Origin of the sequence: Paraburkholderia sp. CI3, from assembly GCF_050436505.1 — a bacterium.
Taxonomy (GTDB): Bacteria; Pseudomonadota; Gammaproteobacteria; order Burkholderiales; family Burkholderiaceae; genus Paraburkholderia; species Paraburkholderia tuberum.
Genome location: NZ_JBNDMI010000004.1, coordinates 4,022,025 through 4,137,367 on the forward strand (window position 1 = coordinate 4,022,025; position 115,343 = coordinate 4,137,367).

99 protein-coding genes, 1 tRNA gene and 5 pseudogenes (2 of these 105 cut by a window edge) are annotated in these 115,343 nt (G+C 59.6%); 50 read left to right on the forward strand and 55 right to left on the reverse strand.

The window, feature by feature from the left end; translation table 11 throughout:
• On the reverse strand, nt 1-1,336 hold the 5' portion of the coding sequence (locus tag OKW29_RS39950; RefSeq protein ID WP_429294751.1) for a CoA-acylating methylmalonate-semialdehyde dehydrogenase. 188 nt of this gene lie to the left of the window's left edge; 1,336 of the gene's 1,524 nt are visible here — the first part of the coding sequence; its start codon is at nt 1,334-1,336; its stop codon lies beyond the left edge, outside the window.
• 48 nt (nt 1,337-1,384) lie between these two features.
• The gene (locus OKW29_RS39955; protein ID WP_429294752.1) at nt 1,385-2,686 is read right to left on the reverse strand and encodes an aspartate aminotransferase family protein; all 1,302 of its coding nucleotides are present in this window, start codon (nt 2,684-2,686) and stop codon (nt 1,385-1,387) included.
• 142 nt (nt 2,687-2,828) lie between these two features.
• Between OKW29_RS39955 and OKW29_RS39960 the strand changes: the two genes are divergently transcribed.
• Complete coding sequence (locus OKW29_RS39960) at nt 2,829-4,241, forward strand: PLP-dependent aminotransferase family protein (RefSeq protein ID WP_429294753.1); 1,413 nt, start codon at nt 2,829-2,831, stop codon at nt 4,239-4,241.
• A gap of 43 nt (nt 4,242-4,284) precedes the next feature.
• On the opposite strand, the gene OKW29_RS39965 is transcribed toward OKW29_RS39960, so the two are convergent.
• The 10 genes from OKW29_RS39965 to OKW29_RS40010 all read right to left on the reverse strand — a co-directional run bounded on the left by OKW29_RS39965 (nt 4,285) and on the right by OKW29_RS40010 (nt 14,479).
• Nucleotides 4,285-4,992 (reverse strand): GntR family transcriptional regulator, encoded by a 708-nt coding sequence (locus OKW29_RS39965; RefSeq protein WP_429294754.1) that lies wholly within the window; start codon nt 4,990-4,992, stop codon nt 4,285-4,287.
• Nucleotides 4,993-5,064: 72 nt separating this feature from the next.
• Nucleotides 5,065-6,096 carry a proline racemase family protein gene (locus OKW29_RS39970; protein ID WP_429294755.1) on the reverse strand — a complete coding sequence of 344 codons (1,032 nt, stop codon included), beginning with the start codon at nt 6,094-6,096 and terminating at the stop codon, nt 5,065-5,067.
• A gap of 12 nt (nt 6,097-6,108) precedes the next feature.
• Nucleotides 6,109-7,590, reverse strand: coding sequence for an aldehyde dehydrogenase family protein (locus tag OKW29_RS39975; protein ID WP_429294756.1), 1,482 nt, complete (start codon nt 7,588-7,590; stop codon nt 6,109-6,111).
• 11 nt (nt 7,591-7,601) lie between these two features.
• Nucleotides 7,602-8,894: an NAD(P)/FAD-dependent oxidoreductase gene (locus OKW29_RS39980; protein WP_429294757.1), complete on the reverse strand. Its 1,293-nt coding sequence runs from the start codon at nt 8,892-8,894 to the stop codon at nt 7,602-7,604.
• Nucleotides 8,891-9,949, reverse strand: a complete 1,059-nt coding sequence (locus OKW29_RS39985) for a 4-hydroxyproline epimerase (RefSeq protein WP_429294758.1) — start codon at nt 9,947-9,949, stop codon at nt 8,891-8,893. The genes OKW29_RS39980 and OKW29_RS39985 overlap by 4 nt, the downstream gene beginning before the upstream one ends.
• A 10-nt stretch (nt 9,950-9,959) precedes the next feature.
• Nucleotides 9,960-10,832: a dihydrodipicolinate synthase family protein gene (locus OKW29_RS39990; RefSeq protein WP_429294759.1), complete on the reverse strand. Its 873-nt coding sequence runs from the start codon at nt 10,830-10,832 to the stop codon at nt 9,960-9,962.
• Nucleotides 10,833-10,869: 37 nt separating this feature from the next.
• Nucleotides 10,870-11,535, reverse strand: a complete 666-nt coding sequence (locus OKW29_RS39995) for an amino acid ABC transporter permease (RefSeq protein WP_429294760.1) — start codon at nt 11,533-11,535, stop codon at nt 10,870-10,872.
• 10 nt (nt 11,536-11,545) lie between these two features.
• Complete coding sequence (locus tag OKW29_RS40000; protein WP_187614087.1) at nt 11,546-12,217, reverse strand: amino acid ABC transporter permease; 672 nt, start codon at nt 12,215-12,217, stop codon at nt 11,546-11,548.
• A gap of 8 nt (nt 12,218-12,225) precedes the next feature.
• The gene (locus OKW29_RS40005; RefSeq protein ID WP_429294761.1) at nt 12,226-13,059 is read right to left on the reverse strand and encodes an amino acid ABC transporter ATP-binding protein; all 834 of its coding nucleotides are present in this window, start codon (nt 13,057-13,059) and stop codon (nt 12,226-12,228) included.
• Nucleotides 13,060-13,645: 586 nt separating this feature from the next.
• Complete coding sequence (locus tag OKW29_RS40010; protein ID WP_429294762.1) at nt 13,646-14,479, reverse strand: transporter substrate-binding domain-containing protein; 834 nt, start codon at nt 14,477-14,479, stop codon at nt 13,646-13,648.
• A gap of 356 nt (nt 14,480-14,835) precedes the next feature.
• Here OKW29_RS40010 and OKW29_RS40015 point away from each other — a divergent pair, with 356 nt between their 5' ends.
• Nucleotides 14,836-16,128 (forward strand): D-amino acid dehydrogenase, encoded by a 1,293-nt coding sequence (locus tag OKW29_RS40015; RefSeq protein ID WP_429294763.1) that lies wholly within the window; start codon nt 14,836-14,838, stop codon nt 16,126-16,128.
• A gap of 268 nt (nt 16,129-16,396) precedes the next feature.
• Here OKW29_RS40015 and OKW29_RS40020 read toward each other — a convergent pair whose 3' ends face one another.
• A complete protein-coding gene (locus OKW29_RS40020) occupies nt 16,397-16,585 on the reverse strand; it encodes a hypothetical protein (protein ID WP_429295017.1) in 189 nt (62 codons plus the stop codon).
• Nucleotides 16,586-16,772: 187 nt separating this feature from the next.
• Between OKW29_RS40020 and OKW29_RS40025 the strand changes: the two are divergent.
• Nucleotides 16,773-16,970 (forward strand): annotated as a pseudogene (locus OKW29_RS40025) (hypothetical protein); the annotation flags it as partial.
• 86 nt (nt 16,971-17,056) lie between these two features.
• On the opposite strand, the gene OKW29_RS40030 reads toward OKW29_RS40025, so the two are convergent.
• The gene (locus OKW29_RS40030) at nt 17,057-17,446 is read right to left on the reverse strand and encodes a response regulator (RefSeq protein ID WP_429294764.1); all 390 of its coding nucleotides are present in this window, start codon (nt 17,444-17,446) and stop codon (nt 17,057-17,059) included.
• 142 nt (nt 17,447-17,588) lie between these two features.
• On the opposite strand from OKW29_RS40030, the gene OKW29_RS40035 reads away from it, so the two are divergent.
• The 3 genes from OKW29_RS40035 (at nt 17,589) to OKW29_RS40045 (ending at nt 20,871) form a co-directional block, all read left to right on the forward strand.
• Complete coding sequence (locus OKW29_RS40035; protein ID WP_429294765.1) at nt 17,589-18,581, forward strand: SOS response-associated peptidase family protein; 993 nt, start codon at nt 17,589-17,591, stop codon at nt 18,579-18,581.
• Nucleotides 18,582-18,651: 70 nt separating this feature from the next.
• The gene (locus OKW29_RS40040; RefSeq protein WP_429290576.1) at nt 18,652-19,917 is read left to right on the forward strand and encodes an IS256 family transposase; all 1,266 of its coding nucleotides are present in this window, start codon (nt 18,652-18,654) and stop codon (nt 19,915-19,917) included.
• 372 nt (nt 19,918-20,289) lie between these two features.
• Complete coding sequence (locus OKW29_RS40045; protein ID WP_429294766.1) at nt 20,290-20,871, forward strand: hypothetical protein; 582 nt, start codon at nt 20,290-20,292, stop codon at nt 20,869-20,871.
• Nucleotides 20,872-21,402: 531 nt separating this feature from the next.
• On the opposite strand, the pseudogene OKW29_RS40050 reads toward OKW29_RS40045, so the two are convergent.
• Nucleotides 21,403-22,047, reverse strand: a pseudogene (locus tag OKW29_RS40050) (class I SAM-dependent methyltransferase); the annotation flags it as partial.
• Between the two features lie 439 nt (nt 22,048-22,486).
• Here OKW29_RS40050 and OKW29_RS40055 point away from each other — a divergent pair.
• The 3 genes and pseudogenes from OKW29_RS40055 (at nt 22,487) to OKW29_RS40065 (ending at nt 23,790) form a co-directional block, all read left to right on the forward strand.
• Nucleotides 22,487-23,007 (forward strand): annotated as a pseudogene (locus OKW29_RS40055) (lipid II flippase family protein).
• A gap of 80 nt (nt 23,008-23,087) precedes the next feature.
• Nucleotides 23,088-23,636 (forward strand): AAA family ATPase, encoded by a 549-nt coding sequence (locus OKW29_RS40060; RefSeq protein WP_429294767.1) that lies wholly within the window; start codon nt 23,088-23,090, stop codon nt 23,634-23,636.
• Nucleotides 23,626-23,790, forward strand: a complete 165-nt coding sequence (locus tag OKW29_RS40065) for a hypothetical protein (protein WP_429294768.1) — start codon at nt 23,626-23,628, stop codon at nt 23,788-23,790. Before OKW29_RS40060 ends, OKW29_RS40065 begins: the two co-directional genes overlap by 11 nt.
• A gap of 187 nt (nt 23,791-23,977) precedes the next feature.
• Here OKW29_RS40065 and OKW29_RS40070 read toward each other — a convergent pair whose 3' ends face one another.
• Complete coding sequence (locus OKW29_RS40070) at nt 23,978-24,451, reverse strand: HU family DNA-binding protein (RefSeq protein ID WP_429294769.1); 474 nt, start codon at nt 24,449-24,451, stop codon at nt 23,978-23,980.
• Between the two features lie 495 nt (nt 24,452-24,946).
• On the opposite strand from OKW29_RS40070, the gene OKW29_RS40075 reads away from it, so the two are divergent.
• Nucleotides 24,947-25,666 (forward strand): H-NS family nucleoid-associated regulatory protein, encoded by a 720-nt coding sequence (locus OKW29_RS40075; RefSeq protein WP_429294770.1) that lies wholly within the window; start codon nt 24,947-24,949, stop codon nt 25,664-25,666.
• 63 nt (nt 25,667-25,729) lie between these two features.
• Here the strand turns inward: OKW29_RS40075 and OKW29_RS40080 are convergent, their stop codons facing one another.
• Nucleotides 25,730-26,368, reverse strand: coding sequence for a sel1 repeat family protein (locus tag OKW29_RS40080; RefSeq protein WP_429294771.1), 639 nt, complete (start codon nt 26,366-26,368; stop codon nt 25,730-25,732).
• A 602-nt stretch (nt 26,369-26,970) separates the two neighbouring features.
• Here OKW29_RS40080 and OKW29_RS40085 point away from each other — a divergent pair.
• Nucleotides 26,971-31,083, forward strand: coding sequence for a hypothetical protein (locus tag OKW29_RS40085; protein ID WP_429294772.1), 4,113 nt, complete (start codon nt 26,971-26,973; stop codon nt 31,081-31,083).
• A gap of 167 nt (nt 31,084-31,250) precedes the next feature.
• On the opposite strand, the gene OKW29_RS40090 is transcribed toward OKW29_RS40085, so the two are convergent.
• The 6 genes from OKW29_RS40090 to OKW29_RS40115 form a co-directional block, all read right to left on the reverse strand.
• Nucleotides 31,251-32,147 carry a DUF2971 domain-containing protein gene (locus OKW29_RS40090; RefSeq protein WP_429294773.1) on the reverse strand — a complete coding sequence of 299 codons (897 nt, stop codon included), beginning with the start codon at nt 32,145-32,147 and terminating at the stop codon, nt 31,251-31,253.
• A 217-nt stretch (nt 32,148-32,364) separates the two neighbouring features.
• Nucleotides 32,365-33,609 (reverse strand): hypothetical protein, encoded by a 1,245-nt coding sequence (locus OKW29_RS40095; RefSeq protein ID WP_429294774.1) that lies wholly within the window; start codon nt 33,607-33,609, stop codon nt 32,365-32,367.
• Nucleotides 33,606-35,105 (reverse strand): J domain-containing protein, encoded by a 1,500-nt coding sequence (locus tag OKW29_RS40100; RefSeq protein ID WP_429294775.1) that lies wholly within the window; start codon nt 35,103-35,105, stop codon nt 33,606-33,608. The genes OKW29_RS40095 and OKW29_RS40100 overlap by 4 nt, the downstream gene beginning before the upstream one ends.
• A gap of 191 nt (nt 35,106-35,296) precedes the next feature.
• Nucleotides 35,297-37,240, reverse strand: a complete 1,944-nt coding sequence (locus tag OKW29_RS40105) for a helix-hairpin-helix domain-containing protein (protein WP_429294776.1) — start codon at nt 37,238-37,240, stop codon at nt 35,297-35,299.
• Nucleotides 37,241-38,005 carry a PP2C family serine/threonine-protein phosphatase gene (locus OKW29_RS40110; RefSeq protein WP_429294777.1) on the reverse strand — a complete coding sequence of 255 codons (765 nt, stop codon included), beginning with the start codon at nt 38,003-38,005 and terminating at the stop codon, nt 37,241-37,243.
• Nucleotides 38,002-38,676 carry a vWA domain-containing protein gene (locus OKW29_RS40115; RefSeq protein WP_429294778.1) on the reverse strand — a complete coding sequence of 225 codons (675 nt, stop codon included), beginning with the start codon at nt 38,674-38,676 and terminating at the stop codon, nt 38,002-38,004. The genes OKW29_RS40110 and OKW29_RS40115 overlap by 4 nt, the downstream gene beginning before the upstream one ends.
• Nucleotides 38,677-39,548: 872 nt before the next feature.
• Here OKW29_RS40115 and OKW29_RS40120 point away from each other — a divergent pair.
• The 8 genes and pseudogenes from OKW29_RS40120 to OKW29_RS40155 form a co-directional block, all read left to right on the forward strand.
• A pseudogene (locus OKW29_RS40120) lies at nt 39,549-39,751 on the forward strand (SOS response-associated peptidase family protein); the annotation flags it as partial.
• Between the two features lie 327 nt (nt 39,752-40,078).
• A complete protein-coding gene (locus tag OKW29_RS40125) occupies nt 40,079-46,705 on the forward strand; it encodes a DUF3320 domain-containing protein (protein WP_429294779.1) in 6,627 nt (2,208 codons plus the stop codon).
• Between the two features lie 111 nt (nt 46,706-46,816).
• Nucleotides 46,817-48,541 (forward strand): DUF4236 domain-containing protein, encoded by a 1,725-nt coding sequence (locus OKW29_RS40130; protein WP_429294780.1) that lies wholly within the window; start codon nt 46,817-46,819, stop codon nt 48,539-48,541.
• A gap of 274 nt (nt 48,542-48,815) precedes the next feature.
• Nucleotides 48,816-49,019, forward strand: coding sequence for a hypothetical protein (locus OKW29_RS40135; RefSeq protein WP_175151234.1), 204 nt, complete (start codon nt 48,816-48,818; stop codon nt 49,017-49,019).
• A 529-nt stretch (nt 49,020-49,548) separates the two neighbouring features.
• Nucleotides 49,549-49,755: a hypothetical protein gene (locus OKW29_RS40140; RefSeq protein WP_429294781.1), complete on the forward strand. Its 207-nt coding sequence runs from the start codon at nt 49,549-49,551 to the stop codon at nt 49,753-49,755.
• Between the two features lie 11 nt (nt 49,756-49,766).
• Nucleotides 49,767-50,348 (forward strand): hypothetical protein, encoded by a 582-nt coding sequence (locus tag OKW29_RS40145; RefSeq protein WP_429294782.1) that lies wholly within the window; start codon nt 49,767-49,769, stop codon nt 50,346-50,348.
• A 256-nt stretch (nt 50,349-50,604) separates the two neighbouring features.
• Nucleotides 50,605-50,949 (forward strand): hypothetical protein, encoded by a 345-nt coding sequence (locus tag OKW29_RS40150; RefSeq protein WP_429294783.1) that lies wholly within the window; start codon nt 50,605-50,607, stop codon nt 50,947-50,949.
• Nucleotides 50,950-51,123: 174 nt separating this feature from the next.
• Nucleotides 51,124-52,257, forward strand: coding sequence for a GNAT family N-acetyltransferase (locus OKW29_RS40155; RefSeq protein WP_429294784.1), 1,134 nt, complete (start codon nt 51,124-51,126; stop codon nt 52,255-52,257).
• A 66-nt stretch (nt 52,258-52,323) separates the two neighbouring features.
• On the opposite strand, the gene OKW29_RS40160 is transcribed toward OKW29_RS40155, so the two are convergent.
• Genes OKW29_RS40160 through OKW29_RS40180 form a run of 5 tightly spaced genes read right to left on the reverse strand, consistent with a single transcriptional unit; the run spans nt 52,324 to nt 59,130 of the window.
• Nucleotides 52,324-53,646 carry a hypothetical protein gene (locus OKW29_RS40160; RefSeq protein ID WP_429294785.1) on the reverse strand — a complete coding sequence of 441 codons (1,323 nt, stop codon included), beginning with the start codon at nt 53,644-53,646 and terminating at the stop codon, nt 52,324-52,326.
• Entirely contained in the window at nt 53,643-55,682 is a 2,040-nt protein-coding gene (locus OKW29_RS40165) for a hypothetical protein (RefSeq protein ID WP_429294786.1), read from the reverse strand. Before OKW29_RS40165 ends, OKW29_RS40160 begins: the two co-directional genes overlap by 4 nt.
• Nucleotides 55,683-55,688: 6 nt before the next feature.
• Nucleotides 55,689-56,084 carry a hypothetical protein gene (locus OKW29_RS40170; RefSeq protein WP_429294787.1) on the reverse strand — a complete coding sequence of 132 codons (396 nt, stop codon included), beginning with the start codon at nt 56,082-56,084 and terminating at the stop codon, nt 55,689-55,691.
• The gene (locus tag OKW29_RS40175) at nt 56,081-56,743 is read right to left on the reverse strand and encodes a hypothetical protein (RefSeq protein ID WP_429294788.1); all 663 of its coding nucleotides are present in this window, start codon (nt 56,741-56,743) and stop codon (nt 56,081-56,083) included. Before OKW29_RS40175 ends, OKW29_RS40170 begins: the two co-directional genes overlap by 4 nt.
• Nucleotides 56,740-59,130 carry a hypothetical protein gene (locus OKW29_RS40180; protein WP_429294789.1) on the reverse strand — a complete coding sequence of 797 codons (2,391 nt, stop codon included), beginning with the start codon at nt 59,128-59,130 and terminating at the stop codon, nt 56,740-56,742. Before OKW29_RS40180 ends, OKW29_RS40175 begins: the two co-directional genes overlap by 4 nt.
• Before the next feature lie 185 nt (nt 59,131-59,315).
• Here OKW29_RS40180 and OKW29_RS40185 point away from each other — a divergent pair, with 185 nt between their 5' ends.
• Nucleotides 59,316-60,308, forward strand: a complete 993-nt coding sequence (locus tag OKW29_RS40185) for an IS5 family transposase (protein ID WP_429294790.1) — start codon at nt 59,316-59,318, stop codon at nt 60,306-60,308.
• Nucleotides 60,309-60,426: 118 nt separating this feature from the next.
• Here the strand turns inward: OKW29_RS40185 and OKW29_RS40190 are convergent, their stop codons facing one another.
• Together OKW29_RS40190 and OKW29_RS40195 are read right to left on the reverse strand one after the other, a co-directional pair.
• On the reverse strand, nt 60,427-60,759 hold the full coding sequence (locus OKW29_RS40190; protein ID WP_429294791.1) for a hypothetical protein: 333 nt from the start codon (nt 60,757-60,759) through the stop codon (nt 60,427-60,429).
• 179 nt (nt 60,760-60,938) lie between these two features.
• Nucleotides 60,939-61,205: pseudogene (locus OKW29_RS40195) on the reverse strand (peptidogalycan biosysnthesis protein); the annotation flags it as partial.
• Between the two features lie 150 nt (nt 61,206-61,355).
• Here OKW29_RS40195 and OKW29_RS40200 point away from each other — a divergent pair.
• Together OKW29_RS40200 and glnK are read left to right on the forward strand one after the other, a co-directional pair.
• On the forward strand, nt 61,356-63,068 hold the full coding sequence (locus OKW29_RS40200) for an NAD+ synthase (protein WP_429294792.1): 1,713 nt from the start codon (nt 61,356-61,358) through the stop codon (nt 63,066-63,068).
• Between the two features lie 102 nt (nt 63,069-63,170).
• The gene (glnK, locus tag OKW29_RS40205; RefSeq protein WP_013088783.1) at nt 63,171-63,509 is read left to right on the forward strand and encodes a P-II family nitrogen regulator; all 339 of its coding nucleotides are present in this window, start codon (nt 63,171-63,173) and stop codon (nt 63,507-63,509) included.
• Between the two features lie 183 nt (nt 63,510-63,692).
• On the opposite strand, the gene OKW29_RS40210 is transcribed toward glnK, so the two are convergent.
• The 5 genes from OKW29_RS40210 to OKW29_RS40230 form a co-directional block, all read right to left on the reverse strand.
• Complete coding sequence (locus OKW29_RS40210; protein WP_429294793.1) at nt 63,693-64,850, reverse strand: porin; 1,158 nt, start codon at nt 64,848-64,850, stop codon at nt 63,693-63,695.
• 616 nt (nt 64,851-65,466) lie between these two features.
• Nucleotides 65,467-66,246 carry an ABC transporter ATP-binding protein gene (locus OKW29_RS40215; protein ID WP_429294794.1) on the reverse strand — a complete coding sequence of 260 codons (780 nt, stop codon included), beginning with the start codon at nt 66,244-66,246 and terminating at the stop codon, nt 65,467-65,469.
• Nucleotides 66,247-66,285: 39 nt separating this feature from the next.
• Nucleotides 66,286-66,999: an ABC transporter permease gene (locus OKW29_RS40220; protein ID WP_018419774.1), complete on the reverse strand. Its 714-nt coding sequence runs from the start codon at nt 66,997-66,999 to the stop codon at nt 66,286-66,288.
• Complete coding sequence (locus tag OKW29_RS40225; protein WP_184007926.1) at nt 66,996-67,685, reverse strand: ABC transporter permease; 690 nt, start codon at nt 67,683-67,685, stop codon at nt 66,996-66,998. Before OKW29_RS40225 ends, OKW29_RS40220 begins: the two co-directional genes overlap by 4 nt.
• Nucleotides 67,686-67,973: 288 nt before the next feature.
• On the reverse strand, nt 67,974-68,750 hold the full coding sequence (locus OKW29_RS40230) for an ABC transporter substrate-binding protein (RefSeq protein WP_429294795.1): 777 nt from the start codon (nt 68,748-68,750) through the stop codon (nt 67,974-67,976).
• Nucleotides 68,751-69,329: 579 nt separating this feature from the next.
• Here OKW29_RS40230 and OKW29_RS40235 point away from each other — a divergent pair.
• Nucleotides 69,330-70,040 (forward strand): pirin family protein, encoded by a 711-nt coding sequence (locus OKW29_RS40235; RefSeq protein ID WP_018419778.1) that lies wholly within the window; start codon nt 69,330-69,332, stop codon nt 70,038-70,040.
• A 134-nt stretch (nt 70,041-70,174) separates the two neighbouring features.
• On the opposite strand, the gene OKW29_RS40240 is transcribed toward OKW29_RS40235, so the two are convergent.
• Nucleotides 70,175-70,708: a periplasmic heavy metal sensor gene (locus tag OKW29_RS40240; RefSeq protein WP_018419779.1), complete on the reverse strand. Its 534-nt coding sequence runs from the start codon at nt 70,706-70,708 to the stop codon at nt 70,175-70,177.
• Between the two features lie 218 nt (nt 70,709-70,926).
• On the opposite strand from OKW29_RS40240, the gene OKW29_RS40245 reads away from it, so the two are divergent.
• Together OKW29_RS40245 and OKW29_RS40250 are read left to right on the forward strand one after the other, a co-directional pair.
• Nucleotides 70,927-71,652: a response regulator gene (locus tag OKW29_RS40245; RefSeq protein ID WP_090803560.1), complete on the forward strand. Its 726-nt coding sequence runs from the start codon at nt 70,927-70,929 to the stop codon at nt 71,650-71,652.
• A complete protein-coding gene (locus tag OKW29_RS40250) occupies nt 71,636-72,952 on the forward strand; it encodes an ATP-binding protein (protein ID WP_090803562.1) in 1,317 nt (438 codons plus the stop codon). The genes OKW29_RS40245 and OKW29_RS40250 overlap by 17 nt, the downstream gene beginning before the upstream one ends.
• Before the next feature lie 60 nt (nt 72,953-73,012).
• On the opposite strand, the gene OKW29_RS40255 is transcribed toward OKW29_RS40250, so the two are convergent.
• Nucleotides 73,013-73,279 carry a hypothetical protein gene (locus tag OKW29_RS40255; protein ID WP_018419782.1) on the reverse strand — a complete coding sequence of 89 codons (267 nt, stop codon included), beginning with the start codon at nt 73,277-73,279 and terminating at the stop codon, nt 73,013-73,015.
• Between the two features lie 172 nt (nt 73,280-73,451).
• Nucleotides 73,452-75,143, reverse strand: coding sequence for a sensor domain-containing diguanylate cyclase (locus tag OKW29_RS40260; protein WP_429294796.1), 1,692 nt, complete (start codon nt 75,141-75,143; stop codon nt 73,452-73,454).
• Between the two features lie 782 nt (nt 75,144-75,925).
• Between OKW29_RS40260 and OKW29_RS40265 the strand changes: the two genes are divergently transcribed.
• Complete coding sequence (locus OKW29_RS40265; RefSeq protein WP_429294797.1) at nt 75,926-77,677, forward strand: ABC transporter permease; 1,752 nt, start codon at nt 75,926-75,928, stop codon at nt 77,675-77,677.
• Between the two features lie 19 nt (nt 77,678-77,696).
• Entirely contained in the window at nt 77,697-79,043 is a 1,347-nt protein-coding gene (locus OKW29_RS40270; protein WP_026225663.1) for an AAA-associated domain-containing protein, read from the forward strand.
• A 67-nt stretch (nt 79,044-79,110) separates the two neighbouring features.
• Here OKW29_RS40270 and OKW29_RS40275 read toward each other — a convergent pair whose 3' ends face one another.
• The 4 genes from OKW29_RS40275 to OKW29_RS40290 are packed head-to-tail and all read right to left on the reverse strand — an operon-like array spanning nt 79,111 to nt 81,620.
• Nucleotides 79,111-79,647, reverse strand: a complete 537-nt coding sequence (locus OKW29_RS40275) for a hypothetical protein (protein ID WP_187627081.1) — start codon at nt 79,645-79,647, stop codon at nt 79,111-79,113.
• The gene (locus OKW29_RS40280; protein WP_429294798.1) at nt 79,644-80,222 is read right to left on the reverse strand and encodes a hypothetical protein; all 579 of its coding nucleotides are present in this window, start codon (nt 80,220-80,222) and stop codon (nt 79,644-79,646) included. Before OKW29_RS40280 ends, OKW29_RS40275 begins: the two co-directional genes overlap by 4 nt.
• A gap of 33 nt (nt 80,223-80,255) precedes the next feature.
• On the reverse strand, nt 80,256-80,534 hold the full coding sequence (locus OKW29_RS40285) for a hypothetical protein (protein WP_429294799.1): 279 nt from the start codon (nt 80,532-80,534) through the stop codon (nt 80,256-80,258).
• Between the two features lie 27 nt (nt 80,535-80,561).
• Nucleotides 80,562-81,620 (reverse strand): sigma-54 interaction domain-containing protein, encoded by a 1,059-nt coding sequence (locus tag OKW29_RS40290; RefSeq protein WP_184065530.1) that lies wholly within the window; start codon nt 81,618-81,620, stop codon nt 80,562-80,564.
• 397 nt (nt 81,621-82,017) lie between these two features.
• Here OKW29_RS40290 and OKW29_RS40295 point away from each other — a divergent pair, with 397 nt between their 5' ends.
• From OKW29_RS40295 to otsA, 6 genes are all read left to right on the forward strand, one after another.
• Complete coding sequence (locus OKW29_RS40295; protein WP_184045720.1) at nt 82,018-82,335, forward strand: DUF883 family protein; 318 nt, start codon at nt 82,018-82,020, stop codon at nt 82,333-82,335.
• Between the two features lie 99 nt (nt 82,336-82,434).
• Entirely contained in the window at nt 82,435-82,686 is a 252-nt protein-coding gene (locus tag OKW29_RS40300) for a hypothetical protein (protein ID WP_429294800.1), read from the forward strand.
• Nucleotides 82,687-82,955: 269 nt separating this feature from the next.
• Nucleotides 82,956-84,356 (forward strand): sigma-54-dependent transcriptional regulator, encoded by a 1,401-nt coding sequence (locus OKW29_RS40305; RefSeq protein WP_429294801.1) that lies wholly within the window; start codon nt 82,956-82,958, stop codon nt 84,354-84,356.
• 121 nt (nt 84,357-84,477) lie between these two features.
• On the forward strand, nt 84,478-84,747 hold the full coding sequence (locus tag OKW29_RS40310) for a hypothetical protein (RefSeq protein ID WP_429294802.1): 270 nt from the start codon (nt 84,478-84,480) through the stop codon (nt 84,745-84,747).
• Between the two features lie 200 nt (nt 84,748-84,947).
• Nucleotides 84,948-85,160 (forward strand): hypothetical protein, encoded by a 213-nt coding sequence (locus tag OKW29_RS40315; RefSeq protein WP_026225665.1) that lies wholly within the window; start codon nt 84,948-84,950, stop codon nt 85,158-85,160.
• Nucleotides 85,161-85,393: 233 nt separating this feature from the next.
• Complete coding sequence (gene otsA / locus OKW29_RS40320) at nt 85,394-86,821, forward strand: alpha,alpha-trehalose-phosphate synthase (UDP-forming) (RefSeq protein ID WP_184065538.1); 1,428 nt, start codon at nt 85,394-85,396, stop codon at nt 86,819-86,821.
• 151 nt (nt 86,822-86,972) lie between these two features.
• Here otsA and OKW29_RS40325 read toward each other — a convergent pair whose 3' ends face one another.
• The 5 genes from OKW29_RS40325 to OKW29_RS40345 all read right to left on the reverse strand — a co-directional run bounded on the left by OKW29_RS40325 (nt 86,973) and on the right by OKW29_RS40345 (nt 91,656).
• On the reverse strand, nt 86,973-88,391 hold the full coding sequence (locus OKW29_RS40325) for an MFS transporter (protein ID WP_429294803.1): 1,419 nt from the start codon (nt 88,389-88,391) through the stop codon (nt 86,973-86,975).
• A gap of 117 nt (nt 88,392-88,508) precedes the next feature.
• On the reverse strand, nt 88,509-89,012 hold the full coding sequence (locus OKW29_RS40330) for a YbhB/YbcL family Raf kinase inhibitor-like protein (protein WP_018419796.1): 504 nt from the start codon (nt 89,010-89,012) through the stop codon (nt 88,509-88,511).
• 241 nt (nt 89,013-89,253) lie between these two features.
• Nucleotides 89,254-89,700: a very short patch repair endonuclease gene (locus tag OKW29_RS40335; RefSeq protein ID WP_429294804.1), complete on the reverse strand. Its 447-nt coding sequence runs from the start codon at nt 89,698-89,700 to the stop codon at nt 89,254-89,256.
• A 30-nt stretch (nt 89,701-89,730) separates the two neighbouring features.
• Nucleotides 89,731-91,023, reverse strand: a complete 1,293-nt coding sequence (gene dcm, locus OKW29_RS40340; RefSeq protein WP_429294805.1) for a DNA (cytosine-5-)-methyltransferase — start codon at nt 91,021-91,023, stop codon at nt 89,731-89,733.
• Nucleotides 91,024-91,329: 306 nt separating this feature from the next.
• The gene (locus OKW29_RS40345; protein ID WP_429294806.1) at nt 91,330-91,656 is read right to left on the reverse strand and encodes a hypothetical protein; all 327 of its coding nucleotides are present in this window, start codon (nt 91,654-91,656) and stop codon (nt 91,330-91,332) included.
• Between the two features lie 203 nt (nt 91,657-91,859).
• Between OKW29_RS40345 and OKW29_RS40350 the strand changes: the two genes are divergently transcribed.
• The 5 genes from OKW29_RS40350 to OKW29_RS40370 all read left to right on the forward strand — a co-directional run bounded on the left by OKW29_RS40350 (nt 91,860) and on the right by OKW29_RS40370 (nt 94,671).
• Entirely contained in the window at nt 91,860-92,051 is a 192-nt protein-coding gene (locus tag OKW29_RS40350; protein WP_184065553.1) for a CsbD family protein, read from the forward strand.
• Nucleotides 92,052-92,280: 229 nt separating this feature from the next.
• Nucleotides 92,281-92,502, forward strand: coding sequence for a hypothetical protein (locus OKW29_RS40355; protein WP_184021431.1), 222 nt, complete (start codon nt 92,281-92,283; stop codon nt 92,500-92,502).
• 129 nt (nt 92,503-92,631) lie between these two features.
• Nucleotides 92,632-93,339 carry a glutathione binding-like protein gene (locus OKW29_RS40360; RefSeq protein WP_184009513.1) on the forward strand — a complete coding sequence of 236 codons (708 nt, stop codon included), beginning with the start codon at nt 92,632-92,634 and terminating at the stop codon, nt 93,337-93,339.
• Nucleotides 93,340-93,346: 7 nt separating this feature from the next.
• On the forward strand, nt 93,347-93,751 hold the full coding sequence (locus OKW29_RS40365; protein WP_429294807.1) for an acyltransferase family protein: 405 nt from the start codon (nt 93,347-93,349) through the stop codon (nt 93,749-93,751).
• 80 nt (nt 93,752-93,831) lie between these two features.
• Complete coding sequence (locus tag OKW29_RS40370) at nt 93,832-94,671, forward strand: hypothetical protein (protein ID WP_429294808.1); 840 nt, start codon at nt 93,832-93,834, stop codon at nt 94,669-94,671.
• Nucleotides 94,672-94,695: 24 nt separating this feature from the next.
• Here the strand turns inward: OKW29_RS40370 and OKW29_RS40375 are convergent, their stop codons facing one another.
• The gene (locus OKW29_RS40375) at nt 94,696-95,634 is read right to left on the reverse strand and encodes a class I SAM-dependent methyltransferase (RefSeq protein WP_429294809.1); all 939 of its coding nucleotides are present in this window, start codon (nt 95,632-95,634) and stop codon (nt 94,696-94,698) included.
• A gap of 421 nt (nt 95,635-96,055) precedes the next feature.
• On the opposite strand from OKW29_RS40375, the gene OKW29_RS40380 reads away from it, so the two are divergent.
• The 8 genes from OKW29_RS40380 to OKW29_RS40415 all read left to right on the forward strand — a co-directional run bounded on the left by OKW29_RS40380 (nt 96,056) and on the right by OKW29_RS40415 (nt 103,261).
• Entirely contained in the window at nt 96,056-96,823 is a 768-nt protein-coding gene (locus OKW29_RS40380) for a hypothetical protein (protein ID WP_184065567.1), read from the forward strand.
• Nucleotides 96,816-97,298 carry a hypothetical protein gene (locus OKW29_RS40385; RefSeq protein WP_184065570.1) on the forward strand — a complete coding sequence of 161 codons (483 nt, stop codon included), beginning with the start codon at nt 96,816-96,818 and terminating at the stop codon, nt 97,296-97,298. The genes OKW29_RS40380 and OKW29_RS40385 overlap by 8 nt, the downstream gene beginning before the upstream one ends.
• Nucleotides 97,295-97,495, forward strand: a complete 201-nt coding sequence (locus OKW29_RS40390) for a hypothetical protein (RefSeq protein WP_187611044.1) — start codon at nt 97,295-97,297, stop codon at nt 97,493-97,495. Before OKW29_RS40385 ends, OKW29_RS40390 begins: the two co-directional genes overlap by 4 nt.
• Before the next feature lie 311 nt (nt 97,496-97,806).
• Entirely contained in the window at nt 97,807-99,054 is a 1,248-nt protein-coding gene (locus tag OKW29_RS40395) for a tyrosine-type recombinase/integrase (protein WP_429295018.1), read from the forward strand.
• A 255-nt stretch (nt 99,055-99,309) separates the two neighbouring features.
• Nucleotides 99,310-99,522, forward strand: a complete 213-nt coding sequence (locus OKW29_RS40400) for a helix-turn-helix transcriptional regulator (RefSeq protein WP_429294810.1) — start codon at nt 99,310-99,312, stop codon at nt 99,520-99,522.
• Nucleotides 99,523-99,874: 352 nt separating this feature from the next.
• Nucleotides 99,875-100,918, forward strand: coding sequence for a hypothetical protein (locus OKW29_RS40405; protein ID WP_429294811.1), 1,044 nt, complete (start codon nt 99,875-99,877; stop codon nt 100,916-100,918).
• A gap of 69 nt (nt 100,919-100,987) precedes the next feature.
• A complete protein-coding gene (locus OKW29_RS40410) occupies nt 100,988-101,500 on the forward strand; it encodes a hypothetical protein (RefSeq protein WP_429294812.1) in 513 nt (170 codons plus the stop codon).
• A 687-nt stretch (nt 101,501-102,187) separates the two neighbouring features.
• Nucleotides 102,188-103,261 (forward strand): hypothetical protein, encoded by a 1,074-nt coding sequence (locus OKW29_RS40415; protein WP_429294813.1) that lies wholly within the window; start codon nt 102,188-102,190, stop codon nt 103,259-103,261.
• 662 nt (nt 103,262-103,923) lie between these two features.
• Here the strand turns inward: OKW29_RS40415 and OKW29_RS40420 are convergent.
• The 7 genes from OKW29_RS40420 to OKW29_RS40450 form a co-directional block, all read right to left on the reverse strand.
• Nucleotides 103,924-104,502 (reverse strand): recombinase family protein, encoded by a 579-nt coding sequence (locus tag OKW29_RS40420; protein ID WP_429294814.1) that lies wholly within the window; start codon nt 104,500-104,502, stop codon nt 103,924-103,926.
• Nucleotides 104,503-104,782: 280 nt separating this feature from the next.
• A complete protein-coding gene (locus OKW29_RS40425; protein ID WP_429294815.1) occupies nt 104,783-105,265 on the reverse strand; it encodes a hypothetical protein in 483 nt (160 codons plus the stop codon).
• A 150-nt stretch (nt 105,266-105,415) separates the two neighbouring features.
• Complete coding sequence (locus OKW29_RS40430) at nt 105,416-107,020, reverse strand: trypsin-like peptidase domain-containing protein (RefSeq protein WP_429294816.1); 1,605 nt, start codon at nt 107,018-107,020, stop codon at nt 105,416-105,418.
• A 15-nt stretch (nt 107,021-107,035) separates the two neighbouring features.
• The gene (locus OKW29_RS40435) at nt 107,036-107,629 is read right to left on the reverse strand and encodes a trypco2 family protein (protein ID WP_429294817.1); all 594 of its coding nucleotides are present in this window, start codon (nt 107,627-107,629) and stop codon (nt 107,036-107,038) included.
• Between the two features lie 412 nt (nt 107,630-108,041).
• On the reverse strand, nt 108,042-108,179 hold the full coding sequence (locus tag OKW29_RS40440; protein ID WP_429294818.1) for a hypothetical protein: 138 nt from the start codon (nt 108,177-108,179) through the stop codon (nt 108,042-108,044).
• Nucleotides 108,179-108,253: transfer RNA gene (locus tag OKW29_RS40445), tRNA-Arg, on the reverse strand. Before OKW29_RS40445 ends, OKW29_RS40440 begins: the two co-directional genes overlap by 1 nt.
• A gap of 235 nt (nt 108,254-108,488) precedes the next feature.
• Entirely contained in the window at nt 108,489-108,680 is a 192-nt protein-coding gene (locus OKW29_RS40450; RefSeq protein WP_184009557.1) for a rubredoxin, read from the reverse strand.
• Between the two features lie 307 nt (nt 108,681-108,987).
• Between OKW29_RS40450 and OKW29_RS40455 the strand changes: the two genes are divergently transcribed.
• The 4 genes from OKW29_RS40455 to parC form a co-directional block, all read left to right on the forward strand.
• Nucleotides 108,988-109,389, forward strand: coding sequence for a DUF4399 domain-containing protein (locus OKW29_RS40455; RefSeq protein ID WP_429294819.1), 402 nt, complete (start codon nt 108,988-108,990; stop codon nt 109,387-109,389).
• 169 nt (nt 109,390-109,558) lie between these two features.
• Nucleotides 109,559-111,493 carry an ATP-binding cassette domain-containing protein gene (locus OKW29_RS40460; RefSeq protein ID WP_429295019.1) on the forward strand — a complete coding sequence of 645 codons (1,935 nt, stop codon included), beginning with the start codon at nt 109,559-109,561 and terminating at the stop codon, nt 111,491-111,493.
• Nucleotides 111,494-111,927: 434 nt separating this feature from the next.
• Nucleotides 111,928-113,913, forward strand: a complete 1,986-nt coding sequence (locus OKW29_RS40465; protein ID WP_184021455.1) for a DNA topoisomerase IV subunit B — start codon at nt 111,928-111,930, stop codon at nt 113,911-113,913.
• Between the two features lie 60 nt (nt 113,914-113,973).
• Nucleotides 113,974-115,343, forward strand: the 5' portion of a protein-coding gene (parC, locus tag OKW29_RS40470) for a DNA topoisomerase IV subunit A (protein WP_429294820.1). Its footprint extends 952 nt past the window's final position; 1,370 of the gene's 2,322 nt are visible here — the first part of the coding sequence; its start codon is at nt 113,974-113,976; the stop codon falls past the right edge of the window.

Genomic DNA, 115,343 nt, shown 5'->3' on the forward strand with positions numbered 1-115,343 from the left:
CGCCGACCATGCCGACTTGAATCTGGCGCGCGAAAGCCCGAGCTACTCCGCCATCCGACGTGTAAAGCGAGACGCCATTGCCGAACTCGTGTGCGTTAATCAGCTTCACCGCGCTGGCGAAGTCCGGCACACGGACAACAGCGAGGACAGGGCCGAAAATCTCTTCCTTGTAGATTTTCATATCCGTTCGCACGTGGTCAAACAGCGTGCCGCCGATGAAGAAGCCGTTCTCCGAGGAGACCGGATGGTTCCGGCCGTCCACGATGAGCTTCGCACCTTCGGCCTCGCCAGACTCGATGTAGCCGGAGACCTTCGTCTTGTGTTCCGCCGTGACGAGCGGCCCCATCTCGGCGTCGAGATTCTCGCCGTTCTTGATGACAAGGGACTTCACACGGGGAATAAGCTTCTCGATGAGCTGGTCGCCCGTGTTGCCGACTGCAACTGCCACGGAGATGGCCATGCAGCGTTCGCCGGCCGAACCGTAGGCCGCGCCAATCAGCGCATTGACCGCCTGGTCGAGGTCGGCGTCGGGCATCACGACAAGGTGATTCTTGGCGCCACCGAGCGCCTGCACCCGCTTGCCACGCTTCGAAGCTTCCGTGTGAATATACTCCGCAATCGGCGTCGAGCCAACGAAGGAGATTGCCGCCACGTCGGGATGCTCGATGAGCGCATCGACCGCAACCTTGTCACCATTCACGACATTGAAGACACCGTCGGGAAGCCCTGCTTCCTTCAGCAACTCGGCAAGACGCAGCGACGCGGACGGGTCGCGCTCCGAGGGTTTCAGGATGAAAGTGTTCCCGCACGCGAGGGCGACCGGGAACATCCACATCGGGACCATCACCGGGAAGTTGAACGGCGTGATGCCTGCCACGACACCCAGCGGTTGACGCAGATTCCAGTTGTCGATGCCGCCACCAATCTGGTCGGTGAAGTCCGTCTTCAGCAGATTCGGAATGCCGCAAGCGAATTCGACGACTTCGATGCCGCGAATGACTTCGCCCTGCGCGTCAGTGAAGACCTTTCCATGCTCGCGCGTGATGAGCATCGCCAGTTCGTCGTGATGCTTGTTCAGCAGCTCCTTGAACTTGAACAGGATTCGTGCGCGCTTGAGCGGCGCCATCTCGCTCCAGTTAGGGAACGCCGCGTTTGCAGCTTCCACCGCCCGGTTGACTTCCTCGACCGAGGCAAGTGCGACAGAGCCCGCCACGTCGCCAGTCGCGGGGTTGAAAACGTCCTTGAACCGGTCGCTCGACGGTGCAACCACCTGACCGTTGATGAAGTGGCTGACCTGCTTCACAGAAAGACTCGCCTTCTCGCTTGCAACATTCATTTCAGAACTCCGGATTCGTGCCCGGCCATCTCGGCTGGGCGATTAAAGTCAAGCCACGTCGCGCAAGGCGTCACGCGCCGTCGAGAAAATCTGGTCAATCTGCTGCTCGTCCACGATGAGCGGCGGCGAGAAGGCCAGGATGTCACCGGTATAGCGAACCAGAACACCTGCCTCGAAACACTTGAGGAAGACCTCGTATGCGCGGGCGCCGACAGCGCCGGGACGCGATTCGAGTTCTATACCCGCAACCAGACCCAGATTGCGAATGTCTTTCACATGCCGTGAGTTCTGGAGCTCATGTGCCGCGTCCTCGAAAACGCCAGACAGCTCCTTCGCCCGTTCGAACAACCGGTCGCGCTTGTAGATGTCGAGCGTGGCGACGGCCGCCGCCGCCGCCGCCGGGTGCGCCGTGTAGGTGTAGCCGTGGAAGAACTCGATGGCGTTTTCGGCGCCAGCGTTCACAACCGTGTCGTGTACGGTGCGGCTAGCAGCCACCGCACCCATCGGGATTGCTGCGTTGTTGATGGCTTTGGCCATCGTGATAATGTCCGGCACGACGTTGAAATACTCACTTGCGGTAGGCGCGCCAAGGCGACCGAATGCAGTAATCACTTCATCGAAAATCAGCAGGATGCCGTGCTTTGTGCACAGTTCGCGCAGGCGCTGGAGGTAGCCCGTCGGCGGTACCAGCACACCCGTGGAACCGGCGAGCGGTTCGACGATGACGGCGGCGATGGTCGACGCATCGTGCAGCGTGACGAGTCGTTCAAGTTCATCGGCCAAATGCGCACCCCAGGTCGGCTGGCCTCGCGTGAACGCCGACTCTGCGAGGTTATGCGTGTGTGGGAGATGGTCCACATGCGGCATCAGGTTGCCGGAGAACATCTTGCGGTTGGGCAGGATGCCGCCGACGGAAATACCGCCGAAGCCGACACCGTGATAGCCACGCTCGCGCCCGATGAAGCGAGTCCGTTGCCCTTCGCCGCGAGCACGGTGATAGGCGAGCGCCATTTTCAGCGCCGTGTCGACAGACTCGGAACCGGAATTGGTGAAGAAGATGCGGTCGACACCTGCCGGCATGAAATCGGCGACCTTGGTGGCTGCTTCGAACGCAAGCGGATGGCCCAACTGAAACGTCGGCGCATAGTCCATCGTTTCGAGCTGCTGGCTCACCGCCTGTGTGATTTCTGAGCGACCATGGCCCGCGTTCACACACCAAAGACCCGCCGTCGCATCGAGCACGGTGCGGTTGTCCACCGTCGTGTAGTGCATGCCTTTGGCAGACTTGAACAGTCGAGGTGCTGCCTTGAACTGACGGTTTGCCGTGAAAGGCATCCAGAAGTTCGACATGTTCAGATTGATTTGATTCGAGCTCATGTGTTGACTCCGGGAATGTGAAGTCAACTTTAATGAGTTTGCCGGCTACAATCACTGGACAGTCTGCAACCAGCAGTCAGACCGTGCTGATTTTCTTCTCCGAACTGTATTGGAAATGTTCAAGCTGAACCTGTCACGCTCGCGCAAGAACGAAGGCACGTTGGTCGACCAGATTGTGTCGTCAATCGAGCAGGAACTGAGGCAGGGAACGTACCCGGCTGGCACGACGTTGCCCTCCGTCCGAGGCCTTGCGAAGACTCACAACCTCAGCACATACACGGTATCTGAAGCCTATCAACGGCTCGTTTCGCTGGGTCTCGTAGTGGCACGCGCGGGAGCAGGCTATCGCGTCGCGACGCCAGCAGCCAAAGCGCCCGCGGCACCGTCATTCAATGCGCCGAGTCTTAATAGAGCGTGGCTACTTTCCGATGTGTTCGCCGACAAGACAGTACCCATCAAAGCGGGCTGTGGCTGGATACCAAACGACTGGATAAACGAGAGCGGCGTGCAACACGCTCTGCGCGTTGTCAGCCGAGTACCTGGGTCGCGCATCGGCGGGTATGGCCACCCGTACGGCCTTTCGACTTTGCGCGAGCACGTGGCGAGCTCACTGCGCAGATACTCACTTCCCGTTGGCAGCGACGATGTCCTGCTTACGCAGGGAGTGACGCAGGCGCTGGACCTTGTTGTCCGCACGTTGCTCAGGCCTGGCGACACGGTCGTTGTCGAAGACCCGTGCTACTGCAATCTGCTCGAAATCCTCAAGGTAGCGTTCGTGAACGTCGTCAGCGTTGCGCGCACGCCTGATGGCATCGACACTGCGCAGCTCGCAGAGGTCGTGAAGACGCATCGTCCAAAGGTCATGTTCGTCAACACGGTGCTACAGAATCCGTCTGGTACGTCGCTCAGCGCTTCGTCGGCATTCCGCCTGCTGCAGATTGCGGACAGGGAAGGCATGTACGTTGTGGAGGACGACATCTCCCGAGAACTCGCGCCTCCCGGGATGCCGTGTCTGGCCGCAATGGAGGGGCTTCAACGCGTCATCTATCTCTCGGGATTCTCGAAGACCATCACGCCAGCGATGCGCGTTGGCTACATTGCTGCGAAGCGCGAGCTGTTGTCACGTTTTGCTCTCACGAAGATGGCCGTTGGCCTGACCTCATCTGAAGTCACGGAGCGCGCCGTGGCGAGCGTGCTCATTGACGGACACTATGACCGACACATTGCGCACATACGCGAACGACTGTTCAACGCCCACGCGAAGGTGACTCAGTCCATGTCCGAGGCCGGCCTGGAGATTTTTCATACACCGAATGCAGGGCTGTTCCTGTGGGCAAAGCTGCCCATTCAGCCGGAAGACAGCATCGCCATTACAAACGATGCCTTGAGCAAGGGAATCTGGTTGGCGCCTGGTTCCTACTTCCGGCCGAGCGAACACGCTTCGGAGTGGTTCAGGTTTAATGCCGCAACATCCGATATACCGGAACTGTGGGCGTTTCTCCGCAAACTGAGACGCAGCCGGACCTGAAGGAGGAGCGGGCACCGAAGTCTCGGTGACCCAATGTGAGCCATTAAGAAACCGCCATCGATTCGGTCATGTTCTGACGCATGTAGTCCAGGAACCGCTGCTGAAACAACATCGTATGCTCATGCGCGAGTTTTTCCGCCATATTGGCATCCTTGCGCTCAATTGCGTCGATAAGGTCGGCGTGGTCACGTCCTAGCTTCGTTGCCGTCGGTGACGTGACAGTGAAATCGAAGTGAAGGTGTGAGAGGCGCTGTCCTTCACCAAGCAGCCGCTCGTAGTACCCGATGAAGTAGGGATTGTTCGCTGCATGTGCGATGGCAACGTGCAACGCCTTGTTCGTCTCGGTCATTGACTGATAGTCGCCGCTCTCAACCGCTTGCATATACTCGTCATCCGCCTTACGGATTCGCACAAGGTCCGCCTGCGTGCGGTGCAGCGCTGCCAGACGGGTCACTGCGCGTTGAATAAGGTCAAGAGCGGAGATGTACTTCGGGAATTCTTCAATTTCGAAGGGCGTGACGAGCGTCGTCCGGTTCGGAAGAATCGTAACGAGACCCTCGCTGATAAGGCGGGCGAGCGCGTCGCGAACGGGCGAACGGGAAAGGCCAAACTGCGCGGCGAGCGACACCTCGTCGAGCGGCGAGCCTGGCTTGAGTTGCAGTGTCAGAATCTGCTTTCGCAGCTCCTCATAGATATACCGTCCGCCGTGGCGGCGGCCGCCTGCCTCTGTCTCCGTCGTAGCTTTGCTCATGGTTCCACCGCTGTCATCGTAAGCCCGGAAAGACGGGCGCGCATTCAAGTTTATCATCGTGCGCGCTCCGCCTCAGACCGCCGGAAAACCGGAGCCCCAGGTGTCGCTCAGCATGAATCCGGCGGACAATGGGTCATCGGGGTCAACCCCAATCTGCTGGATTCCATAAAGCCAGGCTCTCCCCTGAATGCGCGGAAGAATTGCCGCGCGACCTCCAACTTCGGTCTTGCCGAGCAGTTCCACATTAAACTCGCCACCGATTGTCGAGCGCGACTTCAACCGGCTTCCGATGTCGGCCAATCCTCTGGCCGCCAGTGTCGCCAGATTGGCGGAGCTGCCCGTACCGCACGGGGACCGGTCGACTCGCCCGGGCGGCAACGTCGTGCAGGTCTGATAGAGCTCGGGGCTGACGCGATTTCGGAACATGACGTACGCGACCTCGTTTATCTCCAGGAAAAGCGGATGTTGAATCCGAATCTGGCCGTTGATGATGTCTTTGAGACGGATGCCAAGCTCAGCAAGTGCTCGAGCATTCTCCGGCGCAATAGTCAGCCTCACCTGGTCAACATCGACGAGCGCGTAGTACACCCCGCCGAAAGCTACGTCCGCTTTGATTCTCCCGAGTTGTGGAACTTCGAACTCGAAATCCAGTAGTTCGACAAAGGAAGGCACCATGTCGAGCGAGACGCCCGTGCAGCGTCCATCCTCGCAGGTCGCGCGCGCAGTCACCAGTCCCGCAGGCGTATCGAGAACAACGGTCGTCTCCGGCTCCTGCATCTCGACCAGGCCGAGCTCGAGCAACGCCGTGACCACGCAAATTGCATTGCTGCCGGACATCGGATGGGCTTTGTCCGCCTGCAGGACGATAAACCCGGCATGCGCCTCCGGGCGCGTCGGCGGCAGCAGCAAATTGACTGACATCTGAAGGCAACCGCGCGGCTCGAGCACAACCAGTCGGCGCAGACTATCGTCGACCTCGTTGATGTAGTTCATCTTGTCGAGCATCGTCGCACCGGGGATTCCCAAAACTCCCCCGGTGATAACTTTGCCAACCTCGCCTTCGCAGTGCACATCCACGAGTTGAAGCGTCTTTTTCCAGCGCATGATGGACCCGCCTTACTTGATGTACCAGCCCCAGGGCTTATCGCCGTCATACCGCGTGATTTGCTTCGTTTCCAGATAATTGTTCAAGCCCCACACGCCGAGCTCTCGCCCGATGCCGCTCTGCTTGTACCCGCCCCAAGGCGCTTCAGTGAACGTGGGCTGCGAGCAGTTAATCCAGACGATGCCGGCGCGCAGCGCCCGTGCGACTCGCTCACAGCGTTCGCTGTCGCGCGACATGACGGCGGCAGCTAGCCCGAAACGGGAGTTGTTAGCAGAGCGCACCGCTTCGTTTTCTTCGTCGAACGGCCGGATGCAGACGACCGGTCCAAAAATCTCTTCGTTCCAGACCCAGCTCTCTTCAGGAACGTCGGCAAAGACGACGGGCTCCATGAAGTAACCTTTGTCGAGGTGTGCAGGACGGTCACCACCCGTCACCAATCGCGCCCCGTCTTCCTCGCCACGCGCAACCGCCGCGAGCACTTTCTCGTACTGTCCCTTGCTGACAATCGGGCCGAGCAGGACGCCGTCTTCAAGGCCGTTACCGATTTTGATTTTGCGCGTTTCCTCTTTCAGCCGCTGAAGGAGACGGTCGTAGATGCCACGCTGAACGAGTACCCGCGACGTAGCCGAGCAGACTTCTCCCTGATTCCAGAAGATGCCGAACATTATCCATTCGACGGCAGCGTCGATGTCGCTATCATCAAATACGATGAAGGGGGACTTGCCACCCAGCTCGAGGCTGATGTTCTTGATGTCGCGCGCAGCGGCCTGCATGATGCGGCTGCCAGTCGGCACGCTTCCCGTGAACGCCAGCTTGTCGATGCCCGGATGCTCGCTCATTGGCGCGCCCACATCACTTCCAGGGCCAGTCAGAATGTTCAGCACACCGGGCGGAAGGTCCGCCTCGGCCGCGATACTGCCCAGCTCAAGGGCCGTCAGGGACGTCATCTCTGACGGCTTCAAAATCATCGTACATCCGGCGGCCAGCGCGGGGGCGACTTTCCATGCTGCCATCAGCATCGGGAAGTTCCACGGAATAATAGCGCCGGCAACGCCGACCGGCTCCTTGCGCGCCACTGAACTGAAACGGTCGTCAGAGAGCGTTACGGGCGTCTCAGCGTTCTCGTCAAGCTTCTCTGCGAGCCCAGCGTAGAACTCGAAGCAGCCTGCTGCGTCACCCAGGTCCCAGAGCGCTTCGGGAAGCGGCTTACCGTTGTCGCGGACTTCGATTTCGGCAAGTTCCTGGATTCGGTCGCGGATACCCTTGCCGATGCGTCGAAGCACGGCGCCACGTTCTGCTCCGCTCATCCTCGGCCACGGACCCTCATCGAATGCTTTTCGGGCCGCCTTGACGGCGAGGTCGACGTCTTCCGCAGTTGCGGAGGCGACTTTGGCAATCACCTGCTCGGTACTGGGGTCGACAGTTTCGAAGGTTCCGTTGTTGACAGGCGCCACCCAACGACCGTCGATGAAAAGCTGTTCGTACGATTTCATAATAAGTCTCGTCAAGAAAAACGATAGGCACTGAATGGCGTAAGGCTTTGCTTGGTCGGGCGACCAGCAACCATGTCGGCAATCAGTCGACCTGTGGTAGCGCCAAGCGTCAGACCGAGCTGCCCGTGGCCGAACGCCATGAAGACGTTTCCAAGCCTGCGAGAACGGTCGATGATGGGCTTCGTGTCAGGCAGGAAGGGTCGATAGCCAACACCGTATTCCACGTCGGCGGTTTTAAGTTCCGGCAGAACCCGTTTGGCTTTTTCGAGGATGATTTCCGCGCGCCCAAAGTTCGGTTTCGCGCCGTCGCCCGCGAATTCGATAGTGCCGCCAATCTGCAGGCCGCGAGTCATGGGAGTGAAGCAGAAACCGCCATCCGCGTAGATGGTCGAGTGACGAAATTCCACCCCCGGGTTTTTGACGACAGCCTGGTAGCCCGCGATGCCCTTGAGCGGCACGCTTACCCCCAGCGAATTGAAGAACCGCCGCGCACCCGTACCAGCGGCAACAACGACGTGCTGCACCGCAACACTCTGGCCGTTTGCAAGCTCGACGCCGACAGCGCGGCCGTTCGATTCGACAATACGATTGGCCTCAGTCTGGATTCGGCGTCCGCCGTGAGCGATGAAGCTGCCGGTGAGCGCGGCAATGAAGCCTTCCGTGTCGCTGACAGCGCGCCAGTCAGGGAAAATCAGTCCGTGGGCGAACTTGCCAGCAAGCGCCGGCTCGAGGTCGCCGATTTCCTTGGCGTTCAGACGCTGTGCCCTGAAGCCAAGCGATTCGCGCAGCTCCAGATGTGGCAGCTCGCGCGCAAGCCCACCTGGATTGTCGAAGACTTCCAGAATAGGACGTTCGCCCATCAGAGCTTTGTCCTCGCAGGCCTCGAGCAACGGAGCGTAGTCTGCATAGACGTCATGCGTGAGGGTCGCCATTGACTCGGCGATGTCCACAATCTTCGAGTGCCTTGCGCACATGAGAAAGCGGAAGAACCACGGTATGATTCCAGGCAGAGCGCTTGGACGCAGCGCGAGTGGACCCTTCTGGTCCATGAGCCAGCCCGGGATTTTCATGAGGATACCGGGCTTGGATAGCGGGATGATTTCGCTCACCGCCATCTGGCCACAACTCCACTTCGCCGTACTATTGCCCGGACTTTCCGGGTCAATGAGCGTAACCGCGTAGCCGTCGCGCTGAAGATAAAGCGCGCAGCACACGCCCACGATGCCGCCGCCTATGACGACAGCAGATTCCTGGGCAGAGGCAAGCGGGTCAAGCGAAGCATTCTCGCGAGGAACGGCGTTCAATTCACAAACTCCTGCAAGCTGAAGCCATGAGCATAGGGCTGGGAGGTGTCGACATAATATTCTGCCCGTCCCGTAATCCAGGCGCGTCCTTCGACACTCGGCAACACCGCGTCCAACCCGCTCTTCAGTCTTGTTGTTGATTCCACTCGACCAGTGAAACAGCTGCCAATCAGGCTCTGGTGCCGGAAAGCTTGCCCCTCCGAGAGTAGGCCGCGCGCGTACCGCTGGGCGACGCGAGCGGACGTGCCGGTGCCGCACGGTGAGCGGTCAATCAGCGTGTCGCCGGCGATGACGACCGCTCGAGCGTCGGCGTCATAGGAGACAGGCGCGCCCGTCCACATGGCATGCTTCACGCTGCGGATGCCTGGGTTATCAGGATGAATGACGTCGATTGTCGAGTTCACCGCGGTTTGCAGCTGGCGGCCCCAGTTCAGCAGTTGGTCTGGAGAGAAGTGCTCGCATCCCGGGAAGTTCGGTTGCACCTCCACGATAGGATAGAAATTGCCGCCATACGCGATGTCGACGGCAAGACGTCCGAAGTGCGGATGCTCGATTTCAATATCGCGATGAAGCAGAAAGCTGGGCACGTTCGTGAATCGAACCGACGCGACACGGTCGCCGTCCATCACGTACCTGGCGTGCAGTTTGCCAGCAGGAACGTCGACGACGACCGTACCAGCCGACTTCGGTTGAATCAGACCTGCTTCGAGCGCGAACGAAATGGAGCCGATTGATGCATGTCCACACATCGGCAGGCAGCCGGATGTTTCGATGAAGACGAGACTCATATCCGCATCTGCAGACAGGGGCCGATAAAGAATGGTCCCGGACATATGCGAGTGGCCGCGCGGTTCCAGCATCAACGCGCGTCGAATCCAGTCGTGGTCTCGCACAAATAGGCCGCGGCGTTCATCCATTGTCGTACCGCTGAGCGCCGGCGCGCCGGCGACCACCATGCGCACGGGCATGCCTTCGGCATGCCCTTCGATACTCTTAAAGCTGTGCTTGCTCATCCGAATACCCTGCAAGAGTGCATTGCCGGCGGATTTCTCCACCGGCTTCCTGTCATGCCTGAGCTGCTTCGAAGACGGCGCGGAAGTCCGCCTTTTCTGCGTCGGTCAGCGGCTGCAGCGGCATGCGAGCTGAGCCGACCTTGAATCCCGCCAGTTCACAGCCGTACTTCACCTTCTGCACGAACTTGCCCGCTTCCATCGTCGCCATGACGGGGAAGAGCGAGCGCATTACGTCCTGGGCACCGCGGATGTCGCCAGCGGTGAACTTGTTGTAGAAGTCCACCACTGGCTTCACGAAGCAGTTCGCCGGGCCGCAAATCCAGCTGCTCGCGCCCCATAGGAAGAAGTCGAGCGCCTGGTCATCGGAGCCGCACGACAGCTGGTAATGGTCTTTGTACTTTTCGCCGATTTCGATGGCGCGCAGCAGGTTGCCGCTGCTCTCCTTGATGCCGACGACGCGCGGGTTATCCTTGAACGCGTCCAACACGCCGAAGCCCACTTCGACGTTCGTGCGAACCGGATAGTTGTAAAGCACGACATCGACGTCGGGAACCGCTTTGAGGATGGCCTCGTAGTGGCCAATCAGCTCTTCCTGCGAGGGCAGCGCATAGTACGGCGGAGCGATGAGGACGTTCTTGTAGCCCGCATCGCGGACCAGCTGAACCTGCTCGATGACTTCACGGGTGCACGAACCGTTCGCGCCACCGATGAGTGTGCCGCGGTCGCCTACGACCTCGCGAACGGTCTTCAGGATGGCGCGGCGCTCGTCGTGCGTCAGCGCGTAGTACTCACCGGTCGAGCCGAGCGGCACGAAGCCGGTTACACCCGCCTTGAGCTGGAATTCGAGAATGTTCGCCAGCACGTCGTGGTCGACAGCGCCGGCAGCATTGAACGGCGTGACGAGTGCGGGCAGGATGCCTTTCATCTGCATGTGTTTCTCCCTTTATGAAGGACGGGTTGGGTTAGTAGGCAAAGCGTTTAAGGAATCGCGACTCGACCACGCCAACGAGGCGCGTGAGGGGAAAAGCGACGACGAAGTAAATAATCGCGACCGTCGTCAGGAACTCGACCGGCTTTGCTGTGCTGCTCGAGATGTTCTGTCCGACGAACATGAGGTCCGCGACGCCAACCGACGAGATGAGCGCACTTTCCTTGAACAGACTGACGACGTTCGAGAGCAGCGGCGGAATCGCGCGCAGCAGTGCTTGGGGGAAAATAACGTAGAGAATTTTTGCTTGCGGCGAAAGGCTCAATGCGATACAGGCGTCGTGCTGTTCACTGGAGATAGACTTCAACGCGCCGCGGAACGTCTCGCTAGTGATAGCTGCCATGTACAGCGTCAGGGAAATCACAACCGAAACATACGGCGGTATCGGAAGGCGGAAAACGACCGGGAAGCAAAAGAAGACCCAGAACAGCTGGATGAGCAGCGGCGTGCCTCGGAAAAACTCCACGTACAGCGTTGTCGCGCCCTTAATGAATCGGTTGGGCGACATACGAAGCAGGCTTAGCACGAAGCCGGCGAGGCTTCCGATAACCGCGCAGCTGCTCGTAAATGCAAGGGTGAGCCCCAGTCCTTTGAGCAAGACAAGCCAATAAGGAAGAACCGCTGAAAAATCGAGATGCATGGTCTTCTCCTCAACGCTTGACCGCAAGGTCCTGACGACGCTCAATCACATGCACAAATTTTGCGATGGGCAGGGACAGAGCGAAGTAGATGAGAGCAACAACCGTGTAGGTTTCGAGCGGCCGGTAGGCTTCGGTCGCAAGGCTCTTGGCGACGTACATAAGGTCGGCGACCGCAACGATGGCAACGAGCGCACTCTGCTGCAGACTGCCAATGCCGTTTGTCATGAGAACCGGCATCGAGCTGCGAAGTGCTTGAGGCAACACCACATACATGGTGCGCTGCCACGGCTTGAGGCCCAAAGCGACAGATGCGTCAAGATGCTCCTTAGGGACCGCCTGAACGCCTGCACGGTAGGCTTCAGCGTTGAAAGCGGTCAAATTGAGACCAAGCGCGAGCACGCCCATGAGGATGGGGTCGATGAACACGTCGACCATCATCGGGATGCAGTAAAAGAACCAGACGATTTGTAGAAGCGCAGGCGTGCAGCGGAAAAACTCGATAAAAAGCTGCGCTGGCCAGCGTACGGCGACCCATCTGCTCATGGCCATGAGGCAGAGCAGGAAGCCAAGCACGAGACCCATGATGTTCGAGGCTACGGCGAGCTCGATGGTGACCTTGAGGCCTTCGAGCAAGGCGCCGAAACTGCCTTCAAGGAAGCGGAAGTCGAAGTGATAGTTCATGTCGGACCTCAGTCGAGATGCAGCACTTTCTCGAGGAATTCGCGGGTGCGAGCTTCCTTGGGGCACTTGAACATTTCGGCGGGAGCGCCCTGTTCGACGATTTTTCCACTCGCGCAGAAAACCACGCGCGTGGCGATGTCGCGCGCAAAGTGCATGTCGTGCGTCACGATAATCATCGCCATCTTCTGTTGGGCAAGCTGAAGCATCACGTTTTGCACTTCGATGACCATCTCGGGGTCAAGGGCGGAGGTGACTTCATCGAACAACATCAGCTTTGGCTCGAGCATCAGGGCACGCGCAATGGCAACTCGCTGCTTCTGGCCGCCGGAGAGCTGACTCGGGTATGCGTGGAGCTTGCTTTCAAGGCCGAGCCGGGCCAGATACGTGCGAGCCCGCTCGGTCGCTTCTGCTTTTGTGATGCCGCTGACCTTCGTCGGCGCGAGGATAAGGTTGCCCAGGACGGATAGATGCGGGAACAGCGTGTAGTGCTGGAACACCATGCCAATCTGTTTCTGCAGCTTGGCATCGATGCGCTTCGACTTGCCCGAGTCGGCTCCGTAGATGTACGGCTTGCCCTGAAAGCCAATCTCGCCGCCCTGGACGCCTTCCAGCCCCATCATCACGCGAAGCAGCGAGCTCTTGCCGCTACCGCTCGGTCCAATGATGACGAGCCGGTCATCGGCCCGCATGTCGAGGCTCATGTGGTCCATGACGACCAGATTCGGACCGTAGGACTTGTAGACGTCTCGAAACTGCACGAAATCACCGAAGGTCGCGTTGGCGCAGCCAACTGCAACTGGCGGAACATCCTGTTGAGCATTCATGGTTTGAGAAGAAAGCATGGAATCTCTCCAGCTGACGCGCCCGCAGGCACGTGATGTGTGATTCGAAAATCAGCGGCTGGCGACAGTGCCGAACCGCATACGAAATCGGCTAATACGGCTTCGGCTCGAGAGTTGAGACCCTTAGGAGCCTTGGTACCCCGGGCTTCCCATATAGCACGCAGACATGTGTGTTTGAATGTGTGCAAGTATGTACACATACTAGAAGGCCGGAATTGCGCCTGTCAACGCCTAACTTGGTGTTTCAGGGAAATCACTGACAAGCCGGTTGAAGACGCTTGGGACGAACCAAAACAGGCTCGAGCGAAGCCGAATCTGACTATTTCGCCGCATGCTACGAACGAAATAACCGTTTAACACTGCCCTCCATCCGCGCCCGGAACATAGGCAAGTCGACGACGTGCGCGTTCTATCGCCGTCTGTGACGTAGTCGGAATTTTTCATTAAGCACTGCAAACCGCCTCATGGAGCATGAAGCGTTGTGTTGTTCTATCCCGTCAAGCTTGCAAAGGTCAGATTGACGGGCGCCCTTCTGAATATCCTCGGAACAGCGCACCCATTGGGGCGTGCCGCGTCAACAGGTGCATCACTTGTTTGTGACAAGCATTGCCTGGACAGAGGTTTTGATGAGGCGGTTGACGGCGCCCGACTTGACCTGTTCGTCGACATACCTGTTAAGGACGGCGATGTCGGCAGCAGACGTTTCCTTCCTGAGGCCGAATGCGACTTCCTGCTGGGCGAGCGGCGGAGTCGGCTGGATGGTGGACGCCCATTCCGGGTGCGCCTCGGTAAGCAGCATGTTTGTGATGTTGGCATCTGCGAGCAGGTCCGCGCGCTTGGACATGAGTGCGAGGCGCGTCTCATCGTTACCCGGCAGACGCATGATTGTCGCTTGCTTGAAAACGGCAGAGATAGCCTTGTCCTGCGCGGTTCCTGACATGACCGCGACTGTCACACCGGGCTTGTCGATTTCGGCGATGGTGCGAGCGGCTTTGGGAACCTTTGGATTGTTCTTGTTGTAGACAAAGGAGACGTTGTAGTCCGTTGCCGGCGCCGAGAACGAAATGGCTTTCTCGCGTTCCGGCGTATCGTTCAACGCCATCGACAGGTCCCACTTGTCGGACTGCAGGCCGGCGACGATGTTGTCCCACGTGGTGTCGACGAACTCGACCTTCACCTTCAGCACGTTCTGTCCAAAGTTGCGACAGAGTTCCGAGAAAAAGCCGCTATATTCGCCGGTTTTCGGGTCGCGCATGACGTAGGGAGGAGCCACGGCCGCGCCGCAACGGAGAACACCGGCCTTTTTCACACTTTGCCAGGCACTGGTGTCATCGGCGTGAGCCGGGGCACCAGCAGCGACAAAACCGGTTACCGCCAGGCACGTCAGAACGCGCCGCGTGAAGCGAGACAGCAGAACCATAATCAGCTCCCGAAGTATTGATAAGCCTGTTAAAAGACCTTGGTTTCTCGCCACACAGCTTTGCGCATCTATTTGTGTGCAGCGATGTACACAGTCTAGGAATTCAAAATCTGGGCTGTCAACTAGGCATTTGTCCCTAGGCGAAAATGCAGCGGTCGCTTCAAACCTCGCTGCGGCAACGGTGACAAGGCGTTCAGCGAACTGAACACTCCGTTGCCTTCATCCGCCAGTGGATTCAACCAAAAAATGCGCCTCAAATGGTCTCTTAAACTACCCACTCGTAGCTAGCATCAGTCAATCACTGCATACATCATTGTGTGCAGACGACGTCAACTGTGATGCTCGGAGCGGATGCCATGCGTGCCGTCGTATTGGGAAGTGGAGTTGTCGGTGTGACGAGCGCGTTTTACCTCACACGCGCGGGGCATGCGGTCACCGTCATCGACCGCGAACAAGGACCTGCGCTGGAAACGAGCTTCGCGAACGCGGGGCAGATTTCGCCTGGCTACGCAGCACCTTGGGCGGCTCCGGGTGTGCCCCTGAAAGCGGTGAAGTGGATGTTTCAGAAGCACGCTCCGCTCGCGATTCGTCCGGACGACGAGGACAGGCAATTCCAGCTTCAATGGATGTGGCAGATGCTCCAGAACTGCAATGCGGAGCGCTATGCCATTAACAAGAATCGCATGGTCAGGCTTGCGGAATACAGCCGCGATTGCCTGAAGGCGCTCCGAGCAGAAACCGGCATCCAGTACGAAGGACGCACTGGCGGCACGTTGCAGGTTTTCCGTACGCAGCAGCAGTTCGACGGTGCGGCGAAGGACATTGCCGTGCTTAAAGAAGCCAATGTCCCATACGAGTTGCTGACTCAGGGTGAGCTTGCTAGAGCCGAACCGGCTCTTGCCGCCACCTCACACAAGTTGACCGGCGGCTTGCGTTTACCGGGCGATGAGACCGGCGACTGCCAGTTGTTCACGACTCGGCTCGCGGCGTTAGCTGAGCAAGCTGGCGTCACCTTTCGGTACAACACGCATGTCGAGGGCCTTGTCGTGGAGGGCGGTAAAGTTGTCGGCGTCCGCCATGGTGCCAAGCTCATTCACGCCGATGTGTTTGTCGTAGCGTTCGGCTCATATTCGACGAACTTCCTCTCAGACATCGTCAAGATTCCGGTTTATCCGCTCAAGGGCTACTCCATCACCGCCCCCATCATCGAAGAGCGATGCGCACCGGTCTCAACCGTCCTCGATGAAACGTACAAAATTGCTATCACCCGATTCGACAAGCGCATCCGTGTTGGTGGTATGGCCGAAATCGTGGGGTTCGACAAGCGCCTTCGCGAAGCTCGGCGCGAAACTTTGGAAATGTGTGTGAACGACCTTTTCCCGGGCGGCGGCGATACCTCAAAGGCTACATTCTGGACTGGGCTACGACCCATGACGCCTGACGGCACACCGATTGTGGGCAGCACCGCGGTCCCGAACCTCTATCTGAATACGGGTCATGGCACGCTCGGCTGGACGATGTCGTGTGGTTCAGCGCAGCTGCTCGCGGATTTGGTTTCAGGGAAGCAGCCGGCAATTCGGCACGATGACCTCAACGTTTCCCGCTACGCGAAGGACTCGCCCGCTCCGGCTGAATTCAACCTGAGCTGAGCGCGTTGCATCCGTCAGCAGTGACACCTGGCCGCACGTGCGTATAACGCGACGATTCGCCAGTTCGAGAATTAAGCGGCGGCGCTGGGAATGAGTAGCCGAACGGCCGCGACCAAGCGCTTGCGGTCGTTTTTCTTTTGACACTTCGAGGCACCGCTCGCTTGCGAGATGCCGAGCACGTTGTCCGCATCGCGCCGGGCTGGCGTTACTGGCGGTAGACCTTACTCACTCAGCAAAGATGTTGATGCACTGCGCCATTCGGTTTCGACTACCCGTGGTTATCAATCCAGGCACGTGCCCAAGCCAGGCCGGCGTGTTGCGCTTCCTCTTCTGTGTCGAAGTAAGCCAGGATGCCTGAGGCTTCGACCAGTTTGCCGTCCACGGTTATTGTCCCACTTGCCGCATAACGCTCGGGCTGGAGGATTTCCTTTTGCTGCAGAATTGCGGCCCCCAGCAGGTTGCCCCCGGGGTTATCTGGCGCGGAATATCCGACATGTCTGGTTCGCTCGCAGGAACGGCTTTTTCCAAGCTGCGCTGCTTTGCCATGAGATTGGGCGACGGTGTGAGGGCACGCCGCGCATGCACTTTCACCGAATGCGGAGCCGCACGTCGATGAGATGCAACCTTCCGCGTAGCCCTAACGTGAGACTGGCAACGTCAACGTGATTATCTGGCCGTCCTTGTTTGAACGGCAGCGAAAGGAAGCCCTCGGCGCGTCACTGCTCGCTGTATATGGCACGTGGCAATGCCACGGAGAGGTTCGACATCTCGTCGCACAGCGGCTTGGTGACATGTCCCATCTGCTTGGCGGTTTGATTACCGCGAGCAGAAATTTTTGCTGACTCAACACTGTGCCCGCGGCCGCCGTTCCTTTTGCCTGCAACCAGGCTCTGGTCCGGCCTGTCCACACAAGCAGGTGGCTTTTCGACTACGTTGTCTCGCCTCGCTGTTGCTCTCGATGGGTTACATGGTCTGCCAGCAGCCGTCGAATTGTGGTCAGTAAAATTTGCCCATCTACAGGCTTGCGAAGAAAGCCGTCGTAGCTTACGAAAGCGGGTGGGCTCGGCTCTCCCGAAACCAAGACGAATGCAACGTCGGCTAAGCCGGGGAGTGTGCGCAAACGGTGACAGAGCTCGCTCCCCGACATCACCGGCATGCGCCAGTCGGCGACCACTACATCGACAGGGGATTCGATGAACATCTTCAATGCCGACTGGCCGTCGCTCGCGCTTCTTACTTCGAATCCGTCTGCGGCACAGCTGGCGCTCCACGCCGCCAAAGCCTCCACGTCATCGTCTACGAGCAGTACGCTTGCCATACACAATTGTCCGGGTCGCCACATGTTGTTTGGCAGTTCGACGGTGGCCAAAGTTCACGCGGCCATTCATTGAGTCCTCATATTCGTCGCGCTCGCGTCGTTCTAGAGAATGCGTATTATGGGGCAGTAAACGGAGGCATCCATGTGTTACTCGGCTCAGATTCAAGCAGACTACCGCAAGTTTGTGCGTACTTTCGGCACCTTGATGGATATCCATGAATTTGCGCGCCTATTCTTCGAGCGCGCAGAGGGCATCAGCAAGGCAAAGGTGCCCAAGGCGATGGAAGATGCGTTCGCTGAGCCGCAAACTGACGCCGAAGGCGCCATCAAGACCCTTATCGATAGGTTCGAAGCAGAACAGACATCAAAACTCCAACGAGACCTCTTTGCGCAGCGCAAGCGACTGGCTGACGCAGAGCGTTCGCTCGAGAGCAAGGTCACAAAAGCAGCGACCGAAAGCAAGCGCATTGCCGCGAACAAAATTGAACAGACTCTCGATTGGCTCGACGATATTCGGCGAACGGAGCCGAAGGCACGGGACTCGCGCATATTCCCGAGGCATTACGCGCCAGTCATGGTTATGGAAAACGGACAGCGTGTTTTCAAACCGATGCGATATCAGTGTCGCATTGCTGGCAAGCCCGCGTCACACGACGTCAAATACCAAGGGGGCTACAACGCGAGGCGTGACAATCTCGAAGGATTCTGGAAGCCGCTCTTTGGTTACTCGCACGGCATTCTCGTGGTCAACGCGTTTTATGAGAATGTTAGCCGGGCCAAAATGGAAGGTCGCGTGCTCGCCGAAGGGGAGCAGGATGAGAACGTCGTTTTGGAGTTTCGTCCCAACCCTGCCCACGAGATGCTGGTAGCTTGCCTGTGGTCGCGCTGGTCTGCGCCTGGCGAACCGGATTTGCTTTCATTCGCGGCAGTCACTGACGAGCCTCCGTCGGAAGTTGCCGCAGCCGGCCACGACCGGTGCATTGTTCCCATCAAGCCCGAAAACATTGACGCTTGGCTCAACCCTAACCCAAGGAATTTGGAGGCAATGTACGTGATACTTGATGAGTGGGACCGGCCTTACTACGAGGAGCTAAGCTCGAATCTGGTGTATGGGGGATTTGAGGCGGGAGATTGAAGACGGTGGAGGTTTCAGCTGAGAATCTGATTGTCGAAGTCGGAAACCAGCAAACAACAAACCATCCACCATGAGCAAGTTTACGGAAAAAGAAGTCGTCGGTCTATCGGAAGTCGGTCTGGGCTTGGACGATCTGGTGCGCCAGGGCGCGCGGGAGGTGATCCAGCAGGCAATCGAAGCAGAGCTGTCGGCGCTGCTGGAGCGGTTCGAGAACGTTAAAACCCTGCACGGACAGCGTGCCGTGGTGCGCAATGGCTATCTGCCGGAGCGCGAGGTGCTGACGGCGGCCGGCCCCATTGCGGTGAAGGTGCCGAAGGTTCGCGATCGATCAGGATCAGGTGTGAAGTTCAATTCATCGATTGTGCCGCCGTATGTGAGGAAGTCGCCGCGCGTGAGTGCCGCGCTGCCGTGGCTGTATCTGAAGGGCATTTCGACGGGCGACATGAGCGAAGCGCTGGGCGTGCTGCTGGGCGAGGACGCCAAGGGGTTGTCGGCGAACGTGGTAAGTCGCCTGAAGGCGCAATGGGGCGATGAGCACGCCAGCTGGAGCCGGCGTGATCTGTCGAACTCGCGCTACGTGTACTGGTGGGTCGACGGCATTCATACCGGCCTGCGGAGTGAGAGCTCGGACGGCCAGTGCCTGCTGGTGATCATCGGCGTGAGGCCGGATGGGCGCAAGGAGCGTGTGGCAATCGGCGACGGGTATCGGGAGTCGAAGGCGTCCTGGCAGGAGCTGCTGCTCGATCTGAAATCGCGAGGCTTGCAGGGTGGTCCGCTGCTGGCCGTCGGTGATGGCGCAATGGGCTTCTGGGCCGCACTGGAGGAAGTGTTTCCTGCAACGCGCGGCCAGCGCTGCTGGTTTCACAAGATGGGCAACGTGCTCAACGCGCTGCCGAAGTCGCAACAGGGGCGCGCGAAGGCCGACCTGCAGGCGATCTGGATGGCGGCGACGCGCGCCGACGCGTACGCCGCGTTCGATCGTTTCGTGACGGTCTACGCCGCGAAATATCCGAAGGCGACCGAAACGCTGAAGAAGGACCGGGAGAGCCTGCTGGCGTTTTACGACTTCCCCGCCGAGCACTGGCAGCATTTGCGCACGACGAATGCGATTGAGTCGACATTCGCGACCGTGCGCCACCGGACGACTCGCACCCGCAACTGCGTGTCGCGACCAACCTTCCTCGGTCTGGCATTCAAGCTGATCGAGGAAGCCGAGAAAACCTGGCGCCGTATCAACGGCCCTGAGCAGATCAAGCTGTTGCTGGAGGGCATTGCCTTCAGGGACGGCGAACCGGTGCAAGGCGATCAACCGGTTCAGCAGAAACTCGCCGCCTGAAGTCGAACGCTATCAGCTGCCCATACACCACTCTTGACGTTAGCTCTACTACGAGCATCGACTGGCAGCGTGAGAGCTCCGTATGGAGCCGTCGCTGCGGGCAAGGCGATTGCGACAGCCTCGTGACGTTCCTGACCGGGATATGGGCGCCTACAGGCTAGGACGCAAGAAAGCTCGATGCCGTCAAGATTTAGTTCAATCAAGACGGAATCACCATCCGTAAATTAAGGCGCTTACTTTCGGGAATCAAACCTTCTATAACACCGCCGATATCTAACTGCGATTGCCTGTCTTAGCCAAAGACAGACCGACGCCGGCATCCGTAAGCGCGAATCAACATTTTGTTGAAGTCAATGAAGGGGGGGCGTAGCAATGGCCTTGGCGAATTTCGAGACACAGCGTGCAGGCTTAAACGGCGACGGCGACGTATTCAACGAATCACAAGATAGGGACTACGCGGACTGGAAGCGGATTCGGCTCGTGATAGAGCATGAAAACACACTGGTGCATCACAGGCTAAGTTGGCTGCTCACGTCGCAGACTGTCCTGTTTGCAGCTCTCGCGTTCATTGTGAGCAACTGGAAACCACAGCCAAACATTTGGACTGGGCCGTATGTTTGGCTGTTGATTTTGATTGCGGTCCTCGGCTTCATGACGTCATTGCTGGTCGGGCGTGGTCTAGGACACGCCCAGCAGCATATTGCTCGCATAGACCGCTGGTGGTATTGCGAGGACAGAAGCAAGCTTTCGATGGAGATGTTGGACGAGGACATGTTCCCCGGGGGGGCAAGTCGGGTCGAACTCACGCGTCACCGTTTGCCATTTCACCCGCCACTGCAGGGACAAACTAAGAAACGCGTTGACGAGAAATTCATTAACCCATACAACTTACCCTACTACTTCATGGGAGCGTGGGCGGTTATAGTTGCCATCATGCTGATTTTCCGACCCTGAGGCATGCATCGTCCGGCGCCAAAGAGCATCGTCTATCAAAGCGGGTAAGCCTGTCATTAGGTTCGTAGAAACGCAACAGCAATAACCATGGCGTAACGGCGGCAGCAACAGGGATTCAGCGCGGTTGATGCCACCGGCTTTGTCGTCACCGCGTGCAACTATCGGTATATCAAGAATGGAACTTTGGATTCAAGTCTGCGCGTGGTGCGCTGACCTATACGGCAAAACGTCGGCAGAGCCTCCTCATCACGACCTCGCGCTCGAGGGCATTGTGCCGCTGCGGGCTACAAAACGAGAGGAACACTACATCTGTACGCAGTGTGGGGCGGTGCTCGTTCGCATTCTCGGTGGCACACCTTCGCAGCAGATTTGGATGCTATTGAACGCAGGGCAGCATTGACGCAATTCTTCAACGCGCTGAATCATTCATGGTCGCGCGAGTCATCGGGCCTCTATGCGGGACGTTCAAGCATCAGGGCTGGCAAACTCAAGGCGAGGAAGTCCCAACCCGCTTGTATAGACCGGCTGGCCCTAGGCCTTGAGCGCGGAAGCCAAGACGCAGGTCATGGGAATCGGCAGTTCCCCGGCATCGTTCCGATACGCCTCTGCGTCGTGCGCAACTGTCTGTTCAATCGACGCCAGCGCGGCCGGCGTCTGGGCGTTTAGCATAGCGGCAACTCGAACGCCACCGCGCATGAGTGCGTGAAACGGCGTATCCGGCAAACGAAGCACAAGGGTCAAGGCCACCACCCGCATATGCGGTTGAACGAACCCCGCATCAATCAATATGCGCTTCGATTCGTCCAAATCGCTGAGCCGAAAGAAGGGCGGTCCCGACGGCACGGGCACATCGGTTGTCCCGTGTTTCTCGATTGCATTCGATACCATCGCGAAGCCGACTGCCTTGTCCGGTGTGGCCCAGACCGTAAAGGCGATTCTGCCGCCAGGTTGCAGCACACGAAACGCCTCCGCGAGTGCGCGCTCGGGGTGCGGAAAATGCAGCATGCCGAAACTGATGCCCACTGCGTTGAAGCTTTCATCGGGGAAGGGCAAATCCTCCGCGTCGCCGATGCGAAACTCAAGCCCCGGAAAAACGCGCTTCGCCTTTTCGACCATCGCGAAGGAGAAATCCACGCCAGCGACATCCGCGCCGCGAAGCTCGGCTACAGCCTCACCACCCCGGCATCCTCGGACGGCGTGCTATCTCCAACCTCGAACATGCCCCGTGCAACGCCAATGCGCTGTGTCTCGATTGGCACCAGTCGCGCGACAGGGTGGCCATCACGCAAAATGACGACCTCGTGAAACTCTCCGCGCTCGAGCGCTTCAATCAAAGCGGGAAGGGATGCGGCGGCTTCGTTGATGTGAATGGCGGTTGCGATGCGCTCCTGAAAACAGGGTGGCGGGTACGGCAAGAATGAGTATGTAGGATATGGCCAAGGTCCTGGCATTGACGCTGCCAGAATTTCTCCACCCATGGCCGTAATTCGACCTCCCAGGTCCGGGCGCTGCGATGCTGACGATGAACGTGAAGGTAACTGTCGCCCGGATGCAGTATCACGCGGCCGCAACGGTCCGGTATAGTCGAGTTCGCGCCAACTCTCGAAGCGGTCGCATGGACGCTCACCTGTTGATTATCTTTGGACTTACATTTGTAATGCATGTCATCGCAACATTGGCCTACGCCGTGCGAATCGCTGGCGTCCGCACTCGCCGGATTGCGGTTTCATTCTCCCTCTTCGGAATAATCGCCCTCGTGTCCCGAACGGCCAACTCATTTCAGGGGCCGTTTATCGCGAAACGGGTTGAGCTTGGCTAGGCACCTCGAACGTGGCCTTCTTGGCGACTTCCGTCTCTCGCATCGCTATATGCGGGATATTTGAAACCGGAATTACGGGTGACCTGCGCAAACCTGTCATCTGTCATCAATGGGTTCGCGACTGTCGTTCTAGCAGTGGTTATCGACCCGCAGGTTTCCGTGATGACGGACGACGTTATTGAAAGTCGGATTACAGAGGCAGCTTCAGGCGTGCTATCACGGCACTTTCGGGCGCACGTATTCTCGGAACAATTTGTGCGCAACTTCTGCTCGTGCCGGCGGCGCTTAGCATCGCGCGAGTCGCGGAACTCATCTAGCCTATCGTAGCTCGCACGTTATGGCCATCCGGCCATCCGCTTGCCAGCCGAGCATTCGCCCGTTCTGAGGAGCGTAGAAGATGTTGATTGCCTTCGGGGGACTACCGGGGACCGGAAAGACAACGGTAGCGCAGGCGCTTGCTCGCAAGGTCGCTGCTGTCTACCTGCGCATCGATACGTTGGAACACGCATTCATGAACTCCGCGGGCGGCTGGTTTGATATCGGACCTGCCGGCTATCTGGCCGCCTATGCGGTCGCCGCCGATAATTTACGCCTCGGGTCGACCGTCATCGCGGACTCGGTTAATGCGCTGGACGTCACCCGTCGCGCATGGAGAGACGTGGCGCTCCAGACAGATGTAGCAATGTTCGAGATTGAATTGATTTGTTCTGATGCAGCGACACATCGTCAGAGGGTCGAGGGACGCCACGGCGATATCCCTGACCACGTGCTCCCGACATGGAAGAGCGTGCTTGAGCGTCAATACGACCCATGGGAATCTGCGCACCTGATAGTCGACACTGCGAAGCTCTCGGTTGTGCAGGCCGTCGAAACAATCACTCAACATCTGTCGACATCATTGTTGAAAGCCAGAACGCGTCAGGCATACAACCACCATGAAAATTGAAGTCACGGACGTCCGGAATGAGCAGGACGATGGTTTTATCCAGGCGCAACTTCGAGCCTACAACGCTGATTTCACCGTAAAGGACTTAAAAGCGCTGCGCGTGTTTGCACGTGACTCTGGCGGCATCATCATCGGCGGTTTTCGGCCCGGATGAGAAGTGTCGTTCGTCATACCCACGCGGGAGCTGGTCCTTGAGAAGGAAATGGCGGGCGCTCAACCAGAACCCGGTCACTCGCGAAACGGCGCACTTTCCAATTGGTACGCCGATGTCGTGCGCCGCAAATAAAAACGCCCCTCGGATTTTGGTCGCGAGGGGCGTTATCACGTCGGAACACTTTCTCTTACAACGCGGCGTCCTTCAGCTTCTTCAGCGGGCGTACCTTCAGGCGCACCGAAGCAGGCTTCGCCGCGAACCACTTGTCTTCACCCGTAAACGGGTCCTTGCCGAAGCGCTTTTTCTTGGCGGGTACGTCTTGCGCGACAACCTTCAGCAGGCCGGGGAGCGTGAACTCTTTCGCGCCCTTCTTGTGAATTGATGCGAGCACCGTTTCTTCAAGCGCCGCCATCAACGCCTTTGCCGCCTTGGGTTCGACGCCTGAGCGCTCTGCCAGATGAACGGTCAGCGATGCCTTCGTAAACGAATCCTTGATGGGTTTCAACGGAGCGGCCACAACGGCTTTTTTTGCTGCGGGCACAGCAGCTTTCCTGGCGACAGGCGGAGCTTTCTTGCTGGCAGCCGTCACTTTTTTCGTAGCCGGAGCTGCCGCTTTCTTCGTGGCCGGAGCCGCAGTTTTCTTCGTGGTGGTGGTTGCCATGAGTTCCTCGCTTCTAGTCAAAGGTTGCCCAAGACCTTTGCCTTTGCGCCGTCACCGACTAACGCAAAGGTACAAATCCTCGGGTTGGGCGCCAGCGTAACAAGACCGCCATGAAGACGCAATGTCTGAGGCCTTAAATCAAGGGGTTTTTAGCGTAAAAGTTAAAAAAGCGATTCCTGTACCCTGCTTTAGGCACATTGGGCCAGTGAAACCCTGCCGACCGTGGCTTCGAGTGGGACCTTAACGGTGGCAGAACCATCGAACCGACCCGCCCTCTGGCAGAGACCGCTTTGCGAAAAACAGCACCTCCCCCAGTGGAGGTCGGCGCTATCGTCCGTACGCCGGTCATGGCAGAGAGACCGTAAATCGCTAAAGACCTTCAGCTGGCCTTGGCGTAATAGTTGGTTATGCCAATGTAGCGTTGGATTCTTTCAAGACCTTTCGCAATTGAGGCGCTCATGGCATATTGCGGGCACATCCAATAAGGGGGACATAATGTCGACACTCGAACAAATCCAGGTAAAGATGAAGAAGCTTCAGGCGCTCGCAGACGCACTCATCGCGAAGAAGTCGAGTTCTGTTATCGAGAAGATTCGCGAATTGATGTCAACGCACGGCCTGACAACTGCCGACATCGATGCGGATGCTGGTGGCAAGAAACGTGGACCGAAAGCCGCAGCTAAATCTACGGTCGTCGCCAAGCCCTCCGCAGCGAAGTATCAGGACCCGAAGACAGGCGCTACATGGTCCGGACACGGACGCGCTCCGGGTTGGATTGCGAACGCGAAAGACCGCAGCAAATTCCTGATTGAGGGTAGTGTCGATGCAGTCGTCGCTGCAGGCGTGGCAAGTGCGAAGAAGGCCAAGACTGCGGGCAAGAAGGTCTCGTCGCCAGTCAGCGCCGCTGCTGGCACGGGTCAGCCGAAAGGTCCGCAGCCGGCTAAGTATCGCGACGCGAAGTCCGGTGCGACTTGGAGCGGGCGCGGTCCGGCTCCGGCGTGGCTAGCCGGTGCGAAAGACCGGGCAAAGTTTCTGATTGCTAGCGTTAGCGGAGTTGCAGATTCTGGCGCTGCGAGCAAGCCGAAAGTCGTCGCGAAGAAACCCGCGACAAAGGCGGCGGTAGCGAAGAAGGCACCGGCGAAGAAACTGGTTGGCGCCAAAAAGGTGGGCACGACGACGAATGTCGCGGCTGCGCCGGAAGCTGCGGCTGCTTAATCGACCGTGTAAGCGAGCACACAGAGCTCGCTTTTTTTGCGTCGGCACGCGCGATTGGCGTGGTTACCTGGAACGGGTCCGCAATGCGTCCAGGCGGGCGGCGCATTTTGCGTTCGAACCACCACGCTTGTAGGCCTGTGCCGCCTTTGTGCTGTCGGGGACGAGGTCGCCGGGAGCACTCGTACCCCAGCGTCCCTCCCAATACAAGCCCAAGTTATACGCGGCCGACCGGTGTCCAAGCTCCAAGGCCGTGGCATACATGTTCTTGGCCATCTCAAGGTCGGCGTCCATGCCACGACCAAGCCTCGCGCTGTCCGCAAGAGCCGCTGCCGCCATGCCGCGAAGCGGGTCGCTCGCCATATCGTCCTTCAGGACATCGCCCAGAATGACGTGTCCGCCCTCGAAATCGGGAGGCCCACCTGTCTCCGTGACAAGAGACAGTGCAAGGGCGACCCGGAGCGACGGGTGCCGGTCAGGGCCAACCCGTTCAAGAAGGCGCCGGCCAAGATAGGGTGCGCCCGGCAACGGGCTTGTGAGCAGGCCATTCGCAATGGCCGCGATTGATTCGAGTGAAAGAAATCCAACCTTGTTCGCTGACACAACGTGCCGGAAGAACTTTTCTATGTCGAGTGCCGGGTCGCTCTGGCGAAGTTGTGCCCACTCACGTTCAATTTGGCCCAACCAGCTGGAATCTACAGACATCAGATTTCGCGTCCTGTGGTGAGTGATGCGCACAATGATACCTCACCGCTACTGCTGTCCGATGCCCCAAGCCGGGCGGGGCTGTGTTCGCTATAGCGCAAGTCGGTGACTGCCGCTCTGCCCGAGCAAGGTTCTCATTGATTTCTCCGTCGCGGCTCTGCTGGCTTCCACTACGCCGAAGCGCCTAGCGTTTTCGGCAGGGACCTTTTTCGGAACTCACCGGCATCAACTCGATGCGCAATACTCGCACATGGTGGGTCCCACCACTGGCGAAGGCACAACGCGCCGACAGGAGAAGCTCCGTCACGCTGTCGCTGACGTGAGTGAAACGCTGGCCTTTTCAGCGTCCCCGGCGGTGGCGTGAGCTGGCGTGGCTCTGGCGGGCGCAGTGCTAGCGGCATCGATACTGCGACTGCGTCAACGCAGGACTAGGCCGGCTGTAGTAGTGCCAGCGCTTGCAGGCCCCTGGCGGCGCTTCATTGCGCGAACGCTGGACCTGTATCTTTGGTCCATAGTGGTATGGCTTCGCGATTGGTCTTCTTAACATCAGGTTCGGCTGGTCCTGCTCGATTTCGAAGGGCCGTCGTCCTCCCCTGAACAATATGACAGACGAATTTTTCATCGAACGCAGCGCAACACTCAAGAGCCGAGAATCGGGAAGTCACTCACGGTCTCTTTCAGACTGGGGGCATCTCGACGCCTATGTCTTGCTCGGCGAGCCCGGGTCCGGGAAGACGACAGCCTTCAAGGCGGAGGCGAAACGCATGGGCGACGCGGCGTATTACATGACCGCGCGCGACTTTGCGGTACTGGAGTTGCCCGCGGCCGCGAAAGGGAAGACCTTGTTCATCGATTCGTTGGATGAGCGCCGTACCGACTCGGTTTCGCCGTTCACCGCACTCGATGAAATTCGCCGTGCTTTGCAAAAGGCCGGATGTCCACGCTTTCGGCTATCGTGCCGCGAGGCGGACTGGGTCCGCAGTGGAGATGTAGACCTGCAAGCCGTATCGCCATCTGATACGGTGGAAACGCTATGGTTGAATCCCCTGAATGAAGACGAGGTTCTTAAACTTCTTGCCGGCTTGCGTTCATCCAGCGCGGTCGACCCGATTGCGTTTCTGGAGGAGGCCCGAGCGCGAAAACTAGCTCCACTTCTCGCCAATCCGCTCCTGTTGAAGCTGTTGATTGACGTCGTCCAGAAGGACGACTGGCCGCAGAGTCGCAGCGCCACCTACGCGGCCGCGTGCAATCTTCTGGTGCGGGAGCACAATCCCGTTCATCGGATGAGCCGCTCCAATCAAAATTTGATGAGTACCGAGAGCCTCACGTCAGCAGCTGGACGACTGGCCGCAGTAATGCTGCTATCGAACAGCTCGGCGATTCAGATAGGAGCGACCGATACGCCGGTAGACGGTGTGTTTCATGTTGACGATTTGCCGTCGGGCCTGAACGTCGATAAAGCAGTTGCTATGGCTGCCCTTGATACCAAGCTTTTCTCCGCTGACGGAGATTTGCGGATGCCGGTGCACCGGACGGTCGGCGAATACCTCGCAGGCCGGGCAATCGGAGACCTTGTTACCCGGGAGGGCCTTCCTTTGCAGCGGGTAATCGCCGTGATGAGCATCGCCGGCGCGCAGACGGTGGATGCGCTCAGGGGTGTTTATGCTTGGTTGACGCTATTCTGTGTCAAGGACAGGGAGCTGCTCGCCGCACACGACCCATTAGGTTTGGTGCTCTATGGCGACGTCAAGCCGTTCTCTATCGGGCAGAAGACAAATCTGCTCATCGCGTTGCAGCGAGTGGCGACCGAAAATCCATGGTTTCGAAATGAAAACTGGGAGGCGCATCCCTTCGGAGCGCTCGGCACCGCAGACATGGAGGCTACATTCGCCCATTTCCTCCAAGACGAATCTCGAGACCCTGGCCACGAAGCCCTGGTCGTATGTATTCTCGACGCGATTCGTTACGGCGAGACGTTTACAAGCCTTGCAGTCACTTTCAACGAGATGGCTCGAGACGAAACTCGAGCGCAAAGAGTGCGGCTTGGCGCGGTCGCGGCGTGGCTCCGCGACGGGGCGTTCGAACCGGACGCCGCTCGGCGCCTGCTGCGTGATGTTTCGTCGGGAGCGGTGAGGGACTCGAACGACGAGGTCCTCGGCGAGCTGCTGGACTGCCTTTACCCCAAGCATTTGTCGGTGAAAGAAGTTCTTGCGTGTTGCAGGCCAGCGAAGCAGTCCAATCTAATCGGTCAGTTCAGGATGTTCTGGGCGGTCGAGTTCAATCGTCGCCTTCCGGACGAGGATTTGGTACCAGCGATTGAGGCACTCCACGAGCTCCTCTCAGCGCCGGCCGCGCGCGACGACGTCGACCCGTCCTCTCGGGCATACGACGTGACTCGCGAGGTTGCTGCAAAGGTGCTGGTGCGCGCAGTAGAGGCCGAGGGCGAGGCGATTCCGGAACCGCAACTTTGGAAGTGGTTCTCGATGGGACTCAACAAATACGGCTCACCTGGGCTCGAGTCGTCAGCAATTAAGTTCCTGAGTGACTGGTTAAGCAATCGCCCCGAGATGCAACGACGGCTTGTCATGGAGGGCCTTGCGCAAATCCCAGAAGACTCGAGGGCCATCCGCGTCCACGACCTCGAGACCTGTCTATTCGATGCAAAACGCCCCGCGGACTGGTATAGGTGGCTTCTTGTGCAGGCTAGCGCTTCTGCCGATGTAGTGTTCGTTGAGAACTGCGTTGACCGGGCATCATTCGCTGCCGTGAACCTAGCTGAGCGGTTCGACATCACGTTGGAGGCGCTCGAAGAGTGGGTAGCGGCAAACCGAAAGCGATGGCCACAGGCCGAGCAGTGGCTGCAGCGGAACACGGCTTGGCAGCTCGACTCCTGGCAACGACGGGAATCCGAACTCAAACAGCAGGTCGAGAGCCGTCGCCTAAAGGAGCGCGCGGAAAGGCAAAGCAATTTCGGGGAACGCCTGCGCGGTCTTTTGACTGGGAACAACGATGCCTGGCTGGTACGGGAAATTGCGTTAGCCTATAGCGAGATGTTCTCAAACATCAAAGGTGAAACGTCGTTGCACCGAGTGGCCGACCTGCTGGTGGTAGACATTGGCGTCGCAGAGCAGGCAATAGAGGCATTGAAGCGGCTCGTCGTCGCCGACGACCTGCCATCCCTAAGCAAGATTATCTCAGTGGGCCGCAAGGCGGGGCACTCGTACATCTCGTCTTATCCTGCATTGCTCGCGGCGAGACTTTGTTTTTCCGACGGTGCTGACGTGACGTCGTGGAAGCAGAGCGTCGTCGAAGCTTTGGTCGGCTTCTACATGTTGGATGCTGAGGCGCCGCTTCCTGACTGGCTACGGGCACTGGCCGAACATAATCCCGGCCAGGTTTCGGACCTGATGCTCGCCTGCTGGGAAGGGCAGCTCAAAGATGGTCGGGCTCCCAACGTCGACGCCCTTCGCTTCCTGAGAGACATAGAAGCCCCAAAAATCTTGGCCACGAAGCTTCTGCCACGCGTTCTCGGTACTATGCCGGCAGACCCAGACGAACGTTTGCTCCATTTCTTCAACGCGGTCCTGGTTCCGGGAGCCGAGCAACATCTGCCACGAGTTGCTATATCAACTGCGTTGGGGACTCTTCTTTCGAGGTCGGAGCTGAGCGCCAAATTCCGGTTGGCGGTGCAAATGGGACTGTTCGTCGTGGACCCTGAAAGCCAAATTGACGACATCGAGACTGAGGCAGCGAGTCGAGCAGACGGACCACATCAGCTGGCGACAGCAATCGAGCAGAGAGGACAAAGCGTCCACGACGCGCTGGCGGCGCATCCGGCCATCGTTGCTCGCATCATTCGGGTGCTTGCGTCGACAACGACTGCGTCTACATCAGCCGCCGACGACGACTACAACGCACCATACGACCATCAGAGCGCCGTGCTGCAACGACTTGCTCACCTTCTCGGGGCATCTATGTTGCCCGCTGCAGGACTGGCACTGCACGAGCTGCGTCAAGACCCTCAGATGGATTCATGGCGGATGTGGCTTGGCGCTTTGTTTTTCCAGCAAGGCCGGAACCTCGAAAATCACCAATACGTACCGCCGACGCCGGTCGAGGTCGCAAATGTTCTTGCCAACAATGCGCCCACGAACTCGAGAGATATGGCTGAGCTGTTGCGCGACCAGCTCGTTCATATTGCAAGGAAAATCCATTTCGAAGAGACGAATCAGCTGGACTTGTTCTATGACAAAGACAAAAACGGTGTCTTCACTCCGAAAAACGAGAATGCTTGCCGGGACGTGTTGCTCACGTTACTGCGTGGCCCGATGGCGCTGAAGTCGGTGCAAATCGAGAAGGAGAGTCTCGCCGCCGCGGAGAAGCGCGCGGACATGCAGACCAGCATCATCGTCCAAAGCAATCGTCGAATCGTTCCCGTAGAGATTAAAAAGGACAACCATAGCGAGCTATGGTACGCCTGGCGTGACCAACTCGAGCCTCGCTACATGCGCAATCCAGATGCTGAAGGAGTAGGCGTGTTCATCATTCTCTGGTTTGGTCACAAAACGAAGGTGGGACCGAACAAGGAAAAGCCGAAGACGGCCGAGCAGATGGCAGAAATGATGAGTACGCTCATGCCGGTTGAATATGCCGGGCATATCGTCGGTCTTGTTATCGACTTGTCGCGTAGCCTATCCAGGAAGGAGACCTTTTAAGGGACAAGCCTCCTGGCACCCCTTCACGTTTTCATGGCGGCTGCGACGGTGCTTGTTTTTGTTTCAGCATCCGCATAGACGAACTCCTTATTCATGTAATCAGCGTGACACGACGCACCGGATAGCCTCGACGCCGAGAAAGCCTCGTCGTGTTCCAGAGGAGCGGCCTAAACCGTCTTGTTGACGAGCGCGCTCGCTGGATGGTTATCAATCATCCAGCGGGCTGTTTCAGCGTAGAACGAGTTCGAATCGACAAATAGGTGGGCAGTCCGCGGAGACACAGTGGGATTCCGGAATTCGCCGGGATACAAAATAATCTCCTGTCGGAATCCGTAACCTACGTTATCGACGGCCGACAGCGTCAAACCGATTTTGGTCTTTCGCAGCAGCTGATAAATCTCTTTCTGCTCGGCGACCGGAGTCCTTTCGCCTAGCGCAACGGTCACGACGGCTTCTTGAGGAACGTCCGCGGTGAAAACGGGGAAACCTCGTTGGTCGAGATGCTCCGTCTTCTTACAGTCGCGAAGGGCGCGAATAATTCGCACCTCCTGTTCATACTGCCATTCGACAGATTTCGCGCAAAGCTCTGCCAATGGAACATGTTCGGATTTGTAAGAGTCGATGTGCTTCTTCGGCCGCTCTTCAACGTAATCGACCGGAATTTGACCAATGAAGAACTCGTGGTTGGCATCGAAAGAGATGACCCCGCCCTGATACTGGTCGGCGTAGTGCGACCACAACAAAATTGAGTTGGGCGACTTCGACAAACAAAGAATACCAACTTGCTGATTGAGTTGGTCAAGTATGTGTCGTGAAGTAATGTCGCTGGCTACATGTCCATCATTCAACTGGACAACCGCTTCCAACGGATTCGTGCGCCGGGGAGCGAGAATGTCAAACGAGAAACTAACTTGTTCATCCGCCTGGTCCGCTCGAACGATTATCTCCGGCAGAAGTTCGAACGGGTCGTTAAATGCACCCGGCTGGGTCATGCGGATGGACCCTCCGAGTATCCGCTTCAGCGTGGCGATGTTGACGTACTTGTGGAGAAGATTTTTCGCCATCGGTGCCTCGCGTCGGTGTGCAATGAAAGTGTGACGCATTGTGCGTCAGACCGTGCCCCGGCCGTATTCTACGTCTGCTCCGCCCCCGCGGTACCGCGTTGTCCAGGCGGGTAGGGTTCGTCACATTGACGAAATGAGGTTGTTGTCAGAAACCCCGAGCGGCAAACCACCCGTCAAATATGAGGCGGTGTTGGACCAAGACAAGCTTTGACCTAGCCTAGCCGGAAACATCAATGCTCTGATTGGTCTCCTTGTTGGTCAGCCGCGGCCCACAGCGCACAAGCCGCTGGCCTCGATGCCATTCCCGCAGGATTGTCTTGTCGCTATCGGCCGCAGGCCTAAGCCGTGTGTAGTCGGAGAGGAATGCATAGTCGCCGTTCGTCTCGACTGCCCCCAGCCAGAATGCTTCACAGCGCGGCTTCACGGGTGTGTTCACCGGAGTGTCTGGCGTGACAACGGAAGGACCCAGATTTGCCACTGGGGAAGGCGAGGACGCGCCGGTTCCCGCAGGGGCCGTAGGCGCTGCGTTCTGCGCGGACTTCTGTACAGCCTGTCGGGCAGCGTCACGGTCATCTTCTGCGAGCCAGTCTCGATGGCAGCTCCACTGCAGCGACGGCGTCTCGCACGCCCGGCGGTTAATCTGGTGCTCGACCTGCCGCACTTCTGTTGCTTCCGGCGGCGTCAGCAGGCTATGGTCGCAAAGCGATGAAAGCGTTCCTTTGATGCAGGTGGCGTAGTTTTGCTCGAGCGGCGTCTGTCCTGCCGTTTGAGCCGGCGCATACGCCTGTCCTTGCGCTGAGGCGTTGTCTTCAGCCAGCCAGTCCCGATGACAGTTGAACTGAAGTGCGGGGTTGGCGCAGGTCTGGCGATTTACACTATGCTCAGCCTGCCGAACTTCAGCGGCCTGCTGTGGTGTGAGCAGGTTGTGCTTGCATAGGAAGGGCGAGATGCCCCGTATGCAGGTCGTGAAGTTGACGCGTCGCTCGGCCTCGTCGACCGTGGCGCGTTGTGCGGGCGTCAGCAACTCATGCTTGCATAGGAACGGGGAACTTCCGGTGCTGCAGACCGCGTAATTCTGTCCAAGCTCCGCCTGCCTCGCCGTCTCAGCTTGCTCAGGCGTGAGCCACTCATGTTTGCACAGATACGGAGCGCTTCCGGTGCTACAAGTGGCGTAGTTCTTTGCCAGTTCGGCCTGCCTCACCGTCTCGGCCTGTTCAGGCGTGAGCCACTCGTGTTTGCACAAATACGGAGCGCTTCCGGTGCTGCAAGTGGCGTAGTTCTTTGCCAGTTCGGCCTGCCTGACCGCCTGAGCCTGCTCGGGTGTGAGCAGTTCGTGATGGCACATGTACGGGGCAGCTCCGGACAGGCATGCTGCCAGATTCCGGTCGTACTGCGCCGACGCGGGACTCGACCACAGACCAAGCACCGGGAGCAGAAATAAAAGCGTCGAGAGCATCTTCATTGCTGTGCTCCAGCGGTGTCCACTGTCGAAGCCGCAACAGGACCCGTTGAGGAAGCGGTCGACGAGGCAGCGTCGTCTTTGGGTTTGTCGAGTACGTATGCGTTGCCGTCGAAGTGAAGTAGCCTCGTGCCGCTGACTGGCACTCGGTTGCCGCTGGCGTCCGGTGTCAGTCCCGCGATGGATATTTCCAACGGATACCAAGTGCTTCTGCCGTCCCGGACAAAACGTGGGCTCATCACGTAGCGCTCGCATGTGGCTTTGTTTTGCATACATCCAGCGGTAGCCGTGTTATCGCGAGAGGAGCGGAATCCAAAGACCTTACGCAGGCCCTTGGGCTCAACGCTGAACACGCTGATGTACCGGTCAGTTTCCCCCATCCCCATAAACCCGTCTTCGAAAACGAGGCCCAGGTGTCTCCTGCCAAGCTCAACCAGCGCGACGGTCGAGAAGTCGTACTTCCCCCAGGTACCCATGAGGTCCAGGTCCTGCAGCGGCGTTGTCACGGACTCATCGCCCTTCTTGCCGACCGTCGTGACTGCGGACGATACGACAACAGAGCACGCGTGACACTCGTAAGGGTTTTGGTTATTCGGAACAGACTGCAAGAGGTAGAGAACCTGTTTCCCATACGGAAGGGGAACGCGCAGTGCGACCTTCGTGTTGAAGGAGCCACTGTCAGAGGAAGGCCGTTGCGTGTTCGCCAACAGGTGGAAGGAGGTGGCCGCGCGAGTAGCCGTTCCCTCGACGGTGTCAGGCGCTACCAGCTCAGGTACTGAGGCCATAAAGGCGTAAGGACCCGGGCCAGCTAGAGGCATGCTCGCGACCGGCGGAGCCGAGGCAGCGTGTACGGATGGTGACGCCTGCGGAGTGCGCGTAAGCGACCGCTTTGCGGACTGGTCGATGACGCTGAATAATATCGCCAGTAGCCCAATCAAAATAAGAGTGCCAATAATGGCATGGACACGGTCGCTCTGGGATTTGGTGGCAGCAGGTGCTGAAGAGTAAGACCCGAGGCCGGGGAACTGGTTTTGCAAGCTGACCGTCGGTGAGACTCCCACCCGCGTGCCAGCCGCCGATGCCGCACTCCCTGCTGTAAACAGGGCCGCGACCGACGCGGCGATGTGAGCAGGACACTCGTGCAGGAGCAGCAGGTCTTCAATCCGCTGACTCGAGTAGCCCTGGCCGCACAGCTCCATGGCCCATTCGACCATGCTGCTGGCAAACGCTTTTTCTGGGTCTACGGAGCCAAGGGAGGTGTTGGAAGAAGGGGACGTTCTGCCCGGGTGGCGCTGGACATCATAGGCGCCGCGCCGTGTCTCGTCGGACAAAACGTGCCAGGCGCGTGCGAGGTCTGCGAAGCGGCGGGAGGCGTCCAGCGGATTCCGCTCAGCATAGGCGGGATGGACCTTCGGCGCCGCGTACCTGTAGGCCTGGTTGATTTCGGCCGTCGAAGCGTCTTCCCTGACGCTCAAGATGCCATAGTAATTTTCCGTCATGCCAATCCCCGAACGCTCCTGTCCGCGCAGTCTTCTGCACTGTTTCGTATGCAAGTTTACAAGGAACTCTGGCGTTCACTACCCACCACGAGGACAAAAAACAGCCTGAAAAATGCTTTCACGAAAAGCGGCAAATCCCCTGCTGGCCTCTGATGTCGTTCGAAGAAATCCTGCCGCGCAGACCTAGAACGCTACTGCACAACCTTGAGGTCGAGCTCAGCCTGAGCCACCTGCTGGTCCGCGTTGAGCACCATCCCTAGCACCATCTTGCGCTGCTGCTCAAGCTTCAAACGAATTTGCCGGAGCGCTTCCGGGCCCGCCTTCAACTGTGTTTCCAGCTGGCCTCGGAGCTGTGTGTAGCGTTGTTGCAGCACGGCGATGTCCGCAGGGTCAACGCCCTTCGCCGGGTCGAAAACAAACCGCCCTTCGAGGCGCTTGCGCCACCCGACAAGTTCGCGCGTGAGCTGCTCGCCAAAGCCAGAGATGGCCTTGACCCGGTTCCAGGAAATGTCCGCAGCAGACTCGATGCCGAATGACGACAGCGTGGCCTTGCGCACCGGTCCAATGCCCGGGATGTCGTGGTCCGAGATGAAGAATTGCTCCAGGTACTTGCGAAGCTGAAGCTCACGGATGTTGGCCTGCAGCTTGTTGCGGTCTGAAGTGAACCGATTGCCAAGGTCCTCGTACTCATCGCGCGTCTGCCTGAGTTCCGCGAGCTTTTCCTGAAAGAGCTTATCCGTGGCGATTCGGCTCCACTGGGACCAGGCTGCTGCCGATATTTGCTTGGCGCTAGCAAGTGCATCCTTGCGCCGGCCCACCTCGGGCTGCTCCTTGTTCCAGCCAAAAAAGAGAACGGCCGCCACAATCAACACGCCAAACAGCAGGTGCTGAACCCCGAAGATGCCAAGCATCACGAGTCCGACTGCGGCACAGCGACGCACAAGTCGCCACATTCTTGCAGCTCTAAGCTCAGCGGGCGGAGGCTTTGCCTTCATGTCGGCGGGTCTCACGAACGCCGGCGCAGGCGCGGTGCCAGGTGATGGAACACCAGTGATGGCTGCCCAGACCTGCCCAATGTGAAAACTCGAACCCGCAGCTCCGGCCGCTGGCGCAATAGACACGACGCCGAGAAAAGCAACGTAGCCAGTCTGTCGTTCGAGCTCGCACCACGGGCAGCTTCCGAGGCCGCCGTAGTACCGGTGCGCCGGGTCCGTTGCGCATTCACGCAGCTGTCCCTTGAGCCCATTGAGCGCCGTAATCCAGTCTGTCGCCGTGGGTCGGCCGCCTAGCTTCGCGCCATCTTCCGAAAATGCCCGCTCGAACATCGCCGCCATCGCTGGTGGCAGGATTTCCGGTCCGACCGTATTGGGCGGCGGGCGCATGCCTCGCTTGCCGGCTGGCATCGTGTACGCATACCGGAATTCCTGGATGGCCTTCTCTGGCGGCATATCGCTCTGGCCCGAGTAGACGCCGAAGAACGGGTGCCGACCCAACAGCAGAAGGTGAAAGACGAGCAGCGCGAGCCCGAAGTTGTCGTGGTTCGGGGTCCGCAGAAGCCCTTGGAAGCTGGACAGGCCCTGAAGCTCTGGCGCCGTGAAGTGTGGCACCCCTACCTCGCAGAGATAAGGCGCTTTCCCGTTGGGAATCTGAAACGAGTCGCAGTCGATGAGCCGCGCTAGCGAGTTGCGGCCGACAAACACCAGATTCGGATTTACATCACCAATCACGCAGCCACTCGCGTGGATGGTAGAAAAGGCGGCTGCGACGTTGCGCGCCGCGTTCACCAGGAATGCCCAGTCGGCGCTTGGGAACTGCTGCTTGCGGTGTGCCGGCCCGTATAGGTGGTGAAGCGGTTCGGCGTTGGACGCCCGTGGCATGAGAAAGCCACGAACAGGCCCGTTGGCGCTGGGATGGAGTGTCTGGATTGGCCACGCAGCAATGTCTTTGAGGCGGTCATCTAAGGCCGCAATCATCGTCCGCAGCTTTGACTGTTTGTCGTGCGCAAGGGGGGCGTGATAGACCTTCGCCACTACGTTCTGTCCAATGGACGGCACCTCGTGGACCGAGCCTTCTCCTCCTCTCCCCAACAATCGTCCCAGTGCGATGCGCCGCCCCTGCCCGTCGTAATATTCCATTTATGCGGCCCCGCCGCGTGCGGCCATCACCAGCGTCTTGTCATCGTCGGTCCGCTCGTTGATGGCCGGACTGCCAAGGAACTGCGCAAGATGGTCGCAAAGCTCCTCACACTCTTCAGGTCGCTTGCCTCTCAGCACGGTGAACATCGGGTCGAAGAACGGGTGGTGCGGCATCCGGCTCTCAAAAGACAATGCGAGCCGCTGGAGCCCATCGCTGAAGAGCGCGACTTCTTCGACCTGCATTGCGGCCGCCACGACCTCCAGATTCGACGACGCGTCCTCGTCGGTCACGAAGCGCGTCATGTTCACGTACGGACCCTCTTCGGGCCAGAACACGACCCCTTGTGCCGCTGGGTTCGTTACAACTATCGCGCCATCGCCAATCTGGAAAAAGAGCGCGTCGCCTTCGCCCACGACGGCACCAAGAAGTGTGCAGGCGTAATCCCGTGAGGTCCCCTGTGCCTCATCGGCAGCAGCCAGGATGGCACTGCGCACGGCTTCCAGCCAGCCAACAGCCGCTTCCCGGTCAAGCGTCTCACCGCTTTGCAATGTGGCCTCGATGCTCGCCATTGTTGTCGAGCAGGCCAGAGCGGAGCCCTGCGCGGCGAAGCGCGCGCTGCCCGCACCGTCAGACACAAGGCAGACGAGAAAGGAGGCTCCGTCGTGGCCGCTCACCACGCTGGTGAGGCACGAGTCCTGGCAGTATCCGTCGCCCGCTTCGTGAGAGGTGCCGATAACGCTCGCGCCAATGGCACGCCAGCTCACACTTCCGCCCAACCGGCTGGCGAAGCAAGTGCGACCTTGTCCCCGGGCGTCGACTGCGATACGGACTTCATCGAGTTCGAGAGCCACTGGAACAGCTCGCGGAATTTCAGTCCCTCGAGCTTGACCGGGTCACGTGCAGAAATCTGCTTCAGAACGTCCGTGTTCGCATTGCCCACGGCGACCGCAAAGAACGCGAAGGACTTGGCGGTTTCGCCTTCGCGAACGAGAGCGGCGGCCGCCTGCCAGTCATCGGTCGGCGCACCATCTGTAATCAGGAACACCCAAGGGCGATAGAACGCGATGCCGTTTGCGCGGTATTCGTCCTTGCGCTGGCGCAGCAGTTCGAGCCCCTGCTTGATGGCCGAGCCCATCGGCGTATCCCCCGTTGCTTCCAGAATGGGTGGAATGAAATTAGGGGCGGTCTGGAAGGTGTTTCGAATTTGCGCCGGCCCAAAGGTCACGACCGCCACTTCCACACGCTTCATCGCCAGCGTGTCTGCGGCCAAATCATCCTTGAAGGTGGCAAGCCCTGCGTTGAGCTCGTTGATGGGCGCCCCACGCATGGAGGCGGATGTGTCGAGCAGCAGCAGGCAGGGGCAGCGCGGCTCGGGATTATCTGCAAAGCTGTCGGTGCCGAACGGCACCTGACTGGAAAACTGGTTATCCGACATCGCACTTCCCCCGTGTTTATGTAATGCCCACAATCATAGCCAGACGAACAGGCATAGAAAAGTTGTTTTCCGCGCCGGCAAGCAAAGAACCAAGCAGGTGCGAATCAAATCGGCCCGTTCGAAGGGGGTTGCCGCGCTGACGGCACGGCGAAAATCTCTCAGTTCCAGCTCAGGCCGGCGCGCCACGATGATGCCAGTTGAATACGAACCTGTGGATTCTGCCGTACAAGGTCACTCTAACTGCCGCCAACGGGCCTCGTGGCAAGAGAGAAGAGATTTTCCGTGTGCCGCTGCCGCGTGCTTGGAAAGCGCATCACGTAACGGAGGCAGCGCGGCGATACCCGTTCTCCCTGCCGAGAAAGGCAATCCGTTGCGCGCGCGGACAGCACGCGCAACACTACTCGCGTGCCGAACTAGCCTTGTTGGATAACCGGTTTTAAGAGAGCATCGGCCTTCTTCGAAACGACCCCGTGGACCTAACCGTGATTGAGCGCGCAACTTTACTGCCGATACCCGTTTGAGGGTCAACCGGCGCCTGTCCAGATGCTAGGCCTTTTCGGCTATCACCCGGCCGTATATCTCGAGCTAATCGGGATGGCCATGCGGGAAGCGTTCGATGAGTTGGAGCTTAAGAACCAGTACCGGCGGCTCACGCGCGTGCCCGAGCAGCCGAATAAAAAGGTGCCGGCCAGGACGCTGCGCGAAATGGTGAGCGCGATGCCGCCTCCGAAACCGGAGCGGATTTTATGGCGAACCTATCCCACGCGATTGAGGGCTGCACGAACGCCAGAAATCGCGTCGACGGGCTGTCATTCACGGAGACGCGGTTTCTCGGCATGGGCCTGGCACCGGGGTGAGTGGCAACGCCGGCATGCGCCGATTTGTTGTCATTTGCTACCATAGCCGACGAGCCACCCACAGAAGTTATAGCGGCCGACCATGGCCGTTGCATTATTTCCATTAGGCCTGAGAACATTGACGCGTGGCTGAACCCGGACCCGTCGAACCTCGCGACCTCGTACGCCATCCTCGATGACAAGGAGCGACCGTACTACGACATCGACTGACTGCTTGACGTGTAGCACATGAAGACTTCCACGTGCGCTCGCAATCGTTTGCGGTTCTCTTCGATTCCGAATCCCGTTGCTAGTTCGGCAGAATCGGTGCGTTTTAAACTTAGACATCTGCAGATGAACTGCCCATAGTTTTTTGATACGTGCTGTCGCTAGCTTCTGCGCCGATATGAGATTATGCAGCGGGGGCGCGACTGCTGTCGGAACGGTATCACTCGATTCCATAAAAAGCCCATATTCTGGGTGCCTGTTCGGCACATAGAGCACAGCGGGTCGGCGGCAAAATCAAATTGAGAGAAGACGGTCAAGCGGAACGCTTTGGGGGCCAGATGGATGAGAGTATTGTTGAGCCGGCAGACACGCCGGAGGAGTCAGGTTGCGTGCAGATTAAGGCCACGCTCGCTGGCAAAATAAATCTGGCTGATTTCCAGAATGCCATTCCGGTTGTCCACGAGCTCTCGCTCGCGAATGAGACCGCCGATGACATTAAGGAGTTGAGGCTCACCGCATCCTCCGAGCCGTCATTTTTCAAGCCGAAGACATGGCATCTGGACCACGTCGCTGCCGGAAAAGATGTACGTATCAGTGACCTTGACCTGTTGCTGGACGGGGCGCTTCTCGGCCGATTGACCGAGTCGGAAAAGGCACTCATAACCTTCAAACTTACGGCGGGGCTGGCAGAACCTATCGAGCTTGCCTCGTTTGAATCAACCGTCGAGTTGTTACCGCGCAATCAATGGGGCGGCCTGTCGGCTTTACCCGATATGGTTGCGGCATTCGTTCAGCCGAACGAACAGGCCGTAGAACGGGTCCTGAAGAAGGCCGCGGACGTTCTTCATAAAGCTGGCAAGTCGGGTGCCATTAACGGTTATCAGGAAGGAGCTCGGCGCGCCTGGGAATTGGCATCCGCTGTCTGGAATGCAATTGGGTCGATGGGCATCGATTATGCGGTGCCTCCGGCTAGCTTCGAACAGGCCGGGCAGAAGGTGCGTAGCCCCAGCCAGATTGCCGACTCAGGTCTCGGAACCTGTCTCGACCTCGCTTTGTTTGTGTGTGCTGCGCTTGAGCAGGCCGGTCTCAACGCTGTGCTCGTCTTTACGGATGGGCATGCGTTTCCGGGCGTCTGGCTGAAAGCTGAAGAGTTCTCAACCTCCGTCATCGACGATGTTACAGCGCTTCGCAAACGTGTGAAGCTGAAGGAGATGGTGCTGTTTGAGTCGACGCTGCTCACGCAGCGGCCTCATCCGGCGTTCAGCTTTGCTATCGCGAATGGTGAGGAACAGATTTCAGAGGAGGCGGACCAAAAGTTTCGCCTCGCCATCGACATCCGGCGCGCGCGATTGCAGCGCATCAAGCCGCTTGCCAGCGAGCAGGCGATTGCACGTGGAACGGTCGGAACTGAAGGGGCGAATCTGGAGAGAGGGTTCGAGGACGCTCCGGAATTGCCTGAGGAGCTGGAAGGTCCTGCGGATGACAAGGCCGTCGAACGCCCAGAGGACCGTCTTACCCGTTGGCAACGGAAGCTCCTTGACCTGTCACTCCGAAACAACCTGCTGAGTTTCAAGGCCGGCAAGAAATCACTGAAGCTGGATGCGCCGGACCCCGGACACCTCGAGGACGTTCTGGCGGAGGGCCACGCCATCAAGTTGCTCATGCGTCCCGACCTGATGGATGGCAACGACCCTCGTAGCCAAGCTATCCACGAAGCGCGTGAGCGGGAAAACATCCGTCGTTCCCATGCGCTTGACGCGTTGAAGCGGAAAGAGGTTTTTGTCGGACTTTCGCAGGACGAGATGGACACTCGTTTGGTCGAGCTCTTCCGGACTTCGCGCACAAACTTGCAGGAGGGCGGCTCCAACACCTTGTACTTGGCGCTGGGCTTCCTATCCTGGACGCGTGAAGCGAAGGACGACAAGAAGTACCGCGCGCCACTCCTTCTTGTCCCTGTGTCGCTTGAGCGACGGAGCGCTCGCTCCGGATTCAGCCTCATTTTGCACGATGACGAACCGCGCTTCAATCCGACGCTTATCGAGATGCTGCGTCAGGATTTCGAACTGGAGTTGGGCATCCAGGATACGGAGATGCCGAAGGATGATTCGGGTCTGGATGTCGCGGGAATCTGGAAGACTGTCTCCAGCGCCGTCAAGGACATCAAGGGATGGGAGGTGGTTGAAGAAGTCGTTCTCGCTACGTTCTCTTTCGCAAAGTATTTGATGTGGAAGGACTTGACCGAGCGAACCGAGCAGCTCAAACAGAACGCGGTCGTAAGGCATCTTATTGAAACGCCGCGCGATTCCTATGAGAGCACGATTGAGTTTCCTGACGCCAGAAGGCTCGACACAGAACTGCCGGTGAAGAACACCTTCTGCCCATTGCCGGCCGATTCGTCGCAGCTTTCCGCGGTCGTGGCGGGAAGCAAAGGAAAAGACTTCGTCCTGATTGGGCCCCCGGGAACCGGGAAGAGCCAGACCATCTCGAATCTGATTGCGCAGTGTCTGGCGGAAAGAAAGCGTGTGCTATTCGTCTCAGAGAAGATGGCGGCGCTTGATGTCGTGTACCGGCGCCTCGCCGATGTTGGTCTCGGCAACTTCTGCCTCGAATTGCATTCCAGCAAAGCACGTAAGACGGAAGTGCTCGAGCAGCTACGTACTTCGTGGGATGCCGCTGCGGCCATGGAACCCGATGAATGGCATGCAGAAGCCGCTCGACTGGAGGGATTGCGCAACCAGTTGAATGGGTATGTTGAACGTCTGCATCTGAGATACCCGAACGGGCTCAGCGTATATGAGGCAATCGGCCGCGTTGTCGCCGGGCATGACTTGCCCGTCCTGCAGCTGTCATGGCCGTCCGCTCGGGTTCACGATTCAGTCGCTATGCGAACGCTGCGCGAGACGGCCGAGCTTCTGGATGTTCACGCGAAAGTGATGGGAGAAGGGCAACTGACGTCCAGCCCGCTCGCCCACGTGGTTCAAACCGAATGGTCGCCGCTGTGGCAAGCCGCGCTGCTCGATTCGGCCCGCGCTATTGACCCAGTGGTAGCCCGTTTTGAAGCGACAACTGAGCAACTGCGTGCGGCCGTCGGTCTGCCGTCATCTATTTCCGACACGCGTGTTAGGGAAGGCCTGCGTCTCCTGGCTGCGACTTTGCCGTCTGCGTCTGGGCACGATTGGCAGTTCGTTCTGCGTCCGGATGCAAAAACAATTGCAGATAACCTGCGCGTCGCGAAACCATTAGTCGAACGACACCGCGAGCTGCACGCTTCGCTTTCAGCGCCGCGGGGCAACCAGGTCTTGGAGGATGTGCGACAAGGTATCGTTCAGCTCACTCGTTATCACGAACTTCATTCGCAGCTTTCCCAGCCATGGAACGAATCGCTAAGGTCACGGCTTTCCGCTGGCATTGAGCTGCTGCGAAAGCGCCAGAACCTGGTTAACCAACTGTCGCTCAAATACAAGGACGGTATTTCGACGGCAACGGTTCAGCAACTCCAGTTTGATTGGCGGGAGCTGCAAGATTCGTCTTGGCCGATGAGCATGATGCGTCGCCGCTCGCTTTCGAAGAAGCTCGTGGACCTGTCGACCGGCGGAGGCGAGCCAGACATTGGCGGTGACATCGAACGTCTCAAGCAGATTGAATCACTTCAGGAAGAAATCAAAGCGCTCGACGACCTATCGTTGCCGACATCGAACGCGTGGCTGGGATTGAAGACGGAGCTTGATGTCGCGCGGGCTTCCCTTGGTTTCCAAACCGCCCTCGAACAGGCTCGCGAACGGGTGGTTTGGGAAGATGTTGGACTTGACCCGGTTAGCCGGGGGCAGTGTGGCGAGACGGCGCGTGAAGACCTCGCTCGCGTCAGAGAACTTCGTCAGATTGACCAGGTTATCAATCGCCTTTCCGGACTCGAAGAAGAGACAGACGCCGTATGGGTTGGATATAAAACGGATTTGACTGTCGCGAAGACATACGTCGTCTTTCAGGGTGCGCTGGCAGCAGCAGTGGCTGGCAGCTATTGGCAGGACGAGGGTTTCAGCGTTATCGAGCGTGGCAGCGCGGGTGCCGTCGCGTCGGCGGACCTCAAGAAGATGCGCGAACTGGTTGCGCTTGGTGGTCGTCTAAAGGAGTTCGACGACCTCCCCGCGAAGACCGGCGGACTCTGGAACGGTTTGCAGACAAAACTGGAGGCAATCGAACCAGCGCTTGATTTCTTCGAGGCGCTGTCGGGCGCGCTCGCATTGATGGCAAATTCGCCTGAAGCGCTGGCGGCAGTAAAGGGCCCGATTGCTTTGCTGCTGGGCGATAGCAATGTTCTGCTTGAGCCGACGGGCGCGATTGCGGGTTCCGGGCGTATGTATGCCGAGGCACTCCAGGCGTTTAATCAGGCAGTGACGCAATTCACGGTCGCGAGCGGCTTGCCGAGCTCTGATGTCACGACTCTGGGTGCACTTCTCCCTGCCGCACTGGCCGCACGTGCAAGCGACGTCCTGGCTAGCTCGAATCGGTTGAATGCCTGGTGTGCGTGGCGCAAGACCCGCGCGGCGGCTCTTGCGTTGGGGCTTGCTCCCGTCGTCACTGGCGTTGAGCAGGGCGCAATCCAGCTCGGACGCGTAAAAGAAGCGTTCGAGACCGACTACTGCCGCTGGTGGTTGAATGCAGTTGTCGATGTGGACGACGTGTTGCGCACCTTTGTTTCCGCAGAGCACGAGAAACGCATTCGGGATTTCCGGGAGCTTGACGAACGGTTCATCGGCTTGACACAAGCCTGGGTGCGCGCGCAGCTTTCGGCCGGGCATCCCTCGCCTGACCGTGTCTCACGAGGCTCTGAATGGGGCCTGCTGCGATACGAAATGCAAAAGAAGACTCGCCATCTGCCTCTTCGCGAGTTGATGTCTCAAGCTTCGAGCGCCGTGATGCGCCTGACGCCGTGCCTTCTGATGAGCCCGCTGTCGATTGCACAATATCTGCCGGCCGAGACGGCGAACTTTGATGTCGTCATCTTCGACGAGGCATCACAGATTCCAGTGTGGGACGCTATTGGCGCAATGGCGCGTGCGAAACAGGTCATCATGGTTGGTGACCCGAAACAGTTGCCACCGACAAGTTTCTTTGACCGCGCGGAATCGGACATTGATGACACTGATGTCGAGACTGAGCTCGAGAGCATTCTAGAGGAGTGTATCGGCGCGAACCTGCCGACGATGAAGCTATCGTGGCACTATCGTAGCCGCCATGAAAGCCTGATTGCATTCTCGAATCATCGTTACTACGACGGGGACCTGGTGACGTTCCCAAGTCCTGTCACGAACGACCGTGCCGTCAGCTTTAATCACGTTGCGAATGGCCAATACGAGCGCGGTGGGGCGCGAACAAATAAGCCAGAAGCGAAAGCGCTGGTAGCCGACCTGGTCGGCAAAATGAAAACGCCCGGCTTCCGCGAAAGTGGGCTGACCATTGGCGTGGTGACGTTCAACTCTGAACAGCAATCCCTCATCGAAGACTTGCTCGACGAAGAACGTCGTAAAGACCCATCCATTGAGCACTTCTTCCTGGAAACGCAGCTTGAACCCGTATTTGTAAAGAACCTGGAGAGCGTGCAGGGTGATGAGCGGGACATCATGTATTTTTCAACCACCTATGGCCCGGGGATTGACGGCACCATGCCGATGAATTTCGGCCCGATGAACCAGCAGGGTGGGGAGCGTCGTCTGAATGTTGCCATTACCCGTGCGAGGCAGGAGCTTCGAGTCTTCGGTAGCTTCCGTCCAGAGCAGATGGACTTGGCGAGAACTCAGGCGCTTGGAGTGCGTGACTTGAAGCACTTCCTGGAGTTTGCGGACCGCGGCGCACGCGCGCTTGGCGAGGCGGTTACAGGTAGCGTCGGAGACTTCGAGAGCCCATTTGAAAAAGCCGTATCGAACACGCTCACCGAGAGAGGCTGGACTTTGCATCCGCAGGTCGGTGTGTCGGCTTTCCGCATTGACCTCGGTGTAGTCGACCCGGACGCACCTGGACGTTACCTTGCCGGCGTTGAGTGTGATGGCGCGACCTATCATCGTTCTGCAACAGCCCGCGACCGCGACAAGTTGCGTGAGCAGGTCTTGCGCGGCCTCGGTTGGGACATCCTGCGCATCTGGTCAACCGATTGGTGGATTGACATGCACGGGACCGTCGAGAACATTCATCGTCAGCTCGAGGAGTCGCTCGCCGAACAGCGGGCGAAGCGAGCGCAGACCGAGCAGGAGGCGACAGTCCTTGCGGAGCAGGCTATCGCGGACGTAATGGCGATGCCGGATGAGCAATTGGACCAGTCGGCAGATACGACAACCGACCCGTCGAGCGAGGTGAAAGTGGTGGCGGGCGCTACCACGCTTCCCGTTACCTACGCTCGGAACACCGCCGTTGCTCATTCTAGCGACCAAGTGGAGGAACGCTTCACGGAGGTCGATTTGACGGTTGAGGGACACGCGGTCGATGCCAATTCGTTCTTCGACATCGTCTACAACCCAACGCTTCTTCGGTTGATTGAGCACGTCGTACGTGTGGAAGGACCGGTTCGGGACGAAGTGCTGGCGCGTCGTATTGCGCGGGCGCATGGCTGGGTTCGGACAGGCGCAAAAATCCAGGACCGGGTCGTACGGCTGGCGTCGCAACACTTCAGCGGTGACCCAGAGGATGTGGGTACGTTTTTCCGAGCTAAAGGTGAATCTGCTGATATGCAGATTCAATTCCGGCGGCCCATTGATGGCACTGCACGGTCAGTCGATGAAATCTCTCTTGCCGAACTCCGAGCACTCGCGCTCGACATGATGCAGGCAGGGCATGACGAAGAGTCTGGCGTGCCGGCGATGGCCCGTGAAGTGGGTCTTCGCAAACTCAACGCAGGCAGCAGAACGCGTCTTGAAATGGCTTGGTCGGATGCGACGAAGACCGCTTTTCGGAAAGTTGACGCCAAAGACTGAAACAGTGCGACGGTCGGCACGACAGGCGTCCGGCCGTCTGCACAACTGGCAACATTTTTCCTTGCCGTACAGGCGACATTAGTTCGCTGGCGAAAGTACTGGGGGGACAGCATGGGTTTGAGCTTCAGGAAAAGCATAAAAATTGCGCCCGGTATCCGAATAAATCTCAGCAAGAGCGGAATCAGCACATCCATTGGTGGAAAGGGCTTCACGTACAACACCCGTGGCCGCATCACCACAAGCATTACGGGAACCGGAATCAGATATACGACAAATTTGAAGGGCAGGGACTCGAGCCGTCGGGACAGTCACGGCACATCTGAGAGCACCGGCACTGAACATATGAATACTGAGAACCTATCAAAGAGAGAGCAGGCAACGCAGGACTTCGTCTACAAGGTGCAGTCACGCACAACGAATGCCCTACGACAGTATTTTATATCCCATGGTGTTTATGTCGAAGATGATGACATCAGCGAAGCGGTCAAGCTCGAAGCGTTTCAACCGTTTCTCAATACGCTCGCGCACGACCTGGCGCTCACAACGAAAGCTATCAAGTTAGCCGTAGACATCGGTACGGTCTCGCTCGCAGAAAAAGAAAAGGCGATGCTGGCCGTCTACGAGATGGAGCACAAGTGTGCTGCGGCGCAAGGACCTCGCGGTGAGCTGCAGACAGCCGCGAGCGCTCTGATGGCCAGGGTGCGGGCTTGGCCACGTGTTCCTGGATTTGTTGGTCCTCTGTTTGCTGCGCTGTTGGGTTGTTTCCTCATGGCTGTGCTTAGCGTGCCCGTGGGGCTGGCTTTAACTGGATTCGCGCTCGCCTACGGTGGATACAAGACCTTCAGTTTCATGCGTAAGAAGGCCGTTTCCTCCCAAGCCATCAAGGAGGCGAACGAGTGGTTTCAGTCCAAACTAACTGTGGAGGTCACGCCGCGACCAGCCATCCGTTCGAGTAATGACTATGTTGCCCTCAAGGCGGCGGCATCCGCAACGGTCACTGCGGCGGCGGTCATCTACACCATCATCGTCTATCCTCACCACGCCGCGTCGAATGGCAATGGCGAACAGGCGACGCTTCAATCCGACACAACCGCAGTCGGTTCGAATGGCGTTGCGCCGGCTGCCGCTACTGCCACGACACTGAATACAGTTCATCCGGTTCCGGACTTTAGCTGGCTAGTGGGTAAGTACCCGTCTGATGTTGTGAATGACAAACGATTCCGTTCTGCTTTCAACGGCGTCTCGCGCGCGGACTGGAAAAAAATCTCGGAGCGGCTTGCTGTGGTCAACTCTTCCGGGATTCAGATGAAAGACGGTTATCTGGTCGCGCAAGGGTGCAAAGAACATGAGTGCAGTACGGAGCAAGCCGCGTTTGCCGTCAATGCAACATCCGGCAAAGGCGTGATGCTCGTCAAGCAAACCTCAAACCCTTCGGGTAACGCCTCGATAAAGATATTCCAGTGGCCTGACTTGCCCGTCGGTGCGACACCACTATCAAGCTGGGCGCAGGAGGCTGCAGGTACAGACGCCGCGCCTTCGGCTCAAACGGCTTCATTCCAGCAGACCAGCTTTGATTGTTCGAAGGCTCATTCCGATGCAGAGCACATCATTTGTAGCGACGCTGAGCTGGCCTCAGATGACGTTCAGTTGGCTGCAATCTACGCCAAGGCCAAGGCCGTTGCAGATGACCCAGTAGCATTCAAAGAGCGGACCCGGGCTCAATGGAATTACCGCGAGCAGCAATGCCATGAGCGCGAATGCCTTATCCGGTGGTATGCCGACCAGAATGTTGCGCTTGCAGCGATAGCCGCGACCGGTAAGGTTGCTCAACAGTAAAGGAGCTCGACAAAGTCAGGACGTTTCGCCAAACGAGTATTCGTAGGCATGCGTCGATTGCTAGGGGCTGGTCCAGGCGGGAACGAGTACGTTCTAGCGGTCAATTGTGGAAAACCGATGCTTCGTCGGTCCGTTCGAAAGGGTAGGTTGCCTCATCGTGTTGACAGTCTCAAAAACGTTTTGTGTCGCCTGCAGTTGCCTCACTACCTGAGCATTTGCGGGGGAAATGGGGTCGTCCTGCAGTTCCCATGTCAGAATCAACTGGAGAGCAAACATGAAGCAGCCCGGACTCGATGGTCGCCACCGCGACAAGGACGGAAAGATTGACCAGAAGCACGGCAATACGATGAACAAGAATCTGCCGAAGCCCATCGAGGGCTTCGGGCCAAATACGACTCTGAAGACTATGCGCGATAAGACTGGTGCTGTCAGCGAGAAAGACATTCGAGCTGCGGTAGCGAAGAAGCGAGGGCGATAATTTTTTGCAGATGCCGTTCGACCGCTTTCTAGGGGAAATGCCGTAGGCGTTCGGCCGACGTGTGCTAGATAACATTGAACGGCACTTTCTTAGCATCCGTCCTAGCGGTCGACCGGATGTTGCTCTGACGTTACCCTCAAGATTTGCTAGAGTGTGTTCGCTCTCTCGTGCCGAACAGCTCTCAATCTGACCCGACATTGGTGCACGGGCTCGGATTGCCAAGGGTTGTCCCGCGCGAAGTCACGCGCATGGGCCCTGATTGTGCTCGTGCGTGACCAGCGCCTTGAGCACGCTGCCCGTGCAGGCCTTGCCGGTGTCATTTTCATCATCGTTGGTACCGAGACTTTTCCGGCCGGACTATTTGTCGGCGTTCACGACGGCCAGGTGATGCATAGAGCCACTATGGTTCAAACCTAAGGCAACGCTGAATAAGTACCTGATTTTCGCAAATCCCCACGGAGCGACAAGGCTTTGCGGGGACCGAAAAGGACTTAATCAGCGTTGCCCTAAGTTGAGCTGGGAGTACGCAATGACCACAATCGCAATATCTGCGGCACAAGCTCGCGAGTTCCGTGCCCTCTTCGTAGCCTGGCGTCGCGAGCAGGGCGCGCATATTTTCGCCGAACCGCCGGAGAGTGCAGGTGCGAACGGTGCGGTCAACTTCGCTCAAGTGCCAGTTGAATTTCTGTCGGTGCTCGATGCGGCCGGCATTCAATACACAAACCTCTTGTCCTGACGAGGATGGTAATGGATACAGAAGAGTGGCTGCCGTGCATCGTTAGTACGTTCGACCTTATAGGAACTCGACGTCAGGCGGCTTCCGGCAAAGCCTCGACTGCTATGAGACTCCTGCAGGAGCGGGCAGTGTGGAAGATGAACCATGGCATGCGCAACCACAGCTACTGCTATGTCTGGAATGACTCTGTACTGATGCTTTCCTATCATTCCAGGCCTGCGGTCGCGCGCAGACGCGTTCTCGCGGAACTAGATGAGTGCAAGCAATGGTTGGAGCGGGAATGCACGGGTAAGCTGTACGCTATTTGCGTTAAAGGCCTTGCGTTTCCTCAAGACGAGATGCCCAGCCCATCAGTCGACGGTGAAATGGTTGGTCAGGCGCGAGCCGTTGTTCTCAAGACTTCAAGTTGGGCGATGGCGAATTGCTTCGAGATTGAGAAGAAGCTCAAACATCATCGGGCAGACTGGTATATTGATAGCCGAATAACCACCGACGTCGACGTGATGCCGGCGTTCGCGGCCGAAGAAGTGCGGCTGTTGCCATCGGCTGAGTCGCGAAGAGTAGATATGTTTCGCGGTAACCTGTTCGGCTAGGTTTGCTTCTTCGCTGCGCGTCTTACTGGGTAGGCAAACTATTTCACGAAATACGGTACGCCGGATTGCGGTAGAGGTCGTGGACGACATATGTCCGCATCCCGTCTCTCTGGTCGGTTTTTTTCCGCTACGGTTGGCCGGTTGCGGCCTGTCAGCTATTGTGTACGTGCGAATCAGCGTGTTATCTCCTATGCTGCTCTCAGCGGCGTTCAATGGACGCAGCTTTCCTTTTCACGCTTATGGACAGGAGATAGCGATGACGGGTCAAGAGACCGATGCATTGACGAGGAGTCAGGTTAGGCGTTTTCAAGCTGCGCTCGCCGTCGAAATGTGTCTGCGGACAGGATGGCACGTCGGTGAGGCGTTACCCGTGGTGAACAAGCTAATCGCGGAGCGGCTCGCGCATTCTCAAACCGAGACGCCGCCGCGCTATCTGTCTGATTCGGGCAGGAGCGGTAGGGAGCGCGCAAAACGGCTAGAAATGTTTGACGCAACCGAACTGGCACCTTACAGCACGGTTGGGCATAGCCGCGAAAACGCCGAACTTGGTCGAGCTCGGGAGGAACTCTCCTCGCCGTACAGTCGCGTCTATCAAGACTAAAGCCGCGTAGATGCGTTGCCCGCTCACCTCGGAGCGTTGCGCGAGCAACTCGAAGACTGAATTCCGGCACCGAGCGGCCTGCGGCCTTGGTGCAGCTGCCTGACGACTTTTCCCGTATGCGCGACAATGCTGCTTTGCGGCGCAGGTCGCGCCAGGAAAACCGTCGGGGGCAGGGTGAGCAGCAAGCTCGAAATTCTGGTTGTCGATTCGCTTTCAGATGTGCCTGCGGAGGAGTGGAACGCGCTCGCTGCAGGCAATCCCTTCGTGGCGCACGAATACCTGTCGGCGATGCACGATACAAAATGTGCATCCAAGTCGACCGGGTGGCAGCCGACCTATCTGTTGATGCGCCGCGGGGGGGTACTCGCCGGCGCCATGCCGTTGTACCTGAAATCACATAGCCGCGGTGAATACGTCTTCGACCACGTATGGGCTGATGCCTTCGCCAGGCATGGCATCCAGTATTACCCCAAGCTCCTGTCCGCAGTTCCGTTCACGCCCGTTACAGGCCCGCGCCTGCTGGCGCCGGCGCATGCTGACAGAGTGATGCTTGCACGGGGCGCCATGGAGTTCGCGAAGCAACTCGATGTATCGTCAATCCACGTCCTGTTCTCGCACGAGGACGACCTTGAAGCCCTGACCGACGCCGGCTTCATGTTACGAGAAGGTGTCCAGTTTCACTGGGAGAATTTCGGGTACAAGACCTTCGATGAATTTCTCTCGAAGATGTCGCACGACAAACGCAAGAAGGTGAAGCAGGACCGCCGAAGGGTCCACGACGCCGGCGTCACTTTCCGGTGGCTGCGAGGGCAGGAGATTGGCGCGGACGACCTCGACTTCTTCTACGAATGTTACGAGAATACCTATCGCGAGCACTGGAACCCGCCGTACCTAACTCGCAAGTTCTTCGGACTGGTTCATCGGACGATGCCCGATGCACTGATGCTTGTCATTGCTGACGCAGACGGGAAGAGGGTGGCGGTGGCTCTAAATGTTGTTCAAGGCGACACGATGTATGGCCGCTACTGGGGCACCAAAGAGTTCGTATCAGGCCTTCATTTTGAGACCTGCTACATGCAGGGCATCGAGTACGGCATCGCCAACGGGCTGAAGAGCTTCGAAGGTGGCGCCCAAGGAGTACACAAGGTGTCACGCGGCCTGATGCCCACGCCAACGTGGTCTGCTCACTGGATTGCTGACCATCGATTTGCGCACGCTATCAGCGAGTTTCTCGACCAGGAGACGGCGGCGATGGACGAGCACATTGATGAGCTCGAGGCCCATACGCCGTTCAAAATGAAAACGTGAAGGCAAGTCTCTCAGTGCCGAACTGGAGCCGCGGCTGCATAGGAAGGGATGCTGCCGAGGAGTTCCTCAGCGTTTTGTCGACGGTTTTGGGCGCTCAAGCTCAGACAACTTAGCCCGGAGCGCTGCAATTTCATTGCGACAGGCCTCAAGCTGGTCCCGCTGCTCAGACTCGACCGTGTACCCGGACGTCATCGCATTTGCCTCGACATAGAACTGGTACGCTGTCTTGGAGTTCTGGCCGAGACGTTGCGCTATAGCATCGACAACGTCTTCTCGTTGCATCGAGAGTCCTCGCTTCTTCCTGAATTCTATTTCCTCCCGGGCGATACGTGTGCCCGTCTTCCTTCGCACGCCATGCGCTCCTGCGCCCTTCCCAGCGCCGACCTTCTTAAACCGCTTTGCGATTCGGTCCGATAGTGAGTGGTCGTTAAGCGGAAGCCCCGATGTTGGATTTAAGAAAATGCGTCCTTCAAGAAGTTTCCGATTGACCCCGGTTTTCTTAATTATTTCCTCTCGGTCGATTTCGATGTAGTTTGCGATGTCATAGGCAATTGCCCACGACAACGAGAAGGATTTGCTATAGCCGTTTTTCTGGTCAGGTGGCGCTACATCGTATGCCGTGGCATGCCTCGCTTCGGCCTTAGCCAGTTCCTTCCTCGCGAACTGATGAATTTGAAGACTTGCCACACTGCCGACCCGCCACGCCGTGTCCGAGATGATACGAACGATAAGCATGATTAGGCGGTGGTCGGCAGCGTCTCCGGCACCTTCAAGATAGTCTTCCAGCGCGGCAATGTCGTCATCAGTCGCTCGATACTGGACTCTTCCAAGGCGACTCGCTCGGCCCGTTCGCGTGTAAATTCTCGGGTACTTCTTCAGCTCCTTTTCGTCGGAATCCAGACCGGAAAGTCCCACTACCGGCAACGTCGAAGTGATGCCACAGCCGACTGGTCCTATTGTCCCCGACGGGATACGGCCTTGCCCTTGTGCCCACGCAAGAAGCTCATAGACCTCCTTTAATCGAATGTTCGTGGTGTCTTTTGCGACCAACTGGTTTCCCCGATACTGAGGGCGTTTCATCGTCCGCTTCCAGCACCAATCTCGAAATCCTAGAAGATGCTTGTCGTTCATCTCAGCAATCGGAAGCTGCTTTTCCGACAGGTATATATATAGCTCGCGTGCTGCACTGACAGCAGTGTTCCTACGCGTTCGCATAGCAGCCTCCGAAACGTGCGCCGATTCTCCCTCGCGGATAACCATCCCGCAATAGTCGGTGGGCAACTCAAGAAGGGAGTAGGTGCTGCCTCGAAAAACTGGAAATCGGCGGTCGTTTCCATCCTCAATCCAGAAGACGTAAACCCGCTGAGCTTTGTGAACGGAAGCTTTCATGTGGACGTCTCTGGAACCTTCTGCAGAAGGTGTTGTAGAAGAGGGTCGGCGTAGTACCACGCGTCTCTACCTTTGCGCTTCAAACTAGCATCGACATCACCAACGAGTACCGCCTTATGCGACGCAAGACCGGATGCAGCACGAATCACCTCTGCATTGCAATCGGTGCCCTCGATGCAAACGACTATAACGGTTTGCCAAGTTCCGAGGGCCGCCGCCGGGAGCTCGAGTGCGTACGCCAGTGTGAGCTCAAACGCATCTGACGCCGTTAGAAGAACGAGGTCTCCGTTCGCTCGCGTGACTTGAGCGACAACGAACTCAGGAATCGAGTTGGTCACACGAACGTAGGGGGTTTGCTCCACGTCATGCAAGCTCATGCTCTCGCCTGGCCAGCGGCATTTTGCAATGTCTGCTTGCTTCCACGTGACAGGGCATTTTGCATATGCCCTTCCGCCGCGACCAAGGGTCGTCGAATTCATCGGAAGGTTATCGAACTGAAGTTCATCAGCTCTTTCCGACGCCAGCGTGACATTCAGCGAATGACAAATTGCCGCGTCGGTCGCAATAAGGACTGTGACTCCGTCACACGCATTCTCGCGATAGAGAGCTAGCGCTTCTTTCAGTGTTTCTTTTATTCCAGTAAGCTGAACCTTCCGCATTTCCAACCCCTCTCTAGGGCTGGATGGACGCAGAGATTCGCCACCGCCGCTTGACCCAGTTGAACCCAATGTCATTCGTTGAAATTTTCCTGAATACCATAGCGTGTGATACGGCGCAGGCCGACTGGGTCGGCTAACCATATCGGCCGCTCCGGCAAGTATCAGGCAAGTGTCGACTGGAAGCCTATGGATAAGCTTGTTGAGAGTTAGGATGTCGAGGGCATGAGCGTCATGAACCACGACCGTGTGGTTGGTCTTGTGGACTTGTGCTGGCCTTGCAAGCATCTCTGACAAGCTCAACTGAATGGCGGGGCGGGGCTCTGTACGCGAGAAAGCGATGTGAAATGCGTCTGCAAACACTTCATGGAGCCGACCGCGTGCAGCGGCAGCGGTACGCCCTCCATAGTCAATCAAACAAACTGAAGAGGCCGTCCGGCGAGGGGTGTCCACGGTAGTGAGCGCGTCATTGCACACCTGCGTCGAGCCCCTGGCGGCAACCAGGCGCGACAAAAAAGCGTGGGTGACCTTTGTAAGCGCATCCGAAGCGACAAAACGCTGGCGTCGGTATGTTAGACACGAAATTCTTCCGGACGCGACAGCCGAGTCCATTGTGGTCTGGACGAGTGCAGGGTCTCTGAGCTTGTTTGCCAGCCGGTGCTCGTAGTCCTTAGGGTGGACCGCGCGCAATATCGCGTGGCTGCCTTGTGTAAAGACAGAATCCGATGCAGAGAGCAGTCGACGCGGCTCGTTGAGCGGGTTTGAACTCTGGACAGAGTTGTCGATGGTTGACCAATGAATCGTCGGGTGGAAATCATACGGAGTTGCCAATCTCAATCCACGAAACACCGCGATGATGTCGGGCAGGGTTGAGCGTTCATGTCCTGAAAGGGCGACCGGCTCAAGTACACGAGTTATTCTGATGTCATCGAGATAGCTGTGCCACGCGGCAATACCAGCGATTGCTGCGGATGCGCTGATGCCAGCGGAGTGCAGGCTTTGGACGTCTTCATGGTCAAAAATCTCGCTGAGCTTCGCGTCAAATTTCCTCCAAAGCTTCTTGGCGCCACGCATTCCGATTTTCGCAAATGAGGGGTGTTTCCCCAGTAGCATTACCAGTTCTACGCCGCTTGGCTCCCGACAGACTCCAGTTTTGGCCTTCAGCTGGGCTCCATAGACCGGATGGTGTTCCAACGTGCCGGAAATTTCCCAAGTCTCACCGACCACCGGCGCCCGAAGCATAACGTTGAAGTTTGCAATGACGCGGATACGCTTTGTTGGGAGGAGCGTCAGTACGAAAATCGCACCGCCTCCGAGGCCGTATGACAGGACTCGTGTGACAGTTCCCCTTAAACAACGCAGGCTTGGGGCTTTGGTCATCGCTGTTTAAGGTCTCGATATGGGCTCTGCACGGAGTGAGACGCCGTTGTCTTCGAGGTACTGCAGGAGCTTCATGGCTGTGCCTTGCTCCGCCAAAGCACTTCTGAGGGCTTGGCATTCGTCTTGCAGCTCCGCCGTCAGAGACGTCTTCGAGGCGCGCTTCCTGTTCGGCTGTTTGCGCCACTCGTCGAGCTCATCGTCAAGGGTCTTGAACAAATTGAAGAGTTCGTCATTCGTTCCGACCGTGGACGTCGGTATTTTGAGCATCTCACAGATAGTCTTACGTGCCGCTTTTCCGAACTGGTTGACAGGAACTTGGCTAATTTTGGTCTGAGTCTTCCATGTCCTCAAGCGGGCCGCGTTTTCAAGTTTCTTCTCGATGGATGATGCGTTGGCGCTCATCTTTTCTCTCCATCTTCGAGGGGCGGGGTGTCCGAACCTGTTCGTTTTCCGAGCGAGACCACATTGGGTCGCCGAGTGCGAACCTCCCGGAGTCGATTGTTCAATTTTTGGAGTTCGTCCTCATAGTATTTTTTTTGTCGAACTTGTAGTGCCCGCGTTTCTTCGAGCTCCTCGTTGGCAATCCGCGCTTGTTCACGGTATTTCAGAATTTCGCGTTCCAACACCTGGATGAAATTCTGCTTCTGCTCTCCGTCTGATTGCGCGTCGGTGATTGCTTGCTTAGACCTGGTCTTGTCAAGCTGACTCGAAGCGGTTTGTTCAATCGCAGCAAACAACGAGCGTATCTCTTCTTTCAACGTTTTGTTGTGTGGGGCGTCTAACGTGCCACGACTAAACGAACGAAAGTTAAGGATGGCGGGGTGCTTTTGAAGGGTGTAGCGGCATTGAGATTCGTGCATCCACTGCGAAAGACCCTGCATGTCTTTGGGGAAGTAGTCTAGTTGCAATTCGTCGTTTTCATCGCAGACGCAACGCCCTTCATCGTTTCTAACCCATGGAATGCCAGTGTCAATCCACAATCTCAAGATGATGAGCTTCGCTTCGATGGCTTCTCGGGCCTGCAACGCAAGCGGTGATTTCGTGTCCTTGAGCTCAGTCATTTCGGGAGCTCCTCTCTAATCGTGGTCCAACTGTCGTAGAAACGTTGGAACCGGACACCAGAGCCTTCGGCCATAGCCTTCTCCGACTCAATCACTTCCTTGAGCGTTTCGATGAGCGCTTGCGCCTGCTTGCGAAGTGCAGCCGGCAGACGCTTGTCGTTAGCAGTTTTGAGGGCGGATTCCATTTCCTTTTCGAAAATTGAGAGTCCGACTTCAGTCGAGATGGAGTGAACGCACCCACTGCACATGCTTGGGCAAGCCAGTTCGATTCTCGGACGCTCGCCGTCAAAGCAGTTCGATTGCTCCTTGGTTTTGCCGGCGTCTCCAGCCATGCAAATGGTGTTCCCTTCGACTAGTCGATAGCCGCGCTGCTCGAGCTCATCTGCAATCAACTCGGCCTTCTGGGGAAGGGGAGCGAGCTTGAAGTTTTCCGGTAGAGACAACCTCTTCAGTAGCGCGTTTACCACTCGAGCGAACCCTCCCCCGAAGCGGCGTTGCCCGGTGAGCAGGTCGGTGAGGATTTCTATTAGATAAAGCTTCCGTTCCTCTCTCAGCATGCTGGCGATATTGAGTGCCTCAGTCTCATACCCGGCATAGTGTGCCTTGATACTGTCTTCTGGAAGGCCATTAGCTTTGTCCCGATAGTAAGCGAGCAGACTTTCTATGGAGAAGTCCTTCATGTATTGCTGCAACGCCAGTAGTTCCGGGGAGTCGAACCTGTGTACATAGAGCGTCATGAATGTGCGCCTGAAAGGCATCTGCCTACCCAGGAAAATCGTGGGGTCAATGCCGGCCAGCCGAAAAAAAGCCTTGGACGCTTCGCGAGCATTGAAAATCGGTCGCTCGGACTTGAATCCTGTCTCCGTGAATAGTGGAAACTCAAAAAGCTTTTCTGTTCGAGCGATTTCCACGTCTGTTTTGACAGATACTGCAGATGTGAACAGCGGCCGAACAATCTGAAAAATCTCTTCGAGAAAACTTACTGCGTCAGCAACTAGCTGATTGCACCAAGAGGTAGCGTAAGCACCGATAGATTTTTGAATGTACGTCTCTATACGGTGAAATGGAATATTTTCTGACACTTTAACGCAGCATCCGTGATAAAGGCCATAGGGTTTTTTACTTTTCCCTGCCCCGTGGATTTCTCCAGGCCTGCGACCAAGATTCGTCGCGATGTTAAAGTAAAGAGCGAACAATGTGGTATTGACAAGTGTAGAAGCAGAGTTGTCGCCGTATTTGCTCGCCTTGCCAACCCGAAAAGGAACGCGAGCCGAAGCGAGAATGCTGTTGGCTTTTTCGATGACCTCCACAGTAAAAGGTCGGGGCGACGACCGCTTCAGACTAATTTTCGATTCCAGCGAATCTCTTAGGAGTCTGAGTACCTCCAAGATTGCATCCTTGTAATCATATTGCCAGCGCAACGCTTCCTTGAAGCCTGCAACGGCAATGTGGAGGGGCATGTTGGGGGTCGCATGTTGACTGGGTGCCTGCACCGCCTGTTGCGCACTTTCCTTCGCCCATGTATCGATTTCCTGTGCCAAAGCATCCAACGATGTAGTTGGAGCGTCGCCCTGATGCATAGGGGTAGCGATGTGCTGTCCAGAAGCGCTCTGGATGTGTTCTCCGGTAGCCTCTGTGGAGTCGTCGGAGGAAACCGTAAGAGGTTTCTTCGTTGCGCGCGCGCGGCGCTTGTCACCAGCGGCTAATTCCCCCGCCGTTTTAGGAAATGGATGAAATCGAATGCTATCGAATCCGTCCTCTAACAACGCTAGTCTGTTGATAGTAGCCAGCGTCATCAGATGCTCTCTTCTGGTAGGGCCGGCGCGGGTCGGCTTGTCGAAAGTATCGAAAGCGGGTATTTGCTTTGTGACCGCGGCCGTGCGAAACCAACGCGGAATATCGTTACCGTTAATTGGTAACCCTATCCTAAAAGACAGAGACTCAGAAGAAAACGCCCATGTTCCGTCATCACGTTGTGTAGCGATGGCGAAAAGACGTTCTGGATTTTGCAGGATGTTTGTCGCTTCCTGAAGGAGCGCCTTCTGATACTGTATCAAGTCCCACCACCCTTGTTCGGAGACTTCCGCAGACAACTGTTGAACGTGTTCACGGCCGAGTTCAGCAAGCCGGGTGAAGCCGCGCCGAAACATCCAGCAGTAGATGAGAGTTGTGAGCCGTATGGTGTCGGTGAAAGCTTGTGCGGCTCCGCCTTCATTGCCTTTGAGTGCGGAGTTGGCTGCAGTCATCATGGGTGGAACCAAATGAGGAAAATCCGCTAGCCTGTGGATACCTGTGTGAATGCCTACGCCGCCGGTTGCGTTCACTAGGAATGCGCGCGTATCAAATTCGCGGACCTTGGAGCCTCGAAACTTGATGCTCTCAGACACGTCAATCCGTATGATTTTGTCATCGAAGTCGCTGAGGAATCGCCAGCTTTTCTCTTCGTCCGGTAACGTTGTCGGTGAAGTTGCCGCGATTTGTCTAGGGAAACGCTGATTAATGGAGCTCGGCGGTCATCGCTCACGTAGCCGAAGACGTTATAGAAGGCAGCTCACAGAACGGACTCACGAGGATGACGAGGCAGATCGGCTTCGCGGAAGTGGAAATTGCAGGCAAGAAGCGCGTGACGAGGCGCCAACGCTTCCTGGCGGAGATGGAGCAGATTGTGCCGTGGCAGCGTTTGCTGTCTGCAATCGAACCGCATTACCCGAAGGGCACGCGAGGCCGTCCGCCGGTTGGCTTGGAGCGAATGCTGCGGATCTATTTCCTGCAACAGTGGTACGGGCTGTCGGACGAAGGGCTGGAAGACGCGCTGTATGACAGCATTGCGCTGCGCGCCTTCGCCGGCATCGATCTGGCAGTCGAGAACGTTCCGGATGCGACCACGCTGCTGAAATTCCGGCGCCTGTTGATCGAGCACGAACTGACACGGAAGCTGTTCGACGAGATCGGTATCTCGCTGTGTGAGCGTGGACTGATGATGAAGGAAGGCACGCTGGTTGATGCGACGATCATCGAAGCGCCACCGTCGACCAAGAACGCCGGGAAGAGCCGTGACCCGGAGATGCATCAAACGAAGAAGGGAAACGAATGGCACTTTGGGATGAAAGCCCACGTTGGCGTGGACGCCGATTCGGGCTTGGTCCACAGTGTGGTTGGCACGGCGGCCAACGTGTCGGATGTGTCGCAAGCCCATTTGCTGCTGCACGGCCATGAAGAGGAAGCGTTCGCCGACGCAGGCTACATTGGTGTAGACAAGCGTGATGAAATGAAAGGCAAGGCAGTAAATTGGCACGTCGCTGCCAAGCGCGGAAAGATCAAGGCGATGCAGGACGGGCCGCTGAAGGACCTGGTGACTGCGCTTGAGCGAACCAAGGCGCAAATCCGTTCGCGCGTTGAGCATCCGTTCCATATCATCAAGAACCTGTTTCACCATCGCAAAACCCGATACAAGGGCTTGGCCAAGAACACGGCGCAACTGTTCAGCTTGTTCGCTCTGGCGAATCTGGTGACTGCGCGAAATCTGTTGCGATCGGTTCATGGGAGCAATCCGTCATGCGTATGAAAAATGAGAGAAGAGGGGCTCGTTTGCGAGCCAAATTCACCGAAATGAGCGTCGATTCGATTCGTTATCCAGAAAATTTGACGCGTCTTGATCTCAAGCCGATCCGACAGTTCATTAATCAGCGTTTCCCTAAGACATCGTCGAGATGAAAAATCAGCTTTGAAAGGTCACGCGGAAATAATTTGGCGATAGCCGTGTTGAAAATATGTTTGACGTCAGGGTCATGCGCAGCTTGATTCAGCAATCGGATGAGCTTATAAGCCCGTAGGTGCGACATCGGGCACTCCGAACTGGCGAGCATCTCTTCAAGTAGCCCGCCTCGTCGATAACCCGTGCTAAGCAAATCTAAAGTTTTGATTACTGGAGTTTCGACGTCGCCACGGGTCCGGATGCACGACAGCTTGAGGGTGCGTTTAGACCATACATGTGTGGTTTGTTCGACGGCTTCCACGACGCGTCCCTCCACCGGGTTGAGGTGTGGCGGGTGTGAGAAAAGCCTGAACACGCTGCAGACTGGGGCTGCCGTGCCTTACCCGCTCGAGGAAGCGTAGGAGACTGAAAAGGCTTATCAAATAATGGTTTACCGCTGGTCGGTCAGTCAGTCGGGCCTAGGGCTCGACATAACATCCCGTACTCGCCGTACGAGTGTCCCTTCAGATAGACGGGCGCCGCTGCCGCGAGCATCCCCGTGCGTGCGTCGGTCAGCGTGACGAATTGCGGCGCCCAACCGGTGTCGGGAACCGCGCATTGCGTCGCGTTGAGCGCGCTCAGAAACTCGTGCCGCAAAAACGGCGTGGGCTGCGGCTGCGCGGCGAGGAGGGCGTTCCACTCGGCGGCGTCCACCTCGGAGGGCGAGGCCAGAATGCCCGTGCGATAATCGATACGTTGCTGGTTCAATCTGAGTGACTGTATGCAATGACCGGCGCGGCGCTCTGAAACTGAAGCTGCCACGTCGTTCGTTGAGTTCGTTTATCCGGTTTGTTCAATCCCGTCGAGCCATCGAGCCGCGGTACCGCGAGCCGTGAAGGCTTGCCTGTCGATCCTGCCATGAAGACCCGAATCGCTCTTGCTCAAATCAATGTCACCGTCGGCGACTTCGCCGGCAACGTCGCGAAGATCGTCGCCGCCGCGCGCGCCGCGCACAGCGATGGTGCGAAGCTGCTGATCGCGCCTGAACTCGCGCTGTCGGGTTATCCGCCCGAAGACCTGCTGCTGCGCCCCGCGTTCTATACCGCGAGCGCGGCCGCGTTGGCCGATCTCGCCGCACAGTTGAAGCCGTTCACCGGTCTGCATGTGATCGTCGGCCATCCGCTGCGCGACGGGTCGGACAACCTCGCGCACGGCCCGGCGAACGGCCATGGTAATGCAAACGCGCCGATCGAGCGCGGCGTGCCGCCAGTCGATACGTTCAATGCGGCATCGCTGATCGTCGACGGCGAAGTGAAGGGCACCTATCGCAAGCAGGATCTGCCGAACACCGAAGTGTTCGACGAGAAACGCTACTTCGCCTCCGACCCGCAGCCGTTCGTGTTCGAACTCGACGGCGTCAAGTACGGTGTCGTGATCTGCGAGGACGCGTGGCATGCGTCGGCCGCGCAGATGGCAAAGGCCGCGGGCGCGCAGGTGCTGCTGATTCCGAACGGCTCGCCGTACCACCTGAACAAGGAAGCGGTGCGCTTCGACATCCTGCGCGCGCGCATTCGCGAAACCGCTATTCCGATGGTCTACGTGAACATGGTCGGCGGGCAGGACGAACTCGTGTTCGATGGCGGTTCGTTCGTGCTCGACGCGCGGGGCGAACTCGTCGCGAAGCTCGAGCAGTTCGAGGAAGCCACGGCTGTCGTGGAGTTCGACGCTGGCACGCCGCTGCCGGCCGCGATCGCGCCGGAGCAGTCGATCGAAGCGCAGGTCTACGCGGCGCTCGTGATGGGCGTGCGCGACTACATCGGCAAGAACGGTTTTCCTGGTGCTTTGATCGGTCTGTCGGGCGGCGTCGATTCGGCGCTCGTGCTGGCCGTTGCATGCGATGCGCTCGGCGCCGACAAGGTGCGCGCGGTGATGATGCCGTCGCGCTACACGGCCGATATCTCGACCAGCGACGCCGCCGAGATGGCGCGCCGCGTCGGCGTGCGCTACGACGAGATCGCGATCGCGCCGATGTTCGACGCGTTCCGCGGCTCGCTCGCCGAGGAGTTCGCGGGCCGCGCCGAAGATGCGACCGAAGAGAACATTCAGGCGCGCATTCGCGGCACGCTGCTGATGGCGCTGTCGAACAAGTTCGGCTCGATCGTGCTGACCACCGGCAACAAGAGCGAGATGGCGGTCGGCTATTGCACGCTGTACGGCGACATGGCCGGCGGCTTCGCGGTGATCAAGGACATCGCGAAGACGCTCGTGTACCGGCTGTGCCGCTATCGCAACGCGGCCACCACGTTTGCGACGCGCGACGTGATTCCCGAGCGGATTCTGACGCGCGCGCCGTCCGCTGAGCTGCGCGAGAACCAGACCGACCAGGACAGCCTGCCCGAATACGAAGTACTCGACGCGATCATGCGCATGTATATGGAGGAGGACCGTTCGCTCGCGGAGATCATCGCGGCGGGTTATCAGGTCGACGACGTGAAGCGCGTCACGCGCCTGATCAAGATCAACGAGTACAAGCGCCGTCAGGCGCCGATCGGCATTCGCGTCACGCATCGCGCGTTCGGCCGCGACTGGCGTTATCCGATCACGTCGCGCTACACCGAACCGGTGGAGTGAAAGACGACACCCGCGCGCGGATGCCGCAATGCATCCGGCGCGGCGTAGAATAAAAATCATCCTTTTCCTTTCCACTCTTCCCATCAAGAGACGAGGTTCGCCATGAAGCGCATCACCGCAGTCATCAAACCGTTCAAACTCGACGAAGTGCGCGAGGCCCTCGCGGAAGTCGGCCTCACCGGCCTGACCGTTACCGAGGTCAAGGGGTTCGGCCGCCAGAAAGGGCATACCGAGCTCTATCGTGGTGCGGAATACGTGGTCGACTTTCTGCCGAAAGTGAAGATCGAAGTCGTGGTCGCGGACAGCCAGTGCGATCAGGTCATCGACGCGATCATCGGCGCGGCGCGTACCGGCAAGATCGGCGACGGCAAGATCTTCGTCGCGGACGTCGAGCGCGTCATCCGTATCCGTACCGGCGAAGAGAACGAAGCAGCGGTATAAGCCGACGCAATCACGCACCGGCCCGGTGCGCGCAACGGCAAAAACCGTGCGCCGAATAAAAAACGGTGCAATACCCTTGCGGATATTGCACCGATACGCGCCTCTCGCAGCAGCGTGAAAAAGATTCTCTTGAAGAAACTTGTATTACACCCCGAGGGATGACCCTCGGGGCGTACCGTTCGATTAGAACGAGTGCTGGATACCTGCGTACACGCCGCTTTGCTGGCGGCCTTGCAGCGGGTTGTCCGTTGCAGCGGCGAAGCCCGCATTGTTCGCGTTCAGACCGAAGTTAGCATTGCGGCTGTTGCGCACCGTCGCTGCCTGCAGGTCGAGCAGCGTGCGCTTCGACAGGTTGTACGAACCGCCGATCGTGTAGATCGTCGCATTGCCCGCGCCGTTGTTGCCGTTCACGTGGTAGACCGCCGCGATCAGCGCTGCAGCCGGCGTTGCCTGCCACGTCACACCGCCCCATTCGTGATTCAGAGTGGTCGGCTGACCATATGCAACGGATGTCGCACCTGCCGAACGGACTGCCTGGTAAGCAGCCTGAATCTTGAACTGGCCGAGGAACACGTTCAGCAGAGCGGAGTACTCGCGCGATGCCGCGAATACGCCGTTGCCCGTGTTAGCCGTATTGATGCCGTTGTTGGCAACCGGACCGCCCCACAACTGGCCGTTCGCCGGGTTGCGGATTTCGTCGTACAGACCGCGGATCTGGAACAGCGAGCTGGTGTAGGTGACCTGCGCGCCAGCTTCGCGACCTTGCGGCGTCGAGCCGTTACCGTTCCAGCTCGTCGCGTTCGACAGCGCGTACTGACCGTAGAAGTCAAAGCCTGCGATCTTCGGCGACTGGTACGCGAAGTTGTTGCTCGACTGCGGCCAGTTGCGGCCACGCACCAGCGATGCCGACGACCAGTCCGACTGACCGAACGGGTCGAAGTCCCACACGCCGTTCGAGATGAAGAGCATGCGGCCCATCGTGAACGTACCGTACTGGTTGTTCGAAATACCGACCGTTGCCCAGCGATTGAAGAGACCGCCGCCGCCAGGACCTGCACCCGTCATCGTGTTGAACGCGCCTTCCAACTGGAACAGGATCTTGTTGCCGGCGCCAATGTCCTCGACACCCTTCATGCCCCACAGGCTGGTGCCCCAGTCGCCGCTTTCCGCCTTGAAGCGGTTCGAGCTGGTGTTGGCCGCGCCGTTGGCGTTAGCGCCGGTCGGGACGCCGGACATGTACTCGAGACCTGCATCCAAACGGCCATACAGCGTGACGCTACTCTGAGCGTGTGCAACAACGCCGGCCGACATCAGCGCAGCGACGAGCAAAGCTTTCTTCATCTTCTCCTCCATACCCTGTCAAAAAAAAGAAACCCAGTACTGCGAGTGGTGTTCGGACGCGATAAGCACCGAACAGAAAGCGGTACCAGGGGAGAGTGGCGGGTGGATAGGGATTCTCCTGCCATGACATGTAGCGTCGAGCTATCTTTGCGTCATGCCGATCCCACGCCGACCGGTTCTCCTCTGTGTTTTGAAGTGAAACTACTTTTAATCAACTTTGTTTTGGTACTTTGGTTACCAATTTATCAAAAATAACTTTAACTGGGAGAAGAAATTAGTACCGCCAACAGGGGGTGTCGCCAAATTGCAATACGAATGTGGGCTGGGACCCGAAGGAGTTCCTCGGGAAAAGGCGCAAAGCCTTGTCCGGCAAGGGAATCGCGGCTTGGAAGGGGTCGTATTAAGGATTGTCACTATTGACGAGTCAAAAGCGGCAGGTTAGGGCGAAAACTCGGCCTGAATGGCCCGTTTTGTGGGATTTTCGGCGCTTTTTCGTCGTTCGAATGGCCGGGCGGAAGGACATGGTGAAAACGAAAAAGGCGCTCGTAAGCGCCTTGTAAAACTACATTGACTACATTTTCTATGCCATTCGCATCATAAGTCGCGGGTAATTTTATTACTTGAGACTGCCCGACAGGAATTGCTTCAGACGTTCGCTCTTCGTGTTCCTGAACACTTCGTCGGGATGGCCTTCTTCCTCGACGCGGCCCTGGTGCAGAAACATCACGTGGTTCGACACGTTGCGCGCGAAGCCCATTTCGTGCGTGACGACGATCATCGTGCGGCCCTCCTCGGCGAGCTTCTGCATTACCTTCAGCACTTCGCCGACGAGCTCCGGGTCGAGCGCGGAGGTCGGCTCGTCGAACAGCATCACGTCGGGGTGCATCGCCAGCGCCCGCGCAATCGCGACACGCTGCTGCTGGCCGCCCGACAGATGCGACGGATACTGCTTCTCGAGACGCGGCGCGAGACCGACCTTCTCCAGATATTCGCGCGCGCGGTCCTCGGCTTCCTTGCGCTTCAGACCGAGCACATGCACCGGCGCCTCGATGATGTTCTCGAGCACGTTCATGTGCGACCACAGGTTGAAGTGCTGGAACACCATCGAAAGCCTGGTGCGCACACGCTGCAACTGCCTCGGGTCCGACACGCGCAACGCGCCGTCCTTGGCGGTCTGCGTGCGCACTTCCTCGCCGTCGACGAAAATGCGCCCCGCGTTCGGCTGTTCGAGAAAGTTGATGCAGCGGAGCATCGTGCTCTTGCCCGAACCGGACGAACCGATCACGCTGATCACGTCGCCGGCATTGGCTTTCAGCGACACGCCCTTGAGGACTTCGTTGTCGCCGTACTTTTTGTGAAGCTCGTCGACGAAGAGCTTCTGCTTCTTGGAGTTCATCAGGATCCTTAACGAGCTTGCTTGTCCAGGGACGCGCAGTTACTTGCCTTGCGGCCGCAGGTAAGCGAGCCAGCGACGCTCGGCGCGGCGGAACAGCCACACGAGCGCGAAAGAAATACACAGATACAGCAGCGCGGCGATGCCGAACGCATTGAACGACTGGTACGTCGCGGAGTTCACGTCGCGCGCGATCTTCAGGATGTCCGGCACCGTGGCCGTGAACGCGACGGTGGTCGCGTGCAGCATCAGGATCACTTCGTTGCTGTAGTAGGGCAGTGCGCGGCGCAGCGCCGACGGCAGAATCACGCGCCGGTACAGCGTGAACGACGACATGCCGTACGCGCGCGCCGCTTCGATCTCGCCGTAGGGCGTCGCCTTGATCGCGCCCGCGAAGATTTCGGTCGTGTACGCGCAGGTATTCAGCGTGAACGCGAGCAGCGTGCAGTGCATGCCGTCGCGAAAGAACGCGTTGGTCAGCTCGTTGTTGCGGATGATCTCGAGGCTGTAGAGACCCGTGTAGCACAGCAGCAGCTGCACGTAGAGCGGCGTGCCGCGGAAGATATACGTATAGAGCCACACGAGGCCCGCGAGCCATTTCTTCTTCGACACGCGCGCGACCGCGAGCGGCACCGACAGGCAGAAGCCGAGGCCGATCGACACGACCAGCAGCCATAACGTGATCGCGACGCCGGTGAAGCGATAGCCGTCGGTGAACAGATAGTTGCGCCAGTATTGCTGAATGATCTCGATCATAGATCCGCCTTTCGCACGCCGGTCGAGTAACGCTTTTCGAGGTACATCAGCACGAAGTTCGACACGGTGGTGATGACGAGATAGATCGCCCCCGCGAGCAGGGTAAAGAAGAAGAACCGCAAGGTACCCTTGCCGGCGTCCTGCGAGGCCTTGACGACGTCGGCGAGACCGATGATCGACACGAGCGCGGTCGCCTTGACCATCACCTGCCAGTTATTGCCGATGCCCGGAAGCGCGAAGCGCATCATTTGCGGGAACATCACGCGCGAGAACACCTGCCAGCTCGTCATGCCGTAGGCGGCGCCCGCTTCGAGCTGGCCGCGCGGCACCGCGATAAACGCGCCGCGGAACGTCTCGGTGAAGTACGCGCCGTAGATGAAGCCGAGCACCGCGACGCCGGCCACGAACGGGTCGATGTCGATCTGCTCCCAGCCGAGCGCGTCGGTCAGGTTGTTCAGCCAGATCTGGATGCTATAGAACAGCAGCAGCATCAGCACGAGATCGGGCACGCCGCGCACGAGCGTCGTATACACCGTGCCGATGCCGTTCGACAGACGGTTCTTCGACAATTTCGCCGCCGCGCCGAGCAGGCCGAGCACGAACGCGAGCGCGAGCGAGAACACCGCCAGCTTGACGGTTTGCCAGGTGCCGCTGAGAAGCAGCGGGCCGTAGCCTTGAAGGAACATAGGTAGTCCACGACGATGCGCTACGCGCACCGCGAAAGACGCGGTCCGCATAGCGCCGCGTCGGGGACGAGCGCCTGGCTCGCCGTGATCCGCAGCGCACAGCGTGCCGCTGTGCAAATCATGCTGCAGAAACGTTGGTGCTCCTGCAGCGCGCTTGTGGGACTTTCGTCTCGGATTGTTTTGAATCTACTGCCTGGTGAATCTACCGCCTGGTGTCGCCACCTTCGTTGCCGCTTTCACTGCCACCGGCACGAGCCGGCTTACCACGCAGTATCCTGCCTGTTTCGCTCAACGGCCGGGATAAATGTCGAAATCGAAGTACTGCTTTTCGAGCTTCTTGAACGTGCCGTCCTGATGAACCTCGGCGAGCGCCTGATTGAACTTCGCCTTCAGCTCGGCATCGCCCTTGCGCAGACCGATCGCGGTGCCTTCGCCGATCGTCTGCGGATCCTTCACTTCCGGACCGGCCCAGGAGAACCCTTTGCCGCGCGGCGTCTTCAGAAAACCGGCGTCGGCCTGCACTTCGTCCTGCAGCGCGGCGTCGAGGCGCCCCGACGCGAGATCCGCGTATACCTGGTCCTGATTCTGGTACGACACGACGAGCACGCCCTTCGGCTCCCACCAGGCCTTCGCGTACTGTTCCTGCGTCGAACCCTGCTCGACGCCAACGTGCTTGCCTTTCAGCGATTCAGGGGTGGGCCGAAGCGGCGAACCGGTTTTCGCAATCATGCGGGCGGGCGCGTCGAACATCCTGTCGGAGAAGTCGATCTGCTCGCGGCGCTTGTCGGTGACGCTCAGCGAGGAAACGATCGCGTCGAACTTGCGAGCTTTCAGCGCCGGGATGATGCCATCGAGATCCTGCGCGACCCACACGCACTTCACGTTCATCTTCGCGCACAGCGCGCGGGTCAGATCGGCATCGAAACCGACGATGTCGCCATCAGGCGCCTTCGATTCGAATGGCGGATAACTGGCGTCGACCCCGATGCGCACCGTTTTCCATTCTTTCGCCATCGCGCCGGTGGCCATGACTGCCAGAGCCACGCACAGTGCGAACTTCTTCATGTTTCTCCTGAATCAAACTGATCGTCGTAATGACACGACTCGACGAGCACCGGCCGAGGGCCGACGGTCGCTATTCTAGGCGGTCAAAATTGCCGTGCCGCAGGGATTGTCGCCGCGCTCTGGTCGTCCTTGCGCGGGCGGTTCGTCCGACGTGGCGCGCCGGTCCGGCGCGTTCGGTGCTTATCCGGCGTGGCTCGCACGGTGTGGTGCCGAGTCGAAGCCCGTCGCGCACCGGTTGCGGCCGACCCACCGAGGCTTGCCGGCGCGGCCTGCACGTCCCGCGGGACGTCCACGCGGCTTGAAAAGCGCGGTATTTTACCCGAAGAGCGGCAAGCTGCCAGCGCAGCGCGGCATCGAGCGGCAAGACGCCGTGCAACGCGTTGTGCGTGCGCGACGCCGGCGCGGTTTTGCGGGCGCCGGGCTGCCGGGCGCCGGGCTTTCCGCGCGATGGGCTCGCCGGTCGCGCGATTGCATGCAGCGATGGAACGCTGCGGTGCGGTTGCGCACGATTGTTATGGGGGGGCGCAACCCCTACATTCCCAACATCGCTCTGATTGACTACTTACCGGGAGACTTTCCATGATCGAGATTCGCCGCTCCGCAGAACGCGGTCACGCCAACCACGGCTGGCTCGACTCGTATCACAGCTTCTCGTTTGCCGATTACCGCGACCCCGAGCACGTGCACTTCGGGCCGCTGCGCGTGATCAACGAAGACCGCATCGCCGGCGGTCAGGGTTTCGGCGCGCACGGGCATCGCGACATGGAGATCGTCACGTATGTGCTCGAAGGCGCGCTCGCGCATCGCGACAGCATGGGCAATGGCTCGACGATCCGTCCCGGCGACGTGCAGCGCATGAGCGCGGGCACCGGCGTGCAGCATAGCGAGTTCAACGCGTCGCGCGACGAACTCGCGCACTTGCTGCAGATCTGGATCATCCCGCGCCGCGCGGGCGACCAGCCCGGCTACGAGGAAAAGCGCTTCGACGCCGACAGCAAGCGCGGCCGCCTGCGCGTGATCGCGTCGCCCGACGGCCGTGACGGCTCGGTGACGATCCATGCGGACGCGTCGATCTACGCGGGACTGTTCGACGGCGCCGAACACGCGACGTTCGCGCTGCCGGCGGGGCGCCTCGGCTATCTGCACGTCGCGCGCGGCACGCTGAGCGTGAACGGCACGGTGCTCGAGGCGGGCGATGCCGCGAAGCTCAGCGACGTCGACACGGTGACGCTGGAAAAGGGCGACGACGCGGAAGTGCTGCTGTTCGATCTGGGTCAGTTGAACGGCTGATTCAAGCAGTTGATTCGCGCGGGCCGCCGATCGAGCGGCGAGCAGCGCCAAACAGCAACGCCACGGAAAACCTCTTCCGTGGCGTTTTTCTATTCGCGAGGCGCCCTCCCTGGTCCGCCTCGCGAATGCGCCGCTTATTGATTGGCGGCCGGCGCCGACGCGGCGCCCTTGTGATGCTCCCAGCGCTCGCGCATCTTCTCGTGACGCTGCTCCATCCGCGCGAAGCGCTGCTTCAGCGCCGTGCTGACGGTGGTCTTCTGCTGGTCGTTCAGGCCGTTATAGAACTTCAGCCACGCGTCGGTGGTTTGCTGACGCAGTTGCGCGTCCTTCTGCTCGATCTGCTGATGCGTCGCGGCCATCGCGTTCAGATCGAGGATCGGCTGTTGCTGTGCGGCCTTGAACTGGTCTTGAACCTGCTTGTGGTTGGCGCGCATCGCTTCGTGGTTCTGCTTCATCGTATCGAGCGCGTTTTGCCACAGCTTTTCCTGATCCGCGTTCAGCTTCAACTGGTCGTGGAGTTGGGTCAGTTCCTTCATGAAGTGGCCATGCCAGCCGCCGGGCCCGCCGTGCGCCTGCTCGGCGGGTTGGGCGGCGTAAGCGGCGCCCGCGCCGATGGCGAGAGCGGTGGCAGCAACGGCGAGAACGCGCGACATTTTTTTGGTGGACATATGAGGCTCCTTGTAATGGAATAGCCGACGAAGCAACCGGTCTTTGGACTGCCTGCACTCGGTAAGGCACAGCGTAGAGAACCGCGTGCGCCGCTGTGTTACGCGCCCGGACGCCGCTATTACCAGCAATTACGTGTGGCTTTCACCGTAACACCCGGTAACCCTTCAGACCGTTTGGAAAACGAAATCCCTTTTGGCTGCGCGTTAAACTTCATTTCATGGCTACTCAAATCCTGGTCGTCGACGACGACGTCGAACTGCGCGATCTGTTGCGCGACTATCTCGCCCGTCAGGGCATCGAAGTTTCGGTGCTGCACGACGCGGGCTCGCTCGAACGGCGCCTCGAGCGCGAGCGCCCCGACCTCATCGTGCTGGACCTGATGATGCCCGGCGTGGACGGCCTCACCGCGCTGCGCAAGCTGCGTGCGTCGGGCGACGATATCCCCGTCATCATGCTGACCGCGCGTGCGGACGACGTCGATCGTATCGTCGGGCTCGAACTCGGCGCGGACGATTACCTCGGCAAACCGTTCAATCCGCGCGAACTGCTCGCGCGCGTGCAGGCGGTGCTGCGGCGGCGCCGCACGCTGCCGTCGGCGGCCGCGCCCGAGCAGCGCGAGCCGTTCAGCTTCGGCCGCTTCACGCTGGATTTCCAGTCGCGCACGCTGCATCTCGAAGACAAGCCGCTCGCACTGTCGGGCAGCGAGTTCGCGCTGCTGAAGATTTTCGTCAATCACCCCATGCGCACGCTCACGCGCGAGCGCCTGCTGGAACTGCTGCACGGTCCCGAGTACGACGGCACCGACCGCGGCATCGACGTGCAGGTGTGGCGCCTGCGTCGCATTCTCGAAACCGATCCATCCACGCCGCGCTTCATCCAGACCGTGCGCGGCCGCGGTTACGTGTTCGTGCCGGACGGCGAGCAGCATGCGTCGGCCCATTGATTCGCTGTTCGGGCGGCTCGCGCTGCTCGTCGTCGCGGTGCTGTTGCTGTCGCATTTCGCGTGGTATGCGCTGATGCGACTCGAACGTTCGCAACTGCAAACGCGCTACGCGGTCGAGGAAGCGACCTTCCTCGTCGACGCGGTGCGTCAGCACGTCGCCCGCACACCGGATCAACCGCTGCCGTCGCGTGTGAAGCTGGTCGACCCGGCGAGCCCGGACGTGCCGGCGGCCAGCGCGAACATGCCGCCGCCGCTCGCGCGTTTCGTCGAGGACGTGCGCGACCGCATGCCGGCCGACACCCAGGTGCGCGTCGGTCCGCCCGGCGCTCCGCCCATGCTATGGGTGCGCGCCGTGACCGATCAGAACTGGATCGTCGTGCCGGTGCAGCCGCTGCGCATGCCGCGCTCGCTCGACCGCACGGTCTTGTGGCTCGTCATCATTTTCTCGTTTGCGGTGATGGCGGCGCTGTTCGCCGCTTGGGCGCTGCAGCGGCCGCTGCGCTTGCTCGCGCAGGCGGTGGCGCGCTTCGGTCGCGGGCTGCCGGTGCCGCCGGTGCCCGAGCGCGGGCCGCGCGAGTTGCGGCAACTCACCCATGGCTTCAATCAGATGGTGCAGGAAGTCGCGCGCACCGAGAACGATCGCGCGGTGATGCTTGCCGGTGTCGCGCATGACCTGAAGACGCCGCTCGCGCGTCTGCGGCTGCGCGCCGAAATGATGGACGACGCGAAGACGCGCGACGGCGTCGTGCGCGACGTCGATTCGATGACGCATATCGTCGAGCAGTTCCTGCTGTTCGCGCACGACGGCGCGGACCGCAGCGAACCCGTGGAAGTGGATGCGCAGTGCGAGCGTGTCGTGCGCAGCTATCGGGCGGTGGCCACCAGTGCGCCGACCGTGCACACGGAACTGAACGCCGGGCCGTCATTTCTGCTGCCGGCGGCCACGCTCGACCGGATTCTGTCGAATCTGATCGACAACGCGCATGCGTATGGCGCGCCGCCGGTGGTCGTCGCGACCGCGCGCACACCGCAGAGCTTTACGCTATCAATTAGCGACAGCGGCACGGGCATCGCCGCCCAGGACCTGATCAACGCGAGCCGGCCGTTCGTGCGGCTCGATCCGGCGCGAGGCGGCAACGGCCATAGCGGGCTGGGCCTTGCGATCGTCGAGCGGCTCGTGCGGCGCGCGGGCGGTGAATGGGAAATCGGCAATCATGGCGGCCGCGGTTTGCGGGTGTTGATGAGTTTTCCGTTCGACGTGCTGCCGCGGGTCGCGACCGCCTCGGAAAACGCCTGGTAGAAGCAGGGTGTTGGAGTCGCGATGCGCGCGCGAGGCGTCGGCATCGCGAGCTGCGAGAGCTCAGTCCGAAAACAGCGTATTCAACGCGTTCGCCGTTTCGCTATCGACGGTATTCCACGTCACCGATTCCGCCTCGAAGATATAGTGCGTCGTATATTTGCCGAGGCGCGCGAGTATTTCCTCCTGAATCAGTTCCGGCGCGACCTCCAGTTTCAGATACCACGCGGTCGACGACAGACGCGTCTGGAACGCGCCGTATTCGGCGAGCAGATGGTCGAAAGCATCAGCGTCGTGATCGCGACAGACGATCACCAGATTTCCCTTCATGCGAATCTCCCGTTAGTGCGGTAGTGACAATCCGATATCAGGATTGATGATACCTGCTTCGTTGTGGGAGGCTCGGCGTCGTTTTCAGCGCGGGGCAGGGTGTCGGCGTGGGTTGGCTGAGCGGAGAGGGCGATACCGACGCGCGCTAAATATTTCGGCGAGCGTCAGGCATTCACCAGGCATTCACCGCGGTGCGCGCAGGCGGCGCCGTATCGTCGGGCGGCAGTGCTTCGGTGCGGTCGCGCCCGCCGGTCTTCGCCGCATACAGCGCGGTATCGGCGCGGCTCATGAGACGCTCGGGCAGATCGTCGGGCGACAGTTCGGTGATGCCGATGCTCACGCTCAGCCCCGCCGAGGCCGGCAGCTTCGGCGAGGGCACCGCTTTCAACCGCAGCCGCAGACGCTCGACGACTTCGCGCCCGCCCGTCAGATCGGTGGCCGGCAGCAGCAGGCCGAACTCTTCGCCGCCGAGCCGGCCGACCGCGTCGGAGCCACGCAGCTCGGCGCGACACGTATCGACGAAATGTTCGAGCGCGCGGTCGCCGGCGGCGTGGCCGAAGCGGTCGTTGATCTGCTTGAAGTGGTCGAGATCGGCGATCGCCATGCACAGCGGCTCGCGCCCCGCGTGCGCGCGATCGATCTCGTGGCGTAGCAGGTCGAGGAAATAGCGCCGCGACAGCGCGCCGGTCAACGCATCGTGCCGCGCCTCCGCCGACAGCAGCGTATTGGCCGACTGCAACTGCTCGGCGAGATCGCGTGTCGCGCGATGGTGGCGCCGCTCGCGCACGTAGGACACGGTGATCACCCACGCGAGCGCGACGGTGCCGGCCAGCGTCAGGAACACCAGCAGGTGGTCGCGCTTGTGGTTGCGCAGCAGCTCCGGCCACGCGGCGAGCGGATCGACCAGGTGCGCGGAGAGACCCGAGTTCAGGCCGCCGCGGTTCTGATAGAGCGCCGGGGCCGGCCGTTCGATCATGCCGAACAGCTGCGCGGCGACCGACGCCGGCACCCACGGCGCCTGCTCACGCACTTGCGTGTCTTCGCGGATCAGCATGTCGGGGAACGTCTCCCGGCGGTAGATGATGCGCCGCTCGGCGGGGCTCATCAGCGTGACGCGCGAGTTTGGCAACGCGTGGCCTTCGAGCGCGCTGTTGTGCGCCATGATGATGACGCCGTTGTCGTCGGACACGAAGGTGCCCGCGTGCGCGACCCAGTGGCGCAACCGCGCGATGCCGACCTTCGCGACCACCGCGCCGACCAGCAGCCCGTCCGCGTACACCGGCGCGGCGATGAAGATGCCCGGCTCGCCGCTCGCGCGACCCACGCCGTAGGCTTCGGAGAATGCGCCGAGCAGCGCGTTGGTCAGATAGCCGCGCGCGCGCATGTCCACGCCGACGAACGATTGCTGCGCACCCTCGGGGTTCGACATCGTGCCGCTCGACGCAACACAGATGCCGTTCGCGTTGACGATCCAGACCTGATCGAGCCCGGAGAAGCCCTGCGCTTCGTGCAGGAACCTGCTGACCCCGGCCATCTTCGGATCCTTGAGCAAGGCGGCTCGCAAGGCGGGTTCCGCCGCCTCGCTGTTCACGGCATAATTCTGCGATTGCACGAGGGCACGCTGGACCACGTCCATTTCGGCCATGGTTGCGGGGATGGCGCGGGACATCGCGAGGTCGCTGGCAATCACTTCAGCCATGTTGTCGACGATCGACGTGGACATTTGCCGCTGCGTGTGCAACGCCGCGTCCAGCTCTTGCTGTACCATCCGGTCCGCGACCATGCCAGCCACGAACCAGCAGACGAGTACGATCAGCACGAAGCTGACCGGCCCGGCTACCTGGCGCAAGGTTGTCCTGTTCATCGACCCTCTGATCCGTCTGGCTGTGACATGCAACTTGCTCGTTCGTGGGCAGCGCGCTCTCAACGCTGTGTCGTTATCTGCATCAGCTGCGGTTTCGTCCCGTCGCGAGCGAGGTGCGCTGCGCCGTCGCCATGCCCGGGATGATCCGCTGATAAACAGGTACGTCGTTTCCCGATTTTAACCGTCGCGGGGCACGATGCCACCGTTATTGCTGGGATGCCGCCTGCATATGCCGCGCCGATCAGGTTCTTAACGGCAGCCGCGCCGCTTTCTTGATAGCTGTGCGGGCCAATGAAGCGATCGAGCGACGACGGCCGGGGGCGATGCGCCGATGTGGCTTGCGCGCCACGCCGCGAGACGGTCTCGCGACGTGTCACGCTGAAGCACGCGGCAGCAGGGTACAGTGCGGCGCGGCGACGCGTGCCGGGGCTTGCTGAAGCCTTACGCCACGGCCTCGCGAGGCCGTATCGCAATTTGCGGCGAAAGGTTGTGCCTGAAACATAGGATGGTGTAGTGTCGTGCCGTCCAAAACGAGAAAAGCCCGCCAGCCCTCGGGCGGCGCCCGCGGCGACAGGAGTTCGGCGTGATGGTTGTGGTCGTGGGCGACGCGTTCACGAACCAGTCCATTGCCGGACCATGTGTCTCCAACGCTAACGATTTACCACGCACGCGCGTTTTGCCATGCCTGATTTCCGCTTTCCGGACCGACCCATAGACCGCCGCGGAGCAGCCGCGGCCTCCTTCGAGCGTTCGAATGCCTGTTTGAAGAGGGAGGGCATCTGATGGATTTCAGCTTCAACCTGAACCGCACCGCCAATGCGTCGGCATGGCGCGTGTTGCCCAACCGCTGGGACTTCGTCGCGTTCCCGCTGATCATCTGCCTGATCGCGATGGCGTCGATCGGCTTTCACGAAACGCTCGCGCCGATGTCGACGCTAAAGACGCAGGCGATCTCGCTCGATCCGGCCAACCTGCCCGAGTACGCGATGCGCACCACGCTGCGCATGCTCGCGGCGATGGTCGCGTCGCTGATCTTCACGCTGGTCTACGGGACGCTGGCCGCCAAGAGCCGCCGCGCCGGTCTCGTGCTGGTGCCGATCCTCGACATCCTGCAGTCGGTGCCGGTGCTCGGCTACATCTCGTTCACGGTGACGTTCTTCCTCGCGATGTTCCCGGGCCGCGTGCTCGGCGCCGAGCTCGCCGCGATCTTCGCGATCTTCACGAGCCAGGCGTGGAACATGACGTTCAGCTTCTATCAGTCGCTGCGCACGGTGCCGCGCGATCTCGACGAAGTCTCGCGCGGCTTTCATCTGACTTCATGGCAGCGCTTCTGGAAACTCGAAGTGCCGTTCTCGATGCCCGGCCTGATCTGGAACATGATGATGTCGATGTCGGGCGGCTGGTTCTTCGTCGTGGCTTCCGAAGCGATCACGGTCGGCAATCATACGATTACGCTGCCGGGCATCGGCGCCTACCTGGCGCAGGCGATCAGCGACAAGAACCTGCACGCGATTGGCTGGGTCATCCTCGCGATGACGGTCGTGATTCTCGCCTACGACCAGTTGCTGTTCCGGCCGCTCGTCGCGTGGGCGGACAAGTTCCGCATGGAGTTCACGAGTTCGGGCGATGCGCCGGAATCGTGGCTGCTCGACCTGATCCGCCGCACGCGGCTGATTCACCGGTTGCTCGTGCCGCTCGGCTGGATGTTCGCGCGCGCGGCTCGGGTGCGCTTCCAACTGCCGGCGTTCAGCGCGCCGCGCTTTCACATCCCGCAGCGCGAGAAGAACTCGAAGCTCGGCGACTTCATCTGGGCGGCGATCGTGCTGCTCGCCACGGTGTATGTGGTGTACCGCGTGTTCCTGTATGTGCGTACCGGCGTGACGCTCGACGAGGTCGGCCACGTGTTCGTGCTGGGCCTGATCACGCTCCTGCGCGTGGTCGTGCTGATCGCGATCGCTTCCGTGATCTGGGTGCCCGTTGGCGTGCTGATTGGCCTGCGCCCCGCGCTCGCGGAAAAGATGCAGCCACTCGCGCAGTTCCTCGCGGCGTTCCCGGCGAATTTGCTGTTCCCGGTATTCGTGATCGCGATCGTGCGCTTTCACCTGAATCCGGACATCTGGCTGTCGCCGCTGATCGTGCTCGGCACGCAGTGGTATATCCTGTTCAACGTGATTGCAGGTGCAAGCTCGTATCCGAACGACTACCGCGAGGCGGCCAAGAATTTCCACATTCGCGGCTGGCAGTGGTGGCGTCAGGCGATGCTGCCGGGCATTTTTCCGTACTACGTAACCGGTGCGATCACCGCGTCGGGCGGCGCGTGGAACGCGAGCATCGTTGCCGAGTTCGTGCAGTGGGGCGATACCAAGGTCGCCGCGCATGGCCTCGGCGCCTATATCGCGCAGACTACCGCGGCGGGCGACTATCCGAAGATCATCGTGGGCATCGCCGTGATGTCCCTGTTCGTGACCCTGTTCAACCGTCTGCTGTGGCGTCCGATGTACGCCTACGCCGAAGGCAAGCTCCGTCTAGATTGAGAAATGAAGGCTTAACGCGATGCAAAATCCTAAAGCTGCTATGACCGCCGCGCCGATCCAGACGCCGCCGAAGCCCCCGCGCCTCGGCGAGGAAATCCTGCGCGTGAAGGACGTGTGCCGCGGCTTCAACAAGACGCAGGGCGAACTGCTCGTCCTCGACGACGCGAATCTGTCGCTGCGCGAGGGCGAGATCGTCGGCCTGCTTGGCCGTTCGGGCTCGGGCAAGTCGACGCTGTTGCGCATCATCGCCGGTCTGATCGAGCCGACCGACGGCGAAGTCACGTACATGGGCAAGCCGCTCGCAGGCCCGGCCAAGGGTGTCGCGATGGTGTTCCAGACCTTCGCGCTGTTTCCGTGGCTGACCGTGCTGCAGAACGTGGAAGCGGGTCTCGAGGCGCAAGGCGTCGGCGCGTCTGAGCGGCGCACGCGCGCGCTCGCCGCGATCGACCTGATCGGCCTCGACGGCTTCGAAAACGCGTATCCGCGCGAGTTGTCGGGCGGCATGCGCCAGCGCGTCGGCTTTGCGCGCGCGCTCGTCGTCGATCCGACGCTGCTGCTGATGGACGAGCCGTTCTCCGCGCTCGACGTGCTGACCGCCGAAACGCTGCGTACCGACCTGCTCGATCTCTGGACGCAGGGGCGCATGCCGATCAAGGCGGTGCTGATCGTGACGCACAACATCGAGGAAGCGGTGTTCATGTGCGACCGCATTCTGGTGCTGTCGTCGAACCCGGGCCGCGTGATCGCCGAGATCAAGGTGCCGTTCAAGCATCCGCGCAACCGTCTGGACCCGGCATTCCGCCGCCTTGTCGACGAGATCTACGCGAAGATGACCGCACGTCAGACCGACGAAAAGACCAAGAAGGGGCTGGAGCTCGGTAGCTGGCTGCCGCACGTGTCGACCAACCTGATGGCCGGTCTGATCGAAACGCTCGCCGCCGCGCCGTATCACGGCCGCGCGGACATGCCGGAAATCGCGCGCTCGCTGCATCTGGAGGTCGACGATCTGTTCCCGATCGCCGAAGTGCTGCAGCACCTCGGTTTCGCCGACGTGCGCGAGGGCGACATTTTCCTGACGCCGCCGGCGCGCGTGTTCTCCGAGTTCGGCACGCAGGAACGGAAGATGATGTTCGCCGAGCATCTGCTGCGGCACGTGCCGCTCGCGGCGCGGATCAAGAAGGTGTTGAACGAGCGGCCCGGACATCGCGCGCCGCGCGTGCGTTTCGAGCAGGAGCTCGAGGACTTCCTGTCGGACAGCGCGGCGGAAGAGACGCTCGACGCGGTCATCAACTGGGGCCGTTACGGCGAGATCTTTTCGTATAACGACCAGACCGAAATCTTCAGTCTGGAAGACGTGGAGTCTTAAGCCTGGGTTGCCGCGGAAACGACTGCGGTTCAGACAAAAAAGCGGCGAGGAAAACCTCGCCGCTTTTTTATTGCAGATTGCCCCAGCGTGCAACCGCCGGCTCGGCCGTCGCCCACTTCCAACCCTTGTCCTGCTGGCACGCGCTCGCCGTGAACCACCTCTCGGGTGCGTTCGGGCCGTCGCCGTCCTGCACCGAGAACACGAAATCCTTGCACAGCGCGAGCGCCGAGCTGAACGCGCGGGTCACGCGCACCTCGCCATGGCCGTTTTCGATCGGCAAGGTGTGCTTGACCGACCACGGTTTCGTTTCGCCGACCGGCATCGTGCCGACCAGCGCCGCCATCAGATCCTGCTGATCCTTGTGCATGCTGCGCATGTAGCGCGCGACCGCTTCGTCGGTCGCGGCCTGCACGGCCACGCCGACGCCGAGCGCGACGGCCGGATTGCTGGTCACGAGGCCCGACGCGACACCCGCCGCCGCGCCGCTCGCGGCGCCGATCGACGCGCAGCCGCTCGCCAGCAGGCTCGCGCCGACGCATAGCGCGGCGGCCGCGATGAGCCGCATCCGATCACCCATCGGACCGCCAAGCGAACGCAATTTCATTGCAGCGCACCCCAGCGCTCGGTGGCGGGTTCGGCCAATGCCCAACGCCAGTCCTTACCATCACGGCAAACCGATGCGATGTAGAACGCGCTGCTCGCGGGCTTGTCGCGCGTTGCGTTTTGATCGACGGAAAAGACGATTTCCTTGCAGTCGAGCGGGCCGGTGCTGATCAGACGGCTGACGGTCACGCGGCCGTGTTCGTCGTCTTCGATTGGGAAAGAGTGGGTGATGCTCCACGGGGCGACCGCGCCGACCTCGAGCGGACCGGCCGCCTGCGCGATGCTGTTCTGCGTATTCGTGTGAACCACGCGCTCCGAGTACTGCACACCGGCGCGCGCGGCGGCGACCGCGCCAAGACCGATACCGGTCGCGACCGCCGCATTGCTGGTGACCTTGTTGGCGACCGCGGCGCCCGCGACACCGGCGCCCGCGACCGCGCCTTCCGTGTACAACGAACTGCAGCCGCTCAATGCCGACGAAACCGCCAGCGCCAGCGCGATCAGCGCTGTTACGTGGGGGCGTCTGCCAGCGACAACGGACTTTGCGTTGACAGCCCACACCATGTTCTTTTGCATTTCTCCCGTCCCTGCCCGTACAGGTGCCTGCGTTCACGCTTCGCGCGTGTAAACGAAGGACACGTCGTTCATTACGCAGCCGCATTGTGCAGGATGCGTTTTGTAATTGGCAGCGAAAAAATGCAAGAAATTGCAAAACATCGTGCGCTGCGATGTTTTCTGTCGCTTGGGCGGGCTTACCTGGCTCTGCCAGGTATTGGGGACATCAGGTGAATTTGCCGTCGGCGTGAGACGTTGAGCAGGTGAATTCGGTGCCGCGAAACGCGCGGCGAAAGGATCATGACGAACAGCGCGACAGTTGGCCGCCGCCATCGGCGGATGGCTCGCGTTGCACCGTGCCTATGAGTCGGCTTCGTCTTCCCCGCTTTCGTCGCCGTATGCGCTCAGCCGGTTGTACAGCGTTTTGAGGCTCACGCCGAGCGCTTTGGCAGCGCGCCGCTTGTCGCCGCCGCAGTACTTGAGGGTGCCGAGAATGATCTGCTTCTGCGCATCGGCGAGCGGCGTGCCGATCCACACGCTCATCGCGTCGCCTTGCGTGACCGCTTTCTTGACTCGCGACGCAAGATGCGGATGCGGCAATTCGACCGTCTTTTCCGCGAGAATGAACGCGCGATATACGGCGTTCTTCAACTCGCGCACGTTGCCCGGCCACGACCATGAACGCAGCGTTTCGATCGAGCGTTTGCTGAAGCTCTTGTTGGTGCCTTCCTGCTGATTCAATTGCGCGAGGAAGTGTTGCGCGAGCAGTTCGCGATCGTTTTCGCGCTCGCGCAGCGGCGGCGCGCGCAGCGGAAACACCGCGAGCCGGTACATCAGATCCTCGCGCAAGCCGTTTTCCTTGACGGCTACGGCGGGGTCGCGATTGGTCGCGGCGATCACGCGCACGTTGCCGCTGATCAACTCGTTGCCGCCGACGCGATAGAACGTGCCGGTTTCGAGCGCGCGCAGCAGCTTGACCTGGCGCACCGGCGCCATTTCGGTGATTTCGTCCAGAAACAGCGTGCCGCCGTTCGCATGTTCGAAGTAGCCGACGCGGCCCTGGACCGCGCCGGTGAAGCTGCCTTTTTCGTGGCCGAACAGTTCGGCTTCGATCAGCTCATCGGGAATCGCGCCGCAGTTCACGGCGACGAACGCGCCGTCCTTGCGGCCGCTGCGCTCGTGGATGGTGCGGGCGATCAGCTCCTTGCCGGTGCCCGATTCGCCGATGATCAGCGCGGTCGCGTCGGTATCGGCGACGCGTTCGATCTGTTCGTACAGATCGAGCATTACCGGCGACGAGCCGTACAGCAGCCCGTACGATTTCAGTCCCGCGACGGCGTCCGCGACGCGCTGCTTCGCTTGTGGCGAAGCATTGCCACCGGCGGACACGGTGGGCGAGTCCAGATCGATTGACGCCATAAAAAGGGAAGTCCTGTGCAAATGGAGTTCGTGTTGCGGCGCGCAGGCCTTGAATGCGATAGACCGTACAGCCACTATCTCATAAAAGACGATTTAACCACTTCGACACTGATTCCGGCAATCGAACTGGCAGCCGCTGAAATAGCCGTGCGCGCAATCGGTCGAAAGTGCGCGAAATCGGCTTTATCAGCGCGTTGGAGCGGTAAATATACCGGGCACATGCATTGCATCATTGACCGTTTGATCGAGTCGTGCGAGGTTTGACGGCTACGTCGCAGCGCCGCCGGCCAGCGCAAACCGGCAACCCGCATCGTGCGCCCGAAGCCCGAACTGTTGCACCGTCGACGCACCGATTCCGCGGCAACGCACGAACGCCGAATCAGACGAGGAGTGAACGATGACTGACACCACACAACAACTTGCACTCGGCGGACAGAAGATCGTCGAGGATCTACGGGTGCTGCTGAGGGACTCGGAGGAAATGCTGCGGCTCGCCGCCAACGTGCCGGGCGAAGGCGTCGATGCCTTGCGCGACCGGCTCGGCACGCACGTGGAAACGCTGCAATCGGCGCTCGGCGATGCGCAACGCAACGTGCATCGCCGGTATCGCGGGGCGGCGGTCAGCACCGAGCACTATGTGCGCCATAACCCGTGGCGCTCGCTCGCGCTCGCGGCGGGCACCGGTTTTCTGCTCGGCGTGCTGGTCGCGCGTTAGACGCGGCGCAGCGAGCGGCGCTCGCATCGGCTCGCCGGAAGGCGCGGCGCACGCTTGGCACGGCTGCATTCATCCGCATCACGATCCAAGGAGTTCATGATGACACGACCCACATTTGGTTTTTTTGGCGCATTGATGGCAATCGGCGGCTTCCTGGCGGTTCGCTACGTGCAACACAAGCGCACGGGCCAGGTCTCACCGGCGCGCGAGCTGAGCCGCTGGGAAAACGAGGGCGGCGCGGTGGCGGCGCCGGCGACTTTGTCGACCGAGCTGGCGCCCGCCTCGCACAGCGGCAACGGCTCGGGGCAGGTGAACGGGGAACACCGCGCATGGCCGTTTCCACGCGGCTGACGCGGTTCGCTCGAATGCAATGGGGCCTGCTGCCGGCGCCTGGAACGGGATTGTTAAATGAATCTTATAAAGCCGTATAATAGGTAAATAGGCAACAATGACGCGGACGTTGGCGCGAATTTGGCCGTCATTGTTGCAATTTTTCATCAAATGGTCGGCGGAACGGAACGCAGTCGATTCCGCGTCATGCAGCCGACCGGACCCAGCCGCATGCCCATTGGCATGTTCCGCATATTTTCTGACCCACGCTTGCAGGCTTTCGAAACGCGATGCCACATGTACTCATTGTCGATGACGACGCAGGTACCCGCGAGGCACTTTCCGCCGTCATCGGGGAAGACGGGCTGACCACCGCCACCGCGGGCGATCTGCGCGAAGCGCGTATTCAACTGATCCGGCAGATGCCGGACGTCGTTTTCACCGACCTGAAGCTGCCCGACGGCAGCGGGGTCGATCTGTTCGAAGATCTCGATCCGCGCTCCGGCGTCGAAGTGATCGTGATCACCGGCCACGCGACGGTCGAGTCGGCGGTCAGCGCACTGAAAATGGGCGCGGCCGACTACCTCGTGAAGCCGATCAACATGCAGCGCGTGAAGTCGATCCTGTCGCGCCTGCCGCGCGCCGGCGACCTGAAGGCCGAAATCGGCACGCTGCGCGGCGAGTTGCGCCGCATGGGCCGCTTCGGTCTGATGCTCGGCAATTCGCCGGCGATGCAGGAGGTCTACGACCAGATCAGCCGCGTCGCGCCGACGGCGGCCTCGGTGATGCTCGTCGGCGAATCGGGCACCGGCAAGGAAGTTGCCGCGCAGACGCTGCACGAGCTGAGCCTGCGCCGCAAGCACGCGTTCCTCGCGGTCAACTGCGGCGCGATTTCGCCGAATCTGATCGAATCGGAAATGTTCGGCCACGAGCGCGGTTCGTTCACCGGCGCGGACCGGCAGCACAAGGGCTATTTCGAGCGCGCGAACGGCGGCACGCTGTTCCTCGACGAAATCACCGAGATGCCGATCGAGCTGCAGGTAAAGCTGCTGCGCGTGCTCGAGACCGGCATGTTCATGCGCGTCGGCACGACCAAGGAAATCGAAACCGACGTGCGTCTGATTGCGGCCACCAATCGCGATCCCGAACAGGCGGTGCTCGAAGGCAAGCTGCGGCTCGATCTGTACCACCGGCTGAACGTGTTTCCGATCAGCCTGCCGCCGCTGCGCGATCGCGGCAAGGACGTCGAGCTGCTCGCGCAATCGTTCCTCGATGAGCTCAACGAGCGTCACGGCACGAAGAAGCATTTCCCTGTCGCGGTGAAGGACATGCTGCTGTCGTATCCGTGGCCGGGCAATGTGCGCGAGCTGAAGAACTACGTGCAGCGCGCGCACATCATGTCGAGCGCGGATTCGGATAGCACGGCGACGGTGCCGTTGCAAATCACGCTGTCGAAGCCCGCGGCCGGCACCGCGATCACGATCCCGTTCGGCACCTCGCTCGCGGAAGCCGACCGTCAGCTGATTCTTGCGACGCTCGAGCAATGCGGCGGCGTCAAGACGCGCGCCGCGGAAATTCTCGGCATCAGCCTGAAGACGCTGTACAACCGGCTCGTCGAGTACGGCAACGATGCGCGCGACGACGGCGATCCCACCGACGAATCACGCGCACTCGGCGGCGCGGACGCCTGATCCGCGCCTCGTTCGCACGTCATCCGCGTCCCCAGTATCCGCCCGCCCGGGCTTCCGGGCGGGCACCCGAACGGCACAAGCCTTGCTGCGCTCCGGTGGAACGCAAAACGAGGTCACCGACATGCCGCACCTGCCGCCGCACCTGTCGCATTACGCTGCCGTCTCCGCGCCGTCCAGGCCGTTGCACGCTCATCGGCCCGAACCGGTCGAGCCGCCCACTGCACCTCCCATCGCGCCGCCGGACCCGGCCGAACCCGACACGATCCCCGGCCCGACACCCGATCCGATCGAACCCGTCGAACCGGTCACGCCGCCGATCGGCGATCCGCCGCCGCAGCCAACGCAAACGCCTCAGGCCGCCGACCGTCCGTCGCGACCGCGGCAATGTTGATACGACCGTCGATGTCGGCGCCCTGTCGCGCACTCGATGGAACCACATCCCGCACTGCAAGGCGTCATGCCCTGGGTCGGTGCAGAGCATTGCTGTACTTGTTACAAAGCCGGCGCATGTTTTACCGGCAATTTACGGTTTCGCCCCCTAGACTGTAGGGATGCCGCGCTAAGCGGCAGGCTTCCCCCGGAGGCACGATCATGAGACACCCCGCATTGCGACGTTCCGCGCGGCACTCCAAGCGCGGGCCACGGCCGGCCGAGGTCGAGACTGAGCCGGTGGTGTCGCCGGACCCGGCCGCGCAGAATCGGATCGCCCCGCATACGCCGCCGGACGGCGAGCACAATCAGGGCGGGGTGCGTCAGGAAGGCCTCGAATACCAGCGCGATCTGGGCTCGGAGCAGGATGCCTGAGGCAGCGTAGCACCCGGGCGGGGGTATCCCGGCGACCGGGATACCGGTAAGAAAGACCTCCGCATTCGTCGGATTTAACAGAAAAATTTTCTTCGCAATCCGTGATGATTGCGGGGATTCGCTCGTTTGTCACATTTCCATACAACTTTATTTCTGATATCTCATATATCGGCACGATGATTGCGTGCACCGTTTTGGCGCAATTCCGCATACAACGAAACAATGGAGCACTAATGAGCAGATTGATCGTGGTATCGAATCGTGTCGCACCGATTCAGGAAGCGCGTCCGGCAGCGGGCGGGCTCGCGATCGGCGTGCTGGACGCACTGAAGGAGACCGGCGGCGTCTGGTTCGGCTGGAGCGGCGAAACGGTCAGCGAGCCATCCGCGCCCGTGATCGAGAAGCAGGGCAACGTCACCTACGCGACTGTGGGCCTCACCAAGCGCGATTACGACGAGTACTACCGCGGTTTTTCGAACACCACGTTGTGGCCGACCTTCCACTATCGCAACGACCTGTCCCGCTACGACCGTGAGGACTACGCGGGCTACCAGCGCGTCAACGCGACGCTCGCGAAGCAGCTCAAGGAACTGCTCAAGCCCAGCGACATCATCTGGGTGCACGACTACCATCTGCTGCCGTTCGCGCGCTGCCTGCGTGAGCTCGGCGTGAAGAACCCGATCGGCTTTTTCCTGCACATTCCGTTTCCGGTGCCCGAAGTGTTGCGCACGATTCCGCCGCATGAAGAACTCGTCAAGGCGATGTGCAGCTACGACGTGATCGGCTTTCAGACCGAGGCGGATCGCCAGTCGTTCGTCGACTATATCGAGCGCGGTCACCATGGCACGTCGAGCGAAGACGGCATGGTGCACGCGTACAACCGCTTCCTGAAGGTCGGCGCGTACCCGATCGGCATCTATCCCGACGCGATCGCGAAGGCCGCCGAGCAGTTCACCGACCGCAAGGCGGTGCGCAGCCTGCGCGACGGTATGCGCGGGCGCAAGCTGATCATGAGCGTCGACCGGCTCGATTATTCGAAGGGGCTGGTCGAGCGCTTCCAGGCATTCGAGCGGCTGTTGCAGAACGCGCCCGGCTGGCACGGCCGCGTGTCGCTCGTGCAGATCGCGCCGCCGACCCGCGCCGACGTGCAGACCTATCAGCGCATCCGGCAAACGCTCGAAGGCGAGGCGGGCCGCATCAACGGCCGGTTCGCGCAGCTCGACTGGACGCCGATCCAGTATCTGAACCGCAAGTACGAGCGCAATCTGCTGATGGCGCTCTTCCGCCAGTCGCAGGTCGGCTATGTGACGCCGCTGCGCGACGGCATGAATCTGGTGGCCAAGGAGTACGTCGCGTCGCAGGATCCGGCCGATCCGGGCGTGCTCGTGCTGTCGCAATTCGCGGGCGCGGCCGAGCAGCTGCCGGGCGCGCTCGTCGTCAATCCGTTCGATCTGTCGCAGATGGCCGAAGCGCTCGAGCGCGCGTTAGCGATGCCGCTCGCCGAACGTCAGGCGCGTCATGCGGACATGATGGAGCCGATGCGCGAGAGCAACCTGTCGGTGTGGCGCGATACGTTGCTCGATGATCTGCGCCACGTCGCGACCGCGTCTTCGGTGACGGCCAAAGCGGTAAAGCTCGCTGACGTGACGGCATCACCCTGAGCCGACAGGCGCGGCCCGCGCGGGCGGGCGGCGCCTGTGCCGCTCACGTCGTGCATGGAGTGACAGGGAAGATCAAGGCGAAAAGGCGTGCATCGCCTCGTGCGATGCGCGCCTTTTATCGTGCATGTCTTGCGCGTAACGGCCACAGCTCTCAGGCCGGCTGCGCCGCCTTCTGCATGACCCGCATCGTGCTGACGACCGCCGCGACCGCCGAGAACCCCGCGGCCACATACAGCGCGATGATCGTCCCGCTCTGCGGCGCGACGCCGAAGATCAGCGCGACCAGCGCCGCGCCGAGCGTTTGCCCGGTCAGGCGCGCGGTGCCGAGCATGCCGCTCGCGCCGCCGCTGCGTTCGCGCGGCGCGGACGACAGCATCGTGCGATTGTTCGGCGACTGGAAGATGCCGAAGCCCGCGCCGCACAGCGCCATGCGCCACGAAATCTGCAGCGCGTCCGGGTGAGGCCCGAGCGTCGCGAGCAGCAGCAGGCCGACGGTCATCGCGGCGAGCCCGACGCCGCCGAGCCAGCCGGCCGATATCCTGTCCGACAGCACGCCGGCAATGGGCGCCGCGATGATGATGATCGCGGGCCACGGCGTCATCAAAAGACCCGTTTCGACCTGCGACATGCCGAGCGTTTCCTGCAGCAGGAACGGCAGCGACACGAACGCGAGCATCTGCGCGCAGAACGAGCAGACCGACGTGCCGACCGACAGCGCGAACACCGGAATACGCAGCAGGTCGATCGGCAGCAGCGGGGCGGGCCGCGTCAGCTGGCGACGCACGAAGAAGTAGCCGATGACCAGCGCTCCGAGCGCCTCGAGCGTCACGTAGCCGAAATGCTCGCCGTGGCCGAGGCCATCGACCGCGAAAATCAGCAGGCCGAACACGAACGCGTTCATCACCGCGCTCAGATAGTCATACGGGGATTCGTGGCCGGGGTTCATCGGCAGCGCCTTGAAGCCGCCGACGATCGCCGCGATCCCGATCGGCACGTTGATCGCGAACAGCCACGGCCAGCTCGCGATCGCGAGCACGCCCGAGGCGACCGTCGGCCCGACCGCCGACGACACCGCCACCACCATCGCGTTGATCGAGACGCCGCGCCCGAGCTGGTTTGGCGGATAGATCATGCGCACGATCGCGGTGTTCACGCTCATGATGCCGGCCGCGCCGAAGCCCTGGACCACTCGCGCGAGCGCGAGCGTCGCCAGCGAGTTCGACAGCGCGCAACCGAACGACGCGACCGTAAACAGGATCAGGCCCGACAGATAAATGCGCCGGTAGCCGATGCGGTCGCCGAGCGACGCGAGCGGTAGCAGCGAGATCGTGATCGCGAGCTGATACGCGTTGACGACCCAGATCGACGCGGCGGCGCTCGCATTGAGGTTGCGCGCGATCGTCGGCAGCGCGACGTTGGCGATCGCGCTGTCGAGCACCGCGAGCGTCAGCGAGAGCGCGATGACGAGCATCGCCCAGTAGCGTTGTGGGACCGGTAGGCCCAGTTCCTTGCCTTCGAAGCGGGAAGTGGAGGGCGTCGAGCCGTCCGTGCGCGGGGAGGGTGCGTGCATCGATTGTTTGATTTGTCGGAGATGTTGGCGCGCCTGTGCGCGGCTCACGCGCTGGCCGCTGCGGGCGTATCGGTCGGCGCGGCGCCGGCGTTACCGGGCGCCGGCGCCGCGCGTGCGTTATTTGAGTTCGTAAAGGCCCGTGTGGGTCGTCGAATCGATTTCGTTCAGGTGCGTCATGAAGCGCGCGACCGCGTTGGTGGTTTCCGCGCTGACCGGCAGATGCGGCACTTTCAGCGCATGCAGCCGGAAGATATAGCGATGCGTGCGATCGCCGCGCGGCGGCGCGGCGCCGCCGAAGCCGACCGTCCCATAGTCGTTGCGCACCTGCATCGCGCCCTGCGGCAGCAGCGAGCCGTCGGCCTTGCCGGCGTTGCGCGGCAGCGAGCGCGCGTCGGCCGGAATGTTCACGACGACCCAATGCCAGAAGCCGCTGCCGGTCGGCGCGTCGGGATCGTGAACGGTGAGCGCGAAGCTTTGCGTGTCCGCGGGCGGCGCTTCCCATTGCAGCGACGGCGAGATGTTTTCGCCGTCGCCGCCGAACGCCTTGTCGTTGTACTCGTGGGCTCTCGGCATGAAGCCGTTGGTGGGAAAATCGTCGGACCAGAGACGGAAGTCAGCCATGATGTGCCTCCCTTGTTGATTGGTTCTGGGATCGTCGGAGTTCGCGATGTCGCGGCGGGCGAGGCGCATCTCGTGGCATGCCGAAGCGCGTGAGGACGTGCCGCGAAAGCGCCTGGAAGCACCCGGAAAACGCCGCCGAAGCGTGCCTCGAAGGCATCTCGAAAGCGCGCCGGGTGAGCCTTTCGAGTGTAGCACCAGCGGCCGCGAGACTCGCGCGAGCCGGGCAGGTCGCGCGCGGTTTTCAGCCGCGTTCCTCCAACTCCGGCGCGTCGCTTCTGATCCACGCGACGAGCCGCTCGATCACGCCCGCGATATCGCGATTCCCGCCTCGCAAAGCGCATTCCCACACGACCGCGACGCGCCAGCCGCTCGCGAGCAGCGCGGCGCGCACCTTGTCGTCGTTGCTGCGATTGCGGCCGATCTTGTCGCGCCAGAAGTCGGGCCGCGTCTGCGGCCATTTGAACAGATGACAGTCGTGGCCATGCCAGAAGCAGCCATGCACGAGCACCACCGCGCGATAGCGCGGCAGCACGATGTCGGGGCGGCCGGGCAGATCGCGCGCATCGAGCCGGAAGCGCAGGCCCCGCCGATGCAGCAGGCTGCGGATCAGGATCTCCGGCTTGGTGTTGCGGCCGCGAATGCCGGACATCATCCGGCTGCGCGTCGCGCTATCGACGATATCGACCATCGTCAGCGGGCCAACGGGTCGCGCGGCCGCTCACGCGTAGAGCGGCAGGGAGTGTTTCGACGCATCGCGGGTCGGGTGGGCAAGCAGGGTTTGCACATGCGGCAGCATGATACGCGCCACTTCGCGCATCACCGGCATCACGACGCTATTGCCGAACTGCCGGTAGGCCTGCGTATCGCTGACCGGAATCCTGAAGGTGTCGGGAAAGCCCATCAGTCGCGCGCATTCGCGCGGCGTCAGGCGACGCGGGCGCAGCGCCTCGCCCTGATAGACGAGAATTTCGGAGCCGTCCTTGTGATAGCGCGCCGACAGCGTGCGCGTCACGCTGTCCGGATAGGCCATGCCGAAACCGAAGCCGTTGCCCGCCGCACGATGCTTGGCCGCGTAGTTTTGCAGATACGCCCACAGCTTCGGGGTGAGCGCGTACTTCGGCTGCACGCGGCGCGCGGCGTGATCGAAGAAGCGCTCGTGGTCCCACGGCAGCACCGGTTCCGTGCCGTCCGTGCGATGCAGGATCGCGCCGAGCCGCGGACCCTGTTCGGGCAGGCGCAGGTCGTCCCATGTGAACCCGGTCTTGCCGCGAAAGCCCACCATGATGATGCGCTCGCGATGCTGAGGCGTGAAATGCTGGCCATCGATCACGCGGTAGTGCACCTCGTAGCCGAGCTCGTCGCGCAGCGTTTGCAGGATCACGTCGAAGGTGCGGCCCTTGTCGTGCGACAGCAGGTTCTTTACGTTTTCGAGCAGGAACGCGGCGGGGCGCTTCGCGGCGATGATGCGCGCGACGTCGAAAAACAGCGTGCCCTGGGTCGTGCATTCGAAGCCGTGCGGCCGGCCAAGCGCGTTTTTCTTGCTGACGCCGGCGATCGAAAACGGCTGGCACGGAAAGCCGCCGAGCAGCACGTCGTGGCTCGGCACGTCCTCGGCGGGAAACGTGACGATGTCGCCGATCAGCGCGTGCGCGCCGCCGCTCGCGGAGTTGTCGCCATGGTTCTCGCGATAAGTCCGCGTCGAGAACTCGTTCCACTCGCTGGTGAACACGCATTCGCCGCCGTGCGCCTCGAAGCCCATGCGAATGCCGCCGATACCCGCGAACAGATCGATGAAGCGGAAGCGCGCCGCGTCGCCCGCGTGTTGCGCCTCACGCGCGCCTTGCCGCAGTAGATCGCGCAACGCGGGTTCCAGCATCGCGGGACAAGGCGTTTCACCTTTTTCCCAGCGACGCACCGTCTTGATGTCCTTGCCGACATGGGCTGCGATTTCGCGTTGGGTGAAACGGGCGCGCGCCTGCTTGAGCAGGTCGAACGGGGCGGCGAGGGTCACGTGGCGTCCTTGCTGGGAATTTTTGCGGACATTATGACCTAAGGTCGTCCCCTTTCCCTATTGTTGGCGCCGATTGATCAGGAATTTTTCGCGATACGTCGCGCCGCTGCGTTTGTCTGCGGCGAAACATGCCTGTCACGAATGCGGATATACGCCTGTCCCGTGACGCTGGCTTCCGGCGTTGCGACGTGTGTTGGCGGCCGCGACCTCGTGCCCGGCCGCTTTTTTTGCGGCGCGCAAGACGAGCGGCGTGCCGGCTTGGCGCCACGCGTGCGGGTGCAGCGGGTTGGGCGGATGCGGACGCGGTCAGGCCGACTTCACCTTCTTCACCGGGGCAGCCCGCTCGAATCGCGAGGTCGGCGCGGGCGCGAAGCGTTCCCATTCGGGCAGCGGCGTCGAGGCCAGCCGATCGAGTTGCAGCAGCAGGCTGTCGACTTTGTCCAATTGGGCGGTAGAAAGCTGGCCGCTGTCGACCAGCGCGGTCAGTCGTTTGCGCCAATAGGTGGCTGGCAGGATCGGACCGCCGAAATCGCCGCGCAGCGATACGTGCATCACCCGCGCGATGTGCGCGATGTCGTGGTCGATCAACGCAGCATGCGATGATCCCGAAATCGTAGTGTCCGTGCGGTCCATGACTCCTCCCTGAGCGCATTTACGGCAGTGCGCGGCGAGACTTTAGGCCTTTTGATAAAAAATTTGCCCGATCGCGCGTCGGCGTTCGTCGGTGCCGCGGCCCGGCGCGCGGAGCAGCTCCCGGGAACGGCCGTTGCTGCTTCCCACACACCGGCGGAATACCGCGCCGGCATTTCCGTCGACTACGCATATGGGAGCCGAGCATGAACAAGGATCAAGTGAAGGGCGTTGGCCAGCAGGTCAAGGGCAAGGTCAACGAGGCCGTCGGCAAGGCCACGAACGACCCTGCGAAGGAACTCAAGGGCGACCTGCAGCAGGGCGCCGGCAAGGTGCAGAAGGCCTATGGCGATGCGAAGGAAAACGCCAAGGACGATGCAAAGCGCGGTCGTCACTGAACCCGTTTGGTGCAGGTTGCCGTAACGGCGGAGGCGTCGCGATCGTCGCGGCGCCTTTGTTTTTTGTACGGCGCAGGTCGGACACGACGCGTCCGATTTCACCAGTTGGGTCACGGCTGACGTTGGCGCGGCGGCCGGCCTGGGAGTAACCCGTGATCGCGATGATCGGCATTCCGCACGCGCTGCGAGCCCTTTAGACTTGGCGCAATCCCATCAGGAGGTCGCGCCAATGACACCCGAAAAGATACTTTCGATGTTCGAACGGCAGTATTTGGAAGGCAAGGCGCCGCCCGATCTCGAAGCGACCTGCGCGAACTTCGCGACGTGGCTCGCGGCCGCGTGGGAACTGCTCGACAGCACCGAAAAGACGCTGCTGCTGACGGTCGGCGCGGCGCTGTGGCGCGAGGGCTTCAATGTGCGCGCGGGTACGGCGACGAAGGACTTGTGGTGAACCGCCGATCGCGAACGGCGCTGTTGCCGCAGCGTTTGTAGGGTCTTCACGCGGCCTCGCACGCGTTGTGGCGAGTCGGTTTATATTGGGCGGTCTTGCAATTTCTGTCCCATAGGGCGACCCGAACCCATGACCGATTTATCCGCTTTCGCGATCACGAAGAAATGGCCGGCCGAGCATCCGGACCGGATTCAGCTCTATTCGCTGCCGACGCCCAATGGCGTAAAAATCTCGATCATGCTCGAGGAAACCGGCTTGCCGTACGAGCCACATCTGGTGCGCTTCGATACCAACGATCAGATGACGCCGGCGTTTCTGTCGTTGAACCCGAACAACAAGATTCCAGCGATCCTCGATCCGAACGGTCCCGACGGCAAACCGCTGCCGCTGTTCGAATCGGGCGCGATCCTGATTTATCTCGCCGACAAAAGCGGCCGGCTGATCCCGCAGGACGCCGCCGGGCGCTACGAGACGATCCAGTGGGTGATGTTCCAGATGGGCGGCATCGGTCCGATGTTCGGCCAGGTCGGCTTCTTCCACAAATTCGCCGGCAGGGAGTACGAAGACAAGCGTCCGCGCGATCGCTACATCGCCGAATCGAAGCGGCTGCTCGGCGTGCTGGAGCAGCGCCTGGAAGGACGCACATGGGTGATGGGCGATCAGTATTCGATCGCCGATATCGCGATCTTCCCGTGGGTGCGCAATCTGGTCGGCTTCTATGAGGCGGGAGAACTGGTCGGCATTCAGGACTTCCCGAACGTGCGGCGCGTGCTGGCGGCGTTCGTCGAGCGTCCGGCGGTGGTGCGCGGCCTGAATATTCCGCAGCGGCCGGCTTGATGGCCTGTTGCGCGCGCTCGCCGCGCTGGGCGTCGTCGCGTTTCATACCGACGGCATCGTTGCCGCGCATGGCTGGCTCGTCCATGTTTTTCCGCGCGTGTCGCGCTATGGCGAAATCGGCGTCGACGTCTTCTTCGTGATCTCCGGCTTCGTGATGGCGCTGGTGACTCTGGGTTTGCCCCCGGGAATCCAGTCGGCGCGCTCGTTCATATGCGCCCGCATCGCGCGGGTCGTGCCGCTCTACTGGATTCTCACCGCGTTGTTTATCGCGCTCGTCGCGTTCGTGCCGGGCGTTTCCGAAGCGTTCGGTCATGCGCGCGTGAGCGCCTGGCATGCGCTGTCGTCGTTTCTGGTGCTTCGACGGTTTTTCGTGTCCTTGAAATTAATACCACTGAGCGCGTATAACCTTTGAGGTGAGTAAAGTTCTTACCGGCTTATCGGGCGAGAATCGCGCGACAGCGCTGTGATGCGACCGGACGAAAAGGTGAAGCAATGAGCGCCGTTACATTGTTCGCGTGGTCCGTTCCGGCGTATTTCCAGGGTTCCGTGGTCGACCATACATGGGTGACGACCTACGACAGCCGCGTGAAGATTTACCCAGCGCTGGCGGACGTCCTGATCGCGGGCGAGCACTATTGGTACAGCTGGGGCAGCTTCCACGCCCGAGGTGGGACGCCGGTCAGTGCGGATGGTTTTTTGGCTTCCGGCGCGGCAAATCTGCTTTATGCTAGTTGTCTATGTAAGCCCGATGTGGACTCGAACATCGATCCGGCCGCTCGTGGAACGATATTCAGCTATGGTCGCGATGGTGTATGCCATCAGCTGTCAAACCAGATTCTTTGGGCGACCGGCAGCGGTGGAGCGGCTCCAGCTACCGTCCGCATGTCCAGGGGCTACTGGTTGAGCATCGCGATCTTCGGACCATACGGCAAGCAGCATGCTGCATGGGCGAGCAAGAAGATTCAGTGCTCGACACCAAGCGGGAGTGACGCGATGAAGCCAGGACATCAGGAATCCGATGTCGACGATTTTCAGGAGCATCTTCAGGCGACTTTGAAGGGTCCCGACGCGGATGCGAAAATCAAGTCGTTGATGAATCATCGACGCGCATTTATGGTGCGGGTCGAGCGTTTGCAACATGCCCCGCAGGGCAGCGATGTTCCGTCCGCCTCGGAGCTGAACCAGGCCTATTCGTCTTTTCTCCACGACGCTGCTGACATTCTGGGTCCCGAGGACTTCGAGCGAGTTTTTGGTGAACGCCCAAAGGATCAGATGAACGTCGTCGATCCTTCGATATACGAGCAAAGTGTCCGTCGGCCGATGCAAAAATAATGGAGCCGCTGGACTGGCGTCGTCTCAAACGCGTTTCGCGATCACCGTCGTCGAACTCGCAATGTCGAGATTCTTTTTTGCGCTTAGCTGCTTCACAAACGATCGATCCAGCAACGTCGGCGGTCCTTGCAGAATTTCTTCGACCGTGAGCGCCTTGAATTCCTTCAGCGCATTCTCGTCGAGACCATCGGCCCATTCGCTCATGATCCAGTAAATCGACCAGATGGCCGATGTCGATTCCGGTACGTACACACGTTCGACATTGATCGCAGATCCGAAGAGGTTGAGAATCCCCTCGGCTGTCATGTTGTAGTAGTGATGCGGGTAGCCGTGAGTAGGTTGAGTGAGCGGAACCACCACGACCAGATCGCCTCCTGGCTTCAACACGCGAAGAATCTCTTTGGCGGCAGTGAATGGGTCCTTCACATGTTCGAGGACATTCAACGACAGAAGGCCATCGAACGATGCATCTTTGAATGGCAGAACTTCGCCGACACCTCGCACATCGGTGGATGGATAGTTGGTGATGTCGAAATTGATCACGTTTTCGTAGATCGCGGGACGGCTGCCGGCCCCACAATCCAGAATGATCCCTGACGGATGGCGCTCGATCATACTCAGTGCATCCTGATCGTACAGATTGCTTCCGGCCAGTTCCGAGTCGTAAATGTCGAACTGAGAGCGCAGATCGGGCGACAAAAAATCGAAGAATTTTCCGTCGTCGCTAAATGGCATATCAGTGCGAAGGACAGACGCTATTCTTTTTCTTCGTTCCTGCCTGGATTGGGCCGCCACCTGTGCATCTTGCCTGCGATGACTTTCGGCGCTTCCGAAAACTTCAAAATGCGATCTTCCCGATCGTAACGCACCGAGCCTGACAGCCTCAGCGACGTCCGGATTTGCGGCGAGATAGGCCTGCTCACAAAAATTCAACGCGGTAACGCATTCAAGCGCTTGATCCATGTCGGTCCTCGGAAACGTTTCGAAGTCGGCTCGCAGATTATAGCGATCTGAGATTTCCGGGAGCGCCTGATTTTCCGGGGTTGTCGAACGGGTGGTTCGCGTGAAGTGTAGGGATCGCTCTGATCCCGCGCGGAAGGCGGATCGGCAACAAAAAGCCCCACAGCGCAAGGCGTGCGGGGCTTTTAAGAGCGGACCTGGCAGCCGGTTGGGCGCTTGGTCCCCTTGGCCTACTACAAATTCGCTCACTATCTTTCTGTTGCTTTGACGCATGCACTGCCGTGCGTGGTGCCGCGTGGCAGGCCGCCGCGCGAATGAATGTCATCGATTGTGTCGGATCTGTCGCTCCGTTCACGGCTTTGTGCTACGTATAACCCCTTCAAATCGATCTGGAGGGGGCGCATGTTGATGGGGCTACAGACAGATGGCGATTGACTTCGAAGTCGGAACGCATCGGTGCTGCACGCTCTACACGCGACAGGAGTATCGCGGTAGTGCGTTGAGCAACGAGGCGCGTGCCGGCCGTCAGCTCATTACCTCGGCAGGATCGCGGGAACTCACGCGCGATGCGCGCCAGTTAGCGGGGCTCGTCGAATTCATCCGCAACACGCGCAGCGGCGCATATGCGAATGGCGCTGCCCCAGAGCAGATTGCCCGGGCGCTACAGACCGCCGTCGAGCGTGGCGATGTGATCGCAGTCGTGTCCACGCCGCGTACCTCGCGCGGAGGTGCTGCGCCTATCGAGCAGAATATCCGACCGTACTACGAGACCGTCACGCCGTCGCAGCTATTCAGGCGTGCGCTGCCTGTCGTGAGTGCCGGGCGTTCTTTCCAGCGTCCAGTGCTGCCGCGACTGCCCGCCGAAGATGGGCTCGCGATCTGGTTCGCCCGCCCGGGCGACGTGTTGCCCGATGGAACGATTGCCATGCCGGTATCAACGCCGTTGGGCGATGCGCACGCGTTCGAATACAGCGAGGCTATGTCAGGCGTTGATGCGGTGGAGTTGGCGGGCGCGGAGGGCACGCCGCGTAATAATCAGGCGCAAAACAAGCAGTTCAAGGCCGTCGTAAAGGCGTTGCGACTCAATCAGGATCAGGCGAGGCAACTTCACGACGACATAAGTAAGCAGGGCCTCGGCTATCACGAGATGCTGGAACGTGGGCAGGATTTGTTTGGAGGCGGTGATGACTGATACCAAGACAGAAATAACAACGCGTCTTTCCGCACTCATCGGGCTCGATGTGAGCTGGGTCAGTCACGCGGGAGACATGCTCACCATGCAGTTTGGCCCGCAAAGGCGGTACACGCTTAGAGGCAGGGATCGTGAGGACGGGGCGTGGGCGCTTCACGTGCAATGCGCGTGGAAGCTAGAGCGCGAGGGCAAAACTATTGCGACCCGCGATGATCTGCGTGGCGTCGATGAAAAGGCGCACGACTCAGCCAAGCGCTTGCATGAAACGCTCGTAGGACAAGGGCCTATCGAGGTCGAGGCCGTATCGGCAGACGATGCGGGCGGCGTGGACGTGTCGTTATCCCGAGGATACAGCCTTGTTGTGATCCCTGACGGCGTTGAAGATGATGAGGACTGGCGCTTCTTCGCGCCGGGCGTTGATGCCGCACACCTCGTGATTGAAGGCGGCAAGATTGCACCCGAGTCGTTTTCGTGAATGCCGATCGAAAGCGTGCCCGCTTGACTGGCGAGCTTGGTTGCTTCGTGCAGAAGTACGCGCGCAAGGCGCACGCTGGCCACGATCCCGATGATCGACGCTACGACAAGAAGATTGAGACGGCGATGCGGCGCCTACGCGCCAAAGATCTCTCGGAATTGCTTTCAGGCGATGGCGAGCCAGTCTCGACGGACTGAACGAAGCGAGTTTTTCCTTTCCGTCAAACCGACACTTCATCCTCCGGTAGCGCGAACTGTTCGGCATCACCTGAAGATAGAGCCCTTTGCCATCGGCAAGATGGTAGGGCTGTTCAGTCAGCTTGGCCTAGCGACCTTGGAGTTCGGTAGGCGGTGCAATCTGATTGCGCAGGGCGTGGCGGTATCGATTTTTGGGATATTCGGCGATATCCCCACCAATACCCCAAAAAAATCTGGTTTGTCTTGGGCTATCGTGGGCAAGATGGCAGCAAAAAGCCCCACAGCGCAAGGCATACGGGGCTTTTCTGGACATTCTCAGGAGATACTGCGGCCAATCTGGTCCCCTGACTGACACGCCCATCCGGAACGTAAAGCCCGATTCGAAACCCTTGAAACTGTTCGACGGCGGCGGCCTGTTCCTTCTTGTGACCGCTGGTGGCAAGAAGTGGTGGCGTCTCAAATATCGATTTGCCGGAAAAGAGAAGTTGCTGGCGCTTGGCGTTTATCCAGAGGTCGGATTGGCGGCGGCACGTAAGAAGCGCGACGAGGCGCGCGAGGCCTTGGCGCGCGGGACCGATCCGGGAGAAGAAAAGAAAGAGGCTAAACGTCTGCGCATTCTGGCTGCGGCGACCTCTTTCGAGGCCGTATCGCGGGAGTGGTTCGCTGGACAGAAAGACGGGTGGTCGAGCGTCTACGCTGACAAGGTCATCGCTTCGCTGGAAATCGACGTGTTTCCTACGCTGGGTCGCCGTCCCATAACCGAAATCGAAGCGCACCATCTCGTGCAGGTCATACGGACGATTGAAGCGCGCGGTGTTCGTGAAACGGCCAAGCGTATCCTGCAGCGTTGTCGCTCGGTCTTCCAGTACGGCATCATGACTGGTCGGTGCACTCGAAATCCGGCAAGTGAGATAGATTCCGCGGTCATCCTCAAGAAGGGACCCGCTGTGCAGCACATGGCCCGCGTAAAAGCGGCAGAACTGCCGCAGCTGATGACGGACATCGGCGCATACGAAGGGGAGCCAGTAACGCGACTGGCACTGGAGTTCATGGCCCTAACGTTTGTGCGCACCACTGAATTGATTGGTGCAACGTGGGACGAGATCAGTGTCGACTCGGCTGAATGGCGCATCCCCGCCGAGCGGATGAAAATGCGCACACCGCACATCGTTCCGCTCAGCCGGCAAGCGCTCACCATCGTTGCACAACTGCGCACATTCAACGGTACGCGCGACTTCGTTTTCTATAGCCCTCAGAGCCGGAGCCACATATCAAACAACACTATGCTCTACGCGCTCTATCGAATGGGGTACAAGGGCCAAATGACCGGCCACGGCTTCCGAGGACTAGCGGCGACAGCGCTCCGCGAAATGGGCTACTCACGTGATGTTGTGGACCGCCAATTAGCGCACGCTGAACGCAATCAGGTCACTGCAGCCTATGTCCACGCCGAATACCTGCAAGAACGCCGTCAAATGATGCAGCGCTGGGCCGACCATGTTGAGGCGGCCCGCACGGGCGCGGACGAATTTGTCCGCAGTGTTGAGGCGAGAGCGTAATTTATTTGCCCGCCTATCCGACGCCTCGGTTAGCTGCCGCCCGAGTCGATCAAATGCGCGCGCGCGTATACATCGCGCGCGATATATACGACGAAGTGCTCTCTGTGAACGGCGGGGTTCGCTTGCGGGGAGAAAAGTACCCCCGAAAAAAATCTTCGATATTCCGAAGCGCGAATCAACTTTGCTTCAGTAAATACAAAAGTAAGGCACCCCGCTTGAGGGTGACCGACTTTTGTCAATATCCTGAGGTACGAAATGATTCCCAACGCAAGAAATGTCGAACCAAACGAACTCGCGATTCTTCGGCTGCCCGACGTGAAGCGACGGACTGGGCTTGGGCGCTCAACAATTTACGCGGCCATGCGCGAAAATAGATTCCCGCATTCCATAAGATTGACGGCTCGATGCGTCGGGTGGTCGGCCTCCTCCATCGAAGCTTGGTTGCGTGACCGAATCGAAGCCCGCTGACAGGAGCGTCGGGAGCGTGGCTTCTCGCAATGCTCCCGGTCTTTTGATAGCAATACTCTAACATTACTGTCAAATCCGATCAGATGTCGAGTGCATCTAGGCCGTTTATTGGCCACTAAATTACCTCCTCTCGATTGCAACGTGTCACCATCCTCTTCGACACCTCTGCAAGTCTCTAATAAGGGGGTAACTAATAAGGGGGTAACTGCTAATAAGGAGGTAACTGCTCTAATAATTGGGTAACAGCTATGTTGGCATCGGCTAGAAAATACAGACTCCAACAAGATAACATTTCTCTCCTGCATCAGGATAGAGATCGATCCAGACAGAATTCACATTGACTAGTGAAGGTATGAAGAAACCACTTCCTGTCGTTCAAAAACCTGTTATTGACAACCTTGCTTTTGTATTGCAGTGGGCTGCCGACTCGACAAAAGAAGAGCAAAATCGGCTGCTTTCTCCAGTTCGAGAACGCATTCGCGATGCGATTGCCCAAGGGGTATGCAATCGCGCATACCCTAACGGAAACCGGTATATCGAAAATATTTTTATTCCCTTCGAACCGAAACGCTCTGCATTCGTCCAGATCGGGGCAGTGCAACCTGAACGCCAGAACGGGGGTATTCGGATTTCAGTCAATCCTGCGAAATTTCGTGACGGAGATTCTGAATATCTCCACGACGTCATAGCGCAGTTGATCGGTGCCAAGCACCGGAAGCTTTGGCTGAATCCTTTGCTCAATCGGATCGACCTGGCAGTCGACATTCTTTACGCGAATCTCGACGGCATGCTGGTCAGCTACAGCAATTCGCAGCGCAGAACAGTTTTTGGAAAACGTATCGACGGTTCTGCTCGTATTGAGACATACAATTTTGGCAGCGTGAGCAGCGATTACCTATCCGCAGTTTACGACAAACGCGTGGAACGGGTTGACGCGGCCCTCCGCGACTTAGCAAAGAACGGCGACAAAAGCGAAAAATTGCACGAGAACGCCATCAGACAGGTGCATCGTAATCGTGATGCACCGGACATGATGCGTGTCGAAATTCGAGGAAGGAAGATGCGCGGCCTCCGTCTCTGGGAACTTGAGAGCCTACCAAACCGATTTACGAGGTTCCATTTCGCCGATCTCAGCCAAGGGGAAGTAAATTTGCACCGACTGGTGAAGCAAGCGTTTCTGGCTATGTGCCGCCAAGATGGCGTCAGAGCTGCGCTCGCCCAATTCAAGGGAACTCCCCATGAAAAGGAAGTTCGAGCCTTTTGGCAGTCGCGGCAGGCGTTATGGTGGCAACCCGACGAATTGTGGGCCGATGCTTGCCTAGCGCTACGGGAATCAGGATTATTTCCACGTAGCTCATTCAACAAGCCAAAAATTATCAACCTTGCCGCCATTTGAAGCGTTTCGTCACGCGTTGGGAAGCAGGCCACTGCTACGACCTATCGCGGTCGGCTACCGTGAGGAAGAGTGAAAACACCTATCAAGATTAGAAAGCGGAAACTCACGGACCTCAGTACCGGTGAACTATCTCGGATACGCGAGCTCAATCAGCAACTGACAGATGCGGAATACTGGATTCGTCAGCGCGCGCAACAGTGTCTATCCTCCTACTACGCTGCGGGCGGAGTCAGGCGTCATCGCTTCGATAACCATCTTCAAGAGGACGTTGAGATCGAAGCGAAAGTCACATGCGTTCTGCGCGCCGGCCATCCTGACTTCAAGGCCGACGATGACAATATCGTGGCGGAGCTAGATGCGTCGATCTTGCTCATCGAAGAGTGCGCCGAGGACCTTCGCCTGACCAACTGGGATGAATTGCACGCTGGTGCCGAGCACCCGCTTACCGACGTCCATTTTTGCTACCTGTTCCACGACCTATTCGACCATAAAAATCGAGGTGACTGGGACAGGACGCTGATGGTCGGCGGACTGTGGATCGATGTCACGCTCACCCAGCAACGGATGCTGTCGTGGTCGTGACGCGCAATCAGCGACTTACACGACCAAAACGCGTTCAGCCTAAAACTCGTCGGCAGCGATCAAGTAGGTGCAGCCGTCTCGGCACTTGCTAACAACGTACTCGCGTAAGGCTGTGCAATCGACGCCTGATTCCAACGGCCCAAACATGTCATCGAAGAACCGCATCAATTGCCGCCTCGTGACCAGAACGTGTATCTCCAGACCGTCGTCGGTTGGGTATTTTACCGCTACGCCCTCCTTCTTTGCCCACCCCCGTACGTGATTAATCCAATAGGGACTTGGGGGCGGAGGGAGAACGCGAAAGCGCGGTGACTGCGCCAAGAAAGCGGCAAACTCCTGATCGTCGACTGAGTCGATCCAAGCATCGCTGAAAGTCACGGTGATTCCCCAAATTTAGAATCGGCTTGATTTGTCTGCGAGCGCGCTCTGATCATCTAGACGCTCGCCTATATGAATCCTACTTCAGCAACCCGTCGTTCGCACTCCATGAAGGATGGGAATGAACGTGACCAATGACCGCGGCCCAAGGCGAATATGTTGCGGCCAAAAATCCCAGAGTGGTTCCGGCTTTTAATGGATACTTGGGACGTGGATCACGTCAAGGCTAAAGAAATGGCTTCTTGTTGCCGTTATTGCGGCAGGGCCGCAATCAAATTTTAGTCAACTGAAAAGAAGCCAACGAACTATATGAACGAAAATACTTTGCCGACCGCGGCGCAAGCCATCGGTGAGCACGCATTCCACCGCAATCTCCACCAGGCACAGACCCGCTCTGCTTTCGCCGCTTACGTACTATGGTTTTTCCTGGGTTCAGTCGGTGCGCACCTGATGTACACGCGCCGCTGGGTCATGCTGACAACCCACTACCTGCTTTTGGTTCTGACGGGCGTAGGTATTGGCATGGTCTTCCACAACGACGACATCCACGGTCTAGCCGTTGGATTTGCGGCACTGTGGGGCGCGTTCCTGCCGTTCAGTACCTTCAGCTTCCTCAGCATGTGCATCTTGTTTGCACAGGTGAATTACTGCAACGAGGACTCGGCGTTTCGACTGGCCGGGCAGAAGCCGAAGCTCACCCGCGTGACTGAACGCCTGGTCATCATTATTTCGGTCGGTGCGTTCGCGATCTTCGCTACCTTGATGTCGGGTTTTCCAGGTTCGTCGCATATAAGGTTTCGGTCGCATGACGAACAGTCAACGACTCCGGATACAACTGCCCGGCCTGCGGTACCGCAGGCCAATCCAGAGAGCGCTAACAGCGCGCCTGCTGCGAACGTCGAACAGGACAGCACTCAGCCACAAGCCAATGCGGCTGAGGCTTCTTCGCAGATGGCGACTGGGGCAGACGCGGCACAAGCACAGGAGCAGCAACCGCTAGTACAGGTTCAGTCTACAGAACCCCCTGCTGCTCAACAGACAGACGCTGCTACGGATTTCAACACGAATCCAAATCAGGTTTATGGAACGAGTTTTGACTGCGGACAAAGCCACTCGCAGAATGAATATTTGATTTGTCACACGCCCGCACTTGCTAGCGCCGACGTGAAGCTTGCCAACGCGGTAGCCGCAGCCAAAAGCGCAATTAACCCGACCGATTTGGATGCTCTGAAAGAAAGACTGCGGGGGCAATGGAACTTCCGGGAAAAGCATTGCAACGATGTTGCGTGCCTGAATACTTGGTACACGTATCAGGCCAATACGATGGCACTCATTGCGCAAACCGGGAACGTGGCGGCTCGCGTGGATACGGCACAAAACTGATAGTCAGGCAGAGGCAATGGGCCGGGGCGTAGTCCGGTGCCGGACATGGCCCGCTAAACGTTGCATGTCCGTAGCGCAGTTTTTGGAACGCCCGCAAGCTAAAATCCCTTGCGGGCGTTTTTATTTGATGGATTTCCGCAACGAGAGCTGCGGTGTACTAGAGCGCGCGTCAGGTCAATACACGCGGTCAATTGCAGCCCACGCGTCAACCGGTGCAGTAGGTCGCTGTGCCTACGCACAAGAGGACGCGCGGCCTTACGGCTAGTCCGCACGCGACCTGCACGCATCCCCGTGCAGGCTATCTGGGTACGGCGGGTAGGTTGAGGCGGCTTCTGCGCTCCGAGCAGACGTTCGGCGTCAGTCCCACGAAGACCGGTCATGGCCGGGGAAGTTCGGCAGTTGCCCATTAGCGGCGAGTCCGGCCTCGGCGCGTTACGACTAGACGCTTCTTGCACATCACTTTATTTGAAGCAATCGCGTTTGCGCCCGCACACCGAAGGCTCAATCTCGGTAACAAATCAATGGATATGCCTACACGAGCAAAATCCGACCCGGGTGGATCAACATGATGAATCGTTGTTAGGCTATCGGGAGGTATTGGGCCTCACGCTGCATCGATCCACCGTCGCATCCATTCACGGGAGCAGCGAAAGTCTGGCCAATTACTCGATGTGGGCCGCGGCCTTCGTAATGGTGGGATGGCTCACACCATACTCTTTCGCGAGTCCGCGCGCGGTCGCGCCCGCCGCGAGCTTCACTTTGATTTCGGCGCGTTGCGTGGCCGTCAGCGACAACGGACGACCCGAAATCTTACCTTCTGCCTTGGCCCGTGCGAGACCGGCGTGCGTGCGTTCGACCAGCTGATCGCGTTCGAACTGAGCGAACGCCGCAAACATGCGCATTACGAGATCGCCAGCTGCACTCGTCACCTCCATGACCGGCAGGTCTAACACAATGACTGCAACCTTCATGTCTCGCAACATCGCAACCGTCGCATCTATGTCGCGCGCGTTCCGCCCGAGTCGATCCAGCTTTGTGACCACAAGCTTGTCGCCTTCGTCGAGTTTGCCGACCAGCTTGGCAAACATTGGCCGATCCGTAGCCGCGACCGTGCCGCTGATCGTCTCGGCATACACGTGACGATCAGCGACAACGTAACCCGCCTTCTCGGCCAACAAAACCTGATTCGCGGTCGTCTGCTCATTGGTGCTGACGCGGGCGTAAAGAAAGGTCTTGGACATGGCGCGCTCAGTGGAAAGATAACGTGGAAATAATATCATGTGGAAACAAATCTAGAAACAAGGACTTTATTTCCGCATTTCCGACGTGTTCTGACCCGGCAAGAAAACGGTCGATTCATTACCAACATTTACTCCCGAATACCCCCGATTGAGGAAAAGCTCCAAGCAGACGTGCTCTGTGAAGTATCTTTTTGATACGTCGCCGTAGCGGCAATAAGACCTGACGGAGTGGTCAAGCACTCAATCCACCCAAGTTAAGCGCGTCTGCTGCGCCGGAAAGTTAAAAAAACACTTGACGTGAAGCCAACTTCGCGCGGCCGTCGCCCTGCTGGCGTCTTTTTCGACGCCAGCAGGGCGACGGCCAATGAGGATCTTTTTGATCTTCGTTGGCCCCATGTCTCTTTCCACTCTGCTTGCCGATCTCGCCGCCCATATACAGACTGACCAGTTTCGTCAGCTTGCTTGCGATCCCGAGCATCCCACGGCGTTGCAACGTCGTCGCAAATTGCCCTTGCCGGCACTGATCGCATTGATGCTCACCGGCATGCGCAAGAGCGTCCGGACCGAACTGGATGAGTTCTTCGCCCATCTGCAGCAACAGGCACAATTGCTGCGCCAGGTATCGGGGCAAGCGTTCGCGCAAGCGCGCGCCAAACTCGCCACGACCGCCATTCCGGCGCTCAATGACCGGCTGCTTGAGCAAGCCGCGGCGACCTCGCTGGCGGACGCCCTGGCCCTCATCGCACGCCATACCTTCCGTCATCGACCAGGCATCTCAAAGCCACGGAAACCCCGCTCGAAACCCCCACAAATCCACGACGCAAAAGCCTTGCTGAAAGATCTATTTCTTAACTTGGGTGGATTGGTCAAGCACTGCTTGCCTGCAACTGTCCTGCGTACCTACCCGAATCAGTCATCTACGAGCGCAGGATACTGTGAAACACACTCCGGTAGATTGATTCAAAATATCCACAGCCTCCGGTGTCTGATTACTACCGGACTCAAAATTTAAATAGTTCCGAAGAGTCTCTTCGTCCTTGGAAGTAAGGCCTGCGGCGTTTTGCATCCTCACAAGCGCAAACTCTGATCGCGACTCACCAATATTGTCGCCTATTTTCTGATAAAGTGACGCCGCTTCGGATATATTTCGCTGAGCAGCTTGATATTCTCCCGCTCTGAATTTTACGTCCGCGGAGCCATTCAGGGCGTCTGCCGCCTTGCCATAGTCCCCGCTCTTGATAAACAATGTAGATGCCTTTCCATATCGTTGTATCGCTAGGCTAACATTTCCCTGACTCGCGGCGAGCGAGCCCGCCGCATACCAGGCCTCACCTTTTTCCTTGGTTGGAAGGCTTGAAAAATTACCCTTTCCCAGTACTGCATATATATTTTTGTTCGCGGCAAGCACGTTCCCATTATCAATATAATTTTGCGCGAGCAGCAATTCGGCGTTAATCACACCGTTTTTGTCTTTTGCACTTCGGTAGACTTCAAGTGCACGAGTTGAATATTGTATAGACAGTTCAGAATGCCCAAAAGCCTCCTCCCGACTTGCGATATGGAAACTAGCATCTGCCATATCTTTAGCAATCGCACTGCTCGCCAGCGGCACGACCAAATCGTCCATTCCACGATGCATCAAAGCATGAACCAACGGACAATCAATGAGCTTCTGCGCGCTTGCCCCGTAATCCTTTTTATTTTTTATAATTTGTCGACTCCACACGTATAACTCTAAATTTGTGGGATTGTCTTGTTTTTTGACAAGGTCCTTCTTCAATTCCTCTTCACTGATTTTCCCGGACCTTAAACGATCATCAATTTCACTCATGCGTGGTGATAGGGGGATTTGATCGAGCAGCGTTTCACCTTGACTCATCGGTTCATATCTCGCCGCTGTTGCGCCAATTCCAACCTCTTGTCGGCAAGTTCCCATCGAGCTACCTGAGGGATCAAGCAAAGGTCCGCCGCTGTCGCCACCCATTGCCAAGGCCCGCGAAACCTCGATGCTTCCATCAGGGAACGCTACTACTTTCACCGTTTGCTCGTGGAAGACAGAAGGCTGATCGCCGATGTGTGGATAGTCCATAGCGTATAGGGTTTCAGCGTTTCGAGGTCCACGCAAAGTGATATCAATTGGTCGAACTTTCTTCTTGAGAGGTGTCACCAGCTTTAGCAGGGCAAGATCAACCGGCGCTTTCAACGTTTTGACTACGCTCGCTTCCAACTGCTGTTGTGGAAAAGCTGGACTTATCGCATAAATTTTTTGACCAGGTGACAACGTATTGACGACGTGATCGTCCGTTAGAATATAACCTTGCTCTGCATCGATAATGTATCCCGTTCCAACATCCGCATCCCCTATCTTTAAAAGCAAAACCGCATCACCAAATTCGGTTTTTAACGCATCTTCGCCAATCGTCTCCGGCTCGAAATTCCCACACTCGGCATGGGCGACTGAGAAAATTACGCTAGCCAAGATCGCCAAAATGATACTTCCACGTCGAGTCGGCTTCATAATCTAACTCGGTCGCTATTTCTTGTCAGGAAACGCAAAATTAACAGTTAGTTTTTGAATTGCCGTCTTCGTTAGGTCACCTTTAAAATCGGCCGTTATTGGGGTTATTTTGGTCCCAATGTCCCCGTTTGCGTTGCCCTCAACCGTGAATTGAAGCGTTACACTTAGTTTTGATGGACGCAATGGAACGCCACCTTTGTTAGCATCTTTCACCCCTTGCGCCGCGCTTACAATAGCCTGCTCAAGAGCGTGAGTAAGTGTTTCCGCAGCTACGTTTTTCGGATTTCCCGGCTTTGGCGGGACCAGCGAAAGGACGATTTGCTGGATTTTATCTTTCTCCAAAGAACCACCAACAGTAACAATCCATAAGCTAGCACTGCCGCTCCCCTTTACTTTGACAACCGTCTGAAGGTCGAGAGTTACCTCACTTAGGGGCGGCAAATTACTCTCTGCCAAAGTAGTTTGTACATTTGCCAACGCCTGTTGAATCTGGGATAGAACAGTCCGAATTTCTACGCTTCCACTATCGGACGTTTCATCGGATTTTGCGATGGAAAAGACGGTCAAAAGAAAAAAAAATGTGAAGATAACTGCAAGATGCTTTCTCATTTTTTCCACCTTTCACCGTGCTGTTTGGCTATTCGCCGCAACGCCACTGATGCCGCTCGGACCTCTGTGCTCCCCATTCAGTCTAGGACATTCCACAGAGCAAGCAATCCTTGCGGGGTATATCGGGAATTGGACCTCTGTGACGATGTGGCGGCTACGAGGTTGATTTGGATGAACGCCCGATTTTCACTATCTGTGAGAGCAGTTTTTCACTTTCATGGCGCAGTTTTCACTTTCGGGTAGGTTCTCTAACGTTACGATGCTTCAGACGCGCCCCGGTAGGGAATCGCCTGCGGGGGTAGTTTAGGGGGTATTTATTTTCCAGCACAACAACAAACTCATACGATTCACATGGTTACCATGCAAATATGATTCCTGTCAGAGCATGGGGGTATCAAACGCGTACGGTATCTCAATACCCCCTAAAATACCCCCAGATACCCCCGGCTGTAAATGGCTGCAATCGGATATTGTCGGAAATGAAAAACCCCGCCAGGCAGGCCATGGCGGGGTTTTCTGGATTTTTCTGAACGGCTTCGGAAGCTTTCATGGTCCCCCTGACAGGAATCGAACCTGTATCTAGCGCTTAGGAGGCACTTGTTCTATCCATTGAACTACAGGGAGAGGACCGGGCCGGACAGATCGGCGAGGACTCGGTGAGTCCAGACTGACCACCGAGCGCAGAGTATATCAAACCGGCGCGGGCAAAAGGAGAGCCAAGCCAGCAGCCGCCCGCGCCACGCACAAATCCCGCAAAAACAAACGGCCCCGCAGACATCGCCTGCCGGGCCGCGCAAACCACCTGAGCATCTGGCGAAGCGCACGCAACCGCGCCTATCGCCCCAAGCTCATCTCACTGTCAAAACTCCACCACCGCGAACTCCGCCTTGCCCACGTCGCACAGCGGGCAGCGCCAGTCTTCCGGAATGTCGGCGAAACGCGTGCCCGGTGCGATGCCTTCTTCGGGCAGACCGTCTTCCTCGTTGTAGATCCAACCGCAAATCAGGCAGACCCAGCTCTTGAATTCCGTCACTTCGATTACTTCGCTCACGACACGCTCTCTCGTTCAATGCAATGGCCGGCTTGCTCTGCCCCTTTATGGGGCGGCGCGGCGACCCGCAATATTACCGGAATTTGTCAAATCAGCCGCAGACGACCGATGCGGCGCCGCCCCAACGCCTCTGCGGCGAGCCCGGGTTCGCGCGACGGGCCTCGTCACACAAGCCGTGTACGCTTTGACCTGCAAGCTATCTGATTGGACAGATGTGGCGCGCGCTTCGCACGTATTGCGACGATCGGTCTCGGAGAGGCCGCTGGCGGCGCCGCATCGCCGGGTTTCGTTTCCAAAGGAGAAAACGATGTTCAAAAACCGATGGTTGGTCCGCGTCGCGGCGGCTGGGCTACTCGCCGGGTCGGGTGTGGCGCAGGCGGCGGGCGTGACCTTCGTGCAACCGGCCGACGGCGCGACCGTCACCAGTCCGGTGCACGTCGTGTTTGGCCTCGACGGCATGAAGATCGCGCCCGCCGGCACGCTGACGGACGGCACCGGGCATCATCACCTGCTGATCGACGGCAAGCCGCTGCCGAAGGGCGAGGTCGTCCCCGCGACCGACAAGTCGCTGCACTTCGGCAAAGGCCAGACTGAAACCGATCTGACGCTGCCGCCGGGCGACCATACGCTGACGCTGCAATTCGGCGACGGCGCGCACCGCTCGTATGGGCCGGAGATGAGCAAGACGATCACGGTGCACGTCAAGTAAGCAACTGCTTGAAAGGCCGGGCCGGCGCGCGTCGCCGGCCCGCGCCGATCGCGTTGCACACTGTGTCGCGCGCTTCATCGCACGGATGTTCCCGCCCGGCATACCTGCGACCGGCCCTGCGCCCGGTACAATGAGCAGTTCCGACTCATCGCTGTCTTCTCCCATTCCCATGTCGCTTTACACCATTACCGGAGCGCAGCTCGCGTTCGGTCACGTCGCGCTGCTCGACCACGCGGATTTCTCGCTCGAAGCGGGCGAGCACGTCGGGCTGATCGGGCGCAACGGCGCGGGCAAGTCGTCGCTGTTGAAAATCGTCGCCGATCTGGCCAAACCCGACGACGGCCTCGTCACGCGTCAGCAGCATCTGAGCACGGTCTACGTGCCGCAGGAGCCCGAGTTCAACGCCGACGACACCGTGTTCGACGCGGTCGCCGCCGGACTCACCGAGGCGCGTGCGCTGCTCGACGAATACGACGCGGTCGCGCATCAGCTCGCCGACACGCCTGAGGGCGCCGAACACGACGCGCTGCTCGCGCGCATGAACACGCTGCAATCGTCGTTGGACGCCGCGGACGCATGGAATTGGAGCACGCGCGTCGCGACCACGCTGCAGCAGATCGGCCTGAACGGTGAAGCCCGTGTCGGCTCGCTGTCGGGCGGCATGCAGAAGCGCGCCGCGCTCGCGCGCGCGCTCGTCGTGCAGCCCGACGTGCTGCTGCTCGACGAGCCGACCAACCATCTCGACTTCGACGGCATCCGCTGGCTCGAAGACCTGCTGGTGTCGCTGCGCGCCGGGCTGCTGTTCATCACACACGATCGCGCGTTTCTCGACCGCGTCGCGACGCGCATCGTCGAGCTCGATCGCGGGCGGCTGCTGTCGTATCCGGGCAATTTCTCCGCGTACCAGACGCGCAAGGCGCAGCAGCTCGAAGTCGAGCGCATCGAGAGCGAGAAGTTCGACAAACTGCTCGCGCAGGAAGAAGTGTGGATTCGCAAGGGCGTCGAGGCACGCCGCACGCGCAGCGTCGGCCGAATCGCACGCCTCGTGCAGATGCGCAACGAGCGCGCCGAGCGCCGCAACGTGCAGGGCAACGTGAAGCTCGACGTCGGTCAGGGCGAGAAGTCCGGCAAGATCGTGGCGGAACTGACGGACGTGACGAAGCGCTATGGCGAGCGCGCGGTGGTGGATCGCTTCACGGCCACGGTGATGCGCGGCGACAAGATCGGCTTCGTCGGTCCGAACGGCGCGGGCAAGACCACGCTGCTGAAGCTGATCCTCGGTGAACTCGCGCCGGACGAGGGCAACGTGCGCGTCGGCACGAATCCGCAGGTCGCGTATTTCGATCAGATGCGCGCGGCGCTCGATCTGGAAAAGAGTCTCGCGGACACGATCAGCCCCGGCAGCGAGTGGGTCGAAATCAACGGCCAGAAGAAGCACGTGATGAGCTATCTCGGCGACTTCCTGTTCGCGCCGGAGCGCGCGCGTTCGCCGGTCAAGTCGCTGTCGGGCGGCGAGCGCAACCGGCTGTTGCTCGCGCGCCTGTTCGCGCGCCCGGCCAACGTGCTGGTGCTCGATGAACCGACCAACGACCTCGACATTCCGACGCTCGAACTGCTCGAAGAACTGCTGATCGACTACGACGGCACGGTGCTGCTCGTCAGCCACGACCGCGCCTTTCTCGATAACGTCGTGACGTCGGTGATCGCATCGGAAGGCGGCGGCAAGTGGCGCGAATACGTCGGCGGCTTCACGGACTGGCAGACGCAGCGCGATCGCTCGGAGCAACTCGCGCTCGAAGCGCAGAAAGAATCGAGCAAGGAAGCGCCGAAAGAAGCGGCGCCGAAGGACAGCGCGTCGGGCCGCAATGCGCAGCGCAGCGCGAAGCTGTCGTTCAAGGAGCAGCGCGAACTGGAGGCGCTACCGAAAATGATTGCCGACCTCGAGGCCGAACAGAAGGCAATCGGCGCGCAGCTCGAAGACGGCTCGGTGTTCGCGAAAGATGCACGCGAAGGCGCGCGTCTGACCGAGCGCTATGCCGAGATCGACGAAGAGTTGATGCTCGCGCTCGAACGTTGGGACGAGCTGGAAAACCGCGTCAAGTAACGCGGCGTGCGCGGCCGGCACAAAAACAACAGAAAGCGCCGCCGCGCACGGCACCGAAATTCAGCCGGCGCGCGCCCGTGCATTTTCCGCCGATACCTATCGCGCCGGCGGTCCTGCGAGCCGTCCATCCTCCATTGCATGTCCCCCAACGCCCGCCGCGCCTTATCCAGTCGGCCAATTCAGCGCGGGGTCAATTGCCGCCGTGATCGAAATCAGTACAATACCCCGCGAACAGGCTTCCCCGGCGGGCTGTGCGTCCATCTCCGGCATTCGAGCGCGCCAACGGAAGCCGCGCGACAAAACAGCTTGCCCGCATCGCGGGCGCTCCACCTAACCCCGTTGTTTCGTTTCGCTTTTTTTGAATACTCAACGCATTGTCCAGGCCCTGTCCACAGGACCTGTGGACAACGATGAACCGACGCACCGAGTCAATCATGTCTACGAAAAAGCCAAACGCCGCGTATAGCGAAGCGTCGATCAAGGTGTTGAAGGGTCTGGAGCCGGTCAAGCAACGACCCGGCATGTACACCCGCACCGAGAATCCGCTGCACATCATTCAGGAAGTCATCGACAACGCATCGGACGAGGCCCTCGGCGGCTACGGCCGGCAAATCACGGTCACGCTGCACGCGGACCATTCGGTCTCGGTCGACGACGACGGCCGCGGCATTCCGTTCGGCCTGCACCCCGACGAGGGCGTACCGGTCGTCGAAATCGTTTTCACGCGCTTGCACGCGGGCGGCAAGTTCGACAAGGCCGCCGGCGGCGCCTATACGTTCTCGGGCGGTCTGCACGGCGTCGGCGTGTCGGTCACCAACGCGCTGTCCACGCGGCTCGACGTCACCGTGTGGCGCGACGGCAAGGTCGCCGAACTGAGCTTCGCGCACGGCGACGTCGCGAAGCCGCTCGAAGTGCGTGCCGCCACCAGGGCCGACAAGAAATCCGGCACGCGCGTGACCGCGTGGGCCGATCCGAAGTACTTCGATTCGCCGAACCTGCCGCTCGGTGAATTGCAGCGTCTGTTGCGCTCAAAAGCGGTGCTGCTGCCGGGCGTCGAGGTCACGCTCGTCAACGAGAAAACCGGCGAGCGGCAAAGCTGGAAATACGAAGACGGCCTGCGCGGCTATCTGCTCGAAGGCATGAACGGCAGCGATCTGCTGATTCCGCTGTTCGAGGGCGAGCGCTACGCGGAAAGCTCGCGTTCGAGCGAAGAGACGTTCGCCGAAGGCGAGGGCGCGGCGTGGGTCGTCGCGTGGAGCGAGGAAGGGCCGCTCACGCGCGAGTCGTACGTGAACCTGATTCCTACGCCCGCGGGCGGCACGCATGAGTCGGGCTTGCGCGACGGTCTTTATCAGGCGGTCAAGAGCTTCGTCGAGTTGCACAACCTGCAGCCAAAGGGCGTGAAACTGCTCGCCGAAGACGTGTTCGCGCGGGTGTCGTTCGTGCTGTCGGCGAAGGTGCTCGATCCGCAGTTTCAAGGGCAGATCAAGGAGCGCCTGAATAGCCGCGATGCGGTCAAGCTCGTGTCGTCGTTCGCTCGGCCGGCGCTCGAACTGTGGTTGAACCAGCACGTCGAGCATGGCAAGAAACTCGCGGACCTCGTGATCAAGCAGGCGCAGGCGCGCACGCGCGCGGGGCAGAAGGTCGAGAAGCGCAAGAGCTCGGGCGTCGCCGTGCTGCCCGGCAAGCTGACCGATTGCGAATCGACGGAAATCGGCCGCAACGAACTGTTCCTCGTCGAGGGCGACTCGGCGGGCGGCTCCGCGAAGATGGGCCGCGACAAGGAATACCAGGCGATCCTGCCGCTGCGCGGCAAGGTGCTGAACACATGGGAAACCGAACGTGATCGCCTGTTCGCGAACAACGAGGTGCACGACATTTCAGTGGCGATCGGCGTCGATCCGCATAATCCGGACGACAAGATCGATCTGTCGAATCTGCGCTACGGCAAGATCTGCATTCTGTCGGATGCGGACGTCGACGGCTCGCATATCCAGGTGCTGCTGCTCACGCTGTTCTTCAAGCATTTCCCGCAACTGATCGAGCGCGGTCATGTGTGCGTCGCGCGTCCGCCGTTGTTTCGCGTCGATGCGCCCGCGCGCGGCAAGAAGCCCGCGCAGAAGCTCTATGCGCTCGACGAAGGCGAGCTCGAGGCGATTCTCGACAAGCTGCGCAAGGACGGCGTGCGCGACAACCAGTGGTCGATCAGCCGCTTCAAGGGTCTCGGTGAAATGAGCGCCGAGCAGCTGTGGGACACGACGATGAATCCCGACACGCGCCGCCTGCAGCCGGTCGCGCTCGGCGAACTCGACTACGATGCGACCGTCGCGCGCATGACGATGCTGATGGGCAAGGGCGAAGCGGCGTCGCGCCGCAGCTGGCTCGAAGAGAAGGGCAACGAAGTGGAAGCGGACATCTGAGCGCATTGCGCCTCAATGCGGCATATGACACTGCAAGCCAAACACGGACACGGAATCTAGATGGACGACGATAACACTCTCGACCTTTTCAACGAGCCACCGTCGGACAGCGACGTGCTGACGCTCGGCAACTACGCAGAGCGCGCGTACCTCGAGTATGCGGTCAGCGTGGTCAAGGGCCGCGCGCTGCCCGATGTTTGCGATGGGCAGAAGCCGGTGCAGCGCCGCATCCTGTTCGCGATGAACGAGATGGGCCTTGGCGACAACGCGAAGCCGGTCAAATCGGCGCGCGTGGTCGGCGACGTGCTCGGTAAGTATCACCCGCACGGCGACCAGTCCGCGTACGACGCACTCGTGCGTCTCGCGCAAGACTTTTCGATGCGCTATCCGCTGATCGACGGCCAGGGCAACTTCGGCTCGCGCGACGGCGACGGCGCGGCGGCGATGCGTTACACCGAAGCGCGCCTGACGCCGATCGCAAAGCTGCTGCTCGCCGAAATCGATCAGGGCACGGTCGACTTCATGCCGAACTACGACGGCTCGTTCGAAGAGCCGAAGGTGCTGCCGGCGCGTCTGCCGTTCGTGCTGCTCAATGGCGCATCGGGCATCGCCGTCGGCCTCGCGACGGAAATTCCGTCGCACAACCTGCGCGAAGTCGCAGGAGCGGCGGTCGCGCTGATCCGCAATCCGAAGCTCTCGCATGCGGAGCTGATGCAGCACGTGCCCGGTCCGGACTTCCCCGGCGGCGGCCAGATCATTTCGAGCGAGGCGGAAATCGCCACCGCGTACGAAACCGGCCGCGGCAGCCTGAAGGTGCGCGCGCGCTGGAAGATCGAGGATCTCGCGCGCGGCCAGTGGCAACTCGTGATCACCGAACTGCCGCCGAATACGGCCGCGCAGAAGGTGCTCGAGGAAATCGAAGAACAGACCAACCCGAAAATCAAGCTCGGCAAGAAGACGCTGACGCCCGAGCAGTTGCTGACGCGGCAGACGCTGCTCGGGCTCGTCGACGCGGTGCGCGACGAATCGGGCAAGGACGCGCCGGTGCGTCTCGTGTTCGAGCCGAAGTCGAGCCGCATCGATCAGACCGACTTCGTCAACACGCTGCTCGCGCATACGAGCCTCGAATCGAACGCACCGCTGAACATGGTGATGGTCGGCGGCGATGGCCGGCCGCGTCAGAAGGGCTTGAGCGAAATCCTGCACGAGTGGATCGCGTTCCGTTTCGCGACGGTGACGCGCCGCACGCGGCATCGTCTGTCGAAGGTCGACGACCGCATCCATATTCTCGAAGGCCGGATGATCGTCTTCCTGAATATCGACGAAGTCATCCGCATCATTCGCGAATCGGACGAGCCGAAGGTCGCGCTGATGGCCGCGTTCGGTCTCACGGATCGCCAGGCCGAGGACATCCTCGAAATCCGGCTGCG

Bases quoted from the DNA above. Each gene is read 5' to 3' on its own strand.
- OKW29_RS39955 (WP_429294752.1), bottom strand. From the start codon at position 2,686: ATGTCGAACTTCTGGATGCCTTTCACGGCAAACCGTCAGTTCAAGGCA.
- OKW29_RS39960 (WP_429294753.1), top strand. From the start codon at position 2,829: ATGTTCAAGCTGAACCTGTCACGCTCGCGCAAGAACGAAGGCACGTTG.
- OKW29_RS39965 (WP_429294754.1), bottom strand. From the start codon at position 4,992: ATGAGCAAAGCTACGACGGAGACAGAGGCAGGCGGCCGCCGCCACGGC.
- OKW29_RS39970 (WP_429294755.1), bottom strand. From the start codon at position 6,096: ATGCGCTGGAAAAAGACGCTTCAACTCGTGGATGTGCACTGCGAAGGC.
- OKW29_RS39975 (WP_429294756.1), bottom strand. From the start codon at position 7,590: ATGAAATCGTACGAACAGCTTTTCATCGACGGTCGTTGGGTGGCGCCT.
- OKW29_RS39990 (WP_429294759.1), bottom strand. From the start codon at position 10,832: ATGAAAGGCATCCTGCCCGCACTCGTCACGCCGTTCAATGCTGCCGGC.
- OKW29_RS39995 (WP_429294760.1), bottom strand. From the start codon at position 11,535: ATGCATCTCGATTTTTCAGCGGTTCTTCCTTATTGGCTTGTCTTGCTC.
- OKW29_RS40000 (WP_187614087.1), bottom strand. From the start codon at position 12,217: ATGAACTATCACTTCGACTTCCGCTTCCTTGAAGGCAGTTTCGGCGCC.
- OKW29_RS40005 (WP_429294761.1), bottom strand. From the start codon at position 13,059: ATGCTTTCTTCTCAAACCATGAATGCTCAACAGGATGTTCCGCCAGTT.
- OKW29_RS40010 (WP_429294762.1), bottom strand. From the start codon at position 14,479: ATGGTTCTGCTGTCTCGCTTCACGCGGCGCGTTCTGACGTGCCTGGCG.
- OKW29_RS40015 (WP_429294763.1), top strand. From the start codon at position 14,836: ATGCGTGCCGTCGTATTGGGAAGTGGAGTTGTCGGTGTGACGAGCGCG.
- OKW29_RS40030 (WP_429294764.1), bottom strand. From the start codon at position 17,446: ATGGCAAGCGTACTGCTCGTAGACGATGACGTGGAGGCTTTGGCGGCG.
- OKW29_RS40035 (WP_429294765.1), top strand. From the start codon at position 17,589: ATGTGTTACTCGGCTCAGATTCAAGCAGACTACCGCAAGTTTGTGCGT.
- OKW29_RS40040 (WP_429290576.1), top strand. From the start codon at position 18,652: ATGAGCAAGTTTACGGAAAAAGAAGTCGTCGGTCTATCGGAAGTCGGT.
- OKW29_RS40045 (WP_429294766.1), top strand. From the start codon at position 20,290: ATGGCCTTGGCGAATTTCGAGACACAGCGTGCAGGCTTAAACGGCGAC.
- OKW29_RS40060 (WP_429294767.1), top strand. From the start codon at position 23,088: ATGTTGATTGCCTTCGGGGGACTACCGGGGACCGGAAAGACAACGGTA.
- OKW29_RS40065 (WP_429294768.1), top strand. From the start codon at position 23,626: ATGAAAATTGAAGTCACGGACGTCCGGAATGAGCAGGACGATGGTTTT.
- OKW29_RS40070 (WP_429294769.1), bottom strand. From the start codon at position 24,451: ATGGCAACCACCACCACGAAGAAAACTGCGGCTCCGGCCACGAAGAAA.
- OKW29_RS40075 (WP_429294770.1), top strand. From the start codon at position 24,947: ATGTCGACACTCGAACAAATCCAGGTAAAGATGAAGAAGCTTCAGGCG.
- OKW29_RS40080 (WP_429294771.1), bottom strand. From the start codon at position 26,368: ATGTCTGTAGATTCCAGCTGGTTGGGCCAAATTGAACGTGAGTGGGCA.
- OKW29_RS40085 (WP_429294772.1), top strand. From the start codon at position 26,971: ATGACAGACGAATTTTTCATCGAACGCAGCGCAACACTCAAGAGCCGA.
- OKW29_RS40090 (WP_429294773.1), bottom strand. From the start codon at position 32,147: ATGGCGAAAAATCTTCTCCACAAGTACGTCAACATCGCCACGCTGAAG.
- OKW29_RS40095 (WP_429294774.1), bottom strand. From the start codon at position 33,609: ATGAAGATGCTCTCGACGCTTTTATTTCTGCTCCCGGTGCTTGGTCTG.
- OKW29_RS40100 (WP_429294775.1), bottom strand. From the start codon at position 35,105: ATGACGGAAAATTACTATGGCATCTTGAGCGTCAGGGAAGACGCTTCG.
- OKW29_RS40105 (WP_429294776.1), bottom strand. From the start codon at position 37,240: ATGGAATATTACGACGGGCAGGGGCGGCGCATCGCACTGGGACGATTG.
- OKW29_RS40115 (WP_429294778.1), bottom strand. From the start codon at position 38,676: ATGTCGGATAACCAGTTTTCCAGTCAGGTGCCGTTCGGCACCGACAGC.
- OKW29_RS40125 (WP_429294779.1), top strand. From the start codon at position 40,079: ATGGATGAGAGTATTGTTGAGCCGGCAGACACGCCGGAGGAGTCAGGT.
- OKW29_RS40130 (WP_429294780.1), top strand. From the start codon at position 46,817: ATGGGTTTGAGCTTCAGGAAAAGCATAAAAATTGCGCCCGGTATCCGA.
- OKW29_RS40135 (WP_175151234.1), top strand. From the start codon at position 48,816: ATGAAGCAGCCCGGACTCGATGGTCGCCACCGCGACAAGGACGGAAAG.
- OKW29_RS40140 (WP_429294781.1), top strand. From the start codon at position 49,549: ATGACCACAATCGCAATATCTGCGGCACAAGCTCGCGAGTTCCGTGCC.
- OKW29_RS40145 (WP_429294782.1), top strand. From the start codon at position 49,767: ATGGATACAGAAGAGTGGCTGCCGTGCATCGTTAGTACGTTCGACCTT.
- OKW29_RS40150 (WP_429294783.1), top strand. From the start codon at position 50,605: ATGACGGGTCAAGAGACCGATGCATTGACGAGGAGTCAGGTTAGGCGT.
- OKW29_RS40160 (WP_429294785.1), bottom strand. From the start codon at position 53,646: ATGAAAGCTTCCGTTCACAAAGCTCAGCGGGTTTACGTCTTCTGGATT.
- OKW29_RS40165 (WP_429294786.1), bottom strand. From the start codon at position 55,682: ATGACCAAAGCCCCAAGCCTGCGTTGTTTAAGGGGAACTGTCACACGA.
- OKW29_RS40170 (WP_429294787.1), bottom strand. From the start codon at position 56,084: ATGAGCGCCAACGCATCATCCATCGAGAAGAAACTTGAAAACGCGGCC.
- OKW29_RS40175 (WP_429294788.1), bottom strand. From the start codon at position 56,743: ATGACTGAGCTCAAGGACACGAAATCACCGCTTGCGTTGCAGGCCCGA.
- OKW29_RS40185 (WP_429294790.1), top strand. From the start codon at position 59,316: ATGACGAGGCAGATCGGCTTCGCGGAAGTGGAAATTGCAGGCAAGAAG.
- OKW29_RS40200 (WP_429294792.1), top strand. From the start codon at position 61,356: ATGAAGACCCGAATCGCTCTTGCTCAAATCAATGTCACCGTCGGCGAC.
- glnK (WP_013088783.1), top strand. From the start codon at position 63,171: ATGAAGCGCATCACCGCAGTCATCAAACCGTTCAAACTCGACGAAGTG.
- OKW29_RS40210 (WP_429294793.1), bottom strand. From the start codon at position 64,850: ATGAAGAAAGCTTTGCTCGTCGCTGCGCTGATGTCGGCCGGCGTTGTT.
- OKW29_RS40215 (WP_429294794.1), bottom strand. From the start codon at position 66,246: ATGAACTCCAAGAAGCAGAAGCTCTTCGTCGACGAGCTTCACAAAAAG.
- OKW29_RS40220 (WP_018419774.1), bottom strand. From the start codon at position 66,999: ATGATCGAGATCATTCAGCAATACTGGCGCAACTATCTGTTCACCGAC.
- OKW29_RS40225 (WP_184007926.1), bottom strand. From the start codon at position 67,685: ATGTTCCTTCAAGGCTACGGCCCGCTGCTTCTCAGCGGCACCTGGCAA.
- OKW29_RS40230 (WP_429294795.1), bottom strand. From the start codon at position 68,750: ATGAAGAAGTTCGCACTGTGCGTGGCTCTGGCAGTCATGGCCACCGGC.
- OKW29_RS40235 (WP_018419778.1), top strand. From the start codon at position 69,330: ATGATCGAGATTCGCCGCTCCGCAGAACGCGGTCACGCCAACCACGGC.
- OKW29_RS40240 (WP_018419779.1), bottom strand. From the start codon at position 70,708: ATGTCCACCAAAAAAATGTCGCGCGTTCTCGCCGTTGCTGCCACCGCT.
- OKW29_RS40245 (WP_090803560.1), top strand. From the start codon at position 70,927: ATGGCTACTCAAATCCTGGTCGTCGACGACGACGTCGAACTGCGCGAT.
- OKW29_RS40250 (WP_090803562.1), top strand. From the start codon at position 71,636: ATGCGTCGGCCCATTGATTCGCTGTTCGGGCGGCTCGCGCTGCTCGTC.
- OKW29_RS40255 (WP_018419782.1), bottom strand. From the start codon at position 73,279: ATGAAGGGAAATCTGGTGATCGTCTGTCGCGATCACGACGCTGATGCT.
- OKW29_RS40260 (WP_429294796.1), bottom strand. From the start codon at position 75,143: ATGAACAGGACAACCTTGCGCCAGGTAGCCGGGCCGGTCAGCTTCGTG.
- OKW29_RS40265 (WP_429294797.1), top strand. From the start codon at position 75,926: ATGGATTTCAGCTTCAACCTGAACCGCACCGCCAATGCGTCGGCATGG.
- OKW29_RS40270 (WP_026225663.1), top strand. From the start codon at position 77,697: ATGCAAAATCCTAAAGCTGCTATGACCGCCGCGCCGATCCAGACGCCG.
- OKW29_RS40275 (WP_187627081.1), bottom strand. From the start codon at position 79,647: ATGAAATTGCGTTCGCTTGGCGGTCCGATGGGTGATCGGATGCGGCTC.
- OKW29_RS40280 (WP_429294798.1), bottom strand. From the start codon at position 80,222: ATGCAAAAGAACATGGTGTGGGCTGTCAACGCAAAGTCCGTTGTCGCT.
- OKW29_RS40285 (WP_429294799.1), bottom strand. From the start codon at position 80,534: ATGGCGGCGGCCAACTGTCGCGCTGTTCGTCATGATCCTTTCGCCGCG.
- OKW29_RS40290 (WP_184065530.1), bottom strand. From the start codon at position 81,620: ATGGCGTCAATCGATCTGGACTCGCCCACCGTGTCCGCCGGTGGCAAT.
- OKW29_RS40295 (WP_184045720.1), top strand. From the start codon at position 82,018: ATGACTGACACCACACAACAACTTGCACTCGGCGGACAGAAGATCGTC.
- OKW29_RS40300 (WP_429294800.1), top strand. From the start codon at position 82,435: ATGACACGACCCACATTTGGTTTTTTTGGCGCATTGATGGCAATCGGC.
- OKW29_RS40305 (WP_429294801.1), top strand. From the start codon at position 82,956: ATGCCACATGTACTCATTGTCGATGACGACGCAGGTACCCGCGAGGCA.
- OKW29_RS40310 (WP_429294802.1), top strand. From the start codon at position 84,478: ATGCCGCACCTGCCGCCGCACCTGTCGCATTACGCTGCCGTCTCCGCG.
- OKW29_RS40315 (WP_026225665.1), top strand. From the start codon at position 84,948: ATGAGACACCCCGCATTGCGACGTTCCGCGCGGCACTCCAAGCGCGGG.
- otsA (WP_184065538.1), top strand. From the start codon at position 85,394: ATGAGCAGATTGATCGTGGTATCGAATCGTGTCGCACCGATTCAGGAA.
- OKW29_RS40325 (WP_429294803.1), bottom strand. From the start codon at position 88,391: ATGCACGCACCCTCCCCGCGCACGGACGGCTCGACGCCCTCCACTTCC.
- OKW29_RS40330 (WP_018419796.1), bottom strand. From the start codon at position 89,012: ATGGCTGACTTCCGTCTCTGGTCCGACGATTTTCCCACCAACGGCTTC.
- OKW29_RS40335 (WP_429294804.1), bottom strand. From the start codon at position 89,700: ATGGTCGATATCGTCGATAGCGCGACGCGCAGCCGGATGATGTCCGGC.
- OKW29_RS40345 (WP_429294806.1), bottom strand. From the start codon at position 91,656: ATGGACCGCACGGACACTACGATTTCGGGATCATCGCATGCTGCGTTG.
- OKW29_RS40350 (WP_184065553.1), top strand. From the start codon at position 91,860: ATGAACAAGGATCAAGTGAAGGGCGTTGGCCAGCAGGTCAAGGGCAAG.
- OKW29_RS40355 (WP_184021431.1), top strand. From the start codon at position 92,281: ATGACACCCGAAAAGATACTTTCGATGTTCGAACGGCAGTATTTGGAA.
- OKW29_RS40360 (WP_184009513.1), top strand. From the start codon at position 92,632: ATGACCGATTTATCCGCTTTCGCGATCACGAAGAAATGGCCGGCCGAG.
- OKW29_RS40370 (WP_429294808.1), top strand. From the start codon at position 93,832: ATGAGCGCCGTTACATTGTTCGCGTGGTCCGTTCCGGCGTATTTCCAG.
- OKW29_RS40375 (WP_429294809.1), bottom strand. From the start codon at position 95,634: ATGGATCAAGCGCTTGAATGCGTTACCGCGTTGAATTTTTGTGAGCAG.
- OKW29_RS40380 (WP_184065567.1), top strand. From the start codon at position 96,056: ATGGCGATTGACTTCGAAGTCGGAACGCATCGGTGCTGCACGCTCTAC.
- OKW29_RS40385 (WP_184065570.1), top strand. From the start codon at position 96,816: ATGACTGATACCAAGACAGAAATAACAACGCGTCTTTCCGCACTCATC.
- OKW29_RS40400 (WP_429294810.1), top strand. From the start codon at position 99,310: ATGATTCCCAACGCAAGAAATGTCGAACCAAACGAACTCGCGATTCTT.
- OKW29_RS40405 (WP_429294811.1), top strand. From the start codon at position 99,875: ATGAAGAAACCACTTCCTGTCGTTCAAAAACCTGTTATTGACAACCTT.
- OKW29_RS40415 (WP_429294813.1), top strand. From the start codon at position 102,188: ATGAACGAAAATACTTTGCCGACCGCGGCGCAAGCCATCGGTGAGCAC.
- OKW29_RS40420 (WP_429294814.1), bottom strand. From the start codon at position 104,502: ATGTCCAAGACCTTTCTTTACGCCCGCGTCAGCACCAATGAGCAGACG.
- OKW29_RS40425 (WP_429294815.1), bottom strand. From the start codon at position 105,265: ATGACGGAAGGTATGGCGTGCGATGAGGGCCAGGGCGTCCGCCAGCGA.
- OKW29_RS40430 (WP_429294816.1), bottom strand. From the start codon at position 107,020: ATGAAGCCGACTCGACGTGGAAGTATCATTTTGGCGATCTTGGCTAGC.
- OKW29_RS40435 (WP_429294817.1), bottom strand. From the start codon at position 107,629: ATGAGAAAGCATCTTGCAGTTATCTTCACATTTTTTTTTCTTTTGACC.
- OKW29_RS40440 (WP_429294818.1), bottom strand. From the start codon at position 108,179: ATGAAAGCTTCCGAAGCCGTTCAGAAAAATCCAGAAAACCCCGCCATG.
- OKW29_RS40455 (WP_429294819.1), top strand. From the start codon at position 108,988: ATGTTCAAAAACCGATGGTTGGTCCGCGTCGCGGCGGCTGGGCTACTC.
- OKW29_RS40460 (WP_429295019.1), top strand. From the start codon at position 109,559: ATGTCGCTTTACACCATTACCGGAGCGCAGCTCGCGTTCGGTCACGTC.
- OKW29_RS40465 (WP_184021455.1), top strand. From the start codon at position 111,928: ATGTCTACGAAAAAGCCAAACGCCGCGTATAGCGAAGCGTCGATCAAG.